Source organism: Mycobacterium sp. RTGN4 (genome assembly GCF_033804635.1).
GTDB lineage: Bacteria > Actinomycetota > Actinomycetes > Mycobacteriales > Mycobacteriaceae > Mycobacterium.
Window position 1 is genome coordinate 285,376 of record NZ_JAPZLB010000004.1, and the last position, 113,616, is coordinate 398,991.

The 113,616-nt window shown below is 66.1% G+C and carries 104 protein-coding genes, 1 tRNA gene and 1 other RNA gene (2 of these 106 cut by a window edge); 56 read left to right on the forward strand and 50 right to left on the reverse strand.

What is annotated here, in order from left to right:
• Positions 1–1,103, forward strand: the 3' portion of a protein-coding gene (gene glnA / locus SLQ30_RS11235; RefSeq protein WP_319446342.1) for a type I glutamate--ammonia ligase. Its footprint begins 334 nt before the window's first position; 1,103 of the gene's 1,437 nt are visible here — the last part of the coding sequence; its start codon lies off the left edge, out of view; its stop codon occupies positions 1,101–1,103.
• A gap of 199 nt (positions 1,104–1,302) precedes the next feature.
• Here the strand turns inward: glnA and SLQ30_RS11240 are convergent, their stop codons facing one another.
• Positions 1,303–1,560: a hypothetical protein gene (locus tag SLQ30_RS11240; RefSeq protein ID WP_319446343.1), complete on the reverse strand. Its 258-nt coding sequence runs from the start codon at positions 1,558–1,560 to the stop codon at positions 1,303–1,305.
• Positions 1,561–1,969: 409 nt separating this feature from the next.
• Here SLQ30_RS11240 and SLQ30_RS11245 point away from each other — a divergent pair, with 409 nt between their 5' ends.
• A complete protein-coding gene (locus SLQ30_RS11245) occupies positions 1,970–2,371 on the forward strand; it encodes a DoxX family protein (RefSeq protein WP_319446344.1) in 402 nt (133 codons plus the stop codon).
• Here SLQ30_RS11245 and SLQ30_RS11250 read toward each other — a convergent pair.
• The 8 genes from SLQ30_RS11250 to SLQ30_RS11285 form a co-directional block, all read right to left on the reverse strand.
• Positions 2,368–3,228 carry a TIGR03619 family F420-dependent LLM class oxidoreductase gene (locus tag SLQ30_RS11250; protein ID WP_319446345.1) on the reverse strand — a complete coding sequence of 287 codons (861 nt, stop codon included), beginning with the start codon at positions 3,226–3,228 and terminating at the stop codon, positions 2,368–2,370. The genes SLQ30_RS11245 and SLQ30_RS11250 overlap by 4 nt on opposite strands.
• Positions 3,225–3,896, reverse strand: a complete 672-nt coding sequence (locus tag SLQ30_RS11255) for a PaaI family thioesterase (protein WP_319446346.1) — start codon at positions 3,894–3,896, stop codon at positions 3,225–3,227. The genes SLQ30_RS11250 and SLQ30_RS11255 overlap by 4 nt, the downstream gene beginning before the upstream one ends.
• The gene (locus SLQ30_RS11260) at positions 3,893–6,859 is read right to left on the reverse strand and encodes a bifunctional [glutamine synthetase] adenylyltransferase/[glutamine synthetase]-adenylyl-L-tyrosine phosphorylase (protein ID WP_319446347.1); all 2,967 of its coding nucleotides are present in this window, start codon (positions 6,857–6,859) and stop codon (positions 3,893–3,895) included. Before SLQ30_RS11260 ends, SLQ30_RS11255 begins: the two co-directional genes overlap by 4 nt.
• Positions 6,860–6,892: 33 nt before the next feature.
• Positions 6,893–8,230: a glutamine synthetase family protein gene (locus SLQ30_RS11265; RefSeq protein WP_319446348.1), complete on the reverse strand. Its 1,338-nt coding sequence runs from the start codon at positions 8,228–8,230 to the stop codon at positions 6,893–6,895.
• Positions 8,231–8,314: 84 nt separating this feature from the next.
• Complete coding sequence (locus SLQ30_RS11270) at positions 8,315–9,844, reverse strand: alpha/beta hydrolase (protein ID WP_319446349.1); 1,530 nt, start codon at positions 9,842–9,844, stop codon at positions 8,315–8,317.
• 128 nt (positions 9,845–9,972) lie between these two features.
• Positions 9,973–11,481, reverse strand: a complete 1,509-nt coding sequence (locus SLQ30_RS11275) for an alpha/beta hydrolase (protein ID WP_319446350.1) — start codon at positions 11,479–11,481, stop codon at positions 9,973–9,975.
• Positions 11,482–11,528: 47 nt separating this feature from the next.
• Complete coding sequence (locus SLQ30_RS11280) at positions 11,529–13,037, reverse strand: alpha/beta hydrolase (RefSeq protein WP_319446351.1); 1,509 nt, start codon at positions 13,035–13,037, stop codon at positions 11,529–11,531.
• A gap of 40 nt (positions 13,038–13,077) precedes the next feature.
• Positions 13,078–14,469, reverse strand: coding sequence for a wax ester/triacylglycerol synthase family O-acyltransferase (locus SLQ30_RS11285; RefSeq protein WP_319446352.1), 1,392 nt, complete (start codon positions 14,467–14,469; stop codon positions 13,078–13,080).
• 219 nt (positions 14,470–14,688) lie between these two features.
• Between SLQ30_RS11285 and panB the strand changes: the two genes are divergently transcribed.
• The gene (gene panB / locus SLQ30_RS11290; protein ID WP_319446353.1) at positions 14,689–15,549 is read left to right on the forward strand and encodes a 3-methyl-2-oxobutanoate hydroxymethyltransferase; all 861 of its coding nucleotides are present in this window, start codon (positions 14,689–14,691) and stop codon (positions 15,547–15,549) included.
• Positions 15,550–15,551: 2 nt separating this feature from the next.
• On the opposite strand, the gene SLQ30_RS11295 is transcribed toward panB, so the two are convergent.
• Together SLQ30_RS11295 and SLQ30_RS11300 are read right to left on the reverse strand one after the other, a co-directional pair.
• A complete protein-coding gene (locus tag SLQ30_RS11295; RefSeq protein WP_319446354.1) occupies positions 15,552–16,331 on the reverse strand; it encodes an enoyl-CoA hydratase/isomerase family protein in 780 nt (259 codons plus the stop codon).
• 25 nt (positions 16,332–16,356) lie between these two features.
• Positions 16,357–17,025, reverse strand: coding sequence for a TetR/AcrR family transcriptional regulator (locus SLQ30_RS11300; protein WP_319446355.1), 669 nt, complete (start codon positions 17,023–17,025; stop codon positions 16,357–16,359).
• A gap of 143 nt (positions 17,026–17,168) precedes the next feature.
• Between SLQ30_RS11300 and SLQ30_RS11305 the strand changes: the two genes are divergently transcribed.
• The 4 genes from SLQ30_RS11305 (at position 17,169) to SLQ30_RS11320 (ending at position 22,131) form a co-directional block, all read left to right on the forward strand.
• The gene (locus SLQ30_RS11305; protein ID WP_319446356.1) at positions 17,169–17,918 is read left to right on the forward strand and encodes a DUF1989 domain-containing protein; all 750 of its coding nucleotides are present in this window, start codon (positions 17,169–17,171) and stop codon (positions 17,916–17,918) included.
• Complete coding sequence (locus SLQ30_RS11310) at positions 17,915–18,541, forward strand: urea amidolyase associated protein UAAP2 (RefSeq protein WP_319446357.1); 627 nt, start codon at positions 17,915–17,917, stop codon at positions 18,539–18,541. Before SLQ30_RS11305 ends, SLQ30_RS11310 begins: the two co-directional genes overlap by 4 nt.
• Complete coding sequence (locus SLQ30_RS11315) at positions 18,538–20,541, forward strand: 5-oxoprolinase/urea amidolyase family protein (protein WP_319446358.1); 2,004 nt, start codon at positions 18,538–18,540, stop codon at positions 20,539–20,541. Before SLQ30_RS11310 ends, SLQ30_RS11315 begins: the two co-directional genes overlap by 4 nt.
• 75 nt (positions 20,542–20,616) lie before the next feature.
• Positions 20,617–22,131 carry a CYTH and CHAD domain-containing protein gene (locus SLQ30_RS11320; protein ID WP_319446359.1) on the forward strand — a complete coding sequence of 505 codons (1,515 nt, stop codon included), beginning with the start codon at positions 20,617–20,619 and terminating at the stop codon, positions 22,129–22,131.
• 7 nt (positions 22,132–22,138) lie between these two features.
• On the opposite strand, the gene rnpB is transcribed toward SLQ30_RS11320, so the two are convergent.
• Positions 22,139–22,542: RNase P RNA component class A (rnpB, locus tag SLQ30_RS11325), an RNA gene on the reverse strand.
• A 28-nt stretch (positions 22,543–22,570) separates the two neighbouring features.
• On the opposite strand from rnpB, the gene SLQ30_RS11330 reads away from it, so the two are divergent.
• Both SLQ30_RS11330 and SLQ30_RS11335 read left to right on the forward strand, forming a co-directional pair.
• Positions 22,571–23,059, forward strand: a complete 489-nt coding sequence (locus SLQ30_RS11330; RefSeq protein ID WP_319446360.1) for an AraC family transcriptional regulator — start codon at positions 22,571–22,573, stop codon at positions 23,057–23,059.
• Between the two features lie 13 nt (positions 23,060–23,072).
• Complete coding sequence (locus tag SLQ30_RS11335; RefSeq protein ID WP_413468009.1) at positions 23,073–23,489, forward strand: VOC family protein; 417 nt, start codon at positions 23,073–23,075, stop codon at positions 23,487–23,489.
• A gap of 73 nt (positions 23,490–23,562) precedes the next feature.
• Here SLQ30_RS11335 and SLQ30_RS11340 read toward each other — a convergent pair whose 3' ends face one another.
• Both SLQ30_RS11340 and SLQ30_RS11345 read right to left on the reverse strand, forming a co-directional pair.
• The gene (locus tag SLQ30_RS11340) at positions 23,563–24,201 is read right to left on the reverse strand and encodes a class I SAM-dependent methyltransferase (RefSeq protein ID WP_319446362.1); all 639 of its coding nucleotides are present in this window, start codon (positions 24,199–24,201) and stop codon (positions 23,563–23,565) included.
• Entirely contained in the window at positions 24,188–25,165 is a 978-nt protein-coding gene (locus SLQ30_RS11345; RefSeq protein ID WP_319446363.1) for an NAD(P)/FAD-dependent oxidoreductase, read from the reverse strand. Before SLQ30_RS11345 ends, SLQ30_RS11340 begins: the two co-directional genes overlap by 14 nt.
• 47 nt (positions 25,166–25,212) lie before the next feature.
• Between SLQ30_RS11345 and SLQ30_RS11350 the strand changes: the two genes are divergently transcribed.
• Positions 25,213–25,788: an XRE family transcriptional regulator gene (locus SLQ30_RS11350; protein WP_319446364.1), complete on the forward strand. Its 576-nt coding sequence runs from the start codon at positions 25,213–25,215 to the stop codon at positions 25,786–25,788.
• Between the two features lie 10 nt (positions 25,789–25,798).
• Here SLQ30_RS11350 and SLQ30_RS11355 read toward each other — a convergent pair whose 3' ends face one another.
• The 3 genes from SLQ30_RS11355 to SLQ30_RS11365 are packed head-to-tail and all read right to left on the reverse strand — an operon-like array spanning position 25,799 to position 28,757.
• A complete protein-coding gene (locus SLQ30_RS11355) occupies positions 25,799–26,902 on the reverse strand; it encodes a bifunctional RNase H/acid phosphatase (RefSeq protein ID WP_319446365.1) in 1,104 nt (367 codons plus the stop codon).
• Entirely contained in the window at positions 26,899–27,636 is a 738-nt protein-coding gene (locus SLQ30_RS11360; RefSeq protein ID WP_319446366.1) for a zinc ribbon domain-containing protein, read from the reverse strand. Before SLQ30_RS11360 ends, SLQ30_RS11355 begins: the two co-directional genes overlap by 4 nt.
• Entirely contained in the window at positions 27,633–28,757 is a 1,125-nt protein-coding gene (locus SLQ30_RS11365; protein WP_319446367.1) for a Nif3-like dinuclear metal center hexameric protein, read from the reverse strand. Before SLQ30_RS11365 ends, SLQ30_RS11360 begins: the two co-directional genes overlap by 4 nt.
• Positions 28,758–28,783: 26 nt before the next feature.
• Here SLQ30_RS11365 and SLQ30_RS11370 point away from each other — a divergent pair, with 26 nt between their 5' ends.
• The 3 genes from SLQ30_RS11370 to SLQ30_RS11380 are packed head-to-tail and all read left to right on the forward strand — an operon-like array spanning position 28,784 to position 30,832.
• On the forward strand, positions 28,784–29,443 hold the full coding sequence (locus tag SLQ30_RS11370; protein ID WP_319446368.1) for an HAD-IA family hydrolase: 660 nt from the start codon (positions 28,784–28,786) through the stop codon (positions 29,441–29,443).
• Positions 29,436–29,972, forward strand: a complete 537-nt coding sequence (locus SLQ30_RS11375) for a low molecular weight protein-tyrosine-phosphatase (RefSeq protein ID WP_319446369.1) — start codon at positions 29,436–29,438, stop codon at positions 29,970–29,972. Before SLQ30_RS11370 ends, SLQ30_RS11375 begins: the two co-directional genes overlap by 8 nt.
• Positions 29,972–30,832 (forward strand): SURF1 family protein, encoded by an 861-nt coding sequence (locus SLQ30_RS11380; RefSeq protein ID WP_319446370.1) that lies wholly within the window; start codon positions 29,972–29,974, stop codon positions 30,830–30,832. The genes SLQ30_RS11375 and SLQ30_RS11380 overlap by 1 nt, the downstream gene beginning before the upstream one ends.
• Here SLQ30_RS11380 and SLQ30_RS11385 read toward each other — a convergent pair.
• On the reverse strand, positions 30,786–31,760 hold the full coding sequence (locus tag SLQ30_RS11385) for a cobalamin biosynthesis protein (protein WP_319446371.1): 975 nt from the start codon (positions 31,758–31,760) through the stop codon (positions 30,786–30,788). The two genes, SLQ30_RS11380 and SLQ30_RS11385, sit on opposite strands and share 47 nt — an antisense overlap.
• Positions 31,761–31,796: 36 nt before the next feature.
• On the opposite strand from SLQ30_RS11385, the gene SLQ30_RS11390 reads away from it, so the two are divergent.
• From SLQ30_RS11390 to SLQ30_RS11400, 3 genes are all read left to right on the forward strand, one after another.
• Positions 31,797–32,624 (forward strand): oxygenase MpaB family protein, encoded by an 828-nt coding sequence (locus tag SLQ30_RS11390; protein WP_319446372.1) that lies wholly within the window; start codon positions 31,797–31,799, stop codon positions 32,622–32,624.
• 72 nt (positions 32,625–32,696) lie between these two features.
• Positions 32,697–33,092 carry a VOC family protein gene (locus tag SLQ30_RS11395; RefSeq protein ID WP_319446373.1) on the forward strand — a complete coding sequence of 132 codons (396 nt, stop codon included), beginning with the start codon at positions 32,697–32,699 and terminating at the stop codon, positions 33,090–33,092.
• A 60-nt stretch (positions 33,093–33,152) separates the two neighbouring features.
• Entirely contained in the window at positions 33,153–34,313 is a 1,161-nt protein-coding gene (locus tag SLQ30_RS11400; RefSeq protein WP_319446374.1) for a serine/threonine-protein kinase, read from the forward strand.
• Positions 34,314–34,321: 8 nt separating this feature from the next.
• Here SLQ30_RS11400 and SLQ30_RS11405 read toward each other — a convergent pair whose 3' ends face one another.
• On the reverse strand, positions 34,322–35,641 hold the full coding sequence (locus SLQ30_RS11405) for an NtaA/DmoA family FMN-dependent monooxygenase (protein ID WP_319446375.1): 1,320 nt from the start codon (positions 35,639–35,641) through the stop codon (positions 34,322–34,324).
• Complete coding sequence (locus SLQ30_RS11410; protein WP_319446376.1) at positions 35,638–36,981, reverse strand: NtaA/DmoA family FMN-dependent monooxygenase; 1,344 nt, start codon at positions 36,979–36,981, stop codon at positions 35,638–35,640. Before SLQ30_RS11410 ends, SLQ30_RS11405 begins: the two co-directional genes overlap by 4 nt.
• Positions 36,982–37,146: 165 nt before the next feature.
• Between SLQ30_RS11410 and SLQ30_RS11415 the strand changes: the two genes are divergently transcribed.
• From SLQ30_RS11415 to SLQ30_RS11455, 9 genes are all read left to right on the forward strand, one after another.
• Positions 37,147–38,355 carry an acyl-CoA dehydrogenase family protein gene (locus SLQ30_RS11415; protein ID WP_319446377.1) on the forward strand — a complete coding sequence of 403 codons (1,209 nt, stop codon included), beginning with the start codon at positions 37,147–37,149 and terminating at the stop codon, positions 38,353–38,355.
• Between the two features lie 79 nt (positions 38,356–38,434).
• Positions 38,435–39,334 carry an ABC transporter permease gene (locus SLQ30_RS11420; RefSeq protein WP_319446378.1) on the forward strand — a complete coding sequence of 300 codons (900 nt, stop codon included), beginning with the start codon at positions 38,435–38,437 and terminating at the stop codon, positions 39,332–39,334.
• Entirely contained in the window at positions 39,318–40,088 is a 771-nt protein-coding gene (locus SLQ30_RS11425; RefSeq protein ID WP_319446379.1) for an ABC transporter ATP-binding protein, read from the forward strand. Before SLQ30_RS11420 ends, SLQ30_RS11425 begins: the two co-directional genes overlap by 17 nt.
• Positions 40,089–40,152: 64 nt before the next feature.
• A complete protein-coding gene (locus tag SLQ30_RS11430; protein WP_319446380.1) occupies positions 40,153–41,199 on the forward strand; it encodes an ABC transporter substrate-binding protein in 1,047 nt (348 codons plus the stop codon).
• A gap of 289 nt (positions 41,200–41,488) precedes the next feature.
• Positions 41,489–43,000 carry an ABC transporter substrate-binding protein gene (locus SLQ30_RS11435; protein WP_319446381.1) on the forward strand — a complete coding sequence of 504 codons (1,512 nt, stop codon included), beginning with the start codon at positions 41,489–41,491 and terminating at the stop codon, positions 42,998–43,000.
• Complete coding sequence (locus SLQ30_RS11440) at positions 42,997–44,013, forward strand: ABC transporter permease (RefSeq protein ID WP_319446382.1); 1,017 nt, start codon at positions 42,997–42,999, stop codon at positions 44,011–44,013. Before SLQ30_RS11435 ends, SLQ30_RS11440 begins: the two co-directional genes overlap by 4 nt.
• Positions 44,014–44,019: 6 nt before the next feature.
• Positions 44,020–44,898, forward strand: coding sequence for an ABC transporter permease (locus SLQ30_RS11445; RefSeq protein WP_319446383.1), 879 nt, complete (start codon positions 44,020–44,022; stop codon positions 44,896–44,898).
• Entirely contained in the window at positions 44,895–45,707 is an 813-nt protein-coding gene (locus SLQ30_RS11450) for an ABC transporter ATP-binding protein (protein WP_319446384.1), read from the forward strand. Before SLQ30_RS11445 ends, SLQ30_RS11450 begins: the two co-directional genes overlap by 4 nt.
• A gap of 10 nt (positions 45,708–45,717) precedes the next feature.
• Positions 45,718–46,536, forward strand: a complete 819-nt coding sequence (locus tag SLQ30_RS11455; RefSeq protein ID WP_319446385.1) for a dipeptide/oligopeptide/nickel ABC transporter ATP-binding protein — start codon at positions 45,718–45,720, stop codon at positions 46,534–46,536.
• Between the two features lie 27 nt (positions 46,537–46,563).
• Here SLQ30_RS11455 and SLQ30_RS11460 read toward each other — a convergent pair whose 3' ends face one another.
• Both SLQ30_RS11460 and SLQ30_RS11465 read right to left on the reverse strand, forming a co-directional pair.
• Positions 46,564–48,204 carry a rhodanese-like domain-containing protein gene (locus tag SLQ30_RS11460; RefSeq protein WP_319446386.1) on the reverse strand — a complete coding sequence of 547 codons (1,641 nt, stop codon included), beginning with the start codon at positions 48,202–48,204 and terminating at the stop codon, positions 46,564–46,566.
• A 46-nt stretch (positions 48,205–48,250) separates the two neighbouring features.
• Positions 48,251–49,192 carry a TauD/TfdA dioxygenase family protein gene (locus SLQ30_RS11465; protein ID WP_319446387.1) on the reverse strand — a complete coding sequence of 314 codons (942 nt, stop codon included), beginning with the start codon at positions 49,190–49,192 and terminating at the stop codon, positions 48,251–48,253.
• A 338-nt stretch (positions 49,193–49,530) separates the two neighbouring features.
• Between SLQ30_RS11465 and SLQ30_RS11470 the strand changes: the two genes are divergently transcribed.
• Positions 49,531–50,463: a LysR family transcriptional regulator gene (locus tag SLQ30_RS11470; RefSeq protein WP_319446388.1), complete on the forward strand. Its 933-nt coding sequence runs from the start codon at positions 49,531–49,533 to the stop codon at positions 50,461–50,463.
• Positions 50,464–50,517: 54 nt separating this feature from the next.
• On the opposite strand, the gene nikE is transcribed toward SLQ30_RS11470, so the two are convergent.
• From nikE to SLQ30_RS11490, 4 genes are all read right to left on the reverse strand, one after another.
• Positions 50,518–52,137, reverse strand: coding sequence for an ABC transporter ATP-binding protein (gene nikE / locus SLQ30_RS11475; protein ID WP_319446389.1), 1,620 nt, complete (start codon positions 52,135–52,137; stop codon positions 50,518–50,520).
• 16 nt (positions 52,138–52,153) lie between these two features.
• Positions 52,154–52,957, reverse strand: coding sequence for an ABC transporter permease (locus SLQ30_RS11480; protein WP_319446512.1), 804 nt, complete (start codon positions 52,955–52,957; stop codon positions 52,154–52,156).
• A gap of 71 nt (positions 52,958–53,028) precedes the next feature.
• A complete protein-coding gene (locus tag SLQ30_RS11485) occupies positions 53,029–53,997 on the reverse strand; it encodes an ABC transporter permease (RefSeq protein ID WP_319446390.1) in 969 nt (322 codons plus the stop codon).
• A gap of 3 nt (positions 53,998–54,000) precedes the next feature.
• Positions 54,001–55,587 (reverse strand): ABC transporter substrate-binding protein, encoded by a 1,587-nt coding sequence (locus SLQ30_RS11490; protein ID WP_319446391.1) that lies wholly within the window; start codon positions 55,585–55,587, stop codon positions 54,001–54,003.
• Between the two features lie 307 nt (positions 55,588–55,894).
• Between SLQ30_RS11490 and SLQ30_RS11495 the strand changes: the two genes are divergently transcribed.
• The 9 genes from SLQ30_RS11495 to SLQ30_RS11535 all read left to right on the forward strand — a co-directional run bounded on the left by SLQ30_RS11495 (position 55,895) and on the right by SLQ30_RS11535 (position 65,642).
• Positions 55,895–57,229: an LLM class flavin-dependent oxidoreductase gene (locus SLQ30_RS11495; RefSeq protein WP_319446392.1), complete on the forward strand. Its 1,335-nt coding sequence runs from the start codon at positions 55,895–55,897 to the stop codon at positions 57,227–57,229.
• A gap of 31 nt (positions 57,230–57,260) precedes the next feature.
• Entirely contained in the window at positions 57,261–58,625 is a 1,365-nt protein-coding gene (locus tag SLQ30_RS11500; protein ID WP_319446393.1) for an NAD(P)/FAD-dependent oxidoreductase, read from the forward strand.
• The gene (locus SLQ30_RS11505; protein ID WP_319446394.1) at positions 58,622–59,725 is read left to right on the forward strand and encodes an LLM class flavin-dependent oxidoreductase; all 1,104 of its coding nucleotides are present in this window, start codon (positions 58,622–58,624) and stop codon (positions 59,723–59,725) included. The genes SLQ30_RS11500 and SLQ30_RS11505 overlap by 4 nt, the downstream gene beginning before the upstream one ends.
• 14 nt (positions 59,726–59,739) lie before the next feature.
• Positions 59,740–60,765 (forward strand): ketopantoate reductase family protein, encoded by a 1,026-nt coding sequence (locus tag SLQ30_RS11510; RefSeq protein ID WP_319446395.1) that lies wholly within the window; start codon positions 59,740–59,742, stop codon positions 60,763–60,765.
• A 34-nt stretch (positions 60,766–60,799) separates the two neighbouring features.
• Entirely contained in the window at positions 60,800–62,056 is a 1,257-nt protein-coding gene (locus tag SLQ30_RS11515) for an acyl-CoA dehydrogenase family protein (protein WP_319446396.1), read from the forward strand.
• Positions 62,057–62,083: 27 nt separating this feature from the next.
• Positions 62,084–62,881, forward strand: a complete 798-nt coding sequence (locus SLQ30_RS11520) for an SDR family NAD(P)-dependent oxidoreductase (protein WP_319446397.1) — start codon at positions 62,084–62,086, stop codon at positions 62,879–62,881.
• The gene (locus tag SLQ30_RS11525) at positions 62,881–63,762 is read left to right on the forward strand and encodes an ABC transporter permease (RefSeq protein WP_319446398.1); all 882 of its coding nucleotides are present in this window, start codon (positions 62,881–62,883) and stop codon (positions 63,760–63,762) included. Before SLQ30_RS11520 ends, SLQ30_RS11525 begins: the two co-directional genes overlap by 1 nt.
• A gap of 68 nt (positions 63,763–63,830) precedes the next feature.
• Positions 63,831–64,529: an ABC transporter ATP-binding protein gene (locus SLQ30_RS11530; protein ID WP_319446513.1), complete on the forward strand. Its 699-nt coding sequence runs from the start codon at positions 63,831–63,833 to the stop codon at positions 64,527–64,529.
• Between the two features lie 48 nt (positions 64,530–64,577).
• On the forward strand, positions 64,578–65,642 hold the full coding sequence (locus SLQ30_RS11535; protein ID WP_319446399.1) for an ABC transporter substrate-binding protein: 1,065 nt from the start codon (positions 64,578–64,580) through the stop codon (positions 65,640–65,642).
• 276 nt (positions 65,643–65,918) lie between these two features.
• Here SLQ30_RS11535 and SLQ30_RS11540 read toward each other — a convergent pair whose 3' ends face one another.
• On the reverse strand, positions 65,919–67,571 hold the full coding sequence (locus tag SLQ30_RS11540; RefSeq protein WP_319446400.1) for a rhodanese-like domain-containing protein: 1,653 nt from the start codon (positions 67,569–67,571) through the stop codon (positions 65,919–65,921).
• 184 nt (positions 67,572–67,755) lie between these two features.
• Between SLQ30_RS11540 and SLQ30_RS11545 the strand changes: the two genes are divergently transcribed.
• On the forward strand, positions 67,756–68,505 hold the full coding sequence (locus tag SLQ30_RS11545; RefSeq protein ID WP_319446401.1) for an ABC transporter ATP-binding protein: 750 nt from the start codon (positions 67,756–67,758) through the stop codon (positions 68,503–68,505).
• On the forward strand, positions 68,498–69,316 hold the full coding sequence (locus SLQ30_RS11550) for an ABC transporter permease (RefSeq protein WP_319446402.1): 819 nt from the start codon (positions 68,498–68,500) through the stop codon (positions 69,314–69,316). Before SLQ30_RS11545 ends, SLQ30_RS11550 begins: the two co-directional genes overlap by 8 nt.
• Before the next feature lies 1 nt (position 69,317).
• On the opposite strand, the gene SLQ30_RS11555 is transcribed toward SLQ30_RS11550, so the two are convergent.
• From SLQ30_RS11555 to SLQ30_RS11580, 6 genes are all read right to left on the reverse strand, one after another.
• Positions 69,318–70,604: an NtaA/DmoA family FMN-dependent monooxygenase gene (locus SLQ30_RS11555; RefSeq protein WP_319446403.1), complete on the reverse strand. Its 1,287-nt coding sequence runs from the start codon at positions 70,602–70,604 to the stop codon at positions 69,318–69,320.
• 16 nt (positions 70,605–70,620) lie between these two features.
• Positions 70,621–71,970, reverse strand: a complete 1,350-nt coding sequence (locus SLQ30_RS11560) for an NtaA/DmoA family FMN-dependent monooxygenase (protein ID WP_319446404.1) — start codon at positions 71,968–71,970, stop codon at positions 70,621–70,623.
• Positions 71,971–72,143: 173 nt separating this feature from the next.
• A tRNA-Val gene (locus SLQ30_RS11565) sits at positions 72,144–72,218 on the reverse strand.
• Between the two features lie 46 nt (positions 72,219–72,264).
• Positions 72,265–72,729, reverse strand: a complete 465-nt coding sequence (locus SLQ30_RS11570; protein ID WP_319446405.1) for a peroxiredoxin — start codon at positions 72,727–72,729, stop codon at positions 72,265–72,267.
• A 13-nt stretch (positions 72,730–72,742) separates the two neighbouring features.
• Positions 72,743–73,165, reverse strand: coding sequence for a DUF3052 domain-containing protein (locus tag SLQ30_RS11575; protein WP_319446406.1), 423 nt, complete (start codon positions 73,163–73,165; stop codon positions 72,743–72,745).
• Positions 73,166–73,257: 92 nt separating this feature from the next.
• Entirely contained in the window at positions 73,258–73,830 is a 573-nt protein-coding gene (locus SLQ30_RS11580; protein WP_319446407.1) for a hypothetical protein, read from the reverse strand.
• A gap of 163 nt (positions 73,831–73,993) precedes the next feature.
• Between SLQ30_RS11580 and aceE the strand changes: the two genes are divergently transcribed.
• The 7 genes from aceE to SLQ30_RS11615 all read left to right on the forward strand — a co-directional run bounded on the left by aceE (position 73,994) and on the right by SLQ30_RS11615 (position 83,555).
• On the forward strand, positions 73,994–76,783 hold the full coding sequence (gene aceE, locus SLQ30_RS11585) for a pyruvate dehydrogenase (acetyl-transferring), homodimeric type (protein ID WP_319446408.1): 2,790 nt from the start codon (positions 73,994–73,996) through the stop codon (positions 76,781–76,783).
• Between the two features lie 50 nt (positions 76,784–76,833).
• Complete coding sequence (locus SLQ30_RS11590; protein WP_319446409.1) at positions 76,834–78,120, forward strand: PucR family transcriptional regulator; 1,287 nt, start codon at positions 76,834–76,836, stop codon at positions 78,118–78,120.
• 126 nt (positions 78,121–78,246) lie between these two features.
• Positions 78,247–79,191 (forward strand): ACP S-malonyltransferase, encoded by a 945-nt coding sequence (locus SLQ30_RS11595; RefSeq protein ID WP_319446410.1) that lies wholly within the window; start codon positions 78,247–78,249, stop codon positions 79,189–79,191.
• Between the two features lie 71 nt (positions 79,192–79,262).
• Positions 79,263–79,556 (forward strand): meromycolate extension acyl carrier protein AcpM, encoded by a 294-nt coding sequence (gene acpM, locus SLQ30_RS11600; protein WP_319446411.1) that lies wholly within the window; start codon positions 79,263–79,265, stop codon positions 79,554–79,556.
• Complete coding sequence (gene kasA, locus SLQ30_RS11605) at positions 79,553–80,803, forward strand: 3-oxoacyl-ACP synthase KasA (RefSeq protein ID WP_319446412.1); 1,251 nt, start codon at positions 79,553–79,555, stop codon at positions 80,801–80,803. Before acpM ends, kasA begins: the two co-directional genes overlap by 4 nt.
• A 24-nt stretch (positions 80,804–80,827) precedes the next feature.
• On the forward strand, positions 80,828–82,081 hold the full coding sequence (gene kasB, locus SLQ30_RS11610) for a 3-oxoacyl-ACP synthase KasB (RefSeq protein ID WP_319446413.1): 1,254 nt from the start codon (positions 80,828–80,830) through the stop codon (positions 82,079–82,081).
• Between the two features lie 52 nt (positions 82,082–82,133).
• Positions 82,134–83,555: an acyl-CoA carboxylase subunit beta gene (locus SLQ30_RS11615; protein ID WP_319446414.1), complete on the forward strand. Its 1,422-nt coding sequence runs from the start codon at positions 82,134–82,136 to the stop codon at positions 83,553–83,555.
• Positions 83,556–83,592: 37 nt separating this feature from the next.
• Here SLQ30_RS11615 and SLQ30_RS11620 read toward each other — a convergent pair whose 3' ends face one another.
• Positions 83,593–85,134 (reverse strand): glycerol-3-phosphate dehydrogenase/oxidase, encoded by a 1,542-nt coding sequence (locus SLQ30_RS11620; protein WP_319446415.1) that lies wholly within the window; start codon positions 85,132–85,134, stop codon positions 83,593–83,595.
• Positions 85,131–85,715 (reverse strand): helix-turn-helix domain-containing protein, encoded by a 585-nt coding sequence (locus SLQ30_RS11625; RefSeq protein ID WP_319446416.1) that lies wholly within the window; start codon positions 85,713–85,715, stop codon positions 85,131–85,133. Before SLQ30_RS11625 ends, SLQ30_RS11620 begins: the two co-directional genes overlap by 4 nt.
• A 50-nt stretch (positions 85,716–85,765) precedes the next feature.
• Here SLQ30_RS11625 and SLQ30_RS11630 point away from each other — a divergent pair, with 50 nt between their 5' ends.
• The 3 genes from SLQ30_RS11630 to SLQ30_RS11640 are packed head-to-tail and all read left to right on the forward strand — an operon-like array spanning position 85,766 to position 88,538.
• Positions 85,766–87,346: an FAD-binding oxidoreductase gene (locus SLQ30_RS11630; protein ID WP_319446514.1), complete on the forward strand. Its 1,581-nt coding sequence runs from the start codon at positions 85,766–85,768 to the stop codon at positions 87,344–87,346.
• Positions 87,343–88,239, forward strand: coding sequence for a diacylglycerol kinase (locus tag SLQ30_RS11635; RefSeq protein ID WP_319446417.1), 897 nt, complete (start codon positions 87,343–87,345; stop codon positions 88,237–88,239). The genes SLQ30_RS11630 and SLQ30_RS11635 overlap by 4 nt, the downstream gene beginning before the upstream one ends.
• 11 nt (positions 88,240–88,250) lie before the next feature.
• Complete coding sequence (locus SLQ30_RS11640) at positions 88,251–88,538, forward strand: DUF1905 domain-containing protein (protein WP_319446418.1); 288 nt, start codon at positions 88,251–88,253, stop codon at positions 88,536–88,538.
• 2 nt (positions 88,539–88,540) lie between these two features.
• On the opposite strand, the gene SLQ30_RS11645 is transcribed toward SLQ30_RS11640, so the two are convergent.
• From SLQ30_RS11645 to SLQ30_RS11660, 4 genes are all read right to left on the reverse strand, one after another.
• Entirely contained in the window at positions 88,541–89,053 is a 513-nt protein-coding gene (locus tag SLQ30_RS11645) for a DUF3145 domain-containing protein (RefSeq protein WP_319446419.1), read from the reverse strand.
• 116 nt (positions 89,054–89,169) lie between these two features.
• Positions 89,170–89,994: a serine hydrolase domain-containing protein gene (locus SLQ30_RS11650; RefSeq protein WP_319446420.1), complete on the reverse strand. Its 825-nt coding sequence runs from the start codon at positions 89,992–89,994 to the stop codon at positions 89,170–89,172.
• Positions 89,995–90,006: 12 nt separating this feature from the next.
• Complete coding sequence (locus SLQ30_RS11655; protein WP_319446421.1) at positions 90,007–90,738, reverse strand: chemotaxis protein CheY; 732 nt, start codon at positions 90,736–90,738, stop codon at positions 90,007–90,009.
• A gap of 10 nt (positions 90,739–90,748) precedes the next feature.
• Positions 90,749–91,516: a class III extradiol ring-cleavage dioxygenase gene (locus SLQ30_RS11660; RefSeq protein WP_319446515.1), complete on the reverse strand. Its 768-nt coding sequence runs from the start codon at positions 91,514–91,516 to the stop codon at positions 90,749–90,751.
• A 40-nt stretch (positions 91,517–91,556) separates the two neighbouring features.
• Between SLQ30_RS11660 and SLQ30_RS11665 the strand changes: the two genes are divergently transcribed.
• Together SLQ30_RS11665 and SLQ30_RS11670 are read left to right on the forward strand one after the other, a co-directional pair.
• Complete coding sequence (locus SLQ30_RS11665; RefSeq protein WP_319446422.1) at positions 91,557–92,642, forward strand: S-(hydroxymethyl)mycothiol dehydrogenase; 1,086 nt, start codon at positions 91,557–91,559, stop codon at positions 92,640–92,642.
• Entirely contained in the window at positions 92,639–93,262 is a 624-nt protein-coding gene (locus SLQ30_RS11670; protein WP_319446423.1) for an MBL fold metallo-hydrolase, read from the forward strand. Before SLQ30_RS11665 ends, SLQ30_RS11670 begins: the two co-directional genes overlap by 4 nt.
• On the opposite strand, the gene SLQ30_RS11675 is transcribed toward SLQ30_RS11670, so the two are convergent.
• Complete coding sequence (locus tag SLQ30_RS11675; RefSeq protein ID WP_319446424.1) at positions 93,259–93,987, reverse strand: SHOCT domain-containing protein; 729 nt, start codon at positions 93,985–93,987, stop codon at positions 93,259–93,261. The genes SLQ30_RS11670 and SLQ30_RS11675 overlap by 4 nt on opposite strands.
• An 80-nt stretch (positions 93,988–94,067) precedes the next feature.
• Here SLQ30_RS11675 and SLQ30_RS11680 point away from each other — a divergent pair, with 80 nt between their 5' ends.
• Together SLQ30_RS11680 and SLQ30_RS11685 are read left to right on the forward strand one after the other, a co-directional pair.
• The gene (locus SLQ30_RS11680; RefSeq protein ID WP_319446425.1) at positions 94,068–95,156 is read left to right on the forward strand and encodes an SAM-dependent methyltransferase; all 1,089 of its coding nucleotides are present in this window, start codon (positions 94,068–94,070) and stop codon (positions 95,154–95,156) included.
• Positions 95,157–95,309: 153 nt separating this feature from the next.
• On the forward strand, positions 95,310–95,930 hold the full coding sequence (locus SLQ30_RS11685; protein WP_319446426.1) for a hypothetical protein: 621 nt from the start codon (positions 95,310–95,312) through the stop codon (positions 95,928–95,930).
• Between the two features lie 70 nt (positions 95,931–96,000).
• On the opposite strand, the gene SLQ30_RS11690 is transcribed toward SLQ30_RS11685, so the two are convergent.
• The 6 genes from SLQ30_RS11690 to SLQ30_RS11715 are packed head-to-tail and all read right to left on the reverse strand — an operon-like array spanning position 96,001 to position 102,185.
• Positions 96,001–97,776 carry an acyl-CoA dehydrogenase family protein gene (locus tag SLQ30_RS11690; RefSeq protein WP_319446427.1) on the reverse strand — a complete coding sequence of 592 codons (1,776 nt, stop codon included), beginning with the start codon at positions 97,774–97,776 and terminating at the stop codon, positions 96,001–96,003.
• A 24-nt stretch (positions 97,777–97,800) separates the two neighbouring features.
• On the reverse strand, positions 97,801–99,585 hold the full coding sequence (locus SLQ30_RS11695; RefSeq protein WP_319446428.1) for an Hsp70 family protein: 1,785 nt from the start codon (positions 99,583–99,585) through the stop codon (positions 97,801–97,803).
• Position 99,586: 1 nt separating this feature from the next.
• On the reverse strand, positions 99,587–100,660 hold the full coding sequence (locus SLQ30_RS11700) for a dihydrodipicolinate reductase (protein WP_319446429.1): 1,074 nt from the start codon (positions 100,658–100,660) through the stop codon (positions 99,587–99,589).
• Entirely contained in the window at positions 100,657–101,427 is a 771-nt protein-coding gene (locus tag SLQ30_RS11705) for a potassium channel family protein (RefSeq protein WP_319446430.1), read from the reverse strand. The genes SLQ30_RS11700 and SLQ30_RS11705 overlap by 4 nt, the downstream gene beginning before the upstream one ends.
• Positions 101,428–101,448: 21 nt before the next feature.
• Positions 101,449–101,658 carry a hypothetical protein gene (locus SLQ30_RS11710; protein ID WP_319446431.1) on the reverse strand — a complete coding sequence of 70 codons (210 nt, stop codon included), beginning with the start codon at positions 101,656–101,658 and terminating at the stop codon, positions 101,449–101,451.
• A complete protein-coding gene (locus SLQ30_RS11715) occupies positions 101,649–102,185 on the reverse strand; it encodes a hypothetical protein (protein WP_319446432.1) in 537 nt (178 codons plus the stop codon). Before SLQ30_RS11715 ends, SLQ30_RS11710 begins: the two co-directional genes overlap by 10 nt.
• Positions 102,186–102,250: 65 nt before the next feature.
• Between SLQ30_RS11715 and SLQ30_RS11720 the strand changes: the two genes are divergently transcribed.
• Both SLQ30_RS11720 and SLQ30_RS11725 read left to right on the forward strand, forming a co-directional pair.
• Positions 102,251–102,991, forward strand: coding sequence for an SDR family NAD(P)-dependent oxidoreductase (locus tag SLQ30_RS11720; protein ID WP_319446433.1), 741 nt, complete (start codon positions 102,251–102,253; stop codon positions 102,989–102,991).
• Between the two features lie 108 nt (positions 102,992–103,099).
• Positions 103,100–105,580: a glycogen/starch/alpha-glucan phosphorylase gene (locus SLQ30_RS11725; protein ID WP_319446516.1), complete on the forward strand. Its 2,481-nt coding sequence runs from the start codon at positions 103,100–103,102 to the stop codon at positions 105,578–105,580.
• 3 nt (positions 105,581–105,583) lie between these two features.
• On the opposite strand, the gene SLQ30_RS11730 is transcribed toward SLQ30_RS11725, so the two are convergent.
• The 3 genes from SLQ30_RS11730 to SLQ30_RS11740 all read right to left on the reverse strand — a co-directional run bounded on the left by SLQ30_RS11730 (position 105,584) and on the right by SLQ30_RS11740 (position 107,786).
• Positions 105,584–106,480 carry an LLM class flavin-dependent oxidoreductase gene (locus tag SLQ30_RS11730; protein ID WP_413468010.1) on the reverse strand — a complete coding sequence of 299 codons (897 nt, stop codon included), beginning with the start codon at positions 106,478–106,480 and terminating at the stop codon, positions 105,584–105,586.
• A 66-nt stretch (positions 106,481–106,546) separates the two neighbouring features.
• A complete protein-coding gene (locus tag SLQ30_RS11735; RefSeq protein WP_319446435.1) occupies positions 106,547–107,380 on the reverse strand; it encodes a MaoC/PaaZ C-terminal domain-containing protein in 834 nt (277 codons plus the stop codon).
• A gap of 19 nt (positions 107,381–107,399) precedes the next feature.
• The gene (locus tag SLQ30_RS11740; RefSeq protein WP_413468011.1) at positions 107,400–107,786 is read right to left on the reverse strand and encodes a DUF732 domain-containing protein; all 387 of its coding nucleotides are present in this window, start codon (positions 107,784–107,786) and stop codon (positions 107,400–107,402) included.
• Positions 107,787–107,994: 208 nt separating this feature from the next.
• Between SLQ30_RS11740 and SLQ30_RS11745 the strand changes: the two genes are divergently transcribed.
• From SLQ30_RS11745 to SLQ30_RS11755, 3 genes are read left to right on the forward strand one after another with little or no spacing between them, the layout of a single operon-like run.
• Positions 107,995–108,426: an MmpS family protein gene (locus tag SLQ30_RS11745; protein ID WP_319446436.1), complete on the forward strand. Its 432-nt coding sequence runs from the start codon at positions 107,995–107,997 to the stop codon at positions 108,424–108,426.
• Positions 108,423–111,329, forward strand: coding sequence for an MMPL family transporter (locus SLQ30_RS11750; RefSeq protein ID WP_319446437.1), 2,907 nt, complete (start codon positions 108,423–108,425; stop codon positions 111,327–111,329). The genes SLQ30_RS11745 and SLQ30_RS11750 overlap by 4 nt, the downstream gene beginning before the upstream one ends.
• A 14-nt stretch (positions 111,330–111,343) precedes the next feature.
• Positions 111,344–111,817 (forward strand): DUF5078 domain-containing protein, encoded by a 474-nt coding sequence (locus tag SLQ30_RS11755; RefSeq protein ID WP_413467998.1) that lies wholly within the window; start codon positions 111,344–111,346, stop codon positions 111,815–111,817.
• A 216-nt stretch (positions 111,818–112,033) separates the two neighbouring features.
• Here SLQ30_RS11755 and SLQ30_RS11760 read toward each other — a convergent pair whose 3' ends face one another.
• Positions 112,034–113,616, reverse strand: the 3' portion of a protein-coding gene (locus SLQ30_RS11760) for a hypothetical protein (RefSeq protein WP_319446438.1). The gene runs 175 nt beyond the window's last position; the window shows 1,583 of its 1,758 coding nt (coding positions 176–1,758); the start codon falls outside the window, past its right edge; it ends in the stop codon at positions 112,034–112,036.

Below are 113,616 nucleotides of genomic sequence, written 5' to 3' on the forward strand. Positions count from 1 at the left end.
CGCGCAAGGCCGAGGACTACCTGAAGAGCACCGGCATCGCCGATACCGCCTACTTCGGTGCGGAAGCGGAGTTCTACATCTTCGACTCCGTGTCATTCGACTCGAAGATCAACGGCACGTTCTACGAAGTGGATTCGGAGTCGGGCTGGTGGAACACCGGCGAACCCTTCGAGGCCGACGGCAGCCCGAACCGCGGCTACAAGGTCCGCCCCAAGGGTGGCTACTTCCCGGTCGCCCCGTACGACCACTACGTCGACCTGCGCGACGAGATGGCCACCAACCTGCAGAACTCCGGGTTCATCCTGGAACGTGGCCACCACGAGGTCGGCACGGCGGGCCAGGCCGAGATCAACTACCGGTTCAACACGCTGCTGCATGCGGCCGACGACGTGCTGCTGTTCAAGTACATCATCAAGAACACCGCGTGGGATGGCGGCAAGACCGTCACGTTCATGCCCAAGCCGCTCTTCGGTGACAACGGTTCCGGCATGCACGCCCACCAGTCGCTGTGGAAGGACGGCAAGCCGCTGTTCTACGACGACAAGGGTTACGCCGGATTGTCGGAGATGGCGCTGCACTACATCGGTGGCATCCTGCACCACGCCCCGTCGCTGCTGGCCTTCACCAACCCGACGGTGAACTCGTACAAGCGGCTGGTACCGGGCTACGAGGCGCCGATCAACCTGGTGTACAGCCAGCGCAACCGGTCGGCGTGCGTGCGCATCCCGATCACGGGCGAGAACGCCAAGGCCAAGCGCCTTGAGTTCCGCTGCCCGGACAGCTCGGGCAACCCGTACCTGGCGTTCGCGGCGATGCTCATGGCAGGGCTCGACGGCATCAAGAACAAGATGGATCCAGGTCTGCCCATCGACAAGGACCTCTACGAATTGCCGCCGGACGAGGCCAACAACATTCCGCAGGCGCCGACCTCGTTGACGACGGTGATCGACAATCTCGAGAAGGACCACGAATACCTCACCGAGGGTGGGGTATTCACCGAGGACCTGATCGAGACGTGGATCTCCTTCAAGCGGGAGAACGAGATCATGCCGATCCAGATCCGGCCTCACCCGTACGAGTTCTCGCTGTACTACGACGTGTAGCTAGCGGTTCTCAACCCGCGGTGCGTCCGCACTGCGTTTGATCGACACAGCCCGGTCCCCCATCGCAGCAACGATGGCGGACCGGGTTGTCTCATCTCAGCCGGACCACATGTGGGCGTACGTGTCGAGCGTGGTTTCGCTGAGGAGCGCCGTGGCCGGAGCCTGCTGGAGGAACCTCACCGAGACCCGACACCGCGCGCTATTCAGACTTGTAGCGGCGCACAACGTCGTCAGGCAACGCTCCGGCCGCAATGCGCCGTCGCCTGTAGTCGCACCAAATGGTGTAATTCGAATCATCGACTACCTGGGTCGGACCCTCAACGGGCTTGACGACCACCAGAGGGGCATACCGGTCGATGTACTTGATGCCGATGATGTCGCCCACGCGAACATCTAAGGGCGCAACCTCCACGTAGCTGCCGATGTCTACGCCCATTTTCTGGTTGTAACCGAACATTGAGCCACCTCAGAATCCGTACCGATAGGTGGCAAGCGGGGTTCTGGGCCGACCACTTAAAGCGTAACCGCCGCTACCGTCGGAACGGGCCACTTCTGAAGCACCGCGACCAGTCCGCATCTCAGCAAACGGCCCGATTTGGCAGCTGGCCCGCAGTCAGCACACACAGGTTTCACGGACGCTCAAAACCGCACCCGACCGCAACGCGGAAATCTGCTGCGCCGAAACAACTTCCGGCGATTAACGACATGTTGAAGGGGTCAGCAAACGCTGAAAACCCGCAGGATGTACTCGCCGTACTACGATTTTGACTCGACTCGCCGATGTGACGTTTAACCGACTCGCCGTTTGGCGGACCCCGTCAGCCTTCGGGCAGGAGGGGCCCGTTCGTATCGGTAGTGTTGAGCCAATGACGAAACTTGAGGCAAAGCTCACCTCGTTCTCGCCGTTCGTGCTCAGTGTGTTCCGAATCGTGTTCGCATTACTGCTGCTTTCCCATGCCACGTCACATCTGTTCGGCTTCCCGGTGGCCCGGCAGCAGGCACCGGTCGGCTCTTGGCCGATCTGGTGGGGCGGGCTCATCGAAGTGGTCGCAGGACTGCTGATTCTGACGGGGCTGGTCACCCGCTTGGCGGCGTTCATCGCCTCAGGCGTCATGGCTTACGCGTATTTCATGCAGCACCAACCGAAGTCCTTGTGGCCCATCATCAACAACGGCGAGCCTGCGGTGCTGCTGTGCTTCGGCTTCTTCCTTCTGGTCTTCACCGGCGGCGGCGCGTGGGCGCTAGACGCCGGACGGGCCAGACGTTAGCCGTCGAGCGCGAGGTCCTTGCGGAAGCGCTTCATGCCGTCGATCTTCTCGGCGAGCGAGGCCTTGGGCCCGGAGTAGAACATCCACGGCATGGTGATGATGCCATTGATGCCCCCGGCTTCGGCACGCTCGTAGTGCTCCGGCGTGAAGGCGTCGGTGAGCGGGGTCAGCACCGTGAAATCCTGCATGGTCAAGCCCTTTTCGGCGCGTAGCTCGCGTACCCTGTCGACTGAGGCCAGCGCGCGCTCGGTGGTGATGAGGTCACCGATCCAGCCGTCGTTGCGCGCGGCGCGGCGCAGCGCGATGTCCGACAGCCCGCCGGAGTAGATCGGGATGTGCGGCGGCGTGGGTTCCATCTCCAGCCGCGGCGTGGAGTAGAACTCCCCGGAGAACTCCGTCCAGCCGGGCTGCCACAGCGCGCGCATCAACTCCAGCATTTCGTCGGTGCGCTTGCCGCGGCGGTCGAACCGCTGGCCCATCAGGGTGAACTCTTCCTCGCACCAGCCCACGCCGATCCCGAGTTCCAACCGGCCGTCAGCCAGGCAGGCCGCCGTGCCAATGGCTTTCGCCGCGGAGTAGGGATCGCGCATTGCCGGCAGGTACACGGTGGTGACGAAACGCAGCCGGGTGGTGACCAACGCGATCGCCCCGATCATCACCCATGGGTCGGGCCAGTGCGTGAACGGCTGCCACCGGCGCGAACCGTCCTTGGTATAGGGATAGGGCGTTTCAAGCGTCTCGAGGTTGATGACGTGGTCGGGTATGCCCATGCCGTCGTAACCGAGTTCGTCTGCGGCCTTGGCGATCTCGACGACTTCCTTGATGTCCAGGAAGGCCGTGCTGACGTAGAACTTCACGCTGTACGAATCCCCGGGTCGCTACGCTCCTGCCCGCCGGCGTCCCGCGCCCACGCCGGTTCAATGAACACCCCTTCGGCCTCGACGGTGTAGCCATCGGCATCGCTGAGATAGCCCTTGGCGTAGGTCTTCACACCTTCGATGCGCTCCACGAACGCCTCGGCCCTCAGTGCGCCGAGCGGCGTGCCGCGCAGGTAGCGCAAGCTGATGGTGCCGGTGAACTTCGGCTTGGTCAGCCCGTCGCTGGCGGCCTCACCGAGGATGTGGTCGAGCAGCAGGGCGCATATGCCGCCATGCACCAGCCCTGGCGGACCCTCGTACGCCAGCCCCAGGGTGAACTCGGCCCAGCAACTTCCATCGGCCTCATGCTGGATGAGCATCGGCGGTGCAATCGCATTGCGCAGTCCCACTGCTGGATTGGCCCACGCCAACGGGCGTCCCGTGCCTGCGTGTCGCAGGGTCGACGTCGTCTCGAACCGACTACCCTCCAGCGCGTCGGCCACCTTGTCGATGGTGGCCTGCGCGTCGCGGATGATCTGCTCGTCGGCTCCAGTACGGATGCCCGCGTCGACGAGCCTGCGTAGCGACTGCGTCAGGGGTTCGTACAACGCACTCAGCCGTTCGTACTCCTCAGCGCTCACCGTGGTGAACGCGAAGTCCATGCTCATGTCTCGAAGACCTTTCGTACCACCGTCTTTGCCCGGCGCGTGACCCTCAGGTAGTTGTCGAGGAATTCGCCGCCGTCGCCGTCCTCCCAGCCCGCGGCCACCGCGACGGCGTTGAGTTGCCGGCCTGGACCAGGCAACTGATCGGTGGGCTTGCCCTTCACCAGGACCAACGCATTGCGCGCCCGCGTCGCCGTCAGCCACGCGTCGCGCAACAGGTCAACTTCCTCTTCGGGTAGCAGCCCTGCGGCGCCAATGACGTTGAGCGACTGCAAGGTCGACGTGTTGTGCAATTCGGGGAGGCCATGCGCATAGCGCAGCTGCAACAGCTGTACGGCCCATTCGACGTCCGCGAGTCCGCCCCGGCCGAGCTTGGTGTGGGTGTTCGGGTCGGCGCCGCGGGGCAGCCGCTCGGCATCGATGCGAGCCTTGACCCGCCTGATCTCCTGTACCGCCGCAACGGACACGCCGCCGGCCGGATACCGGGTCTCATCGATCATCAACAGGAACCGGTGGCCGAGGTCTTCGTCGCCTGCCATCCGGTGAGCGCGAAGCAGCGCCTGAATCTCCCACGGCTGCGCCCACTTTGCGTAGTACGAGGCGTACGACTCCAGCGTGCGCACCAGTGAACCGTTGCGGCCCTCCGGTCGCAGGCTGGTGTCGACCTCCAGCGGCGGGTCGGCGCTTGGCGTACCGAGCAACTTGATCACCTGGTCCGCGATAGTCACCGACCACCGCGTCGCGACGGACTCCTCGACACCGTCGTGCGGTTCGCACACGAACATCACGTCGGCGTCGGATCCGTATCCGAGTTCGTGGCCGCCCAGCCGACCCATTCCGATGACCGCGATGCGCGCGGGCACCCCGTCGTCGGGCGTGTTGGCGCGAATCACCGCGGCGAGCGCAGCTTCGAGCACGGCCACCCATACCGCGGTCAACGCCTTACACACGTCGGTGACGTCGAGCATGCCGAGCAGATCGGCCGATGCGACGCGCGCCAATTCGCGGCGCCGAAGCGTGCGCGCGGCCGCAATGGCGCGGACCGGGTCGGAATGTCGGCCCACCGAAGCGACCAGCGCACGCGCCAGGGTGTCGGGCTCGACCTCGAGCAGCTTGGGCCCCTGGGGGCCGTCGGCATACTGCTGGATGACCTCGGGCGCGTGCATCAGCAGGTCGGGGACGTAGGCGGACGTGCCGAGCACCCGCATCAGTCGCTTGGCCACCGCGCCCTCGTCGCGCAGCGTCGCGAGGAACCAACGTTGGTCGGCCAACTCGTCGCTGATCTTGCGATACGCCAACAGGCCCGCATCCGGGTCAGGGGTGTCCGACAGCCACTCCAGCAGGGTGGGCAGCAGCACCTGTTGCACCCGACCGCGGCGGCCACTGTGGGTGGTGAGCGCGGCGAGATGCGTCAACGCGCTCTGCGGACCCTCGTAACCCAGTGCGGCAAGCAGACGTTCGGCTGCCTTGGGCGATGTCGCAGGGGAGAATTCGGCGGCCGGTCCGCCGACCGATTCGAGCAGCGGTTGATAGAAGAGCTTGGCGTGCAGCCTCGACACGCGCATGCTCTGGCGCTTGAGTTCCTCGCGCAGCACGCCGAGCGCGTCGTGCTGGCCATCGGGCCGCATGTGCGCGGCGCGCGCCAGCCACCGCAGCTTCTCCTCGTCGTCGGCCTCGGGCAGCATGTGGGTGCGCTTGAGCCGCTGCAGTTGCAGGCGGTGTTCGAGCAGCCGGAGGAACTCGTAGGACGCGGTGAGGTTGGCGGCGTCGTCGCGACCGACGTATCCACCCGCAGCGAGCGCGGACAGTGCGTCCACAGTCGACGCGACGTGCAGTGATTCGTCGTTGCGGCCGTACACCAGTTGCAGGAGTTGCACCGCGAACTCGACGTCGCGCAGCCCGCCCGTCCCAAGTTTGAGCTCGCGGGCCCGCTCCCCGGCGGGCACCAGTTCCTCGACCCGCCTGCGCATGGCCTGCACCTCGGGGACGAAGTCCTCGCGCTCGGAGGCCGTCCACACCATCGGCATCAGGGCCGCGATGTACTGCGCGCCCAGCTCTGGGTCACCGACCGCGGCCCTGGCCTTGAGCAAGGCCTGGAACTCCCAGGTCTTGGCCCACCGCTCGTAGTAGGCGACGTGCGATTCGAGGGTTCTGACCAGGGCGCCCTGCTTGCCCTCGGGCCGGAGCGCCGCATCGACCTCGAAGAAGGCATCGTTGGCGAACCGCATCAGTTCGCCCGCGACGCGGGTGGTCACCGTGTCGGCGTGCTCCGCGACGAAGATGACGTCGACGTCGCTGACGTAATTGAGTTCCCGGGCGCCGCACTTGCCCATCGCGATGATCGCCAGCCGTGGCGCGGGCGCGGCGTCGTCGCAGACCGTTCTGGTCGCGACGATGAGCGCGGCGCCCAGCGCGGCGTCGGCGATGTCGGACAGGTGTGCACCGACCGTCGGGAAGTGCAGCACGGACTCGTTCTCGACCGTCGGAGCCAGATCGAGGCCGGCCAGCACCAGCAGGCGGTCGCGGTAGAGCTTGCGTAGCGAGAACTTCAGCGCACTAGGGTCGGCACCCGATTCGGCGACGGCGGCGAAGTCGCGCCGAAGTTCTTCGGCGGACGGGAGTTTGACGTTGCCCGACAGCAGGTGCCAAGCCAGCGGTTGCGCTACGAGGTGGTCGCCCAGTGCCAGCGACGAGCCGAGCACGCCGAACAGCCTGCCCCGCAGTGCACGGTCCTTGAGCAGCGCGCGGTGCAACTCGTCCCAGCCGGCTCCGAGCTCGTCGGCCAGTCGGACGGTGGTACGCAGCGCGCCGTCGGCATCGGGTGCGCGCGAGAGCGCCCACAACAATTCGACGTGTGCGTCGGTGTTCCAGCCGAGCCGGTCCAGGGCCGCGCGGGCGTCGGCCTCGACCAGCCCGAGCCTGCCGACGCTGGGCAGCGTAGGACGCTGCGTCGCGGGTTTCGGCACAACGGCAAGGTTACAGCCGTCATCGCACCGTCTTTACAAGGACAGGTAGGCCTTGAGCTCGAACGGCGTGACGGTGCTGCGGTAGCTCTCCCACTCCGCGCGCTTGTTGCGCAGGAAGAAGTCGAACACGTGCTCCCCCAACGCTTCCGCGACGAGCTCGGACGTCTCCATCTCGGTAAGGGCAACGCCGAGGCTGCTCGGCAGCTCTTTGTACCCCATCGCGCGGCGCTCCTCGGGGGTCAGCGTCCACACGTTGTCCTCGGCCTGCGGGCCGAGCTGGTAGTTCTTCTCGACGCCGCGCAGCCCGGCGGCGAGCAGCACTGCGAAAGCCAGGTACGGGTTGCATGCGGAGTCGGGGCTGCGCACCTCGATGCGGCGCGACGCCGCCTTGCGCGGGGTGTACATCGGTACGCGGACCAGCGCGGAGCGGTTGGCCGCACCCCAGGACGCTGCGGTCGGCGCTTCACCACCGTGGACGAGCCGCTTGTAGGAGTTCACCCATTGATTGGTGACGGCGCTGATCTCCGACGCGTGCTCGAGGATGCCCGCGATGAACGACTTGCCGACGTCCGACAGCTGGAGTGGGTCGTCCGGGCTGTGGAAGGCGTTGTTCTCGCCTTCGAACAGGCTCATGTGCGTGTGCATGGCCGAGCCGGGATATTCGGCGAATGGCTTCGGCATGAACGACGCCCGCACGCTCTCCTTGAGCGCGACCTCCTTGACGACGTAGCGGAACGTCATCACGTTGTCGGCCATCGACAATGCGTCGGCGTAGCGCAGGTCGATCTCCTGCTGACCCGGCGCCCCCTCGTGGTGGCTGAACTCGACGGAGATGCCCATCGACTCCAAGGCCTCGATGGCATGCCTGCGGAAGTTGGGCGCGGCGTCGTGGATGGTCTGGTCGAAGTAGCCGCCATTGTCAGCTGGGACCGGGGGCTGGTCGTCGCTGCCCGGCTTCAGTAGGAAGAACTCGATTTCCGGGTGCACGTAGCAGGAGAAGCCGAGATCGCTGGCCTTGGCCAGCTGGCGGCGAAGTACGTGCCGCGAGTCGCCCCAGGACGGGGAACCGTCGGGCATGGTGATGTCGCAGAACATGCGGGCGGAGTGGTGCTTGCCCCCGCTGGTGGTCCACGGCAACACCTGGAACGTCGACGGATCCGGCCGGGCGACGGTGTCGGATTCGGAGACCCGGGCGAAGCCCTCGATCGAGGAGCCGTCGAAGCCGATGCCCTCTTCGAAGGCGCCTTCCAACTCGGCAGGCGCGATGGCTACCGACTTGAGGTATCCGAGCACGTCGGTGAACCAGAGCCGCACGAAGCGGATGTCGCGTTCCTCCAGCGTGCGCAGCACGAATTCCTTCTGCCGGTCCATGGTGGCAGCGTAGGCATCTGCTGTTAATTCTGTGTTACGTGGACGGTTTTCAACGCGTCACGATGCTCGGGAAAACCGTCAGCGCTAGCACTGCAAGTTCGGCGCCGGTTGCGTCGAATCGACGAGGAAGTTCACGACGGCCGTGTCGACGCACTGATCACCGTTGAACACGACGGTGTGTTGGGTGCCCTCGAAGGTGATGAGCGCGGCACCCATCTCGTGGGCGAGGTCGACACCCGCTTGGTAGGGGGTGGCGGGGTCGTGAGTGGTGGATACGACGACCACCTTGCCAGGGCCGGGCGAGGCCACCTGGTGAGGAGCCGATGTCGGCGGAACCGGCCATATGGCGCACATGTCCCGCGGCGCGAATCCCGTGAAGTCCCCGTAGGCCATGAAGGGGGCGGCGACACGCGCGCGGGCATCGGCGTCGACCCACGCCGCCGGATCCGTCGGATACGGACTGTCGACGCAGCGGATCGCGGTGAACGCGTCCTGCTGGTTGGAGTAGTGCCCCGCCTCGTTGCGGCCCTGGTAGTCGTCGGCCAGCAGGAGCAGGTCGCCCGCATCGGTCCCACGTTGCAGGCCGAGCAGCCCGCTCGTCAGGTACTTCCAGTAGCGCTTGGTGTAGAGCGCGTTGACGGTGCCGGTGATCGCGTCCGAATAGCTCAACCCCCGCGGATCCAACGTCCGCCCGAGCCGCTGCACCAAGGGGTTGACGAGCTGGTGGTAGCGCGCGACGAACTGGCTCGGGTCCTGTCCGAGCGGGCAATCGCTGGACCGCGCGCAGTCGGCGGCGTAGTCGTCGAACGCCGTTTGGAATCCGGCCAACTGGCGAATGTTCTCCCCTATCGGGTCGGAGCCGGGGTCGACCGCCCCGTCGAGCACCATGGCCCTGACTCGGTCCGGGTAACGCTCGGCGTAGTTTGCGCCGAGCTCGGTGCCATAGGAGAACCCGAGGTAGTTGACCTGGCTGTCCCCCAACGCCGCCCGCACGACGTCCATGTCCTGGGCGGTCGAGGCTGTCCCGACGTTGGCGAGGAACGCCTGGCCGGTGTGGGCCAGGCAGCCCTGGGCGATCTGCTGATAGACCTGCTCGATGCGCGCGACGCCGGCTTGGCTGTAGTCCACCATCGGGTCGCGCCGGAACGCGTCGAAATCGGCGTCAGACCGACAACGCACCTGAGGTGTGGAATGCCCGACGCCGCGCGGGTCGAAGCCGACCAGGTCGAAGCGCCGGGCGATTTCGGTGCCAGCCAGGCCCGCTGCCATCCCGGCGACGGTGTCGACCGCGGAAGCGCCTGGGCCACCAGGATTTACCATCAGCACGCCGAGTCGGTCACCCGTCGCGGGCACCCGGATCACCGCCAGTTGGACCTGCGGACCCTGCGGGTCGGCGTAGTCGACAGGCACGGAGACCGTGCCGCACTGTGCGGTGGGAATGTCGGCAGCGTTGCCAACGACGCCTGCGCAGCTGCCCCATACCGGCGCCTGTCCGTAGGGCACCGCGGACTGGCCCTCCGGGGAAGCGGCGGCTACCGGGTGGCCAACGGAACAGGTCATCAGAATCGTCAGTGGCACAGCCAGAAGCCTTGACGCCCGCCACATGGCGAACATGTTCGCACGCAACGGCCTTCGGAATGCGATCAGAGACAAGGCAGCAATCAGACGGTGACTAGATGGTGACTAAACGGGGTTCGGCGGGCAGGAGCGCAGCGACCGGGGAATGATTCAGCACTCAGCACTCAGCACTTGGCGCCCGGCGGAGGCACCACGACGTCGACGAGGTACTTGGCCGCGATGTCGTCGACACACGAATTCCCTTGGAACACCACGGTGTGTTGGGTGCCCTCGAACGTCAGCAGCGATCCGCCGAGCTGCTTGGCGAGATCGACACCCGCCTGGTACGGCGTGGCCGGGTCGTTCGTCGTCGATACGACGAGGATCGGCGGCAGCCCCTTGACCGAGATCTCGTGCTGCTGGGACGTCGCGGGCACCGGCCAGAACGCGCACGTGCTCAGCGGCGCGTGACCGGTGAACTCGCCGTAGTTCATGAAGGGTGCGGCCTCACGGACACGGCGATCTTCCTCGATGGCCGAGTTTCGGTCGGTGATCGGCGTCTTGTCCACACAGTTGATCGCCACCCTGACGTCGGTGGAGTTGTCGTAGTGCCCCTTGGCGTCGCGGCCCATGTAGAAGTCGGCCAGCTTGAGCATGGTGTCGCCGCTGCCTCCGCGAAGCTCGGTGAGCGCTTGCGTGAGATGACGCCACAGATTCGGCGAGTACAGCGGCAGGATGGTGCCGATGATCGCGTCGCCGTAACTCAGGTTGCGTGGGTCCGCGGTCTTCGCGGGATTCTCAACCAGCGGATCGACCAGCCCCTTATAGACGTCGACCGCCTTGGTCGGATCGGTGCCGAGCGGGCAGTCCGGGCTCTTCGCACAGTCGGCGGCGTAGTCGTTGAACGCCTGCTGGAACGCTGCGGCCTGGCGGACGTCGGCCTCGACGGGGTCCGCGTTCGGGTCGACGGCGCCGTCGAGAATCATGGCCCGGACGTTCTGCGGGAAGGCCTCGGCGTACGTGGCTCCGATCCGGGTGCCGTACGAATAGCCGAGGTAGGTCAGCTTCTTGTCGCCGAGCGTCTGCCGAATTGCGTCGAGATCCTTTGCCACGCTTGCGGTGCCGACGTTGGCGAGGAATTCCTTACCCATCTTGTCGACGCACCGGCCGACGAAGTCCTTGGTTTCGGACTCCATGTGCGCGACGCCGGCGGGCGAATAGTCGACCAGGGGTTCGGCCCGCAGCCTGTCGTTCTCCTCGTCGGAGTTGCACCACACCGCAGGCCTCGACAGGCCCACCCCGCGGGGGTCGAAACCGACGAGATCGAAGTGCTGACGCACTGATTCGGGCAAGGCGGTGACCCGCGAGGCCGCGGCCTCGATGCCGGACTCCCCCGGGCCGCCCGGGTTGATGACGAGTGAGCCGATCTTCTCGCCGGTGGCCTTGAACCGGATCATCGCGATGCGCGCGACGTCCCCGTCTGGTTTCGAGTAGTCGATCGGGACGGACAGCAATCCGCACTCGGCACCTGCCGGGATGTCGGCGGCCGCGGATGCGGGCACGCACTTCGCCCACTGCACGGGGCTGCCAGGACGCGGGGCGGCGATCACCGCACGGCCGCCGACCGCTCTGGCGCAGCCCGCGACCACCAACACCACCATGGCGGCCGCAAGGACCCCCCGTCTGAGGCTCATGGCTGACCATGGTGCCATGACCTCACATAAGCGCAGTTGACGGGCGATCAGCACCTGGCGCCAGGCGGCGGCACCACTAGGTCGACGAGGTACTTGGCTGCAATGTCGTCCACACAGGCGTTGCCTTGGAACACGACGGTGTGTTGAGTGCCCTCGAAGGTCAGCAATGAGCCACCCAACTCCTTCGCCAAGTCGACGCCGGCCTGGTACGGCGTGGCCGGGTCGTTGGTCGTCGACACCACGAGGACCTGCGGCAGCCCACTGACCGAAATCTGATGCGGCGTCGAGGTCGGCGGTACTGGCCAGAACGCGCAACTGTTCAACGGGGCGTCCCCGGTGAACTCGCCGTAACTCATGAAGGGCGCCACCTGGCGGGTGCGACGGTCCGCGTCGATGACCTTGCTGCGATCGGTTACCGGCGGTTCGTCAACGCAGTTGACCGCCATCTGGGCATCGGTCGAGTTGCTGTAATGGCCGTGTTCGTCGCGGCCCATGTAGAGGTCGGACAGGGTGAGCATCGTGTCGCCCTTGCCGTCGCGAAGTTCGGCGAGTCCGTCCGTGAGATGGCTCCACAGACTGGGCGAGTACAGCGCTTGAATGGTGGCGATCACGGCGTCCGGGTAGCTCAGTTGGCGCGGATCCTGAGTCTTCGCAGGGTGTTCGACCAGCGGGTCGACCATGCTCTTGTAGACGTCGACCGCCTTGGCCGGGTCGGTGCCGAGCGGGCAGTCCGGGCTCTTCGCACAGGCGGTGGCGAAGTCGTTGAAGGCCTGTTGAAACGCTGCGGCCTGACGGATGTTGGATTCGATGGGGTCGGCATTCGGGTCGACGGCGCCGTCGAGAATCATCGCGCGGACATGCTGCGGGAAGGCCTCCGCGTACGCCGAACCGATCCGGGTGCCGTACGAGTACCCAAGGTAGGTCAGCTTCTCGTCCCCGAGCGCGGCCCGCATCGCGTCGAGATCCTTTGCCACACTTGCGGTGCCGATGTTGGCCAGGAACTCCTTGCCCATCTTGTCGACGCAGCGCGCGACGAGGTCCTTGGATTCGGACTCGATGTGCGCGACGCCGGCGGGTGAGTAATCGACGTCGGGTTCGGTCCGCTCCCGGTCGTTCTCCTGATCGGAGTTGCACCGCACCGCAGGCTTGCTGCGCGCCACCCCCCGCGGATCGAAACCCACCAGATCGAACCGCTCCCGAACCGACGCGGGTATGGAGCCGACGAGGTCCACCGCAGCGTCGATCCCGGACTCACCCGGCCCGCCCGGGTTGACGATCAGCGAACCGATCTTGTCGCCGGTGGCCTTGAACCGCACCATCGCAATCTGTGCGACGTCGCCGTCGGGCTTGCTGTAGTCGACCGGAACGGACAGCAATCCGCACTCGGCACCGGCGGGTACCTGGGAGTCCGGGGATGCGGGCTTGCACTTCGACCATTGCACGGGGGTACCCGGACGCGGTGCGCCGATCACCGCACGCCCGTCGACCAGCCTGGTGCAACCGGCCACTAGCAACACCACTGCGGCCGCCGCGAAGGCAGCCCGTTTGAAGTTCACGGCGAACCATGCTTCCACGGCAATCTGAGCTCTTGATGAGTTAGCGGGTCGCGGCCAACAACTCGTCGAGTGCCACGCGGAAGTCGTCGGCCATGTCCCACAGGTCCGGCAGCAGTTCAGGGCAGGAGATCAATCCGACGTCGAGCGTCCCGCTCAGCGACATCACGGTGATGTTCAGGCCGGATCCGTGGAAGATCGGGCCGAGCGGATACATCGCCTTGACCTCGGCGCCAAGGAAGTACAACGGGATCTGCGGCCCTGGCACGTTGGAGACGACCAGGTTGTGCACTGGCAGGGCGCTGGTCAAGCTGCTGCGGGCGTACACGCGCATCGCCACCCCGAACACCGCGGGCGCGGCGAACTGGGACCAGTCCTGGAGCAGCGTGGCGCCAATGGCCGCACTGTGTTGTTTGGCAACCGAATTCGCGTCGGCGATGGCCTTGAGCCGCGCTGCGGGATCCTCGACGTTGGTATTCAGTTTGGAGAACATCCCCGAAACCTGGTTGCGGCCAGGCCGATCCGACTTGTCGTGCACCGACACGGGCACCATGGCGACCAACGAGCTGTCCGGCAATTCGTCGCGGTCGAGCAGAAACCGTCGCAGTACGCCCGAAACCAATGCCATCACCACGTCGTTGACCTTGACGCCGAAGTGGTTCTTGACGGTCTTGATGTCCTCGAGGTCGAGCTGGGCGAACGCGACGTTGCGGTGCCCGGTGACGGTGGCGTTGAACGCGGTCTTGGGCGCGGCGAAGGGTGCCGCCATGCTCAGCCCGCTGCGCGCCCGCTTCACGGTGTCCACCACCGTCGACAGCGTCGACGGCAGCACGTTGGCCAGCTTCAAGGGTCGGGTGACGAACTTCACCGCCCCCGAAACGGCGATCTCGAGGTTCGACCCGCCACCGACTCCGTCGACGGGATCGGGCGGCGGCGCATCGGCTTCGGTGGTGCAGAGCTGGGACATGAGGTTGGCGCCGGTGACGCCGTCGACGCCGGCGTGGTGCACCTTCGTCATGACCGCCAACCGTCCACCGTCGTGCGCGTCGGTGCCTGCGACCCCTTCGATCACCCACATCTCCCAGAGCGGTCGGCTCCTGTCGAGGTTCAGTGACGCGATGTGGCCGCAGATCTCGGCGAGCTCGGCGCGGCCACCCGGTGACGGCAGCCCGATGCGGTGCAGATGCCGGTCGACGTCGAAGTCCTTGTCCTCCACCCACACCGGGTGATCGAGGTTCAGTCGGTTGTCGGCCAGTTTCTCGCGAAACTCGGGCATGGCCTTGATGCGCACCCCGAGTGCGTCCCTCAGCGTGGCGAATGTGTAGCCGCCGGGAATCGTCGAGGTGTCGATCTCGAGGATCGAGCACACATGCAGTGGCTGTGAAGCGGTTTCGAGGTACAGGAAACTGGCGTCGAGTCCGCTGAGCCGTTGCATGTCGCCGATGTTATGCCTGGCGACGGCGGTATTGCGCGAATCCAACCAACCGGCCCCGGCGGTTGGTTCGGGGCATGAGTGTGAGCTTTTCCTCAATGTGAGGAAATCCACTTCACCCGTAGTTCACCTTCGGCGCTCGGAGTGACAGACTGGTGGTGTCAGACGACCCGGGGACCCGATTTGGGCCTCGAGGACGACCCGACCACACAAGGGACAATGATGTCTGAGCAGACGGTTTACGGTGCTGCCACCGATTCGGCCGACGCGACTTCCGAGCGCAAGCCTCGGACCAAGGTACGTACCCACCACTTGTTGAAGTGGAAGTCCGAGGGCCACAAGTGGGCCATGTTGACGGCCTACGACTACTCCACCGCCCGCGTCTTCGACGACGCGGAGATTCCCGTACTTCTGGTTGGCGATTCCGCCGCCAACGTCGTCTACGGCTACGACACCACGGTGCCGGTGACCGCGGATGAGCTGATCCCGTTGGTGCGCGGTGTGGTGCGCGGTGCACCGCACGCGCTGGTGGTGGCGGACCTACCGTTCGGCAGCTATGAAGCCGGCGCCCAGCAGGCGCTCGCCACCGCAACGCGGTTCATGAAGGAGACCGGGGCCGCCGCGGTGAAGTTGGAGGGCGGCGAACGGGTCGCCGACCAGATCGCCACGCTGACTCAGGCGGGCATTCCGGTGATCGCACACATCGGCTTCACGCCGCAGAGTGTCAATGGGCTCGGCGGTTTTCGCGTTCAGGGCCGCGGTGACGCCGCCGAGCAGACCATTCACGACGCCATCGCCGTGGCCGAGGCAGGCGCCATCGCCGTCGTACTCGAAATGGTGCCCGCCGAATTGGCTACCCAGATCACCGGCAAGTTGACCATTCCCACCATCGGCATCGGCGCGGGCCCCAATTGCGACGCGCAGGTACTCGTCTGGCAGGACATGGCTGGCATGACGGCAGGCAAGACCGCGAAGTTCGTCAAGCGCTTTGGCGACGTTGGCGACGAATTGCGCCGCGCGGCAACGCAGTACGCCAACGAAGTGGCCACCGGCACATTCCCTGCCGAGGCGCACTCCTTCTAGCTCTAGGCGAACTTGGGCGCGCGCTTGGCGACGAAGGCCGCGATGCCCTCCTGCCCGTCGGCGGAACGCGCACTGTCCCTGATGTACTGACTCTCGAGTTCCATCTGCTCTTCGAGGCCGGTGCGGTAGGTACCAAGCAGCAGCCGCTTGACCGTTCCGTTGGACGTGCGCGACGTGGCGGCCATCTCGCCGGCGAGCGCTTCCGCCCGTGCGGCGAGCTCGGTATCGGGCACCACTTCGGTCAACAGGCCCCAATCCAACGCCTCGGCGGCCTTCAGCGTGCGGTTGGTGAGCATCAACTGCTGGGTGCGCCGGATGCCGATGAGCCGCGGCAGGTAGTACGACGAGCTCCCGTCGGGGCTGAGCCCGGCCTTGGTGTACGCCATGGTGAACTTCGCCGATTCGGCGGAGAGCACCAGGTCACCGGTGACGGCGAGGCTGAAGCCCGCGCCCGCGGCGGTCCCGTTGACGACGGTGATCACGACCGCGTCCATGCGCGCGAAGGTCGACAGCGCCCGGTGCAGATCGTCCGCGATGCCCTTGACGAAGGTCCCCGGATTCGGCGCGGCGGCCATGGCCTTGAGGTCGCCGCCTGCGCAGAAGAACCGGCCAGCGCCGGTGATCGTGACGACCTTGGTGGTTTCGGTGTCGCACAGCGCGGCGGCAACGGCGAGCTCGCGGGTCAGCGTGTCGTTCATCCCGTTCGCAGCGTCGGGCCGGTTGAGCACGATGTTGGTGATGGGCCCGGACTGGGAGAACGTCAGCGTCTCGAAAGCGGTCATGGCGCAAACGGTATCGCAGCGGGTGTTACGTCATCACACCGATATGTAAGCCAAGTCGAGTCGCCGTCGCCTGCCTCAGCGCGGCGAAGTCTCCGCCGAATCCGAGCGTGCGCAACGCGCCGTCGGCGATTGTCCACGGCTGCTCCGGCGGGCAGCCTCCATCGTCGGACCGACGGTTGATCACCGCTTCGGCGAGCCGGAACGGCAGGTCGGCCGCGTCTGCCGGACCGTCGCATTCGACAATCGCGGCGTCGGCCAGCCTTCGGTACCGTTCGCGCAGTTCGGTGCGGTCCAGTCGGAACTGCTCGAATCGGTCCACGCGCAATTCGGGAAGCAGATAGAGCGCGCCGAGGTTCCACGTGCCGCAGCACAACTGGGTGACGTCGGCTACCACCAGTGCGTGCAGCCGTGTCGTTGCCGGGCCATCTTGCTCGAGCAGCTCTCCGGCCAACCGGAGCGGCTCGTCGACGGTGCCTGCCAGCAACGCGTCGAGGATGTCGTCCTTGGTGGCGAAGTGGTGGTAGAGCGAGGCTTGGCGCACTCCGACGGCGTCGGCGATGCGACGCGTGGACGTGTTCGCGTAGCCGAGCGTGGTGAACAGTTCGGCGGCGGCGTCAAGGATCTCTTCACGGGCGGTCTTGCCCGGCCGACGGGAGCGCTCCAGCCTGGGGCGTCCGCGACCATCGGTGTGCATGGCCACATTGTGGCACTCGCGCTCGCCGTGCACGAATACCTATCGTTTGATAGAAATAGGTCAACGTGCCGGTAACAGCAGCGACACCACCCCGGAACGCCTTGCCCGAAAACTTTCAGGTGACAGTTATGAGGAGATCGGACATGCCGAGTACCAATTCCACCGACGGCGCGCGGTCGCATGCGCGCGCGCAAGCGGCGACCACACAGCTACGGGCGCCATCGCTGCCGCCCGGCGTAACCGAGCCGACGTGGGCCGAGGCCATCCCCGCCGGCTCCTACGCCACGAAGGTGCTCGGACGCGGCACCCGACTGCGGTTGACGGACCCGGACGGCGGCGCGTGCGCACACGTGCTGCTGTTCCGCGCCGACGCATCGTGGGAGCGGCTCAACGTCGCCGACACCATGAAGGTGCCGTGGCAGGCCTACCTCGGGGCGGGGCACCCGCTGCTCTCCGATCAGGGCCGGTTGCTCGCCACCATCGTCGCCGACACGTCCGGCCACCATGACGCGCTGTGCGGCATGTCCGACACGGCCCGCGCCCAGATGTTGCTTGGAGTGCACAAGCACGGCATGGACATTCGCGACGTAGCGCCATCGCTTTCATTGCTCAAGGGCGCCCGCGTGGCCGACGACGGAGGCATCACGTACACCGGCGGCGCCGGCCCCGGCGCGGGAGTCGAACTGCTGCTTCACCTTCCGCTGGTCATCATCCTGGTGAACGCGCCGCATCCACTCGATCCCGCCCCCGCCGTCACCGATCTGGACGTGGTGGCCTGGCATGCCGACGACGATCCGACCGTCCCGGTGAATTCCGACCCCGAATACCTGCGCGCCCTGTTCAACACCGAAAGCACTTGGGCGGCAGCACTAGACAGTGAGGTAGCGAAATGACGACGCCCACCTTGGCCTCCGAGGAGATCGTGGCAGCGTGTGCACCGTGGTCGGCCGTCGTCAAGGCGGGGCAGCAGCTGCAGATCATCGACCTCTACGGCAACCAGGCCGTCGACACGCTCTTCTACGGATACGTCGACGGCAGGCCAGAGCCTGCCCTGCGCTACAGCGCGCAAGCCACCGTCGCCGCGCAACGCAACGTCTTCCTGACCACCGGCTCGGTCCTGCGCGCCGCGGACGGCACGGCGCTGGTGACGATCGTGGCCGACGAGGTGGGCAACCACGACACGATCGCGGGCGCCTGTTCCAAGGAGTCCAACACGCTGCGTTACGGACACCACACCGTGCACCAGCACGCGTGCGCCGAGAACTTCCTTGCCGAAGCGACCAAGTGGGGCATGGGAAAACGAGACATCGTCTCCAACGTCAACTTCTTCATGAACGTGCCAGTGGAGGCCGACGGCACCCTCGGCATCGTCGACGGGCGCTCAGCGCCAGGCAAGTCACTGACGCTGCGCGCCGAGGTCGACACGCTGGTCCTGGTGTCCAACTGCCCGCAGATCAACAACCCCTGCAACGGATTCGACCCCACGCCGGTCAAGATGGTGATCTCGTCGCGATGACGACCATCGAAGTGATGCGGCCCGGCATGCTGACCACCATCCAGGACTGGCCCGGCCGAGTTGGGTACTGGCACATCGGCGTTCCGCCGTCCGGACCCATGGACGACCTGAGCTTCCGCATCGGCAACCGGGTACTTGGCAACCCCGGAGGTGCGCCAGGACTCGAATGCACCAGGGGCGGGCTCGGTTTGTGCTTCCCCACCGGCGGCCGGGTATGCGTGACGGGCGCGCCCGTCACGGTGAGGATCGACGGAGTGACGGTCCCACAGTGGCAGTCGGTGAACGTGCCGCTCGGTGGTCTGCTCGAGATTGACATGCTCACCGGCCCAGGCATGCGATGCTACCTACTCGTTGCCGGAGGTCTGGTCGAGCCCGAATACCTGGGCAGTACGGCGACATTCACCCTCGGCCTGTTCGGCGGGCACGACGGCCGCCCGCTCCGCGAGGGCGACATCTTGTCAACAGGCGTCGACCAGGGGCCGCACGACCTTCGTCCCGACCGTGACGCAAGAGCCGCCATCGAGGAACAACCCAGCATTGGCCACCGATGGGAGCTCGCCGTCACCGAGGGCCCGCACGGGGCTCCCGAGTTCTTCACTCGTTCTGACATCGACACGCTCATCGGCACCGACTACGTCGTGCACTTCAACTCCGACCGCACCGGAGTGCGGCTCGCCGGACCGAAGCCGCAGTGGGCACGAACCGACGGCGGCGAAGCAGGCCTTCACCCGTCCAACATCCACGACAACGCCTACTGCGTTGGTGCCCTTGACTTCACGGGTGACACGCCGATCCTGCTCGGCCCCGACGGACCGAGCCTCGGCGGCTTCGTGTGCCCTGTCACCGTCGTCAGCGGTGACCGATGGAAGCTCGGTCAGATGGCGCCCGGCGACGCCGTGAGATTTGTCCCGATGCGCGCCGATCGCGCTCCATCGTCACGCTCCATCGACGTCGACCGGCGCGCATCGTTCCCGCTGGTGATCTCGACGTCGGGCGACGGTGATGACGGCGTGCTCGCGAGGTTCGCCACCGTCGACGGCACCGAAGTGACGCTGCGCAGAGCAGGTGACGGCGGCGTGCTGGTCGAGTACGGGCCGATGCTGCTCGACCTCGCGATGCGCGCCCGCGTCCACGTGCTGCACCAACACCTGCTGGCCCGCGACGTGGCGGGGCTCACCGAGCTCACGCCCGGCGTGCGTTCGCTGCAGGTTCAGTTCGACCCAGGCGCGCTGTCGATGGCCGAGGTCGTCGAACTGCTGGCAGGCATCGACGGTGAGCTGCCCGCATCCGATCACCTCGTCGTACCCAGTCGCACGGTTCGACTGCCACTGTCCTGGGACGATCCGGCCACCCACGAAGCCATTCAGCGCTACGTACACGGCGTCCGGTCCGACGCGCCGTGGTGCCCGGACAACATCGAGTTCATCCGTCGCATCAACGGGCTCGACGACGCGGGACAGGTACACGACATCGTGTTTGACGCCCAGTACCTGGTGCTGGGTCTCGGTGACGTCTATCTCGGCGCGCCCGTGGCCACTCCCCTGGATCCGCGACACCGACTCGTCACGACGAAGTACAACCCGGCCCGCACGTGGACACCCGAGAACGCCGTCGGAATCGGTGGCGCATATATGTGTATCTACGGCATGGAAGGTCCGGGTGGTTACCAGTTCGTCGGGCGCACCACGCAGGTGTGGAACCACTGTCATCCCAACGACGCCCGTTCGTTCGAGCCAGGGACGCCTTGGCTGCTCAGGTATTTCGACCGCATCGGCTTCTACCCGGTCAGCGCCGAGGAGCTCCTGCACCTGCGGGCCGAGATGGCCGCGGGACGTGGCGAAGTCGACATCGTCAACGGCGAGTTCTCGCTTGCCGGCTATCGGGATTTCCTCACCACGAATGACCAGAGCATCGCGGCATTCCGAGCCAAGCAGAGCGCCGCCTTCGCAGCCGAGCGTCACGCCTGGGACCTCGCCGGAGAGTTCCGGCGCGCCAGCTGAACCTGCCCGGGATGGCCGTTCACTTCGATGTGGCAACCTATTCACGCCACTGTGAACATCCGACTGAAGGCGAAGATGGCATCTGACAAGGAACCGTCCCGGCATACCGAGGTCGAACGCAAGTTCGCAGTGGTCGAGACAACCGTGTCCCCTTCCTTCGAGGGGTTGTCGTTGATCGGCCGAGTCGAGCGCTCGCCCCTCCAGCACCTGAACGCCGTGTACTTCGACACGTCCGAACATGACTTGGCCGCTCACCGCGTCACGTTGCGTCGCCGCACCGGCGGTCCGGACGCCGGATGGCATCTGAAGCTGCCTGCCGGGCCCGATGCCAGGACCGAGGTCCGGCTCCCGCTGGGCGAGGCATCCGGCGGGGTGCCCGAAGGACTCCGAGACGTCGTACTCGCGATCATCCGGCACCGACAGCTCGCGCCGGTGGCCCGCATCGAGACCACCCGAACCGTCGACTTGCTCTTCGGGCCGTCCGGCGTCGCACTCGCCGAGTTCTGCGACGACCAGGTGACGGCGATTGCGGGCGTCGACGGCGAGCCCCAGGGTTGGCGGGAATGGGAACTCGAACTCGTCGAGGGCATCGATTCCGACGCGGGGAAGCTGCTACTGGACCGGCTGGCCAATCGGCTACTCGACGCGGGCGCCGAGCCCGCGGGACACGGTTCGAAGCTGGCGCGAGTACTCGCCAATGCACGCGGTGATGCGCAGCCCGAAGCGGCCGAGTCGACCGACCCCGTACACCGTGCGATCGCCAGACACACCGAGGAACTGCTCGTCTGGGATCGCGCGGTGCGTGCGGACACATGGGATTCCGTGCATCAGATGCGGGTGGTGACGCGCAAGATCCGAAGCCTGCTGCGGGCGTCGGAGGATTCATTCGGCATCACCGACGACGCCTGGGTCTTGGAAGAGCTGCGGCTCTTGGCCGGAATCCTGGGCTCGGCGCGCGACGCCGAGGTGCTGGCCGAGCGCTACCAGCGTGCACTCGACGAACTGCCCCCTGACCTGGTGCGGGGTCCGGTGCGGGAGCGCCTCGTCGACGGGGCGAAGCGGCGCTATCAAGCCGGTTTGCGGCGCTCACTGACGGCGATGCGCTCGGAGCGCTACTTCCGGCTGCTCGATGCACTCGACGCCCTGGTCGCGGCCGAGCCGACGGCGTCGGCGGACGGCACCGAACGCGAGCCTGCCACGATCGAATATCCCTACCACCGCGTCCGCAAGGCCATGAAGAAGGCCCGTGTGGCCGCCGCCGATGTGGACCTCTCCGCGGCGCATCGCGACGAGACACTGCACAAGGTTCGCAAACGCGCCAAGCAACTTCGCTACACAGCGGCCGCATTGGGCGAGCCCGAAGTCGCCGAGCGCGCGAAAGCGGTCCAGGCGCTGCTCGGAGACCACCAGGACAGTGTCGTCAGTCGCGCGCACCTGTCGCAGGAGTCCATTGCCGCGCGTGACGCGAATGAGGACACGTTCACCTACGGTGTGCTGTTCGGCCAGGAAGCCGAGCTTGCCCTGCGGTCCGAAGAGCAACTCGGCGCCGCACTCAAGCGGCTGAAGAAGGCCGTCGAGAAGTCGGGCTAGCCGGGGGCGGACGAGTTGGCCTCTAAGCCGGATTCTGTTCCTCGTCACCATGACTGGCGGCGAAGCGGCGACCATCCATCTGGACACACCGTTGCCGGGTGCCTCGAGCGGCCTACCCGCAGGCTCGGGCGAGCAGCCCTCGGACGCCTGCGCAGCCGCAACCAGGTTGCGGCCTTCTTGGCCTTGCTTCGGGTGGGGTTTGCCTAGCCACTCCGGTCACCCGGAATGCTGGTGCGCTCTTACCGCACCGTTTCACCCTTACCCCCCGTGCCCGAAGGCTCGGGGGGCGGTCTGTTCTCTGTGGCACTTTCCCGCGAGTCACCTCGGATTGCCGTTAGCAATCACCCTGCTCTGTGAAGTCCGGACTTTCCTCGAACACCGTTAGGTGTCCGCGGCCGCCCGGCCAACTCGTCCGCGCGATCACCGTACTCTGATCTTCATGGCTCAGGTGCCACCGGCACGTTATCTGCTCCGCGCCAAGGACCTGGTCGACGCGCGATACGCCGAACAGCTGACCGTCGACGACCTCGCGGCGGCCGCCGGGTTGTCCCGTGCGCACTTCTCGCGCATGTTCAGCCGTACCTTCGGCGAGTCACCACGGGCGTACCTCCAGACCCGTCGCCTCGAGCGAGCGGCGGCGTTGCTCAGGTACACCGATCGCTCCGTCGCTGACATCTGCGTGATGGTCGGCCTCCAGAGCGTCGGGTCCTTCACCACGACTTTCGCCAGGGTGTACGGGCGGCCACCTGCGGCCTACCGAGCCGCCATGCCGCCCGCCGCTTCTCGCGCCAGGGTGCCGAGTTGCATCCTGGCGCGCGACACCCGACCCCTTCCCAGTCCCCGGGTCGCTGCGCTCGTGCCCGCCGGATCCGACAGTCGCGTCAAGACAGCACATCGGGAGAAGACGAGCGACGACGGCCGACCGTAGCGTCGGGCTCGTGATGAGAATTGGAAGCACCCACCTATGGGTTCATGATCAAGAAGTTGCGCTGAAGTTCTGGACCGAGAAGGTCGGCATGGAGGTCCGCGAAGACGTGTCCTTCCCCGAGGAAATGGGCGCCTTCCGGTGGCTCACCGTCGGGCCGCCGGGCCAGGATGACGTGAGCATCGTGCTGATGGCCGTTCCTGGTGAACCCCTCATGGACGAGGACACCCGCAAGCAGGTCCTCGACCTGACGGCGAAGGGCTTCGCGGGCACGGTGTTCCTGATCACCGACGACGTCCAGGCGACCTACGAGGAACTCACCGCGCGTGGCGTCGACTACAACGAGCCACCCAACCAGATGCCCTACGGGATCGACTCGGGCTTCCGGGACCCGTCGGGCAACAGCGTTCGGTTGACGCAGCTCAATCCGTAGGCAATACCCGCGAGCGGGAATCTCACGACGTCTGCCCGTGAATTTCGTCGTGAGATCCCCACTCGGCGCGCCATCACCCGCGTCGACGCAGCACCATCAGATTGTCCCGCCACGTGAACGGCTGACCGTCCGGATCGATGCCCGCCCTTTCCACCACCTCGACGCGCACCTGATCCCATTCGGCGGCGGGCAGGTTCAACTCGGCCAGCACCTCCTGGGCACTCGGGAACGGGTGATCGTGCGGAACCTTCTTCGAAAATGGCGGCGGTGCCGCGTGATCGACGATGACGAGCAGCCCGCCCGGTGCGATGGTCCGCGCCGCGTTGCGCAGGATCTGCGGCCGCTCCAAGCGCACGGTGGAGTGAAGAAACTGCGCCGAGACGAGGTCGAACACCCCATCGGGAAAGCTGTCGGACAGGTCGTGGTGCTGAAAGTCAATGCGGTCCAACACACCTCGCGCCTCGGCCTCCTTCGCGGCGCGAGCCAGGGCAGTCTCCGACACGTCGACGGCCATCACCTGCCAGCCCCGTTCGGCCAGCCAGACCGCGTCTCCGCCTTCGCCGCAACCGAGGTCGAGTGCCCTGCCCGGTGTCAGTTCGGCAGCCACCGAAGCGAGTTGGACGTTGACCCGACCGCTCCAGATGCGTTCCCGCTCGCCGTAGTGCTGTTCCCAATACTCCTGGGCGGTTCCGCCCGATTCATGCGAGTGCATCTGCATCCTCCCTTTCCATGGGCCACGGTGGCACCGGCAGCCCGAAGTCATCGGCGAGCAAGCTCTGGACGACGGCCGCTGCCGCCATGGACCCTCCGGCGATCGCGGCGGCGACCTGCGGCAGCTGCGCACTGAGGTCACCTGCCGCGAACACTCCCGGCACCGACGTGCGATGGAACGCATCGACTTTCACGGCGTCCTCGGAAACCGGATTGAGTGGCGCCGTTTCGACGCCGAGGCTAGCCGCCAAGCCGGACCGTTGATGCAGCGACGAGGCGACCAGCACGCCGCGGCGCGCCAGCCTGCCACCGTCGGTGAACGCGACGGCCGTCAATTCGCCTGCATTCGAGACGAACTCGGCGACGGTGCGCTCGTCGACCCCGACGCCGGCAGCAGTCAATTGACCATGCTGGGTGGCGTCGATCGGGTCGCCATTGGTGAGCACGACGACGTCGTCGGTCCAGCCGCGAAGCATGAGCGCCATGTGCACGGCCCTGTCCCCGCTCGCGAGCACGGCAAGGGGCTGATCGCGCATCTCCCAACCGTGACAGAACGGGCAGTGGAACGCCGAACTCCCCCACAGTTCGGCAAGGCCGGGGAGCCGCGGCATCCGGTACTCCATGCCCGAAGCCAACAGCACGCGCCGCGTGCGCTCATGGGTACCGTCGGCCAGCGTGAGTACGAAGCCTGCGCCACCGGAACCATCCCGATCACCCCGCACCACCTCGCCGTGACGGACCTCTACGGTCGGATACTCGGCGAGTTCCTCACGGCCAGTTTCGTACAACTGCGCAGGCGGTCGTCCATCGTGACCGAGCAGCCCTCCGATGCCGTGCGCAGCCAGGTTACTTTGAGCCCCCGCGTCGACCACCAGCACGCGACGCCTGGCCCGCCCCAACACCAGTGCGGCACTCAGACCCGCTGCGCCACCTCCGACGACGATGCAATCCCATTCGGTATCCATGTCACCCACCTTGCCGACCAAGTTGGAATCTGCCAACATCTTTTGCTATGGAGGCAAAACCAACCGACGACGTCGATCTTCGGGTCAGGCGACGACTGCGCGAGTTGCGCACGCAACGCGGCCTGACTCTCGACGAGGTCGCCACCAAGGCAGACATCGACGTCTCGACATTGAGTCGGCTGGAATCCGGTAAGCGACGGCTGGCCCTGGACCACCTGCCGCGGCTGGCGTCGGCGCTCTCGGTGAGTACCGATGAACTGCTCCGCGCCCCGGAGGCCGAGGACCCGCGGGTGAAAGGCAGTTCTCACACCGCAAACGGCGTCACCTACTGGCCGCTGACCCGCAGTGGGCCCGCAGGCGGCCTGCACGCGTTCAAGATTCGCGTCAGCACCCGTCGCCGCACCCCGCCGGACCCGTTGCCCGTGCACGATGGCCAGGAGTGGCTCTACGTGCTGTCCGGACGCATGCGCCTGCTCCTTGGCGATCGCGACTTCGTCATCAAACCCGGTGAGGCGGTGGAGTTCTCGACGTGGACACCGCACTGGTTCGGCGCGGTCGACGGCCCCGCCGAGGCCATCGCCATCTTCGGGCCGCACGGCGAACGGTTCCACGTGCAGACCTGACGCACGGCCGTTAGTCGAGCCCGTCCAGGTACGCCGTCTGGTTGACCAGCCGCACCGACGCAAGGCCGTCCGGGTAGAACTCGGCGATCGACAGGGCGGCAAGGTCGAGGTGCAGGCGGTACAAGATGCTGTTCCCCGCGTCCAGCGCGAGCCGCAGGATAGTCTTGATGGGCGTCACATGGGACACCACCAGCACCGTCGCGTCGCCATATTCGGCCACGATCCGGTTGCGCGCGCGTCGCACGCGATGTGCGACGGTATCGAAGCTCTCGCCGTCGGGCGGCGACTGGCTGGTATCGCGCAGCCATTTGCCGTGAAGTTCGCGGTCCCGCTCGGCGGCCTCGCCGAAGGTCAGGCCTTCCCACGCGCCGAAATCGGTCTCGATCAGGTCGTCGTCGACGATGACGTCGAGGCCAAGTTTCTTGGCGGCCGCGGTCGCAGTGTCGTAGGCCCGTTGCAGTGGCGAACTGATCACCGCTGCGATACCCCCCTTGTCGGCGAGGTAATTCGCCGCGGCGTCCGCTTGACGACGACCGAGTTCGGTCAGCGCCGGGTTGCCGCGCCCGGAGTACCGCCGCTGGACGGACAGCTCCGTCTGCCCGTGACGTAGCAGCAAGAACCGCGTCGGCGCGCCGCGGGCACCCGTCCAGGCGGTCGGAGAAGTCTGTGCCGCAGCAGGTTTCGTTGACTCGTCGACCTCATCGGCTTCCGACTTCGCGGCGTCCATGGCCTCGTTGGCCAGCCGGTCGGCATGAGAGTTCTTGGCCCGCGGAATCCACGCATAGGTGACGCGGTCGAACCCAGCCGCGAGCCCGCTGGCCCGCTCGTGAAGCGGGACCATGTCGGGATGCTTGACGCGCCACCGCCCCGTCATCTGCTCGATCACCAGCTTCGAATCCATCGAGACCGCAACCTCGGTCGCGCCGACGTCGGCCGCCGCTTCGAGTCCCGCGATGAGGCCGCGGTATTCAGCCACGTTGTTGGTGGCCGTGCCGATGGACGCCTTGCGTTCGGCAAGTACGGTGTCGCGTTCGGCCGACCAGACCACCGCGCCGAATCCCGCGGATCCCGGATTTCCTCGCGAGCCACCATCGGCCTCGACCACGACCCTCACAGTCCGGAGTCCTTGAGCCGCAGCAAGATTGCCCCACACTCTGGACAACGCAGCACGTCGTCGGATGGCGCGGCGGAGATCCGGGACAGTTCGCCCCTGTCGATCTCGATTCTGCAGGCCCCACACCGTCGGCCCTGCAGGAGCCCGGCACCGATGCCGCCCTTGGCCCGCACGCGTTCGTAGAGGGCCAACAGATCGGCATCGATCGCGGCCGTCAACTGGTCGCGCCGAGATGCCCCGCGATGCTTCTCCTGTTCGATCACGACGCGGGCCTCGTCGAGGGTGGCCTGCACGGCGGAGTGCTCGGACTGCAGTTCGTCGATGCGGATCAGCTGCGCATTCTGCTCTTCGGCCACCTGTTCGCGCCGCTCCATGACCTCGAGCAGCGAATCCTCCAGGCTGGATTGGCGACGTTCCAAGGTCTCCAACTCGTGCTGTAGTTCGACCAGTTGTTTGTGGTCGGTCTGCCCGCCCGCGAGCAAGCCACGGTCCCGATCCTCGCGCTGACGCACCCCGTCGACCTCGGCCTCGAACTTGACCACCTGGCCGTCGAGATCATCGAGCGCAAGGCCGAGCACCGCCAGCCGGTCGTTTGCCTCCCGCTGCTCCTCGCCGATGGCATCCAACCGCTGCTGCTCGGGCAGATGCGTGACTCGGTGCGTCAACCGGAGCAATTCGGCGTCGAGCTCGGTGAGTTCGAGTATCGAACGTTGTTGTGCGACTTCTGCCTTCATACTTCTCTTTCCAGGTTCCATGGATCGGTTCGAACCGAGCTGACGTGCACGGGTAGGGCCTCCCCGAAGTGCTGTGCCAACAGTCGCGCGGCTTGCACGCACCACGGTTGTTCGCTCGCCCAATGAGCGACGTCGACCAACGCGACCTCGCTTCCGCGTCGGAATTCATCGGCGGGGTGATGGCGCAGGTCGGCCGTCAGGTAGGCCTGCACACCCGCCGACGAAACGGCCTCGAGCAGTGAGTCGCCCGCTCCCCCACACAGCGCCACCCGCGACACCGTCGCAGCTGGATCGCCTGCGGCGCGGACTCCCCACGAAGTGCGCGGTAGCCCGTCGGCGACGCGGGAGACGAAGGCCGACAACGGCTCCGGAGTCGGTAGGGAACAGATTCTCCCGATGCCGACGTCCGACGGCATCGCGGCGAACTCCAAGACGTTGAACGCGGGCTCCTCGTAGGGGTGGGCGTTGCGCAGTGCCGCCAGCACCTCGGCGCGCAACCGGGTCGGCGCGACGAGCTCGATGCGTTGTTCGGGCACTCGTTCGACCGCTCCGACGCTGCCGATGGCGGGGTTGGCGCCCGCGTGAGGGAGAAACTGGCCGGTGCCGTCGGTCGACCAGCAGCAGTGCGAATAGTCGCCGACGTGCCCAGCGCCCGCCGCGAAGAGCGCCTCGCGTACGGCGTCCGCGTGCTCGTGCGGTACGTAGACCACCCACTTCTCGAGGGCAGGTCCGCTTGACCCGGGGGCCAGTACCGCCTCGACGGTCAGACCCAGCGCATCGGCCAGCGCATCGGACACCCCAGGCGAGGCCGCGTCGGCGTTGGTGTGCGCGGTGAACAGGGCACTGCCGCCGCGGATCAGTCGATGCAGCAGGGCACCCTTGGGGGTATCGGCAGAGACGCTGTCGACCCCACGCAGCAGAAGCGGATGGTGCGCCAGCAGCAATCCGCGCTCGGGAACGCCGGCGACGACGGCGGCGGTGGCGTCGACGGCGATCGTCACCGACTCGACGGCGTCGGCGGGATCGCCACACACCAGCCCGACCGAGTCCCAGTCCGCGGCGAGCTGGGGCGGGTACGCCGCGTCCAGGACGTCGATGACGTCAGCCAATCGCGCGCTCATGCCCGCCGCCTGAGACTTGCCACTACATGACAGTAGACAATGGAACGGTGAGCCCCGACCTAGTGATCTTCGACCTGGACGGCACGCTGACCGATTCCGCCGACGGAATCGTCTCCAGCTTCCGTCACGCGCTGGGTGAGATCGGGGCGCCCGTGCCCGAAGGTGACCTGTCCCGCAAGCTCGTCGGGCCGCCGATGCACCACACGTTGAGTGCGATGGGCCTTGGCGACCGGGCCGACGAGGCGATTGCCGCCTACCGGGCCGACTACACCACCCGCGGCTGGGCGATGAACAGCCTGTTCGACGGAATTCCCGACCTCTTGGCCGACCTGCGGGCTGCCGGGGTGCGGCTGGCGGTGGCCACGTCGAAGGCCGAGCCGACCGCGCGGCGGATCATCGAGCACTTCGGGCTCGACCAGCACTTCGAAGTGATCGCGGGCGCCAGCGTCGACGGTGTGCGCGCGTCGAAGGCCGACGTTGTGGCACACGCCCTCGCGCAGCTGGAGCCCATCCCGGCCGTCGTACTGATGGTCGGCGACCGTGCGCACGACGTCGAAGGCGCCTCGGCGCACGGCATCGACACCGTCGTCGTCGAGTGGGGTTACGGCGCAGACGATTTCGGCGGGCCTGACGCGGTGAAGAGCGTGGCGACCGTGGCGGAGCTGCGGGAGGTGCTTGGTGTCTGATCGGCGGGCAGGAGCGCAGCGACCCGGGGAATCTGTAGCCGATCCGCTGCACGTGACGTTCGTCTGTTCGGGCAACATCTGCCGGTCCCCGATGGCCGAGAAGATGTTCGCCCACCAACTGTCCGAACGGGGCCTCACGGGCCTGGTGCGGGTGACCAGCGCGGGCACGGGTAGCTGGCACGCGGGTGAGCCCGCCCACCAACTCACGACCCACGTGTTGCGCGACCACGGGTATCCGACGTCGCACCGCGCCTCGCACCTCGATGACGACCACATGGCCGCCGACATGGTCATCGCGATGGGGCGCAACCACGTGCGGATCCTGCGCGACCTTGGCGTAGCTGCGGCCCGGGTGCGCATGATGCGCTCATTCGATCCGCATTCGGCCGCGCATCCACTGGACGTCGAGGATCCGTACTACGGCACGGTCGACGACTACGAGGAGACCTACGCCGTCATCGAGGCCTCGTTGCCCGGATTGCACGACTGGGTCGACGAGCAACTCGCAGCCCGAGGAATCGCCAGCTGATGCCTGCTCCACTCCCCGGTCGCTTCGCTCCTGCCCTCCGGCGCTTCGCGTTCCTGCTCCGCCCCCAATGGCTGGCGCTCTACGTCATCGTGATCGCGTTCGCCTATCTCTGCTTCACGGTGCTGGCCCCGTGGCAACTTGGCAAGAACACCAAGACGACGCGCGAGAACGCACAGATCACCAGCTCGCTGTCGGCCGCTCCCGTTCCGGTGACGACGTATCTGCCACACCAGGATTCGACGGCGCCCGACGCTGCGTGGCGTCGGGTGACGGCCACCGGCAAATACCTCCCAGAAGGCCAGGTGCTCGCGCGCCTTCGGGTGATCGAAGGCGATCCCGCATACGAAGTGTTGATGCCGTTCGCCGTCGACGGCGGCCCGACGGTGCTCGTCGACCGGGGCTACGTGAAGCCGACGACGGGCAACAAGGTGCCGGCGTTCGGCCCGCCTCCGACGGGCACGGTCACCATCACCGCGCGGCTACGGGATCCCGAGCAGGTGCCCGCTGGAAAGAACCCGTTGCGCGAAGACGGGGTGCAGCAGGTCTATGCGATCAATCCCGGCCAGATCGCCGCGTTGACCGGGGTGCCGTTGGCGGGCTCCTATCTTCAGCTCGTCGACGACCAACCCGGCGGTCTCGGCGCGATCGGACTACCCCACCTCGACGGGGGCCCGTTCCTGTCGTACGGCATCCAGTGGATCGCGTTCGGGATCATCGCTCCCATCGGCGTCGGCTACTTCGTGTTAGCCGAGCTCAAGGCCAGGCGGCGCGAGCGCAAGCCGGCGACGTCGGCGACGGAGCCACCCGCCCCGGTCACGACTGAGGAGCGCCTGGCCGACCGCTACGGCAAGCGGCGCTGACGGCCACCGCGGCGACGGCCGCGAGCACCTGCACCGCCCGCGACAAGGTCACCGAACGGCCGAGGTCGGCGACCTCGGGCACGCGCCCGTCGCCGAGCGTGGGGCGTAGCTCCGTGCGATGCGCGTACCGCGTCGGTCCGCCCAGCCGTACGTCGAGGGCACCGGCGAAGGCCGCCTCCGCCACGCCCGCGTTGGGGCTCGGATGGCGGGCCGCGTCACGTCGCCAGGCCGTCACCGTCGCCCCGGCGGAGCCGCCGACCGCGGGCGCGCACACGGCCACCAGCAACCCGGTGGCCCTGGCCGGAACGTAGTTCAGTACATCGTCGAATCTGGCTGCGGCCCAACCGAACCGCTCGTAGCGCGGAGACCGGTGGCCGATCATCGCATCGAGGGTGTTCGCGCCACGGTAGACCAGCAACCCGGGCACACCGCCGAGCATCCCCCACCACAGCGGGGCAACCTGCGCATCGGAGGTGTTCTCGGCCACCGACTCGAGGGCCGCCCTGGTCAAGCCCGCGGGGTCCAATGCGCTGGGTTCCCGTCCGCACAGCGACGGCAGCAGTGCGCGCGCGCCGTCGACGTCGTCGGCCTCGAGCAGGCGGGTCATCTGCTCGCCCGTGCGTGCCAGCGAGGTACCCCCGAGCGCGACGAAGGTCGCTGCGGCGGTGACCGCGGCCGTCGCGGCGGCACCACGCTTGGCGGCGGTGCGCTCCGCCCCGATCCCCGCCGCCCCCAGCAGGCCGAGCAACACCGTCGTATGCAGGACGCCTGCCCCCTTGGCGTCGGAATACGTGAGCCGCTCCACGGCGGACGCACCGCGACCGAATAGGGCGACGGGGTGTCCGCGGCGCGGGTCACCGAGGGCTCGGTCGGCGAGCCAACCCAGTGCGAGTCCGGCCGCCCGGCCCCGAGATGTCTGCCCAAACACTTCGGCAGCGTCTCACGAGGTGGTGTACTCGATCCCATGAGGCTTGGGCCACCCAAGCGGCCGACGCGCGTCGTCGATCTGCTGAATCCGGCCGCGGCGCTGCTGCCTGCGGCCAACGTGATCATGCAACTCGCCTCGCCCGGCGTCGGGTACGGAGTGCTGGAGAGCCCCGTCGACAGCGGCAACGTCTACAAGCACCCGTTCAAGCGCGCCCGCACCACGGGCACGTATCTGGCCGCCGCCACGTACGGCACGGACGGCGACCGCGCCCTCATCCGCGCCGAGGTCGACAGGGTGCACGCCCTGGTGCGCTCGAACGCGACAAGCCCGGTGGCGTATCACGCATTCGACCCCGCCCTGCAGCTATGGGTGGCCGCATGTCTCTATCGGTACTACGTCGACATGCACGAGTTTCTCTACGGGCCGCTCGACGACGAGGCCGCGGACGCCGTCTACGAGGACGCCAAGACACTCGGGACCACCCTTCAGGTGCGGGACGGGATGTGGCCTGCCGACCGCGCGGCGTTCGACGAGTACTGGAAGCGGTCGCTGGATCAGCTGCGCATCGATCCGCCGGTGCGCAAGCATCTTCACGGCGTCGCGACCGTGGCTTTCCTGCCCGCACCCCTGCGGCTGCTCGCGGGCGGCTTCAATCTGTTCGCGACGACGGGCTTCCTGCCCGCCGAGTTTCGCGAGCACATGCACTTGCCGTGGACCGGTAGCCAGCAGCGGCGGTTCGACTGGCTGCTGTCCGGCTTGCGGGTCGCCGACCGCGTCATCCCGCACGAAGCCTGGCTGTTCGGATACCAGCTGTACCTGTGGGACATGCGCGCCAGGGCACGTCGCGGGAGGCGGGTCGTCTAGCCCCCCAGTGAACCGAACCGACGCCACGAACGTGGTTGAACCGAACGAACTACCGACAGCGAGGATCAGACGATGACCATTTCCGCCCTCAATCACGTCGCGGTGACCGTGCGCGACATCGCCGTCAGCGGTCCGTGGTACGAAGCCCTGATCGGGGCGCCTCCGCTGCTCGACGAGCACACCGACGGGGGCTTCCGGCACCTGGTGTGGGCGCTGCCCGACGGCAACCTGTTCGGGATCCATCAGCACGACCGAAGTGCGCCCGACGGGGAGTTCACCGAGTTCCACGTCGGGCTCGACCATGTCGGGTTCGGCTGTGCGAGCCGCGCCGAACTCGAGCAGCAGCAGGCCAGGCTCGAGGGGCTCGGCGTCGCCCATGGCGGCATCGTCGACGCGCACTACGGCTCCGGACTGAGTTTCCGGGACCCCGATGGCGTGGCGTTGGAGTTCTTCGCACCGCCGGCCTGATTCGTCCTTCGCTGGCCTGGTTCGAAGGGGCGCCCTCCCTAGAGGTTTACCGTGGACGCCGTGTCGACTGGAGATGTGCTCTGCGGGCGTTATGCGCTGCGCGGCGTCCTCGGTCGTGGCGGGATGGCCGAGGTCCGCGACGGTTGGGACAACCGACTCGGCCGCCCAGTAGCCGTCAAGCTGCTTCACCAGGGTTTGGCGGCCGACGCCGAAAGCCGTCGACGCTTCGAGGCCGAAGCACGCGCGGCCGCCGCGTTAAGTCATCCGAACATCGTCGCCGTGCACGACACCGGAGAGCACCGCGGCGCCCCGTTCATCGTGATGGAGCGGCTACCTGGCAACACGCTCGCCGACCTGATCGCTCGCGGTCCACTCGCTCAACCCGTGATGCGCGGCGTGCTGGCAGAGGTGCTTGCAGCGTTGGCGGCAGCGCACCGAGTCGGAATCCTGCACCGTGACATCAAGCCCGGCAACATTTTGTTCACCTCGACCGGGATGGCCAAGCTCGCCGACTTCGGCATCGCCAAGACCGCCGAGACCAATCACACCGTTGCCGGCCAAATCGTTGGCACCGTGGCCTATCTCAGCCCTGATCGGCTGGCGGGCCGACCGGCGACGCCGGCCGATGACGTGTATGCCGTCGGCGCGGTCGGTTACGAAGCCCTGACCGGGCGTCGGGCCTTCCCTCAAGACACCCTGGGCTCCTTGTCTCACGCGATCATGACGCAGCGGCCCCCGGCGTTGGCTGCGCTGCGTCCTGACATCGACCCGGATTTGGGGGCGCTGATCGAGTGCGCGCTGGCGCCCAACGCACAGTGGCGGTTCGACAGCGCCGACGCCATGAACGCCGCACTGGCCGCCGGAAGCCGACGACCATTCGGAGTGCGGCCGTCCACGATGGTGCTGACCTCCCCCGTGCCACCGTTGCCTCAACCAGACGGGGGCGGAACTCACGGGCGCAGGCCGGCGATGAGCCGATCGAAACGGGTGACCATGCTGGCGCTCGCGCTGGTGGCCATCGTCATCACCGCGGCAGCCTTCATCGCGGACTCGTGGACGCACCCTGTACCTGCGCCTGTCACACCGCCCACGAACACCACCGCTTCGAGCACTGCTACCCCGGCCAGTGCCGTGCCGGCGCCGCCCAGCACTGCCCCGCTCGCGCCGCCCGCAGAACCACCCAAGAAGCACGGCCACGGAAAGGGCCACAACAAAGGCTGAGCGTTCGGCTAACGAGCGCCCACCGGGACGGGCAGCCCCAGATGACCGCGCAGCGTGGTGGACTCGTATTCCTTGCGAAAGATGCCGCGGCGCTGCAACTCCGGAACCAAATGGTCGACGATGAGGTCGAGCCCGACGGGATAGAAGTCGTGGTTGAGATTGAACCCGTCGGCCGCACCCCCGGTGAAGAACGCCTCCATTTCGTCGGCAACCTGCTCTGGCGTGCCGACCAGCATGCGGTGCCCGCCGCCGGCGATGTGCCGGTCGAGCAGGGTTCGCACCGTCAGGTCCTCAGCGCGGGCGGCCTGCAGCACGGAATTGGCGAACCCGAAACTCGTCGGTTTCCATTCCGGCGCGTTGATCAGCTCCCACGGCAGTTGCCGGTCCAGCTGGAGGCTGTCCACCGGCACGCCGATCTGCTTGGCCAGTGACACCAGCGAGTCGACGTTGTCGGTGTTGAGGCTTTCGAGCTCGTCGCGACGCTCACGCGCCTCGGCCTCGGTGCTCCCGAGCACCGGCCACAGTCCCGGCAGGATGAGCACCTCATCGGGGTTGCGGCCGTACACATCTCGCGCCCGGGCCTTCACCTTTTTGGCGAACTCCTTGCCCTGCGCCAGGTTGTGCTCGGCGCAGAACACCGCGTCGGCGTGCTTCGCGGCCAGGTCGATGCCCTGCTCGGACGCGCCGGCCTGCAGCACGACGGGGTGACCCTGCGGGGAGCGCGGCACCTGGTACCAGGTGTTCACCTTGAGGTGCTTGCCGACGTAGTCGACTTCGCGAACCTTCGAAAGGTCGGTCAGCTCACCGGTTTCCTTGTCGCCGACCAGTGCCTCCGGGTCCCACGACTGCCACAGCTCCTTGATCACCGCGATCGCCTCGTCCGCGCGGCCATAGCGGGTGTCGTAGTCGGGATGGGCATCGAGCCCGAATTGGGCGCCGGCCCGGGTCGACTGCGTGGTCACGACGTTGATCGCGGCCCGGCCGCCGGACACCAGATCGAGCGAGGACGCCAGCCGAGCGATGTGGTAGGGGTGGCGGTAGGTCGACGACACCGTCGCCACCAAGCCGACGTGCGTGGTCGCTCGGGCCACCGCGGTCAGCACGATGAACGGGTCAATTGCGTTCCAGGGCTTGGTGAAATCCTGCTGCCCGAAGCCGAGGGTCTCGGCGAGGAACACCCCGTCGAGCAGACCGCGCTCGGCGGTCCGGCCGAGGTTCTCCCATTCGCCGATGTCGATGAAGCCGAGCGGGTCCTCGCGCAGGCGCCAGCCGCCAGGCGCGCGCCCTAGCGCGTTGGCGTTGACGTTGAGATGCAGTTGGCGAGTCATTGGCAGTCTCCTGATCGGGCCGTGACGGCGTGCCGCGCGTCGAGCTCGAGCGGCGGCAGGCCGTAATGGCCTCGCAGCGTGGTGGATTCGTATTCCTTGCGGAAGATCCCCCGGCGTTGCAACTCGGGCACCAGGTGATCGGCGACCTGCTCGAGACCGGAGGGGAAGATGTCGAAGTTGACGTTGAAGCCGTCGGCCGCGCGTTGGGTGAACCAGACCTCGATCTCGTCGGCGACCTGTTCGGGCGTACCGACGATGGCGTTCTGGGCGTTCGCCCGACGCTCCAGTAGCTGGCGCACCGTGAGATTGTCCCGGCGAGCCACCGACAACACGGCATTGGCGCTGCCGACACTGCGCGGCCCCCACTGAGGTGACTCGAAGAAGTCCCATGGCAAGGTCTTGTCCAAGTCCAGCAAGGCAATTGGGACACCGACCAGAGTGGCCAGTGCGTCCACTGCGGCGGCGTCCACCACGACGGGGCCGACCAGTTCGGCACGGCGCGCTTTGGCTTCGGCCTCGGTGCTGCCGAGCGTGATGTTCAGGCCGGGCAGAACTAACAACTCGTCTGGGTTGCGGCCGTGGGCGGCCGCACGGGCTTTGAGGTTGCGGTAGAACGCCTGAGCGGTCGGCACCGTATTCGCCGCACAGAACACGGCGTCCGCGTGCGTTGCGGCCAACTCGATGCCTAGCGGCGACGCGCCGGCCTGGACGATGACCGGCCGCCCCTGCACGGACCGTGGCAATTGAAACCGCGCATGGAAGCCGACGTGCTTGCCGTCGAAGTCCACGGCAGGCACCCCTCCGTCGGACACCAACTCACCCGTCGAAGGGTCGGCGACCAGAGCGTCTGGACTCCAGGAGTCCCAGAGCTGTTTGACGGCGATCAGTACTTCTTCGGCGCGCCCGTATCGGTATTCGCGATCAGGTAACGGCCCCCGTCCGTACAGGGCCGCCGCGGCGTCCTCACCGGACGTGACGATGTTGACCGCAGCCCGGCCACCAGAGGCGATGTCGAGCGTCGCGGCACGACGTGCGACGTCCCAGGGCTGATAGAAGGTCGCCGAGAGCGTCGCAACCACACCGACGTGTGTGGTTGCGCGGGCCACGGCGGTCTGCAGCATAAGTGGGTCGAAGGCGTGCCACGGCTTGCTGAAGTCGGTGGCACCCAGGTGGTCGGCCAGGAATACGGCGTCGAGCAGGCCGCGTTCGGCGATCTGTCCGAGCTTCTCCCAGGAGTCGAAGTCGAGGAACCACGTCGGCGGATCGCTATGCCGCCAGCTGTTCACCGGCTTCGCGAGTCCATTGCCGTTGACGTTGAGGTGCAAGAGCCGTTCTGCCACCACACCATCCTTGGCGGCACCGTCGGGCGAATGAAGAGGAAACGGCTACAGGTTCCACCAAGCGGATCTTGGCAGTCCCTCTGACGCGACAGTTAAGCGCAGGCGCACCTAGTCGTTAGCTGAACCTCGTTGATTCGGCCCGCTGAGGGACTGAGACTGGGACCGATGACCGAACTTGCCGAAGTCAGCACCGCCGTCACCTACGGTTCACCGCAACTGCGGGAGCTGATCGATTACATCGCCGACGGGGCCATCGGCCGCGACGAACATGACGAGCTGCCCTTCGACGCGGTCGAAGCTGTCAAGCGGGCCCGACTCGGAGCGATCCGGCTGCCCGTCGAAAAGGGCGGCGGCGGTGCATCGCTGGTGGAGGTCTACAAGCTCTTCATCGAGCTCGGCGCGGCGGACTCCAACGTGGCGCACATCGTGCGCAGTCACTTCGGCGTCGTGGAGAACCTGCTGCGGAGCACACGTCCCGAGGACGCGCAGTGGCTGGAGCGCGTCGCCCAAGGTGAGCTGATCGGTTCGGCGTCAACCGAACTGAGCGCGAAGGCCGGCGCCACCGACTTCCCGTACCAGACGGCGATCACCCGGACCCCGGATGGCCTGCGCCTGAACGGGACCAAGCACTACACCACCGGCAGCCTGTACATGGACTGGCTGATCGTCGGGGTGACCGACGTCGACGGTGACAAAGCGGAGGTGATCATCCCGACCGATCGCCCCGGCGTGGTACGCATCAACGACTGGACCGGTTTCGGTCAACGCTTCACCGGCAGCGGCACAGTAACTTTCGACAATGTCGCGATCAGTCCCGAGGACTACTTCGTCAAGGGCGCGTTCACTCGTGACGGCTTGACCTACCGCGCCACGTTCTTCCACATCCAGCTCACCGCGATGATCGCGGGCATCCTGCGGCGGGTAGCCAGCGATGCCGTCGAGCAGGTCCGCGGTAAGAAGCGGGCGTTCTACCACGCCATCGCCGACACCCCGGCCGACGACCCGATCGTCCAATACAGCGTCGGACTGCTGCACAGCCAGGCCTTCGCGGCCGAGGCCATGGTGCTCGCCGCAGGCGCCGCCTTGGCAGAGGCGTACGCAGCCGCAGGCACCCCCGAGGAGCCCGAACTCTCGCTGCAGGCAACGCTACTCAACGCCAAGGCGAAGGTCGTCATCGACGAACTCGCCAACCGCGCGGCCTCGGAACTGTTCGACGTCGGCGGCGGATCACTGGTGCATCGCAGCAAGCACCTCGACCGGCACTGGCGAAACATCCGCTCGATCGCGGCGCACAACCCGAAGACGCTCAAGGCGGTCGCGGTCGGCAACTACGCACTCAATGGAACACCGCCGCCGAACCAGGGCTTCTTCTAGCTAGCCACATGACCGCCTTCACCCATCGCGTCACACTGCGCGCCTCCCCGCCCGACGGGGTGAACGCCGAGGTGCCACGTTGACCACCGACGAACTCGTCACCGATGACCTTGCGCCGGCGAAGGTTGCGGTGGCCAAGCCGGGCACCCTCGACAAGTCGCTGATCGACCTCAGCCCGAAGAACCGCGGACGCGAGAGGGTTCGCCAGCGAGTCCGCTTCTGGAGCGGCTGGGCGCTGCGCATCGGTGTGCCCATCCTGCTGATCGTGTTCTGGCAGCTCGTGAGCGACTGGGGTGAGGTCTCCGAGGACGTGCTCCCCTCCCCGAAGACGATCGTCGAGGCATACAGCTACCTCTGGGACAACGGCTCGCTGCAGGCAGCCCTGCCGATCTCGCTGCGCAGAGCCGGCGAAGGTCTACTGATCGGCGGCACCGCCGGTTTGGTCCTCGGCATCTTCGCCGGCCTCTGGAAGATCGGTGAGGAGACGTTCGACGCCACCCTGCAGATGCTGCGGACGGTCCCCTTCATCGCCCTGGTCCCGCTCTTCGTCACCTGGTTCGGCATCGACGAGCCCTCCAAGCTCGCGCTCATCACCGCGGCCGCACTGTTTCCGCTCTACCTGAACACGTTCCACGCTGTGAAGGGCGTCGACCAGAAGCTCATCGAAGCAGGCAAGACCTTCGGGCTCTCCGGGTTCCAGATCGCCCGCCGCATCATCTTCCCGACGGCGCTGCCAGGCATCCTCACCGGCGTCCGCTTCGCGTGCTCGTTCTCGCTCCTGTCACTGGTACTCGCCGAACAGGTCAACTCGACGGCCGGAATCGGCTACCTGATCATCAACGCCCAGAACAACCAGCGCCCGGACATCGTCATCGCCGGCATCTGGATCTATGCGGTGCTGGGAATTCTCATCGACTTCCTCATGCGCGGCCTGGAACGCCTCGTCCTACCTTGGAGGGCCCGTGTCAACATCGGCTGAGATCCTCGGGGACGGTCCTGCCTACGTCGTCGACGCGCTCGGCGTGCGGCGCATCTTCAACGGCCGCGCGGTGCTCGACGGTGTCGATCTCCGACTGGGGAAGGGCGACTTCGTCGCGCTGCTCGGCCCGTCCGGCACGGGTAAGACGACGTTGTTGCGCATCATCGGCGGCCTCGACACCGCCGACGAAGGGCGCGTGGTCGTTCCACGGGTGCGATCGACCGTCTTCCAGGAGCCGCGCCTGGTCCTCGCACAGAAGGTATGGCGCAACGTCGTACTCGGCGCGCGTCGGCCGCGAGCCGCACGCCGCAAGGCCATCGACGCCTTGGCCGAGGTCGGCATAGAGAGGCACGCGACGGCGTGGCCCCGCACCCTCTCCGGCGGTGAGGCCCAACGCGTCGCGCTCGCCCGCGCGCTGGTCACCGAGCCCGACCTGCTGCTGCTGGACGAGCCGTTCGCGGCACTGGACGCCCTGACCCGCATCAAGATGCACGACCTGTTGGCGGCACTGTGCGCCAAGCACCAGCCTGCCGTCGTCCTGGTCACGCACGACGTCGACGAGGCGATCCTGCTCGCCGACCGCGTGCTGGTGCTGTCCAACGGATCGATCGCCCTGAACCTGCCGGTCGACATCGACAAGCCGCGCCTGCGCGACGATCCGCGCTTCCTCGAGCTTCGGGCCACGCTCCTGGAGCAACTCGGCGTGGCCCGCACCGTCGGCGGCGACACCGCGGAAGCGCCTGCCCAGCACTGACTTCCAGGAACGGATCGACGATCGACCTTTTGCCACCCACACACGACAAGGAATCCAATCCTCCATGAGCTCCGTCCGGCCACAGCCGCGGCACCTGCGCCGCACGTTCACCATCGTCACCGCCATGGCCATGACGGCGGTCCTCGCCGCCGCGTGTGGCGGTGCCACGAATTCCGGCGGCGGCGGCGTAGACCTCAAGATCAGTTACCAGACGGCTGACTTCCCGGCCCTGCTGAAGGCATCCGGCCTATTCGAGAACCTGCCCTACAAGTACCAGGTTCCGATCATCAACGGCCCGGCCAGCCAGCTCGCAGCGTTGTACGGCAAGCAGATCGACGTCGGCGAGGCCGGTGACAACACGGGTGCGTTCGAGGTCGCCAACGCCGCAACACCGTGGACCAAGGAGACCGCGCCGATCCAGGGCTTCGCGGTGCAGTACATCCCAGATGCGCCCTTTCCCTCGCCTGCCGTGTACGTGACGAAGAGCTCCGGAATCAAGACGCTGGCCGACCTGAAGGGCAAGAAGATCGGCTACAACTACGGCGGCAACATCTATGCCGGGTACGTGGTCGCCCTGGAGCGGGGCGGCTTCGGGCCGGATGACGTTCAGGGCGTGCAGTTCCCGGCCAACCAGGCCGCGGCCAATGCCTTCAATGCAGGCGATCTGGACGCCGTCGTCACCTCGTACTTCCTGGTGAAGAAGCTCGTCGACGCCGGCGACGCGATCAAGATCGCCGATCCGGAGAGCCTCGGGACCATCGGAAACGGCGGTGGCTGGCTCGCCCGCTCGGACTCCTTGAAGGACCCCGCCAAGCTGACGGCGATCAAGGACTTCTTCGGACGGTTGCGCAAGGTGTACGAGGAGTGGATCCCTGCCCATGAGGCCGAGTACGAGAAATTGATGGACACCGTGCTGAATCAGACACCGGACGTCGCCAAGGTCAACTGGCAGAACAACTCCCGCATGGTCTTCTACAAGATCGGCGACCCGCAGTTCCTCAAGATCCAGCAGGAGATCGTCGACGCCGCATACAAGGTCGGCGGGCTCAAGACCGACGCCGACGCCAGCATCGGGTACACGACGATCCTGGACCCCACCACCACCGGCTGACGCCACCGGGCGGTAGCCGACGCCGAAAGTACGGTTGTTGAACGTGTTTCGCGAGTAAGGGCGCAAACAACCGTACCTTCGGCGACCTTCCAGGCCGACGCAAACGTGGACCGCGAACGCACACAGTTAAGTAATTCCAGATGTTCTGCGTAGCCAAACATTCTGGATGTGACGGTCACCGTCAGGTTGGGTGTATCAAAGGCCTCCAGTGGAGCCTGCCGTCGAATGAGAGAACTGCGCCCTGACGATGTTGACGCCCGTACTGAGCCAACTCAATTCCGTCCGTCGCGTGCTGAGCACCGTCGGGCTCGTCGCTGCGGTGGTACTCGGCGTGGCTGCCTGCGACGGGCAATCCAGCAGCGAGGCCGGCGGGAGCGTCGTCAAGTGGGCGGTGATCATCCCGCCCAATTGGGACCCGGTGCAGACCAGTTCGCACTATCCGCAGTACTACACGAACCTCGTCTATGAATCGCTGCTGGCGATCACGCCAGAAGGAAAGCCGGCACCCGGGCTTGCCGAGAGCTGGGACTTCAACCCGGCGGGGACGGAACTCACGCTGCACCTCCGCGAGGGCAACAAGTTCACGGATGGAACACCCGTCAACGCACAGGCGGTCAGGGACTTCTTCGACCGTGCGCTCAACGATGGGCAGTCTGCCCGCAAGGTCGACTTCGAAGCGATCCAATCGGTGACGGCGGACTCCGATTCGACTGTCACACTGCACCTGAAGCGCCCAGACTTCGGCATCCTGCTGCGGCTCGGCCCCAAGGCCGGCCAGGTCCCCAGCCCAGCAGTGAAACCTGAAGACCTCAAGCAGAATCCGATCGGCGCCGGCCCATACAAGGTGACCGAATTCGTCGACGGCGACCACGTGTTCCTCACCAAGAATCCGGACTACTGGGATGCGGCGAACATCCACGTCGACCGGATCGAGTTCTACCCGAAGCCCGGCCCTGCCCAGGCGGTGGCAGCAGTCACCTCGGGCCAGTACGACCTCGTCAATGCGATTGACACCGGCTCGCAGCGATCCGCGGAAGGTGTCGAGGGCGTGAAGGTGTTCAGCCCGGCAGGCAACAACAATTGGTACATCAATCTGAACCTGGCGCGCGCGCCGTTCAACGATCCCCAGGTGGTCAAGGCCTTCAATCTCGGGATCAACCGCGAGGAGTTCCTCGCCAAGGCGGGCGACGGAATCGGCGAAGTCTCCTCTCAGCCCTACCGGGAGGGGGAGGTCGGGTACGTCGCTGCGTTCGACAAGCCGGAGTACAACCCCGAGAAGGCCAAGGCTGTCCTGGCCGCAGCCGGCTATCAACCCGGGTCGATCAGCATCGCGATTCCGATCTCCCCGGACAATCAGAGGCAGGCGGAGGTACTCCAAGCTCAGGTGCAGGCCATCGGGATCAAGGCAGACATCCAGGTCATGCAGGACGACGCGATCTCGAAACTGGCGTTCACGAAATCCAAGGAGTATCCGCTTCTCTTGTCCGGCACGCACAACTATCTCGACCCGCTGGAGACGTTCAGCCAACAGTTCTCCGCAGGTGGCAATGTGAACGTCAGCGGTCTGCAGCCCGCCGACTTCGACCAACTGCGCTACGCCGCGGCGGCCACACCTCTTGACTCGCCGAAGTACGAGGCCGCTGTTGCGGCACTGGCGAATTCATCGCTGGCATTCGGTTCGAAGGTCTACCTGTACACCTACCACTACTCCTACCTCCAGTCGACGAAGATCTCCGACTTCCCACGGACGCCGGGCAGCGTGAGCTGGAAGGGCGTCACAATCTCGCCTGGCCCCACATGACCGACGTCATGACCACCAGGGCTGACTCCGTCGGTTGGCTACGGCTGCGCACCAGCGGATTTCGTGCGCTGCGGGCAGTCCTGCGCTGGCTGTCGGTGTTAGTTCCCGTCTTCGTCGTCGCGACGTTCTTCACGTTCCTGTTGAGCGTCATCTCGGGAATCGACCCGGTGTTCGTGGTGCTCGGTGACAACCCATCGGCCTCCGCAGTCGCGGACCTGACCGCGAAATGGGGCCTGGACAGCCCCTTTCTGGTGCAGTACTGGAATTGGCTGACGGGTATCTTCACGGGCGACTTCGGCGAGAGCTGGGTCTCGCAAGCACCGCTGGGCAATGTGCTGCTGCGTCGCGCGCTCATCAGCCTCTGGATTGCCGTGGCCGCCTTGGTCATCGGCATCGGTGTCGGCACCGCCCTCGGCGTGCTGGCCGTCAAGTTTCACGGGAGTTGGCTGGACCGTTCGATCACCTTCTTCACCACGATCATGTCGGTCCTGCCCGCTTTCATCATGGGCATCGCGCTTATCCTGGTCTTCGCGGTCGCGCTGCCGTTGTTGCCGTCGGCCGGCTACACCTCGACCAGTGTTGGCTTGTGGCCCTGGCTATCCCACATTCTGCTGCCCGCGACCGCGCTCAGCCTCGATCTGATCGCCGACATCGCCCGCCAGCTGCGGACGGCCATCCTGGGGACGCACAACGAGAACTATCTGCTCGGCGCCAGACTCAACGGGTATTCGGGCACGCGCCAGCTGTGGGCCTACTCGATCCGCAACGGCGTCGGCCCGGCGATCACCCTCATCGGACTCAAGCTCCCCAGTTTGGTCGGCGGTGCGGTCATCACCGAGACCATCTTTGGCATCCCCGGGCTCGGCATGTACGCAGCACAGTCGGCACTCGCCGGCGACGTTCCTGCCGTCCAAGGTGTGCTCATCATCTGCATCATCGCCGTCGTCGCCTTCAACTTCATCGTCAACTCCTTGCTCAATGTGCTTGCCCCAGCGGGACAGAGAGGGAACTGATCCGTCATGCGGCTCAGCTACGTTCTGCACAAGCGCACCGGCCAGCTGGCGATCGCCCTCGTCGTCCTGTTCATCGTCATCGGCTTCTTCGGCAGTGCGCTGGCGCCGGACAACCCACTCGCTCCGGCCGCCGCGCCCCTAGCGGGACCATCGGCCGCGCATTGGTTCGGCACCGACAGTTTGGGACGCGATGTCTTGAGCCGGATTCTGGCAGGCGCAGGTATCAGCCTGCTGGGCGGCGTGCTGGTGAGCGTGGTCGCCTTCTTCATCGGCACCATTCCCGGCATCCTCTCGGTCTACCTTGGGCGGGTCTTCGAGTGGGCGAGCCTGCGACTGGTGGATACCGTGATCGCGTTGCCGTTCCTCATCGTTGCCGTCGCGGTCACCGCCCTGCTGGGCAACGGCTTGATTCCCGCGCTCGTGGTCGTCGGCGTCCTGGTCTCACCCATCTTCTACCGGGTGTCGCGGTCGGTGGCACTCGGTTCGGTCACCGCCGACTATGTGCTCGCAGCACGGCTTTACGGCGCCTCGACGTATTGGGTGGTGTCGCGGCACATCCTGCCGAAGTTGATCCCGGCACTTGCCGTGACGTTCGCGAATACGGTCGCCGCCGGGCTGATCGTGATCTCCTCGCTGTCGTTCTTGGGTATCGGGGTGCAACCTCCGGCTCCGACCTGGGGTGGGGTGCTCGCCGAGACCCTTGGGCACATCAGTCGCGCTCCCTTGGCGCCGATCTACCCGTCCGTGTTCATCGTCGCCGCGGTGTGGGCCTTCCACGCCCTGGCCGATCTGCTGCGCGACGCCGAGACCGAACCCGTCCGTGCCGAGACCGCCGGAGCTCTCGACGATTCGCCACTGTCCATCGTCGTGAGGGGAAAAACGTGACTGAGCCACTCGTTTCCGTCCAAAACTTGTCACTGGAAGCCGACGTACCAATCCTCACAGGTGTCAGCGTCGAATTGCAGCGGGGCAAGGTGCTCGGAATCGTCGGCGAATCCGGTAGCGGCAAGACGCTTCTCGTCAAGTCGATTCTGGGGGTGCTCCCGACGGCCGTGCGCAAGACGTCGGGAACCGTCGAACTGTTCGGCGAGGACACCAGCACGTTCGACACCAAGACGTGGCGGTCGCTGTGGGCGAGTCGACTCGGTGCGGTGTTCCAGGATCCCGGCAGCTACCTCAACCCGTCCTATACCGTGTTCCAACACTTCGACGAGTTCTACCGGGTTGCCCTGAAACTGCCACGCGCGGAGCGCCGCCGCCGGGCGCTGGAGGCATTGGAGTCAGTCAACATTCGAGATGCCGAGCAGGTGCTCACGCGATACCGCTTCGAGCTCAGTGGTGGAACGCTGCAACGCATTCTGATCGCCATCGCGCTGGCCCGCTCCCCCGATGTGTTCATTGCCGATGAAGCCACCACGTCGTTGGACGTCACGGTCGAGGCCGAGGTCCTCGACTTGATCTCCGACCTCAAGGACAACACCAACATGTCGATCATCGTTGTATCGCACGACTTGTCGGTGGTCGCCCGACTTGCGGACGACGTCATCGTGCTGCGCAACGGTGAGGTCGTGGAGGCCGGACCGACGCCGCGCCTGTTGAGTGCGCCGCGGTCGGACTACCTGCGTCTTCTGATCGACTCACACACCAAGTACGGGATCGACCGGGTCGAGGCGCGGACCGCGTCGGTCGGTTAGGAGGAGTTCGGTGCTCGAAGTCAAGAACGTAGACGTCACCTATCGCAGCCGCCGACGCCACAACGACGTACTCAAAGACGTCAGCGTGACGATCGAGCCGGGTGAGGCGGTGGCCGTCATCGGTGAATCCGGCTCCGGGAAGACCACCCTGGCCCGCACGATCCTCGGTGTCGTGAAACCGCGGTCCGGTGAAATCCTGTTCGAGGGACGCGATCTCGCTGGATTGCGGGGCACCGAACGCTCGAGCTTCCGACGCTCCGGGCAGCTCGACTACGTGTTTCAGGACACCCTGGCAAGCCTGGATCCCGATGTCTCAGCGGGCAACTCAGCCATCGAGCCGTTGCTCGTGCGATCGAATACTTCGAAGAAGGATGCCGTAGCGCGTGCACGGGAGCTCTTCGAGACATTCGGGCTCAGCCAGTCGCTGTTCGACAAACGCCCCGCGCAACTGTCCGGCGGGCAGCGGCAACGGATCGGACTGATCCGCGCCCTCATCCAGCAGCCGAAACTGCTGATTCTCGATGAGCCGCTCAGCGCCCTCGATGCGGCCAACCGCGCGGCCACGATCGACTTGTTGGTGGGCCTAACCCAACAGGGCATCGCCCTGCTTCTGATCACGCATGACATCGGCTCAGCGGTTGCCGTCAGCCAACGCACCTACGTGCTCTGGCGCGGCCAGATCGTGGAAGAAGCCAGCACGTGGGAGCTGATCCATGATCCGGAGCACGACTATTCGAAGCTGCTCGTCGGATCCGCCGGAAGTCTGTTCAGTCGCGGCAGTTCGAAGGAAGAGCGGGAGGCACTTCGCCGGCGGCTCGAGTTGGCCTGATCCAGGCTCGCGTGAAACAGGTGAGCCTTACCGAGGATCGACGAACTGAACCAGACCGTCGCGTTCGAGCTCGTCGACGATGTGGTCACCCCATTTGACATACCAGTCGAGGTGGGCGCGGCGCTGTTCCAGCGTCTGCGGCTCGGGGATCTTCTCAGCCGGGTCGAGCGATTCCTGCGTCGAACCGGTTCCTACCTCGCGGCCGCTATCCTGCCAAGCCTGCGTGCCGCCGGCCAGCGCGCGCACCGGCCGACCCACCCCGTGCTCGGCGGCCGCCAGCTGCGCAAGCCTGCCGTCGGCAGAAGTGAACACGATGGCGGTGTCCTCGGGCACGAAGGAAAGCAACCGGCGCAGGGATGACCTGCGGGCCACCACGGAGCCGGGGATGTGATGGCGTACAAGAACATACGGCCGCGCCGGCTCAAGATCGATCACCAGGGGTCGCGGCCACTCCCCGGTGAGTGAGGCAGCGAGTTCCTCGACATCGACGCTGGCCGCCGTTTCGCTCCCTGGCACCGCCGCGCGTGGTTCTTCACCGGTAACCAACGGGTCGTCTCCGAGGAGGTAGACGCTGACATCGGGAAGGCCGAGTTGAGTGAGCCAGCCGGCGGTGGTCCGGGCACGCACCCCGTCCGCATCGTCGATCACGACGACGCGTCCGTTGCGGCTTCCGATGTAATAGTCGGTCTTCTGGACCAGCTGGCCCCCTGGCACTGAACGGGTTCCGTCGAGGTGGCCGGTCACGTACTCCACGTGCGTCCGGACGTCGAACAGGTACAGCGAGCGCTCCCCCGCGGTCGCGCGCGCTTCATCGAGCTCGGCCCGGGTGATCTCGCGAATGCCGAACCGGCGCGCCACCTCTCGGGCGGCATCCGCGGCACGGGCCCGGTTGTCCGCGCTCGGTTCGGCGGCGACCTCCTCGTCACCGCGGCCAGGATGGTATCCGGCCAGCAGCCACGCCGTGGTGCCGTTCTCCAGTGACACCACCGGGTTCGGAAACCCCGCGTTGATCAGCGTCTGCGCGCCGATGATCGCGCGCGTTCGCCCGGCGCAGTTGACGACCACCTGCGTCGAGGCCTTGGGCACCTGATCGTATGCGCGGTAGAGCAACTCGGGTCCTGGCGCATCGACACCGCCAGGAATGCTGATCGCGTGATACTCGTCGAACGGGCGGGTGTCGAGGATGACGATATCCTCGCCGGCATCGATTTTGGCCTTGAGCTGTTCAACGGTGACACGCGGTGTGTCGTATCGGCGTTCGACGAACTCCCCGAGGGCCTTGCTGAGCGAGTTCACGTTGGTGATCAGCTGGAATCCGGCTGCCACCCAGGCGGGATTGCCGCCCCGCAGCACCCGCACATCGGTGTATCCGGCTGTCCGGGCCAGCTCGGCGGCTTGGTCGGCGAGATCGTCGCCGTCGCCGGAGGCCCCGGTGAACACGATCGGAACCCCCGTTCGTGCAACGAGTTCCGACAAGCGAAGTTCCACCTCGCTGGCGGGCACCGGTACCGAGACGGAGATGTGTCCGGCCGCGTAGTCCTCACCCTCACTGGCGTCGGCGACGACGACGTCGTCGCGAGCTTCCAAGAGTGCCCGCAGGTCCGTTGCGGTGATCGAGCGCGCTGCCTCAGCGGTCGTAGCGGCCTGGTCGTTGATGGAGAGTGTCATGTCGGAGCTCCGTGTTCTGTGTGTTGGCCGGTGGGTCGGTGGGCGCTCAGGAACCGTAGAAGGGTTGACCTGACACCAGCTCGGACTCGCGCCCGTCGACACCCTTGGGGATATCGCCTTCCAGGGTCACGCGGTATAGCACCCGCTCGTAGCCGAGGTGGCCCGCGTCGGGGATCGCCAGGTGTGATGTAGCGCGGTTGTCCCAGAAGGCGACGCTGCCAGGTGCCCAGCGGAAGCGGACGGTGTACTCCGTGCGCGTCGCCTCCTCCCACAACAGGTTGAGGACGCGGTCGCTCTGCGACGGTGTCAGGCCGCGGATTTCGCGCGCACCACGGGTGAATCCGGGGCTGACGAACAACGCTCGCTCGCCGGTGTCCGGGTGCACCCGGACCGCTGGGTGGAAGGCCACCAGGTTGGCCTCGCGAATCTTGCGGTCACGCTGACTTCCTTCTTGCGCCCGACTGTTGAACTGGTGCTTGACATCGAGCGTGTCGGCGAAGTCGCGGAGCTCCTTGGGCAGGTTCTCGTAAGCCGCAACCAGATTGGTCCAGGCCGTATCGCCGCCATACGGGGGCAGGATGTCGGCGCGCAGGATCGACGCGGCAGGCGGGTTCACCAACGCGGTCACGTCGGTGTGCCAGCTGCTGTCATAGGACGTCCGTTTGCGGCCGAGTTTCGATTCGTACCGGCGACTGTCGATGGGCAGGATCTCAGGGAATCCCTCAGGCGGGCTTTCCTCGTGCGGATGTGCCGGGGTCACCTTGCCGAAGTGACGAGCGAAGGCGATCTGCTCGGCGTGACCGATCTCCTGGTCCCGGAAGAAGACCACTTTGTATTTGTGCAGTGCACCGCGGATCTCATCGACGACGCCCTGGTCGAGCGGGCCGCGAAGGTCGACACCCTTGATCTCTGCGCCGGTGTAACCGGCGACGGGAAGGACGTCGAGGCCGGTGTCGGAGATTGGTCCGGTCTCTTTGAGTTCGGTCATGACCTGATTTCCCTTGCCTCGAAAAGATATTGGGTACCACCAGCGTCAGTTCTGGCAGTTCAGGAAACAAGCGTGATCGGCTACTCGAATGCTTCAGCGCTACTTAACTGGCCACCTAGGCACCGAGACACCGCAACCCCTCGATTACGTTGGAATTACATCCGCGTTGATTCCTGGACCGATAGCCACGTAAGCCCTGGTCAAAGAGGATTGGAAACGCCTCGGCAGAAACGGCGAATCGGCGGCGCACAATGTTGTGTCACGATTTTGGGTGTGAAATCGGTATCCCCCGCCATTGGGCGCCACCCCACCCAGGCCGACGCCACGGCAGGTGTCTGATGCTCGACCTGCGCCGCATGATGCTGCTGTGTGACCTCGCCGACCTCGGCTCCGTCACCGCCGTCGCTGATCGCCGTAGCATCACCAGCTCCGCTGTATCCCAACAACTTCGCGTCCTCGAAGAAGAGGCAGGAGCGATCCTCTTCCGTCGCGAGGGTCGAACCCTCGGCCTCTCGCGCAGCGGCCAGGTCCTCGTCGACCACGTTCGCATCGTGCTGACCGCAGTCGACGAGGCGATGGCTGCCGTCGCGGCGACCAGGGACCGGACCTCCGGACAGGTTGCAGTCGCGGCCTTCAACATGGGCATCCCGATGCTGGCCGTCCCCTTGATGCAACGCCTCAGCGACACCGAACCGGATCTCCGCATCGAGGTCCAGCAGGAAGCCAGCGCCGGTGCATTGCGCCTCCTGCGACAGGGTGAGATCGACATCGCGATCACCTGCAACTACGACTTCTTCGGCGACGCCTCCCTCGGCGGATTAACCAGCGAGCCATTGCTGTTCGAGCCGTTGGTGCTGTTGGCGCCGCCGCACTTGCACCTGCGGATCCGCAAAAGCGGATTGGCGGCCCTTGCCGACGTCCAGTGGGTGACGGGCCCGCAGACGGCCGGGCTCGGAATCGCCGTCATGCGCGCGGGTGAGAGCGCAGGGTTCACACCTCAGGTCAAACATCGCCTGATCGGTGCCCAGAACATCTGTGACCTGGCTGCGACGGAGACCGCCTCGGCGCTGGTGCCACGCCTGTCGGTGCCACAGCGACTCGAATCGTTGATCGTCCCGGACATCGAATTCGGTGGGCGGACCATCAGCGCCGTGGTCCGCGAGGGCAGACAACGCGATCCCAATATCGCGCTGATCGTCCGGACCCTGCGGAACATTGCGGCTGCGGCACTGCCGTCATCGACCACAAAGGAACTCAGCGTCGCCTCCTGAGCACCCGCCGTAAGCCACGTTGGTAGGCGGGTTCATCGCGGTGCGGGCCGGCCGTCACGACACCGCCACCAACTCGGCGAGCCGGCGGCCAGGTATCGCATCGATCAGCGTGCGGGTGTATTCCGCAGCCGGGTCCGCGAATACCGCTGCGGTGTCGCCGGTTTCGACGACCCGCCCCGACCTGAGCACGACGACCCGGTGGGACATCCGCTGCACGACGGACAGGTCGTGGGAGATGAACAGGTAGCTGAGCCCGCGTTTCTCCTGCAGTTCGAGCAGCAGGCGGATGACCTGGTCCTGGGTCACGACGTCGAGCGCCGACAGCGGTTCGTCGAGCAGCAGGATCTTCGGGCGCACCACCAGCGCCCTGGCGATGGCGACCCGTTGGCGTTCCCCTCCGGAGAGTTCAGCCGCCCGCCGGTCAAGCTTGTCGGGGGTCAAGTTGACGTCATCCAGTACCTCCGACACCCGAGCGGTCCGGGTGCCGGCATCACCAAGCCCGTTGGCCCGCAGCGGACTGTCGAGAATCTGCCGTACGGTCCATCGTGGATCGAGCGCGGAATCCGGGTTCTGGTAGACGAATTGGATGTCTTTCCAGTTCTGGCGCCGGGCGCGCTGCGCAAGGCCCGCGATATCGCGGCCGAGGACACGCACGGCTCCGCGGGTCGGCTTCACCAAGCCGATGATGATTTTGGCGGTCGTCGACTTTCCGGAACCAGACTCGCCGACGAGCGCCACCGTCTCGCCGCGACGGATGGTGAGATTCACGTCCGTCAGCACCGAATGCTTGACCCGTCGCGACATGCGGAACTCCTTGTCGACGCGCGCGACTTCGATGACACGCTCGGCTGCGGGGTCGACAGGCGCAGGCGGGACGATCGAGCCGACGCGGCGCACCAGCTGTGCGGCATAGTCCGATTGCGGTGTGCTGATGATCGTTTCGACTGGAGCATCCTCCACCAGCGCGCCGTCGCGCATCACCACAACGCGTGATGCGTGGTCGGTGGCCACCCCGATGTCATGGGTGACGAACAGCACGGTCGTGCCGTGCTCGGCCACCAGCCGGTCGAATACCCGCAAAACATGGCTCTGCACCGTGACGTCGAGTGCCGAGGTCGGCTCATCTGCGACGAGCAACTGCGGGTTGAGCCCAAACGCCATCGCGATGAGCACGCGCTGCCGCATGCCGCCGGACAGTTCCCCCGGATACTGCTTGAGTCGTTGCTCTGGACGGTCGATCTCGACTTGCTCCAGCAGCTCGATGCACCGTTGCCGCATGTCGCCGCGACTGAGCTTGGCCTTCTTCAGCTGGAATATCTCGGCGAGCTGCGACCCGACGGTGCGCACCGGGTTCAGCGATGCGCCCGGATCTTGCGGGACCAAACCGACGTCGGCGCCCCGGATCCGGCTCCACTCGCGTTCGCTGAGCCCCAGGGTGCTGTGCCCAAGGAGCTTCATCGACGACGCGGCCACCGTGGCCGAGGCGGGCAGCAGTCCGATCACCGTGTTCGCCAAAGTAGTTTTACCCGAACCCGATTCACCGACGACTGCGACGAACTCCCCCGCCGACACGGTCAGGCTGACGTTGTCCAGGGCAACGTTGGGCGGTGCGTCATCAGCACCGCCCCGGTAGGTCACGGTGAGATCGGACAGTTCGAGCAGATGTTCAGCCATATCGCGTCCTGTCGGGTCAGATGTGGTTGGACTTGAGCACGCGACGGCTCACGACACCGAGGGCAACGATCACCACCAGGATCACCGCACCCGGTAGGGATGTGAGCCACCACGCGGTAGCCAGATAGCTACGCCCCTCGGCGACCAGCAGACCCCATTCCGGGGTCGGCGGCGGTGCGCTGTAGCCGAGGTAACCCAACGCGGAGATCGCCAGGATCGCCGCGCTCAGGTCGATGACAGCGAGCGCGACCACCGCGCCGACCGCGTTCGGCAGAATATGCCGACGGATCACCGACCATCTGGTCTCGCCCGACAGGAAGGCTGCCTCGACGAAATCCAAAGCGCGGACCCGCAATACCTCGGTGCGGAACACGCGGGCGAAGACGGCGATCGATCCGATTCCCACACCAATGCCCACCGACAGCGGCCCGGGGCCGTAGGCGGTCACGATCCACACCGACACCAGGAAGGCTGGTAGCGACAGCAGGACATCGCTGAACCGCATCCCGATGGCATCGACGAAAGGACCGGACACCCCGGCGGCGATACCGACGAGACTGCCGATCAGCAGACCGACGGCCACCGCGAGACCCGCGGTCAGCACGGTGTGCGACGTTCCGTAGATGACCCGGGCCAGCACGTCGCGGCCGAGGTGATCGGTGCCGAACCAGTGCGCCCCGCCCGGCGGCTGGAACTTGTCGAGATGATTGCCTTTGAGCGGATCCTGGTCGGTGAACAACCCGGGGGCCAACGCCCACGCGGTGACGAGGATCAGCACCGCACCCGAGATGCGGACCGACCACGGGGTGGTCCGAAACACCGCCAGGGTGACGGTGCGGGCCCGGCCGGTGGCGGCGGGCGGTGCGGTGGCCAACTCTGGGTTTTTCAGGGTCACGCGAACCCGCCCAGTCGGGTGTTGAACCCGCGGTGCTGCATCTTGGTGACCCGCGGGTCGAGGATGGGATAAATCAGATCCACCAACAGGTTCGCGCCGACGATGACGACCGTCGTCAGCATCACCAAACCCTGGATGAGCGAAATGTCCTGGTTGGACACCGCCTGCAGCAGGACGGTGCCAAGTCCTGATCGCGAGAACACCGTTTCGGTCACCACCGACCCACCTAGCAGCGCCCCGATGGTCGTCGCGGTCACCGTCAACGCCGGGCCTGCCGCGTTCTTCAACACATGCTTGCGGATCACCCAGCCCGGGGTGCCCCCTTTGGCGCGGGCGGTGTTGACATGCGGAAGTGTCAGCGTCGCTTCGGCATTCTTGAGCAACACCTGCGCGATCGGCGCCGAAATGGGCACGGCGAGCACGAGCGCCGGTATCAGCAGCGACGCCAGCGACCCGTCCGGGAACAGCGAGAACAACCCAAGTTGAACCGAGAAGATCTGCAGCACAACCAGACCGAGCCAAAACGTCGGCACCGCGCTGAACAACGAAGGGATGCTACGGATGAACGTCCGCAGCCAGTCGACTTTGCCGGTGGTCGCGAGCAGCACGATGGTCAACGCGAACACCAGTGCCAGCACGGTCGCGGTGGACGCCAACTTGAGCGTCTCCCCGACCACGCTGCCGATCCGGTCGGTGACCGCCTGCCCGCTGGAGAGCGAGAAGCCAAACTGCCCGTGCACCAGGTGATTCAACTGGGCGAAGTACTGCTGCCACGCCGGTTGGTCGTAGCCGTAATACTCCTTGACCTGGGTGACCACATCGGGATTGAAGTAGCCCTCACCCTTGGCCACGAAGATCGTCACCGGGTCGGCAGGCAGGATGCTCACGCCCCAGAAGATGACGGTGAACGCCAGCAGCAGAACCACCAGTGCCTGGCCGACCCGCGCGAGCACATACCGGGTCATCGATTAGCTCTTCCAGGCACTCTGGAATAGCGGTTCGGTGTAGTTGGTGAAATCGATGTGGACATTGGGGGCGGCGGCGTGCACCTGAACCTCGTCCCAAAGGATCAGCGCCAGTTGGTCATCGATGATCTTCTGCTGTTCGCGGGCGACCACGTCCTTGAGCTGCGCCGGATCGGTCGCCTTGAGTTCCTCGTTCGATAGGGCGACCAGGTCATCGATCTTGGTGAAGGTGAGATTGCCGTCCTCCCGGCCGAACAGAAGGCCCAAACCGATGTTGTAACCAGTCCGCGTACCGAGCAGCGGCGTCGCCGGATCGGTATTGGCCGCATTGAACAGGGTGGTGTCACCGGCCCGGTTCACCAGCTGGATGCCCAGGTCACGCCAACCGCTTTCGATGAACTCGAACGCAGGCCGGAACACCACACTCTGATTGGACGCCGCCAGGGTGAGGTTGAGCTTCTTGCCGTCCTTCTCCCGGATCCCGTCGCCGCCGACCTTCCACCCGGCTTCGTCGAGCAGGCTGGCCGCCTTCTTTGGGTCGTACCCGATATCCTTGCTCACATCGGCGAACAGCGGATCATTGTGTCCGAGAACGGAATCGCTGGCCCGATAACTGTCGGAGAGCACGGTGTCGACGACCGCTTGGCGGTCGATGCCCAGTTGCAGCGCGCGCCGCACCCGGACATCGCTGACGAGGTCGTTGCCGATCCGGAACGCCGCCAGGTTCACCGTCAAGGCAGGAGCCTGCACCGGGATCACCTGGAAACCACCTTGGCTCAGTCCGGATTCGTCGGTGGGCTGGATCCCGCGGGCTAGATCCACCTGTTTCGACTGCACCGCACCGGCCCGCAAGCCGGGTTCGCCGATCACCCGGACGACCAGCTTGTCGAGGTATGCCGCGCCCTGGTTGGGCGAGATGGCAGGCGGCCACGCGTAGTCGGGACGCTTCTTGAGCACGACCTCCTGGTCGGGCACCTGGGATTCGTAGACAAACGGCCCTGAGCCGACGACATTGGCGATCTTGGCCTGGCCGTCGTAGTCGCGCGCCAAGGTCGACAGACCGCGGATGCCCGCGCGCCCGTTGGCGGCCACCTTGTAGAAGTTCGTGTTGGGCCGGCTCAGAAACACCGTGACGGTGTTGCCGTTGACCTCACTGTGGTCGTAGCCCACGAAATCGCTGAAGGCCGGGATCTTCTTGCTCTTGTCGCCCTTGCCGAGCTGGTCGAAGTTAGCCTTGACCACCTCCGCATTCAGCGGTGTCCCGTCACTGAACGTGACACCGTCGCGGATGGTGAAGGTGTACTGCGTGGCATCGCCGTTGCGCGAGAAGTCCTTTGCCAACCACCCGGAGACCTCCCCCGTTTTGGGGTCGATGTACACCAGCCGATCCACCACCTGGAAGAGCAAGTTCGCGGTGGTGTAATTCGTGCTCAGCGCATCGGTGACGAACTGTACGTCGGAGAATGTCAGCGTGCCGCCCTGCTGAGGCTCCCCGGTGGGACCCGAACCCGCGGACTGCCGCTGGCCTCCGCAGCCGGCAAGCACGGCCATTGCGATTACGCACACGATCAGCTTCTTCATGGTGCGCATGTGTCCCTAACTGGATGTGACGTGACAGACGACGTGGAACGTTAGAGGCTGGGCCGGCAACGCTCAATGCTTTGCCTTGCGCTGCACAAAAGGGCACCGAACGACACCGTGCCGGAGCCGGCTGTCCGATCAGCTTGTGTGACGGACAAGCGGTGATCAACCAAGTCCCACTACAGCTTTCTCGTAGCGAAAGTTCGCAGATTTTCAGGCGGAGTCTCGATACGTTGCGACCTGCCGGGTAATCGCCCTGACATTCGGATCGGCGTCAACGACATCGACTGTGAAACGACACTGAGGGGTCTCTTACGTGGGTGGAAAGCAGCTGCACCTAAACGCGTTTCTCATGAGCACGGGTCACCACGAGGCATCGTGGCGGCTGGCTGAGAGTGACCCGTTCGCCGCGACTGACGTGGCGCATTACGTCAAGCTGGCCACCACCGCGGAACGCGGCACGTTCGATTCGCTGTTTCTGGCCGACGGCCCGCAACTCAACGGCGATGTCGGTCGCCGTCCGCTGGGCATCCTGGAACCCCTGATCCTGCTGACTGTGTTGGCTGGCGTCACCTCGCGGATCGGGTTGATCGCGACGGCGTCGACGTCGTACAACTCGCCCTACAACCTGGCGCGCCGGTTCGCCTCACTCGACCACGTCAGCAACGGCCGGGCCGGGTGGAACATCGTCACCAGCGCCACCGTGGAGGCCGCTCGCAACTTCGGACTCGATGAGCTGCCGGATCATTCAGGCAGGTACGCGCGGGCCGACGAATTCGTCCAGTTGGCGGAAAAGCTCTGGGACAGTTGGGAAGACGATACGATCGTCGCCGATAAGGCGGCCGGGGTGTGGGGTGATCGGTCGAAGATTCACCCGCCAGCTCACCGTGGCGAGCACTTCTCGGTCCAGGGCGCGCTGAATGTCCCCCGCTCGCCTCAGGGCTATCCCCTACTGGTGCAGGCCGGCTCGTCCGAAGACGGCAAGCAGTTGGCAGCGCGGTACGCCGAGGCGGTCTTCACTGCGCAGCAGACGCTGCCCGAAGCCCGCGCCTTCTACGCCGATCTGAAATCCCGCGCGCTCGCCGCCGGACGCGACGCGGACACCATCAAGATCCTGCCCGGCATCGTGCCGGTGATCGGCAGCACCGAGGCCGAAGCCGCGGCCAAGGACCGCGAACTCGACGATGCGATCGTCCCGGAGTACGCGCATAGGCAGCTCGCCGACACGTTGCGGAAATCGGTCGACGAGCTGCAACTCGACAACCAGCTGCCCGACGACCTGCTGGCCGAGGACGACATCGAGGGCGCCAAGAGCAGGTACACGCTGATCGTCGAACTCGCTCGGCGCGAACGACTCACCGTGCGCCAGCTCATCGGTCGACTCGGCGGGGGCCGCGGACACCGCACCTTCACCGGCACTCCCGAGCAGATCGCGGACACCATCGAAGAATGGTTCCGCGGCGGCGCCGCCGACGGGTTCAACATCATGCCCCCAGTCCTACCGTCGGGCCTGGAACTGTTCGTCGACCACGTCGTGCCCATCCTGCGGGCACGCGGGCTATTCCGCACCGAATACACCGCCACCACCTTGCGCGGGCACTACGGCCTGGCCCGCCCTGCCAACGCCAACCTGCTCGCAGGCGCGCTGTGACGTCACACCACCGCACGGAAAGTGAGTTGACTTGAGCACCGGTAACGCCGATGTGGCTGCCCAAGAGTCGTTGCGTCTGCTCGGCCTCGACGGACACAACTGGATCGCGCCTCGCGAAGGCGTCGATCACGATGTCGCGATCATCGGCGGCGGGCAGAGCGGTGTGACGGTCGCCCATGCGCTCCGGCGTGCCGGGGTGGCCAACCTGACCGTGCTCGACGCCGATGCGGACGAGTCAGCCTCCGCCTGGCGGTCCCGCGCACGGATGCGCACCCTACGAACGGCCAAGACCATTTCCGGACCGGAACTGGGCAACCCGTCCCTGTCTTTCCGGTCCTGGTACGAAAGCCACCATGGCGCAGCTGCTTTCGAGCAGCTCGACCGGATCGCCACCGCCGACTGGGCGGACTATGTCAGCTGGTTCCGGCGGCAGGTCGGTATCGAGATCCGCCGGGGCGTCCGCGTGGAGAACATCGAACCCACCGAAGCGGGCCTGCGGTTGACCCTTGAGCAGGGCGGACGCCGTTGGACCGAAGATGCCCGCAAGATCGTCCTGGCCGGCGGCGTCTCCGGTACCGGTGGCCCGCACGTCCCTGCTGCGCTGACGACGTTACCGAAAGGGCTGTGGGCGCACACGGCCGAGGACATCGAGTTCGGTTCGCTGCGAGGCAAATCCGTTGCGGTGCTCGGCGCGGCCGCCTCCGCCTACGATGCCGTCGCGACCGCGCTGGAGGCCGGGGCCGCCGACGTGCACGTCTACACCCGCAGGCCCGAGGTGGTGCTGGCCAACCTGGCCAACCGCCCGAACCCGTTGCTACAGGACGTGTTCCACCTGCTACCTGATGCCGAACGCTGGCAGCAGCGCGTGAAGGCCGCGGCGCAGGGCGCCAACGTGCCGGAGGATTCCGTCGCGCGGGCCGCCGCCTTCGACAACTACCACCTACACGTGTCGGCGGAGTGGATATCAGCGACTGAGGCAGACGGCCGAGTGCAAGTCGACGCCGCCGACGGCAGCCGGTCGTTCGACTACGTGATCGCGGGAACGGGATACCAGCAGGATCCGGCCACCCGGCCGGAGCTCGCGACGATCGCTCCGTACATCGCGCGATGGAAAGACGTGTACACCCCGCCCATTGGGTCGGAGCACGAACTGCTCGGCGTGGCCCCCTATTTGGGCGATGGATACGAATTCACCGAGAAGCAGCCGGGCAGTGCGCCGTGGCTGTCCGACGTTCACGTATTCAGTATCGGCGCCAACGTGAGCTTCGGTCGCCCCGTCGGCGACATCCCTAGCCTGCGGATCGGCGTTCCGCGACTAGCGCAGGCCATCACCCGAGATCTGGTCCTGGCCGACCTGCGCAGAACGGCACCGGCCACCGCAGGGGTAGGCCGATGACGGCGCAGACGGGCGAGCAGGGACGGCGTGAATTCCTCTGGTACATCCCGAACACCGTCGAACCAGGACACCGCGGTGACGACACCGTGGACGGCTGGGGCAGCCTGGACTTCTCGGTGGACCTCGCGCTTTCGGCCGAGCAGCACGGCTGGGGCGGTGCGCTGATCGGAACGGGCTGGGGCCGACCCGACACCTTCACGGTGGCCACCGCCATCGCCGCCCGCACCACGACATTCACCCCGCTGGTGGCGATCCGCCCCGGTTACTGGAATCCGGCGCATTTCGCCAGTGCCGCAGCAACTCTGGATCGACTGACCGATGGCAGGCTGTTCATCAACATCGTCAGCGGCACCGACGACTTGGCCGCCTACGGTGACGGAGAATTCGACAAATCCCGCCGCTACGACCGCACCAGGGAATTCCTGCAGGTGATCCGGCGGCTATGGCGCGATGAGGACGTCACCTTTCACGGCGAGTTCTTCCGTATCGATCACTCGACCGTGCAGCCGCGGCCGTTCCGCGCCGACGAGGGACGGCACCCGCGGTTGTACTTCGGTGGCGCGTCCGCGGCAGCCGAAGAGGTCGCGGTGGCCGAAGCCGACGTGCAGCTGTTCTGGGGTGAACCACTCGACGGCATCGAAGAACGCGTCACGCGGCTGAAGTCGCTGTCCGACAAGCTCGGTCGCGAACACGCTCCGCTCGAGTTCGGACTTCGGGTGACCACCCTGGTGCGCGAGAGGTCCGAGGAGGCCTGGGCGGCGGCCGAGGCCAAGATCGCCGTGCTGGCCGGCGGGCCCGAGGACCTACACACCCGCAACCCGAAGGCCGCGGTCGGCCAGCAACGCCTGCTCGATCTCGCGGAGCGCGGTGACGTGCTCGACACCTGCCTCTATACGACCCCAGGCCGCTACGGCGGCGGCGGCGCCGGAACGACATGGCTGGTCGGCTCGGCCACCGAAGTCGCCGCCGCCCTGCAGCGTTACGCCGACCTCGGTATCACCCACTTCGTGTTGTCCGACACTCCGTACCGGTCCGAGGTGGCCCGTGTCGGTGACCAACTGCTGCCGCTATTACACGCACCCGCCCCAGCCGCCCTGTGAAGTAGGAGATCCGCGTGCCGAAATTCCAGCGCCCCATCGTCGTGTACGGGGCTGGCGCAATCGGAGGGCTCATCGCTGCGCGCTTGCGTCTGGCCGAGTTCGATGTAACGGCGGTCGCGCGCGGCGAACACCTGCGCGCCATCCGCGCGAGCGGGCTCACGCTGGAGACGCAGGACGGCGCCGAAGCCATTGCACTGCCGTCCGCCGCTGACGCCGGTGAGATCGATTGGTCGCCAGAACCCGTCGTCATCTTGGCGGTCAAGAGCCACCAGACCGCGGCAGCCCTGGACGATCTGGCGGCGCACGCCCCACGCCGCACACCGGTATTCGTCGCACAGAACGGTGTCGCCAACGAGTCGGCCGTACTACGCAGGTTTGCCAACGTCTACGGCGTCGCGGTGTTGGTGTCCGCCGCTCACCTGGAGCCGGGAGTGGTTGTCCAGCAGACCTATCCGGTGGCCGGAATTCTTGATCTGGGCCGGTATCCCGCCGGTGGTGACGAGGTTGCCGAGCAGCTGTCGGCAGCGTTTCGCGCGGCAGGGTTCCTCTCCGAGGTCCGCGAGGACATCGTGGCGTGGAAGTACCGCAAGCTGATCGCCAACCTCGGCAACGGGGTGACCGCGACCTACCGTCCCGGCCCGGATGCCGACGAACTCGTCGCCCGGGCCCGGTCAGAGGCCGAACGGGTGCTCACCGCCGCAGGCATACCGTTGGTGACTGCTGAGCAAGATGCTCAGCGTCGTGGCGAGCTACTGCACGGCAGGGTGCGCGATGACCTTTTCGGCAGCACCTGGCAGAGCGTGGCGCGGGGCCATACCGACGTCGAAACCGACTGGTTCAACGGTGAAATCGTGCTGCAAGCCCGCCTGCAGGGGCAGTCCGCACCCGTCAACGAACTTCTCCAGGGGATCACCGCCGAGCACGCCCGCCATGGCCGTCCGCCCCGCTCGCTAGACCCCGCGCAGACACTGGCCGAGCTGGCGCAGCACCTGACACCGCAGCACCACGGCAACTTCGTCTCAGCGCGAGTGCCGTCCTAACCGTACGCACGAAGACAACCCACAGAGAGAAGCCATGACGCTCACCACAGCCGCCAGTGACGCCGAACTGGTCACCGAAACATCCACGGAAAAGCCGACTTTCGATGGGCCGGTTCGGTTCGGCTCGCCTGAGCTCGCCGAGTTGCTCGGCTACATCGACGCCGGGGTGGTCGACCGCGACCGGGACGACCGGCACCCCTTCGAGGAATTCGAGGTACTGCGGGCGGCCAAACTCGGCGCGTTGCGACTACCGGTCGATGCCGGCGGTGCGGGCGCCACCCTTACCCAGCTGTTCGACACCGTCGTCGCACTGGGTGAAGTGGATCCCAACGTTGCGCACAGCATCCGCAACCACTTCAACTTCACCGAAAGTCTGCTGCGCAATCCCGATGGCCCGGACGGCCACTGGCTGGACCTGGTCAGGCAAGGCAAGCTCTTCGGGCTGTCGTCGACCGAGCTGAGTCGTAAGCAGGCGGGCAGGCGCGACCAGGCGTTCGAAACGGCCGTCACCGACGGACCAGACGGCCTGCGGCTGTCCGGCGAAAAGTTCTACAGCACCGGCAACCTCTACGCCAACTATCTCGTCGTCGGAGCCACCGGACCCGATGGCAAGCCGGCACGGGTCATAGTGCCCAGCGACCGCGACGGTGTTGCCGTAGAACGGGACTGGGACGGCATCGGCCAGCGCTTCACGGGCAGCGGCACCACCCGCTTCGAACATGTCGCGGTATCGCGGGACGAATTCCTCAGCAATGGAGCCTATTACGGGGACTTGCCGTACTCGGCGACCTTCCCGCAGCTGTTTCTCACTGCCGTGATCGCCGGGATCCTGCGGCGGGTCACCCGGGACGCCGCTGAGTTGGTGCAAACCAAGAAGCGCACGTTCTACCACGCTGCCTCAGAGCGGCCCGTTGACGACCCGATCCTGCAACAGTCGGTGGGATTGCTGTCCAGCCAGGCATTCGCCGCCGAGGCACTGGTGGAATCCGCCGCGCGCGCCCTCGCTGATGCGTACGCCGCTCACGGCGCCCCGGAGGAGCCCGAGCTCTCGTTGCGGGCGGCATTACGGGCCGCCAAGGCCAAGGTTGTCACCGACGAGCTGGCCTTGCGGGCGGCGGGCGATCTGTTCGACGTCGGGGGCGGAACCGCGGCACGCCGCAGTTCACACCTCGACCGGCACTGGCGCAACATCCGCACGCTGGCCGCCCACAATCCGAAGACCTATAAAGCCAAGGCAATCGGTGCGCACGAACTCACCGGCGAACCGTTGCCCAACGGCGCGTTTTTCTGATCACTCACTAGATAGGGAGAGAATGACATGGATCTGCAACTGACCGGTAAGCGCGCCATCATCACCGGCGGCAGCAAGGGCATCGGCCTGGCCGTCGCGCATGCACTAGCCGCCGAAGGAGTGGACGTGGTGTTGGCCGCGCGCAACCAGGAGACTCTGGAGAAGGCCGCCGCCGAAGTCGCCGAACGCAGTGGCCGCCGCGCGATCCCCGTCGTGGCCGATACCGGTGACGACGAATCGGTCAAGGCGCTGGTGGCCCGGGCGGTCGAGGAACTCGGCGGTGTCGACATTCTGGTCAACAACGCGTCCAACCAGACCGTCGGCGCGGGCTTCCCCAGCCTGGCCGAGACCACTGACGAAGCCTTCTGGGCTGACGTCAACATCAAGGTCGTCGGCTACCTGCGTGCGGCGCGTGCCGTGGCGCCGCACCTGGTCGATCAGGGCTGGGGACGGATCATCAACGTCAGCGGGCTGGGTTACCGGCAGACACATTCGATTGTGCGCAGCGTCCGAAACGTCAGCGTGTCCGCGTTGACGAAAAACCTTGCCGACGAACTGGGTCCGCACGGCGTGAACGTCACCGTCGTGCATCCGGGCCAAACCCGCACCGAAACCAAGACGCCCCAATACCAGGCGGCGGCCGATGCGGCGGGTGTCGAGGTGGCGGAGTACGAGAAGGAGATCGCGAACAACGCCATCGGACGGGTGGTCGACGCGACCGAGGTGGCCGACGTCATCGCCTTCCTGGCTTCGCCGCGCAGCGTGAGCATTACCGGAGACGCGGTAGCGGCCGGCGGTGGCCTTCTGGGCACCGTGAATTACTAATGACTGTCATACCGCGCATCGAAGTCGCCGTGCCCCAGACCTCCCTGCGAGCGGGAGGCGAGGGCTTCGTCTCCTTGGAGATTGCCGAGCCGAGCCGACGCTGGGCGTGGGCGCGGCACGCCCGCAATGCCTCGCGCCTGGCTCTGCCGCTGGCACTGCTGGTGCTATGGCAGCTGTTGTGTAGCTCCGGCGCCATCCCACCGACCAAGTTGGATTCGCCAACGACCATCCTGAGCGCGTTGGTGGACCTGGCCCGAACCGGAATACTTCAGGAGAGCCTCGCGGTATCGCTGCACCGGGCCGCGGTGGGATTCTCGTACGGTGCGGCCATCGGACTGACGGCGGGACTCCTCGCCGGAATGTACGGCGCGGGTGAGCGGGCACTGGATGCGTTATTGCAGATGTTGCGTACCGTCCCGTTTCTGGCGCTGATCCCGCTCTTCGTGATCTGGTTCGGCGTCGGTGAGCAACCGAAGATCACGTTGATCGCCGTGGCGTGCATCTTCCCCATCTATCTGAACACCTTCGCCGGCGTGCGCAACGTCGATCCCAAGCTGGTCGAGGCAGCGTCGGTGTTCGGCCTCAGTAGGTGGGCGATCGCCTTGCGGATCGTCTTTCCGCTTGCGCTGCCGACGATTCTCATCGGTATCCGCTATTCCCTCGGGGTGTCACTGCTGGCGCTGGTCGCTGCCGAACAGGTGAATGCGAGTTCGGGGATTGGGTATCTCGCGTTGTCTCCACGCGCAGCACTGCGGACCGACATAGTGCTGGCCATCGTGGTCATCTACGCGATCCTCGGTCTCGGTGTGGACCTCCTGGTGCGGCTTGTCAAGCGAATCACCACCCCATGGCATCGAACTCTCGTGGAAGCGGGCGTGTAAGCGAGATGACGACACACTCCGTGATTGCCGCCCCCGGCAAGATCAGCGACCCGACGGGTACCGAAAAGATGGGTGCCGCGATTGATCTCGCTGGTGCCGAGAAGTCGTTCGGCTCCAGAGTCATCTTCGACGGCATCGACCTACGCGTGGCGCCGGGCGAATTCGTCGCACTGCTGGGGGCCTCGGGTTCGGGTAAGACGACGCTGCTGCGGGTGCTGCTTGGGCTGGAGCGACTCGACGGTGGCACCGGCCGGGTGGCGACACCGCGGTCGGTGGTTTTTCAGGAGCCAAGACTCGTTCCCTCCCAGAAGGTTTGGCGAAACGTCCTGCTCGGTGTCCCACGCGGTACTGCAGGCAAGTCGCGAGCACTCGCGGCCCTGGACGAGGTGGGCCTGCGCGATCATGCCAACGTCTGGCCGGCGACCCTCTCTGGCGGCGAGGCGCAGCGGGTTGCCTTGGCGCGAGCCTTGATCCGGGAGCCGCGCTTGCTCCTGCTCGACGAGCCTTTCGCCGCACTCGATGCACTTACCCGACTAAAGATGCAGGTACTGGTGAAGGAACTGTGCGACCGGCACCAGCCCGGAGTGCTGCTTGTGACACACGACGTCGACGAAGCCGTCCGACTGGCCGATCGCGTCCTGGTCCTCAAAGACGGTGCGCTGACGCTCGATATCGCGGTCAGCGCAGACCTCTCGCTGACCAGTCTGGAATCAGCCACGATCAGGGCCCGCCTCTTCGATGAGCTGGGCGTGCATACGCCGGCCTAATTTTCGACCCGACCGTCCTGCCAACCCATTGACCAGAATCGAGACGCCATGTCCAACGTCAGAACCCGCGCGCTCCTGGGTGTCCTCACACTCGGCGTAGCAATTGCCCTGAGTGCGTGCGCCGCAGACGAACCCACACGGCCCGCCGGCTCGGGCCTAGTCAACGGCATCGACGTCGGCGACGTGACCCTGCGCGTCGGGATCTTCACCGACCAGACCCGGGCACAGACTGAGTTGACCGACTACTTCAAGGACACGCCCTACAAAGTCGACTGGGCGCGACTCAACGGCGCGGGCCCGACGGTGCAGGCGTTGTACGGCAACGCGATCGATCTCAGCTTGGGGCTGAGCGATACCGCGACACCCAAGGCGGCCGCCGAAGCCAAGGAACCGTGGACCAAGGACAACGCCCCGTTCAAGATCGTCGCACTGCTGAAGCCCTACGCACCGGACAAGTACCCCAGCACGATCATTGCGGCCAACAAGTCCGCCGGCATCAATTCGCTGGCAGACCTGCGTGGCAAGTCCTACACCTACAACGAGGGCGGTAACGCCAACGCGTCGGCACTACTCGCGCTGTACAAAGCCGGCCTGACCAAGCAGGACGTCAAGGTTCAACTACTGCAAAGTGATTCGATAGCGTCGGCGATCATGAGCGGTGCGGTACAGGCGGGCGCTACCAGTGTCGGCAAGGTCGCGCCCGCACTGGCCGACGGTACGGTGAAGCAGATCGCCACCGCGGACCAGGTCGGCTTCCCCGACTACGTGTCAGTGACCGCCCGCACAGGGGCGCTGGCCGACCCGAAACTCGACGCCGCCATCGGCGACTTCATCAGCAGGGCGACCAAGTACCACAAGTGGTCCGCCGAGCATCCCGAAGAGGTCTCCAAGTCCTACCAGACCACCCAGCAGCTAACCGCCGAGCAGGGCCTGCAGGCAGCACACAGCGACGCCAAGCTGATCATCCCGGTCGGCCCGCAGGACCCTGGCACCAAGGTCGAGGATGACTTGGCCGACCTGTTGGTCAAGTCCGGCTTCCTGCTCAAACCGATTGATATCACGCAGTTTCTCGACGGCCGCTACTCAGCGCAGATCAACGCCGCCGGCGCTTGAGCGACTGCCACCCTCAGCCATTGGGCTCGATCGACGGGCGGGCTACAACGGTAGCGATGGCACGTCGGCGATAAGCCGGCGGGCGTATGTGCTTGTCGGCGAAGCGATGACGTCACGTGCGGGACCGTCCTCCACTCGGAATCCCTATGGCCCACTTGAGTTCGCCAGCCTTGCCGACGACGTTGCCACCGGAACCGCACGCGCTGACGAGAACCATCACGAACGCGGAGAGAATCGCGACCGCACAGGCTGCCGTGCGACGAGCGGCCGCTGCGGTTACGTGCGCCACGGTGCAAATTTCTTGAACGGCACCGTGTCGTCCTGGTCCAGCTCGGCGACCAGTCCGAGTTCCCAGCCCAGGTACCACCGGAACCCGGCCTTCCGCTGTTCCAGATCGGTTTCCCGCCAACCGGACCTGACCACGTCCTGGGGGTCGTGCAGCCAGTTCTCGGCACCGATTTCAGCGCCGGTCCCAGTGCTGGTTTCCAGGGCGTATCCGGCCTCCTGCCACGCCTGCGTGCCACCGTCGAGCACCTGCACCGGACGGGCGGTCACCCCGGCGAGTTCGGACGCGGCGAATCTCGCGAGCACCGAGTCCTCCGACGTCACGACGATCGGCCCGATGCCCGGGATATCGGCGGCAGACCTGGCCAGTCGGGAGCGGATCGCGAACAACGCGCCGGGAATGTGCCCCGCCCGGTAGGTCGGAGACGGCGCCAGGTCGAGGACGACGCGCTCAGCAGAGGCGGTGTCGACCTCGCCCGGTGTCACAACGGTGTATCCCTTTTGCGGGATATCGAATTCAACTGGCGAAGATCCGCTTTCAAGCTGCTCGCCGTCGAAGGCGTGCTCTAGCACGAAGACCTCACCCCATCCGATCTGCGTGATCCACGACGCCGCCACGGTTGCGCGCACGGTGTCGTTGTCGACGAGCACGATGCGGGCGTTGTGGGTGCCGACGTGACGGAACGTCCACGGCGCGACATCCCAGCTTGGCGCCGAGCGTGACCCGGCGAGATGGCCGGCCTCGAATTCCTGAGGGGTGCGCACATCGAGTACGTACAGCGAGCGGGTCCCCGACTCGTTGCGAAACTGCTCCAGCGTCGCCTTGTCGATGCGGGCGATCTCGAAGCGCTCCGCGAAGCGCGCGGCCGCGGCATGCGCGGCCTCCGATGCTTCGGCACCCGGCAGCGGGGCGGCGACCGATTTGCCGTGCACGAGTTCGTGGCCCTCGAGTACCCAGGACTGGGTGCCGCCTTCGAGCGAGACCACCCGGTTGGGCAGGCCGGCGTTGATCAGTACCTGGGCGCCAAGGATGCTGCGAGTGCGGCCTGCGCAGTTGACCACCACCAGCGAATCCGGTGACTTCACCACCTCGGCGGCCCGGTAGACCAGTTCAGCACCGGGGATGGAGGTGCCGCCCGGCAGGCTGTGGTTCTCGAACTCCCCGATCGGCCTGCTGTCGAGCAGCACAATGTCTTCGCCGGCCGCGATGCGTTCGCGATACTCCTCAACGGTGATATGCGGTGTGCCGTAGACGTGTTCGATCCATTCACCGAAGGCCTGCCCGATGACGTGGTCGCCTCCCGACTGCACCTTGTGACCGGCCTTGGCCCAGGCACGCAACCCGCCGTCGAGCACCCGCACGTCGGTGTAACCCAGTGCCACCAGGCGCGCCGCACCGCGCTCGGCCAGACCGTCGTCACCATTGCCGCCGTCATAGACGATCACTGGCGTGGAAAGCCGCGGGATGCGGGTGGGCAACCGTAATTCCAGGACGCTCAACGGAATCGACACCGCCAGCAGTATCGAACCCTCGGTGGCGGTCACTCCCGCTTCCCGGACGTCGACAAGCGCGTACTCCGTCCCGGACCCCACCAGCTGGTGAAGGGTGTCAGCGTTGACGGTGGCTGTCGCGATCGCGGTCATCGGCGTCCTCAGGTGTTCGGCGGCATCGGTTTGGAAGTGATAGCCAACGAGTCTGGATGGCAGCCCCGCTGCGAACAATCCGCTTCAGCTACGGGAATGCGGGACTCTGACTTAACTATTCGAGGCCCCCGACGAATTATGTTTACCCACACCGATTCGCACCGACCTGAGGAGTTTGCTTGCCGTGGCGCCACCTGCCCTGGAAGTCCGGCGGCTGCGCAAGACCTACGGTTCGGGCTTCACCGCGCTGCATGACCTCGATCTGGAGATTCCCGACGGCGCTTTCTTCGGGTTGCTCGGCCCCAACGGGGCGGGGAAGTCGACACTGATCTCGGCCACGTGCAATCTGCTCCGACAATCTGCAGGTGAGATCCGGATCTTCGGCCATCCGAATGACTCGCGTACCGGCCGGGCACTCGTCGGGTTGGCCGAACAAGAAGTCAACCTGGATCGTTTCCTGTCCAATGTCGAGATCTTGATCTACCACGCCGGCTACTACGGCGTGGGACATCGCGAGGCCACTCGCCGCGCCCACGACCTGCTCGCGCTGCTCGGACTTGCCGACAAGGCCCGGCTGCACCCCCATTCGCTCTCGGGTGGCATGCAACGCCGACTGCTGGTCGCGCGGGCCCTGATTCACCGCCCCCGGCTCTTGATTCTGGATGAGCCGACCGCGGGAGTGGACGTGGAGTTGCGGTCCGACCTGTGGGGTTACATGCGGGACCTGCACCGGATGGGCCACACGATCTTGCTCACCACGCACTATCTGGAGGAGGCCGAGGCGCTGTGCGACGAGGTTGCCCTGATCAAGGCGGGACGCTTGATTTCCCGCAACAGTGCCGTGGCGCTGCGGGCCGAGTTCGGTGCCACCGATCTCGCGCAGGTCTACAGCCGGGCCATGGCCGCTCCGCAGTTGGAGATCCACCATGACTGAAAACTGGCTGGCGTCAGCGCCACTGACTCCCTACGACCAGCCGTATCGCGCACAACGGCCGGCCTTCACGTGGCTATTGCAGCGGGAGATCGTGCGGTATCTCAAGAACTGGCACTTCACCGTGCTCGGGCAGATGCTGGCGGCACTGCTCTTCGTCTTCGTGTTCGGACTCGCGATCGGCGGCCGCATCCCCGGGGTACGCGGAATCCCCTACGCACAGTTCATCCTCCCGGGCCTTGTCGTGCTGTCGGTGATCACCGCCGGCTACATCCAGGGCAACGCATCGCTTTTCGAGGCGCGCAAAGACCGATTCATCAACGCCGTACTCGCCAGCCCATTGCGATGGTGGGAGATCAACCTCGCCCTGATCCTCGGTTCGATGGTTCGCGGGATGCTGATCTCGTCGGGCCTCCTGGTTATCGCGATTCCGCTGACAGACTCGCATATCGCCCGCCCGGCATACTTCGCTGCCTCATGGGGAGCGGTGCTGTTGCTCGCCGCCCAGGCCGGGATGCTCGCAGGCATGTATGCGAAGACCCAAGAGCACACCGCCGCAATTCAGGTGCTCGTCGTGCAGCCGCTGTGCTACCTGGGCGGTGTCTTCTACTCGATTCACGACCTGGGACCGGCGTGGCAGGCGCTCACTCACCTGAATCCAGTTTTCTATGCGGTTCAGGCCCTGCGGTACGGGATGCTCGGCGAGGCGGACATCCCGGCCTGGCTTGCGCTCCTCGCGGTCAGCGGGGCCGCGTTGGCGCTCACGGCATGGATGGCGGCGAAGTTCCGCTCAGGTGCCGAACTCAAGCCGTGATCTAGGCGAACGCCTGCCGCGACCCTGCTGCGCTGTACTCGCGCTTGTAGATTCCCTTGGCCTGCAACAGCGGAACGACGTGGTCAACGAAGTCGGTCAGCCCAGTCGGCGTGATGGCCGGGTTGATGTTGAACCCGTCGACCGCACCGGCGGTGAACCACTCCTCGATATCGTCGGCGACATGCTCGACGGAGCCGACGAACCGTAGGTGCCCGTTGCCCGAGTCGGTGACCCGCAGAATCTCCCGCAAGGTGGCGCCCGCATCGACGTGGCTGCGGACGATCTCGTGGAAGCTGCGCTCACCGGCGAGGCTTTCCACGGGTGGCAGCCGATGCTCGGGAAAGGGTTCGTCCAGTGCGACACCGGTCAGATCGACCTTCAGGCGTTCTTCGAGAATGCCGACAGACCGTTCCGGCGGGTTCAGTGCGCTGATCTCGTCATGCAATGCGTGCGCTTCGGCATCAGTGCTCGCGACGATCGGGATCAGCCCCGGAAGCACCTTCACCAATGGTCCGGAGCGGCCAAGCTGCTTCTGGGCACGGTGCAGGTCGTCGCGGAATGCCTTGGCGTCGGGGATGGTTCGCTGCGCCGTGTACACCGCATCGGCGTAGGCGGCCGCCAACCGACGGCCCGGTGCCGACGAACCGGACTGAAACACCAGCGGCCGGTCCTGAGGTGACCGCGGCACGTCCAGTGCGCCATGCACCGCGAAGTGCTTGCCGCGGTAGCCAATCGGTCTCACACTGCCGGGCTTTGATTGGACTCCCGCAGTCTTGTCGATGATCAACGCGTCGGCATCCCAGCTGTCCCACAATTGATACAGGATCTCCAGGAACTCATGCGCCCGCTCATACCTCAGGTCATGATCGGGTAGCTCGTCGTAGCCGAAATTCCTTGCCGCCTCCAGTGATCCGGACGTGACGATGTTGACGCCAGCCCGCCCGCCGCTGAGATGGTCGAGGGTGGCGATGCTGCGCGCGACGTTGTAGGGGTCGTTGAAGGACGAGGACAGCGTGGCTATCAAGCCGATGTGTGTGGTCGTCGGCGCCAGCGCCGACAGCAGCGCAACGGGTTCCAGCGGGGAGAAGAGTGTCGTCCAGTCGTTGCTCCTGGCTGCCGGAGTGTTCGCCACGAACAGCCCGTCGAACAAACCACGTTCTGAGATCCGCGCGTACTCCTGGTAATAGCTCAGGTCCAGGGCACGTTGCGGCGTGGCATCGGGATGTCGCCAACCGCCTTGCGTGAAACCGATGGCCCGGATCACCGAGTTGAGCACCAACTGGGACATGCGTAGTTCTCCTTGTTCAGGCCGGAATGGGAAGGCCGAGGTTTTCGCGGAACGTGCTGCCCTCGTACTCCCGCCGAAACAGGTCGCGGTCCTGCAGCCGGGGCACGACGTGTTCGACGAATCCGGCTGCGCCGTCAGCACCTTCGGTGAACCGCAACACGAAACCCTCCGCTGCGCCCTGGGTGAACCACAGTTCGAGCTCATCGGCGACCTGGGTGTAGCTGCCGGTGAAGCGGTAGTGGGCATGCCCCTGCCGGTGCTCGATGATCAACTCGCGCAACGTGCGTCCCTGCCGCGCCAGCCCGCGGTACAACTCGGTCCGGCTGCGACGGCGCTTCAGCGTCGCACTGTCTGGCAGCGCGTCGATCCGCTCGACGGGAATGGGCTCATCGAGGTCCAGATCGGACAGGTCGATACCCGTCGCGGTGTCCCGTTCTTTGGCCACGACGGCGCCGAACGCCAACGCCAGGCTGCGACGACCGGCCTCGAGGTCCAGTGCGTCGATGATCGCCCGCTCCCGCTCCTTCGCCTCGACTTCCGTCGGTGCGACGATGAGGAACACCCCGGGGAACACCAGTGGTTTGGCAGCCTCGCTACCGCGCGTTTCGGCGACCGCCGCGGCCAGCCGCGTGTTGAACCTGCGTGCGTGGTCGATGTCGGGCGACGCGGCGAAGATCGCCTCGGCGTACCGCGCCGCGAACTGCAGGCCCGTATCGGAAGCGCCTGCCTGGAACTGCACCGGCCAGCCCTGCGGCGACCGCGGCACACCGAGTGCTCCTTCGGCGGCCAGGAACTCACCGTGAAACGAGATCTGGTCGACCTTGGCTGCGTCGATCCGCGGTTTGCCTGCAGCGGTGGCGGTCACCGCATCCTTGCTCCATCCGCGCCACAAGCCCTGGACGATCTCCACGAACTCCGCCGCACGGCGGTAGCGGATGTCCTGATCGGGTAGCTCGGTGAGCCCGAACTGGCGCTCGCCGCCGAATGACGTCACCGCGTTCCAGCCGAGCCGTCCGCCGCTTAGCTGATCCAAAGTCTGGAACTGCCGTGCCAGTTGATACGGCACGTTGAAGGTGGTGGTGGCCGTCGACACCAATCCGATCCGACTGGTCACCGCGGCCAGAGCGCCCACCACCGCCGTCGCGTCTGCGTGCAGGTTCGTGTAGACCGAATCGGTTTCGTCGATGTCGAACAACACGGCGTCCGCCTCGAACACCGCGTCGAACTTGGCCTCCTCGAAAAGCCGGACGGCGGTGACCAGACCGTTGAGGTCGTATTTGCGTCGCACCGGGTCGGAATGCGTTGAGTAGCTCGGCGCCAACCCCAACCCTTCCACGGCCAGCTTGAGCTTCCTGCGCTTACCCATTGGGTGAGCGTCGGCCCATCGGCGTCGCTCAACAAGGCCGGGCCGCTACCAGAAACCTTCAGCGTTACTTAACTGCTGGCGCGCACGCTTACGTTGAGGTCCCACGGCTTCACCGACTTCATCGGCGAGCATCGCGCTGAATTCCTGCGCACGCGCCTGACCTGCAAGAACATTGGTGGGCGCGGAGGGGATCGAACCCACGACCGCTGGTGTGTAAAACCAGAGCTCTACCACTGAGCTACACGCCCGTGCCTGGGCAGGCTACACGGCGCCGCCGCCCGACATGAAATCCATTCAGCCGGTGGGCAGGCCATCCAGCGCGGCGGTCCATACCGCCTGATCGCGCGCTTCGCCGGGCGCCTTCATCTCGGCGAACCGAATGATCCCCGACCGGTCGACCAGGAACGTGCCACGATTCGCGAATCCCGTGTCGGCGTTGAACACGCCGTAGGCCTGGGCCACCCCGCCGTGGGGCCAGAAGTCGGCGAGCACGGGGAACGTGAACCGGCTCTGCGTGGCCCAGACCTTGTGGGTCGGCGGCGGGCCCACCGAAATGGCCAACGTCGCAGTGCCGTCGTTGACGTACGTGGACAGGTTGTCCCTGATCCCGTCGAGCTCGCCCTGACAGATGCCGGTGAACGCCAAGGGGAAGAACACTAGCAGCACGTTCTTGGCACCACGAAACGAACTCAACGTGACGGGCTGGCCATTCTGGTCCTTCAACGTGAAATCCGGTGCCTCCGTGCCTACTTCAAGCACTACAGCGCCGTCACTAGTGCCGGCCCGCAGCCTTCGACTTCGGTTGCACGAGCCTGCTCGCGATCCAGTCGCCGAGATTGGCCGACGACGTCTGCATCAGACCCGCCGTCGGCGCCGATTCGGCGATGTCCGCTGGCAACACGTGACCTGGCTGCCCTGTCTTGGGCGTCACCACCCAGATCACGCCGTCCTCGGCCAAAGGCGTGATGGCGTCCATCAGCCGGTCCACCAGGTCCCCATCTTCGTCGCGCCACCACAGCAGCACGACGTCGATGACTTCCTCGGTGTCCTCGTCGAGTAGTTCGCCGCCAGCGGCGTCCTCGATGTCGGCCCGGATGTCGTCGTCGGTGTCCTCGTCCCAGCCCAACTCCTGGACGAGCTGATTCTGTTGAATGCCCAACTTTCGGGCGTAGTTCGGCGAGTCCGCCGCAACCACCTTTTCCTCCTCATCGCCTGCTTCTGGAATATCGATTGACGTTCATCGTCGCACGTCGACGCGATCAAGCCGACGCGTGGCACGCAGGTTGCTCAATATGCTGCGTCGCACAGGTCCAAAGCCGCCTTCTTCGCAGCGTTGAACTGGTCGATCGCAGCGTTGAACTCGGACATGCCAGCGGAGCGCGAAATCGAGCCCGCGACGTTCTTGGAAGCGTCCGCCCACGCCCTCAGCGCGTTCGCCAGCTCGGGTGACAACGGGTCCGACAGACTGCCCAGCACCAGGTCAGCGCCTCGGTTGAGCGTGTCGACCGCAGGCCCCGCCTTCGCCTTGCCATCCCCGGAGCCGTTGTTCACCGCACGCACGAATGTGTTCACCGCATCGACCGAGTCGACACTGCTGTGGCTCAACAAGTCGCAAGAGTTGTGCACGGCCTGTTTGGTGAGCGACGTCTGACGCGCGGACTCGCTTGCCTGCGACCGAGACGACGACGCCTCGATCGACGCGGAGACCGACGCGCGGTAGTTCTGCGCGGCAGAGCCGTCGACCTTGGCCGAGCCGTGAGTCGTGACCTGACACCCGACGACGATCATTGCCAGCGCGGCGAGGATCCCCAGCACGCGCCCGGCGGCTCTGAGTTGGCCGCCCCACTGCCCCCTTGTCACAGTCAACAGACGCTACCAACTCGACGATTGGACCGCCGGATCATCGCCGTAGGCCGACCCCAACCGAACATGTACGGCACGATGGGGGGACGATGCACTTACCCATGGGCATCGACACGACGGGGCCACAAGCACCCGATTCCGCCAACCGAGGAGTAGTGCGTTGACTACCGAGTTCGCACGCCAAGACCTGGCCCAAAACTCAGGCACCGCAGGCGAACCCGACCGGGTTCGGGTGATCCGCGAGGGTGTTGCCTCCTACCTGCCCGACATCGATCCCGAAGAGACCAGCGAGTGGCTGGAGTCCTTCGATGACCTACTCGATCGTTCCGGGGCGGCCCGTGCGCGTTATCTGATGTTGCGTCTGCTGGAGCGCTCCCGGGAGAAGCGGGTCGCCATCCCAGCCCTGACGTCGACGGACTACGTCAACACGATTCCGACCGAACTCGAACCCTGGTTTCCCGGTGACGAGGACGTCGAACGGCGCTACCGCGCGTGGATCCGATGGAACGCCGCGATCATGGTGCACCGTGCGCAGCGTCCGGGAGTTGGTGTGGGCGGCCATATCTCGACCTACGCCTCCTCGGCGGCACTGTACGAGGTCGGCTTCAACCACTTCTTCCGCGGCAAGTCCCACCCCAGCGGCGGCGACCAGGTGTTCATCCAGGGCCACGCCTCGCCGGGCATCTATGCGCGCGCGTTCCTCGAGGGTCGGCTCACTGCCGACAAGCTCGATGGCTTCCGTCAGGAGCACAGCCATCCCGGTGGCGGCATCCCGTCCTACCCACACCCTCGGCTGATGCCCGACTTCTGGGAGTTCCCGACGGTGTCCATGGGACTCGGCCCGATGAACGCCATCTACCAGGCCAGGTTCAACCACTACCTGGCAGACCGCGGCCTCAAGGACACCTCGGATCAGCACGTATGGGCGTTCCTCGGCGACGGCGAGATGGACGAACCGGAGAGCCGCGGGTTGATCCAGGTGGCCGCCAACGAGGCGTTGGACAACCTGACGTTCGTCGTGAACTGCAACCTTCAGCGGCTCGACGGCCCGGTGCGCGGCAACGGCAAGATCATCCAGGAACTGGAGTCGTTCTTCCGCGGCGCGGGCTGGAACGTCATCAAGGTGGTCTGGGGTCGTGAGTGGGATGCGCTGCTGCAGGCCGATCGCGATGGCGCCCTGGTCAATTTGATGAATACCACCCCAGACGGTGACTACCAGACGTACAAGGCCAACGACGGCGGCTACGTGCGCGACCACTTCTTCGGCCGCGACCCGCGGACCAAGGCTCTGGTCGAGCCGATGACCGACCAGGAGATCTGGAACCTCAAACGCGGCGGCCACGACTACCGGAAGGTCTATGCGGCGTACCGCGCGGCCGTGGAGCACAAGGGGCAGCCCACGATCATCCTCGCCAAGACCATCAAGGGCTACACATTGGGCCACCACTTCGAGGGCCGCAACGCCACCCATCAGATGAAAAAGCTTGCGCTGGACGACCTCAAGGGCTTCCGGGACGCCACTCGCGTTCCGGTTACCGACGCCCAACTCGAAGAGAACCCGTACCTTCCGCCGTACTACCACCCCGGCCCGGATGCGCCCGAGATCCGATACATGCTGGACCGTCGGCGCACCCTCGGGGGCTTCCTGCCCGAGCGCCGCACCAAGGCCAGGGCACTGGCCTTGCCCAGTCGCGATACCTACAAGGCGTTGAAGAAGGGCTCCGGTACCCAGGCCGTTGCCACCACCATGGCCACTGTCCGCACCTTCAAGGAACTGTTGCGCGACACGACGATTGGCCCTCGCATCGTGCCGATCATTCCCGACGAGGCCCGCACCTTCGGCATGGATTCGTGGTTCCCGAGCCTCAAGATCTACAACCGCAACGGGCAGCTGTACACCGCCGTCGACGCCGGCCTGATGCTGGCCTACAAGGAAAGCGAAATCGGCCAGATCCTGCACGAGGGCATCAACGAAGCGGGCTCGACGGCATCGTTCACGGCCGTCGGCACCTCATATGCCACGCACAACGAGCCGATGATCCCGATCTACATCTTCTATTCGATGTTCGGGTTCCAACGCACCGGCGACGGACTGTGGGCCGCAGCCGATCAGATGGCGCGCGGGTTCGTGCTCGGAGCAACGGCGGGCCGCACGACGCTGACCGGGGAGGGGCTGCAGCACGCCGACGGGCACTCGCTGCTGCTGGCTTCGACCAATCCGGCGGCCGTCACGTACGACCCGGCCTTCGCGTTCGAGATCGCCTACATCATCGAGAGCGGGCTGTCGCGGATGTTCGGCGAGCAGCCCGAGAACGTCTTCTTCTACATCACGATCTACAACGAGCCATACGTGCAGCCACCCGAGCCGGAGAACTTCGACCCAGAAGGTCTGCTGCGCGGTATCTATCGCTACCGTGCGGCCACGGAGAAGTGCACCAGCGTCGCGCAAATCCTGGCCTCCGGGGTGGCGATGCCCGAAGCCCTACGCGCCGCCGACCTGCTGTCGGCCGAGTGGGACGTGGCGGCCGACGTGTGGTCGGTGACGAGTTGGGGTGAGCTCAATCGCGACGGCGTCGCGTGCGACAAGGCCCGGCTACGTCACCCCGACCAGCCCGCGGGCGTCCCCTACGTCACGAAGGCGCTCGGCGACACCGCGGGCCCTGCCGTCGCCGTGTCGGACTGGATGCGTGCGGTGGCCGAGCAGATCCGGCCGTGGGTGCCCAACACCTACGTCACGCTCGGCACCGACGGCTTCGGCTTCTCCGACACGCGTCCGGCCGCCCGCCGGTACTTCAACACCGATGCCGAATCGGTCGTCGTGGCGGTGTTGGAGGCGCTGGCGCGCGATGGCGAGATCGATCCTTCAGTGGCCGTGGCGGCGGCCAAGCAGTACCAGATCGATGACGTCATGGCCGCGAAGGTTTCCTTCGCGGACACGGGCAGCGCCTGAGCCCGCGCCGGTTGGAGGAATCCACCAGAATCATGGCGTAGGTTTTAGGGGTGACTGACAACCCGACCGAGAGCGCGCGCACGCCGCTCGAATTGCTGGATTCCGTTCCGGAATCCTTGCTACGCCGGGTCAAGCAGTATTCCGGGCGGCTGGCGACCGAGGCCGTCCACGTGATGGGTGACCGGCTGCCGTTCTTCGCCGAGCTCGAGGCCTCGCAGCGCGCAAGCGTTCAACTCGTCGTGCAGACGGCGTTGGTGAACTTCGCGGAGTGGATGCGTGATCCGCGCGGCGACGTGGGCTACACCGCCGAGGCCTTCGCGCTGGTCCCGCAGGAGTTGACCCGGCGCATCGCACTGCGGCAGACCGTCGACATGGTGCGGGTGACGATGGAGCACTTCGAAGAGGCCGTGCCGATGCTGGCCCGCAACGACGAGCAGATGACGGCGCTGACCGTCGGCATCCTGCGCTACAGCCGCAACCTCGCGTTTGCGGCGGCCTCGGGATACGCGGACGCGGCCGAGGCCCGCGGCGCATGGGATACCCGAATGGAAGCCAACGTGGTCGACGCCGTCGTCCGCGGCGACGTCGGTCCAGAACTTCAGTCCCAGGCGGCCGCCTTGAACTGGGACGCCACCCTTTCCGCGACGGTGATCGTCGGATTGCCCCAGCCGGATCGCCTCGACTTCACCAGCGAGGACGTGCACGCGATCGTCAATCGCCACGGCCGCGCCGCGCTGACCGACGTGCACGGCACCTGGTTGGTGGCAATCGTGTCGGGCCAGCTATCCCCCACGGATCGTTTCCTCGCCGAATTGCTCGACGTCTTCGCGGACGGGCCGATCGTGATCGGACCGGTGGCGTCGTCACTGTCGGCAGCGCATTACAGCGCGACCGAGGCGATCGCTGGCATGAATGCGGTCGCTGGCTGGAGCGGCGCGCCGCGACCCGTACCTGCGCGGGAACTCCTTCCCGAACGTGCCCTGCTGGGCGACTCCACGGCACTCGCCGCCCTGGAGGTCGAAGTCATGCGCCCACTCGCGGAGGCCGGACCGGCTCTCGCCGAGACACTGGATGCCTATCTGGACTCCGGGGGCGCCATCGAGGCGTGCGCGCGCAAATTGTTCGTTCATCCAAATACGGTCCGCTACCGCCTCAAACGGATCACCGATTTCACCGGGCGCGATCCCACCGTCCCGCGCGACGCGTACGTGCTGCGAGTGGCAACCACGGTGGGCCGATTGGGCCGACACGGTTCGCAGTCCAACACGCCAAATGGCAATGTGGCCCAAGTAACACGCTCCGCGACCCGGGCTTTTGGCACTGCACAGCTCGGCTGAAGGTCGCGTTCAGGTGTCGGGGACGTCCCATCACGTGCCGTTTTGTGGACTCCCTACAAAAACATAAGACCAGGTTCATAATCTCTTACACCGCGCAAAACCACTTTCACAGTGTTCTCTTAATCCGTGCCTGAAAACACGCTTGCCTTGCTTGCGCCCGGACAGGGCTCTCAGACCCCCGGTATGCTCGCCCCGTGGCTTGAGCTGCCCGGGGCCGATGCAGCTGTCGCCGCGTGGTCGGAGGCCATCGGTCTGGATCTGGCCCGTTTGGGCACGACGGCGAGCGCCGAGGAGATCACCGACACGGCGGTCACACAGCCACTGGTCGTCGCCGCCACGCTTCTTGCCCATCAGGAGCTGACCAAGCGCGGCCTGCTGGCTGGGGGCCCAGACCAGCGAGAAATAATCGTCGCGGGCCACTCCGTCGGAGAACTCGCGGCCTACGCGATCGCCGGTGTCATCTCGGCCGACGACGCCGTCTCGCTGGCCGCCACCCGCGGATCCGAGATGGCCAAGGCGTGCGCGATCGAGCCGACCGGCATGTCTGCGGTGCTCGGCGGCGACGAAGCTGAGGTGCTCGGGCGGCTCGAGGCACTCGACCTGGTGCCGGCCAATCGCAATGCCGCGGGACAGATCGTGGCCGCTGGCGCGTTGTCCGCCCTCGACAAGCTCGCCGAGGATCCACCCGCCAAGGCCCGCGTCCGCGCACTGGCCACCGCAGGCGCCTTCCACACCCGGTACATGGCCTCCGCGCTGGCCGCATACGCAGCCGCCGCCGAGGGCATCGCCACCGACGCGCCGCGCACCGTGCTGCTGTCCAACTCCGACGGACAGGCCGTGTCATCGGCCGCCGACGCGATGAGCAAGTTGGTGGCGCAGATGACCAAGCCCGTGCGCTGGGATCTGTGTACCGACACGATCCGAACGCGCTTCGAAAAGGCAGAAGTCGCCGCGATCATCGAGTTCCCGCCGGCGGGAACGCTCGTCGGAATTGCGAAACGTGAACTTCGGGGCGTGCCGACGTACGCCGTCAAGACCCCCGCAGACCTGGACGGGCTCGCCGAGCTCTAACCAGAACAACCGCACAACTAGAAGGCGCTCCACTCGGGAGCGCCGGACCACGAAAGATAGAAGGAGCCACAATGGGCGCCAGTCAGCAGGAAATCATCTCCGGTCTCGCCGAGATCATCGAAGAGGTCACCGGCATCGAGCCCTCCGAGGTCACCCCGGAGAAGTCGTTCGTCGACGACCTGGACATCGACTCGCTGTCGATGGTCGAGATCGCCGTGCAGACCGAGGACAAGTACGGCGTGAAGATCCCCGACGAGGACCTCGCCGGTCTGCGCACCGTTGGTGACGTCGTCTCCTACATCCAGAAGCTCGAGGAAGAGAACCCCGAGGCCGCCGCAGCGCTGCGCGATAAGTTCGCACAGTGACCCGTCCTTCCACTGCTAATGGCGGTTTCCCCAGCGTGGTGGTGACTGCCATCGAGGCGACTACTTCTATTGCACCGGACATCGAGAGCACGTGGAAGGGCTTGTTGGCCGGCGAAAGCGGCATCCGCGTACTCGATGACCCATTCGTCGATAAGTGGGACCTACAGGTCAAGATCGGCGGGCACCTCAAAGAGGCCCTCGACCCACAGATGACTCGGCTCGAATTGCGTCGCATGTCCTACGTCCAACGGATGTCGAAGTACGTCGGCAACCGGTTGTGGGACTCCGCGGGTAGGCCCGAGGTCGATCCCGACCGTTTCTCGGTCGTGATCGGCACGGGCCTCGGCGGCGGCGAGAAGATCGTCGAGATGTACGACGCGATGAACGAGGGTGGCCCCCGCAAGGTCTCGCCACTCGCCGTTCAGATGGTCATGCCAAACGGTGCGGCCGCGGTGGTGGGCCTCGAACTGGGGGCGCGCGCCGGGGTCATCACTCCGGTCTCGGCATGTTCGTCGGGTTCGGAGGCCATCGCCCACGCGTGGCGTCAGATCGTCATGGGTGACGCCGACATCGCCGTCTGCGGTGGTGTGGAAGGCATGATCGAAGCGCTGCCGATCGCGGCGTTCTCGATGATGCGGGCCATGTCGACCAGAAACGACGACCCCGAGGGGGCGTCGCGACCGTTCGACAAGAACCGCGATGGCTTCGTCTTCGGCGAGGCCGGGGCGATGATGATCATCGAACTCGAGGAGCACGCCAAGGCTCGCGGCGCCACGCCGCTGGCCCGGGTCATGGGTGCAGGCATCTCGTCGGACGCGTACCACATGGTGGCGCCCGCACCGGACGGTCTGCGTGCAGGGCACGCAATGAAGCGCGCCATGGAGACGGCGGGGTTGTCGCCGGCGGACATCAACCACGTCAACGCACACGCAACCTCCACGTCGATCGGTGACGTGGCGGAGGCGAACGCCATCCGGAACGCAGGCGTCGAACACGCCGCGGTCTACGCGCCGAAGTCGGCGCTGGGCCACTCCATCGGTGCCGTCGGCGCCCTGGAGTCGATCCTGACGGTGCTGGCGCTTCGTGACGGCGTCATCCCGCCGACGCTCAACTACGAGACACCCGATCCCGAGATCGATCTCGATGTCGTAGCGGGTGAGCCTCGATACGGCGACTACCAGTACGCCATCAACAACTCGTTCGGCTTCGGGGGTCACAATGTCGCTCTGGCCTTCGGTCGCTACTAGGCGAACGAGACGTTCGGAGCATTAATGGCAGGGTTGTCCACTGGGAACGGTTTCCCCAACGTTGTCGTCACCGGTTATGCGATGACGACAGCGTTGGCCACCGATGCGGACAGCACCTGGAAGGCCTTGCTCGACGGTCAAAGCGGCATTCGCACCCTGGATGACTACTTCGTCGAGCTCTACGACCTTCCGGTGACGATCGGCGGCCATCTGCTGGAGGACTTCGACGGCGAGTTGACGCGGGTCGAACTGCGTCAACTCTCGTACCTCCAGAAGATGTCCACGATCATCAGCAGGCGGGCGTGGGCGCACGCGGGCTCGCCCGAGGTCGACACCAAGCGATTGATGGTGTCGATCGGCACGGGTATGGGCTCCAGCGAGGAATTGCTGTACGCCTACGACGATCTGCGGGGAAAGGGCATGAAGGCCGTCTCTCCGCTGGCCGTGCAGAAGTACATGCCGAACTCGCCCGCAGCCGCGGTGGCGCTGGAGCGTAAGGCCAAAGCCGGTGTGGTCACTCCGATCTCGGCGTGCGCATCGGGTTCGGAGGCGATCGCGAACGCATGGCGCAACATCGTGCTCGGCGAGGCCGACATGGCGATCTGCGGTGGCGTCGAGACCAGGATCGAGGCGGTGCCGATCGCGGGGTTCGCACAGATGCGAATCGTGTTGTCCACCACCAACGACGACCCGGCGGGCGCTTGCAGGCCATTCGACAAGGACCGCAACGGTTTCGTGTTCGGTGAAGGCGCAGCGCTGATGATCATCGAGACCGAGGAACACGCCAAGGCCCGTGGCGCCAACATCCTGGCGCGCCTGATGGGGGCCGCCGTCACGTCCGACGGCTACCACATCGTGGCGCCCGATCCCACCGGGGATCAGGCTGGACACGCGATCACCCGCGCGATCCAGTTGGCCGGGCTCACCCCCGGCGACATCGACCACGTCAACGCGCACGCAACCGGAACCTCGGTCGGCGACGTGGCCGAGGGCAAGGCCATCAACAATGCCCTCGGCAGCAACAAGCCGGCGGTTTACGCACCGAAGTCGGCACTTGGCCACTCCGTCGGAGCAGTCGGAGCGGTGGAATCCATACTGACCGTGATGGCGTTGCGGGACGGAGTAGTTCCGCCGACGCTCAACCTGCGCAACCTCGATCCAGAGATCGATCTGGACGTGGTCGCAGGGGAACCGCGGACGGGCAACTACCAATATGCAGTGAACAATTCGTTCGGATTCGGCGGGCACAACGTCGCTCTCGCCTTTGGCAGATACTAACCACAATCGCACGATACGCAGCGAAACGCATTGAGCCGCTTAGGAGATTGAGATGACGACCATGGCCCCCGATACAGTCGACGAATCACTGGATCCGCGCGATCCGCTCCTACGTCTGTCCACCTTCTTCGATGATGGCACCGTCGAGTTGCTGCACGAGCGGGACAAGTCCGGCGTGCTGGCAGGCGCCGGCACCGTCAACGGCGTTCGCACGGTCGCCTTCTGCACCGACGGCACCGTCATGGGCGGCGCGATGGGCGTGGACGGCTGCAAGCACATCGTCGACGCCTACGACACCGCCATCGAGGAGCAGAGCCCAATCATCGGCATCTGGCACTCGGGTGGCGCCCGGTTGGCCGAAGGCGTAAAGGCCTTGCATGCAGTCGGACTCGTCTTCGAGGCGATGATCCGCGCATCCGGCTACGTCCCACAGATCTCCATCGTGGTCGGCTTCGCCGCCGGCGGCGCGGCGTATGGCCCCGCGCTGACCGACGTCGTCATCATGGCGCCCGAGGGCCGCGTATTCGTCACCGGCCCCGACGTGGTGCGCAGCGTCACCGGTGAGGACGTCGACATGGCCAGCCTCGGCGGCCCCGACACCCACCACAAGAAGTCCGGCGTGTGCCACATCGTGGCCGACGACGAACTCGACGCCTACGAGCGCGGGCGTCGCCTGGTCGGATTGTTCTGCCAGCAGGGTCATTTCGACCGGACCAAGGCAGAAGCCGGCGACACGGACCTGACTGCGCTGCTGCCCGACTCGGCTCGGCGCGCATACGACGTGCACCCGTTGGTCAACGCGCTGCTGGACGCCGATGCCCCCTTCGAAGAATTCCAGGCCAAGTGGGCCCCGTCGATGGTGGTCGGACTCGGCCGGCTGGCGGGCCGCAGCGTCGGCGTGCTTGCCAACAACCCGTTGCGCCTTGGCGGCTGCCTGAACTCCGAGAGTGCCGAGAAGGCAGCGCGTTTCGTGCGACTGTGCGACGCCTTCGGCATTCCGATCGTCGTCGTGGTCGACGTTCCGGGTTACCTGCCCGGCGTCGACCAGGAGTGGGGCGGCGTGGTGCGCCGCGGCGCGAAGCTGCTGCACGCGTTCGGCGAGGCCACCGTCCCGCGCGTCACGCTGGTCACCCGCAAGATTTACGGCGGTGCCTACATCGCGATGAACTCCCGCTCGCTGGGCGCCACCAAGGTGTTCGCGTGGCCGGACGCTGAGGTTGCCGTCATGGGCGCCAAGGCCGCGGTCGGCATCCTGCACAAGCGCAAGCTTGCGGCCGCCGCCCCTGAGGACCGCGAGGCGCTGCACGAGGAACTGGCCGCCGAGCACGAGCGGATCGCAGGCGGCGTGGACAGCGCCATCGAAATCGGCGTCGTCGACGAGAAGATCGACCCGTCGCACACCCGCAGCAGGGTCACCCAGGCGCTCGCCGAGGCACCCGCCCGGCGCGGTCGCCACAAGAACATCCCGCTGTAGATTTGCACTGCGCGGGGTACTTTGCGTGTGCTCGCGGTCAGTTGGCGAGGACTTCCGCGGCGGCGGGCAGAGCCCGCTCGCGGTCGGCCGCGACCAGGCCGATGCGGGTGCGCCGGTCGAGCACGTCGTCCGCGGTCATGGCGCCTTCATGCGTAACGGCATACTCGAATTCGGCTCGGGTGACGTCGATTCCGTCGGCGACGGGTTCCGTCGGACGGTCGCACGTGGCGCGGGCGATGACGTTCGGAGCCTCAGCTCCGTAGCGCGCGACCAGTGAGGACGGTAGGTCGGCGGGCGAACGCAGTGTCGACACGGGATTGGCAGGCGCGCCCACCAGCGGGAGGTTGCGGGTCCGACACGGTGTCGCGGTCAGCCCGCGCAGCGTGACGGCTCGGTCGAGCACGTCCTCGGCCATGTACCGGTATTCGGTCAACTTGCCGCCGATGACGCTGATGACGCCGTTGTCCGACTCCACCAAGGCGTGTTCCCGCGAAACGTCGGCAGTGTCCCCCGCTCCGTTGTCGATGAGCGGTCGCAGCCCGGCATACGACCCGATGACGTCGTCGGGTCCCAGCGCAACGTCAAGTGCGGTGTTCACGGTGTCCAGCAGGAACTTGACTTCCCCCGACGTCGGTTGTGGCACATCGGGAATGGCGCCCGGGGCGTCCTCGTCGGTAAGCCCAAGATAAACGCGCCCGAGCTGCTCCGGCATGGCGAACACGAAGCGGTTGAGCTCACCGGGAATCGGAACCGTCAGTGCGGCAGTGGGATTGCCGAAGGCCGCCGCATCGAACACCAGATGCGTACCACGGCTGGGCCGCAACCGTATCGCGGTGTCGACCTCACCCGCCCACACGCCCGCGGCGTTGATGACCGCACGCGCCTGAACGTCCAGCGACTCGCCGGTCAGTTGGTCGGTCAAACGCACGGAGGTACCGGTGGCGTCGGAGGCGGACACCCGGGTCAGGATGCGGGCGCCGTGCTGAGCGGCCGTGCGCGCCACCGCGGTCACCAATCGCGCGTCGTCGATGAGTTGTCCGTCGTAGGCGAGCAGCGCTCCGTCGAGGCCGGCCCTGCGCACGGTGGGCGCGAGTTCGACCGCGCGTTGCGCATCGACACGCCGCGAGCGCGGAAGGGTGGCCGCAGGGGTACCCGCCAGCCTGCGCAACCCATCGCCTGCGACGAAACCGAATCGAACCAGTGCGCGGGACGCCTGGTTCATCGACGGCAACAGCGGCACCAACTGCGGCATCGCCTTGACAAGGTGAGGGGCATTGCGCGACATCAGGATTCCGCGCTCGATGGCGCTACGGCGGGCGATTCCGACATTGCCGGTAGCGAGGTAGCGCAACCCGCCATGCACCAGTTTGGAGCTCCACCTGCTGGTGCCGAACGCCAGATCGTGCTTCTCGACCAACACCACCGAGAGCCCCCGGGTCGCGGCGTCCAGCGCGATGCCCGTCCCCGTGATGCCACCGCCGATCACGACGACGTCGACGGTGCCGTCGGAAACCGCGGCCAACTCGACGGACCGTCGGGCGGCATTGAGTCTGGTGGACGCTGGCGTGGAACGGGTCATGGTTTCAGGTATCCGTTCAGGGAGTGGGACAGTTCGGTCGCCAACGCGTGGTCGTCGAGAATCGGCTCGACGAGCTTTGCCGACAGAATGGTCGACTGGGTGATCAGCAGGCACATCGCCGCGAACTGGCGGACGTCGCCTGCGCGCACGCTGCCTTCGTCCTGCGCGGCCTTCAATTCCCCGGCCACCGTGTCGAGCAGGATCTGTTGGCTGGTGCCGAGGCGTTCCGAGAGGTAGAGCATCGCCAGGTCTGGGGCCTCGTGCAGCACCAACATGATCACGTGGTCGAGCCGGAGCCGACCCGTGACCGCGACAACGCGTTGGACCACCTGCTCGCGACCAACTCCCCTGCTGGGCACGTCGTCGAGGGCGTCGGTGATCCGCATAGTGAGCAACGCTGCCAGGATCGATCGGGTATCCGGGAAACGCCGGTACACCGTCGGGCGACTGACGCCCGCCCGCCGGGCGATCTCGGCCAGCGTGACGCGATCGACGCCGTATGCGAGCACGCAGCTTGCCGCGGCGTCGAGAATCCGCCCCTCGACCGACGAAGACGATTTCTCGTTACTGATTGACAGCATATGTAATACTGTAACGCATGATGCGACCGGATGACCAACTATTGCCCCCGATGAAGTGGAACGCGTGGGGCGACCCCGCCGCCGCCAAGCCGCTGTCCGATGGCATACGGGCACTGCTCAAGCAGGCGCTCGGCGTCGAGCCGACCCCCGGTGCCGAGCTTCAGCCCACTGAGGTTCGACTGCGCCCCTCGGCGTTGTCGGACGCCGACCGGGCGGCGTTCTCGGACCTTGTGGGTCCCATCCACTGTGTCTCCGACGACGAAGGTCGGCTGCTGCGGGCAGGCGGCAAGTCCACGCCAGATCTGTTGCGCCGCCAGGATACCGGCGTTCAGGATGCGCCCGACGCCGTGCTATTGCCAGGCAGCGAAGACGAGGTGGCTGGCGTCCTTGCATACTGCGCGCAGCAGAGCATCGCGGTGGTGCCCTTCGGAGGTGGCACCAGCGTGGTCGGCGGCCTCGACCCCATCCGCGGCGACTTCAAGGCCGTCGTGTCCCTGGACCTACGGCGGCTGAATGAACTCCACGGCCTCGACGAGGTGTCGGGCGAGGCTGAACTCGGCGCGGGTCTGACCGGACCCGAGGCCGAGAAATTGCTTGCCGCACGGGGCTTCTCACTCGGCCACTTTCCCCAGAGCTTCGAGTTCGCCAGCATCGGGGGCTACGCCGCAACGCGATCGTCGGGCCAGAACTCGGCGGGCTATGGCCGCTTCGACGACATGGTTCGCGGCGTCCGTACCGTCACCCCGGCGGGGTTATTGGACGTCGGCCGCGCTCCAGCGTCGGCGGCGGGCCCTGACCTGCGCCAACTCATTCTCGGATCCGAGGGCGTCTTCGGGGTCATCACGCGCGTGCGTGTGCGCGTTCACCCCGTTCCGGAAGTCACGCGTCTCGAAGCGTGGTCGTTCCCCGACTTCGTGAGCGGTGCGGCTGCGCTGCGCGCGGTGGTCCAGACCGGCACTGGGCCGACCGTCATCCGGCTCTCCGACGAAGCCGAGACCGGCGTCAACCTGGCCACCACCGAGACCATCGGCCAGCAGTCCATCACCGGTGGCTGCCTGGCGATCACGGCGTTCGAGGGCACCGCGGCACATGCCGACAGCAGGCAGGCCGAGACCAGGGCCGTGCTCGAGGCGCACGGCGGCACGTCGCTGGGCGAAGGCCCAGCGACGGCCTGGGAGCACGGCCGATTCGGCGCACCCTACCTACGGGACTCGTTGCTGGCCGCCGGAGCGCTGTGCGAGACGTTGGAGACCGCGACCAACTGGTCCAACCTCGAAGCGCTGAAGGCCGCGGTGACCGAAGCGCTGACGAGTTCACTGGCCGAAACCGGCACTCCGGCACTGGTGTTGTGTCACATTTCCCATGTGTATCCCACCGGCGCGTCGTTGTACTTCACGGTCGTCGCCGGGCAGCGCGGGAATCCAATCGAGCAGTGGCGCAAGGCCAAGACCGCTGCGTCCGACGCGATGGTCCGCAGCGGCGGAACCATCACCCACCACCATGCCGTCGGCGCCGACCACCGGCCGTGGATGCGCGATGAGGTGGGCGACCTCGGGGTCGAGGTGCTGCGGGCGGTGAAGGGTGTGCTGGATCCGACCGGAATCCTCAACCCGGGCAAGCTGATCCCATGACGTCAGGCCGGATCACCGTGCTGACGAATCCGGCGTCGGGACACGGCAGCGCATCGCATGCGGCCGAGCGTGCGGTCACGCAGTTCCATCGCCGCGGCGTCGACGTGGTCGCCATCGCGGGCAGCGACGCCGAGCACGCGCGACGGCTTGTCGAGGGTGCGCTCGAACGCGGTATGGACGCGCTCGTCGTCGTCGGCGGCGACGGCATCGTCGCGCTCGCGTTACAGGTGCTCGCGCAGACCGACATCCCGCTCGGCATCATCCCTGCTGGAACGGGAAATGACCACGCGCGCGAATTCGGCATTCCCACAAAGGATCCCGAGGCCGCGGCGGACGTCATCGTCGACGGTCGGGCCGAGTCCATCGACTTGGGTCGCGTCCGCGGCGCCGACGGTACGGACCGGTGGTTCGGCACCGTGATGGCGGCGGGCTTCGACTCGCTGGTGACTGACCGGACGAACCGCATGCGCTGGCCCCACGGCCGGATGCGCTACAACGTCGCGATGGTCGCGGAGCTCTCCAAACTGCGACTGCTGCCGTTCCGGTTGACGTTCGATGGCGGCGACGAGGTCGTCACCGACCTCACGCTCGCTGCCTTTGGGAACACGAAGAGCTACGGCGGCGGCATGTTGATCTGCCCGGACGCGGACCCCACGGACGGCCTCTTGGACGCAACGATGGTGTCGTCCGCGTCGCGGACCAAGCTCATCCGGCTGTTCCCGACCGTCTTCAAGGGCACGCACACGAAGCTCGACGAGGTGCGCACGGCGAGGGCGAAGGTGATCACGGTCGACTCGCCCGGCATCAATGCGTACGCCGACGGCGAGTTCGTCTGCCCGCTGCCGGTCGAGGTGTCCGCCGTGCCGGGCGCGCTGAAGATCCTTCGCCCGTAGCCTAGGCGGCGATGGACTGGGAATTTCAGGCCGAGGTGTTTCAGTGGCGCGGTCCGGCGCCCTACTTCTTCGTCACCACGCCGGAGGACTGCGACACGTTCCTGCACGACCACCGCGCGGAACTGACCTACGGCTGGGGCGTCATCCCCGCCCGGGTGCGGATCGGTGATACCGAGGTCGAGACGTCGTTGATCCCGCGGGACGGCGCATATCTGGTGCCGCTCAAGGTCGCGTTGCGACGGCCCGAGCAGATCGACGACGGTGACGTGGTGCGCGTGCACCTGTCGGTCGGCGGCTGAGGCTAGCCGACCCCGCGGTTCAGCCAGGTGATCTCGCCCGTGTCGCCGCCACCGCGGTAGGGCTCCAAGGCCTCGTCCCATGCCGTGCCGAGCACCGTATCCAGTTCGGCGGCAAGGGCGTCGGCGCCCGACGACATCATCGAACGCAACCGAAGCTCGCCGACCATCACGTCGCCGTTGGCGCTCATCACGCCGCTCCACAATCCGAGTTGCGGGGTGTGGCACCAGCGGTAGCCGTCGACGCCCTCACTGGGGTCTTCGGTCACCTCGAAGCGCAACACCGACCATGAGCGCAGCGCGCTGGCCAGCTGGGCACCGGTCCCCACCGGCCCATGCCAGTTGGTGACCGCACGCAGCTGTGCCGGCATGGCCGGTTGAGGCGTCCACTTGAGATTGGGCCTCGACGACAGGGTCGACGAAAGCGCCCACTCGACATGTGGACATACCGCCGCGGGCGAGGCGTGGACATAAACCACACCGGTCGTCGCGTCGGCAAACTGGTTCGACGCACGCATCATCTGCTCCTTCGGCTTCCACTAGGGACGTCTTCCCCAACGACCTGGTGAACCCGAAAAGTAACGATGCAGTTGTGTCGTGCGTGTCCATTGTGCCTTGTGGGGCCACTGTTGCGCTAGTGTGCTCCGAATTCTCTCAGTACTCCATCAGAGAGCGCAGGCCACAGCGGGTACGTCCAGTCTCCGAAGTCACGGTCGGTGAGCACCACTAAGGCCAGGTCAACAGTGGGATCGACCCACAGGAACGTGCCCGATTGACCGAAGTGTCCGAACGTCGATCCGGCATTGAGCGAGCCGGTCCAGTGCGGGGATTTCCCGTTCCGGAGCTCGAAGCCCAACCCCCAGTCGTTGGGCCGTTGCACGCCGAACCCCGGCAGCACCCCCGCCAATCCGGGGAACTGAACCGTGGTCGCCTCCGCGTGCAGCTGCGGCGAAACCAGGGTCGGACGGAGCAGCTCGCCCGCGAAGCCGGCCAGGTCGGCCACGCAGGACTGCGCACCGAACCCCGCGGCCTCGTTGCCACCGGCCAGGCTCGACGAAACCATGTCGAGCGGCTCGAAGACGGCCTCGCGCAGATAGGCGCCGAACTCGATATCGGAGGCCTGCTGCACCGTCTCGGCGAGCACCTCGAACCCGTAGTTGGAGTAGATGCGACGTTGCCCCGGCTGCGCCTGCACCGCCGCGGTCTTCATCGAGAACCCCGAAGCGTGTGCGAGCAGATGACGCACCGTGGACCCCGGCGGACCTGCCGCCGTGTCGAGCTCGACGACACCTTCCTCGACCGCCACCTGCACGGCGCGGGCGACGAGCGGTTTGGTCACCGAGGCCAGGGCGAAGCGGCGCCCGGTGTCGCCGAACTCGGCCACGATGCCGGACGGTGCCACCACCGCGGCGGCGGCCGTCGGGACGGGCCAGTCGGCAATGGCATCCAACGCAGTCATGTCACCCGACGCTCATCGACGCGGGCCGATGACCAACTCCTGCGCCACCGCGGTCACCTCGCACCAACGCTGCAAGGATTGCGTCCACCCGGCGACGTGCCCGTCGTCGGCCAATCGAGCGCCCGAATTCAGCACGATGCGGTACGCGTCGCCGGCCCACTCGATCGACACCCGTTCGTCTACCACGGGCATCAGCGCGTCGTCGAGCAGTCGATAGCCTTCGGCCGTCCGTGACGCCAGAAGCGCCGACACGCCCTCCAGCACACGACCGAGCACGGTCAGCGTCACGTCGTCGGTCTCAATTGCTGTGTCGCGCAGTATTTCTGTCGATCGGGTGAACGCCGCGACGTCGGCCGAGGAAAGTGCGGCGACGGCATCCAGGTACGCCACGTAGCCATGGGGACCACCCTTTGGTGCACCGATCAGCAGCACCCGCGCCTTCTCCACCCAGCCGCGGGCGACCGAGTCGTGACCACGGGTGCGCCACTCCAAGCCGAGCTCCGCGGCCTTGCGCGCGGCCGCGATCGGATCGGCCCGCGTCAAACGGTCGTAGACGCGTTCGGCGAGTCTGACCGCTTCGCCTGCGTGGCCGAGCCGCCACGCGGCGGCCGCATACGCATCGAGGTCGTCGAGCGTCATCGAACCCATACCGTCGACGCGTACGAAGGCGGCGTAGCTCGCGCCCCAGTCGCGGCGCAGATGGGCACTGCGCGCTTCGAGGATCTGATCGGTCGTTACGTCCATGTCGACTCCATCACACCAGTTGAATCGACCTCTTGGCCAGCCCCATCCAGAAGCCGTCGACGACCTGTTTCGGCGCCTGCTCGGGGTCCTGCGAGGCGCCGAGCGCAACGAACAACGGCGCGAAGTGCTCGATGGTCGGATGGGCGTACGGCATGCCTGGCGCCTTGGCCCTGAAGTCGATCAGCGCATCGAGATCGCCGTCGGCGAAGCATTCGGCCGCCCATGCGTCGAACTCCCGCGACCAGCCTGGTGCTTGGGCGTCCGGGGTGGGATCGGTCAAGAACGGCAGCCCGTGCGTGGTGAACCCCGACCCGATGATCAGCACACCTTCGTCCCGCAGCGGTCGCAGCCGGGTGCCGAAGTCGAGCAGGCGTCGCGGCTCAAGTGTTGGCATCGAAACCTGTAGCACTGGGATCGTCGCGTCCGGATACATCACGGTCAACGGCACGTACGCGCCGTGGTCCAGCCTGCGCTCGGGGTCATGCGCTATCGCTTCACCGTCGGGCATCAACGCCTCGACCCGAGCGGCGAGTTCCGGTGCGCCCGGCGCGTCGTAGGTGACGTCGTAGTAGTGCTGCGGGAAGCCCCAGAAGTCATATGTCAGTGGGGTTTTCGCCGTCGTCGACCCGATGGTCAGCGGGGCCGCCTCCCAATGGGCGGACACCATCAGAATGGCCTCCGGCCTTGGGAGCTCACCCGCCCACCGGACGAGCTCCGCCACCCACGTCGCATCGTCCACCAGAGGCGGCGCTCCGTGCGAGAGGAAGAGGCTGGGCATCACTGGACAAGCCTCTCACCGTGGCCGCTAGTTTGTACCCATGAGTCAGACAGTGCGCGGCGTCATCTCCAGGAGCAAGAAGCAACCGGTCGAGTTGGTGGACATCGTGATCCCCGACCCGGGGCCGGGTGAGGTGGTCGTCGACATCATCGCGTGCGGCGTCTGCCATACCGACCTCACCTACCGCGAGGGTGGCATCAACGACGAGTACCCGTTCCTGCTCGGCCACGAGGCCGCGGGCACGGTGGAGTCCGTCGGCCCCGGCGTGACGGCGGTAGCGCCCGGGGACTTCGTGGTGCTCAACTGGCGCGCAGTGTGCGGGCAGTGCCGGGCGTGCAAACGCGGCCGCCCCTGGTATTGCTTCGACACGTTCAACGCCGAACAGAAGATGACGCTCACCGACGGCACCGAACTCACCCCCGCGCTTGGCATCGGGGCCTTCGCCGACAAGACGCTCGTGGCCGCCGGCCAGTGCACGAAGGTCGATCCCGAGGCCGACCCAGCGGTGGCCGGCCTGATCGGATGCGGCGTGATGGCGGGTATCGGTGCGGCCATCAACACCGGCAACGTCCAGCGCGACGACACGGTCGCCGTGATCGGATGCGGCGGTGTTGGTGACGCCGCCATCGCGGGCGCCGCGCTGGTGGGTGCGAAGAAGATCATCGCCGTCGACACCGACAACACCAAGCTGAACTGTGCCCGTGACTTCGGCGCCACCCACACCATCAACGCCAAGGAGTTCGACGTCGTCGAGACCATCCAGGATCTCACCGACGGCAACGGTGCGGACATCGTGATCGACGCTGTCGGCAGGCCCGAGACGTGGAAGCAGGCGTTCTACGCCCGCGACCTGGCAGGCACCGTCGTGCTGGTGGGCGTGCCCACGCCCGACATGACCCTCGAGATGCCGCTGGTGGACTTCTTCTCCCGCGGCGGCTCGCTGAAGTCCTCCTGGTACGGCGACTGCCTGCCCGAACGCGACTTCCCCACCCTGATCAGCCTCTACCGTCAGGGCCGACTCCCGTTGGAGCGCTTCGTCTCCGAACGCATCGGGCTGGACGGCATCGAGGACGCGTTCCACAAGATGCACGCCGGTGAGGTTCTGCGCTCGGTCGTGATCCTGTGAGCGCCATTACCCGGGTGGTTACCAGCGGCACCTTCGAACTCGACGGCGGCAGTTGGGATGTCGACAACAACGTCTGGGTCGTCGGCGACGACAGCGACGTCGTGGTGTTCGACGCCGCGCACACCGCGGCGCCGATCATCGAGGCCGTCGCCGGCCGCAACGTCGTCGCGGTCGTGTGCACGCACGGGCACAACGACCACGTCACCGTCGCCCCCGACCTGGGCAGGACGCTCGACGCTCCCGTGCTGCTGCACCCCGCCGACGACATGCTGTGGCGGATGACCCACCCCGACGACGACTTTCGCAGCATCGACGACGGACTGGTGCTCAAGGCCGGCGAGCTGGAACTGCGCGCGCTGCACACTCCGGGGCACTCGCCCGGCTCCGTCTGCTGGTATGCCCCCGAACTCGGTGCGGTCTTCAGCGGCGACACCCTGTTCCAGGGCGGGCCCGGCGCCACCGGACGGTCGTTCTCCGACTTCCCGACCATCCTCGAGTCCATCGCCGGACGCTTGGGCAAGCTGCCAGGCCCGACCGTGGTCTACACCGGCCACGGTGACACCACCACCGTCGGCGACGAAATCGTGCACTACGACGAATGGGTGGCCAGAGGGCATTAACTCCCGTCGAGCAGCCGCTTCTTCTCGGCCTGGAACTCGTCCTCGGTCAGCGCGCCCGAATCACGTAGTCGGGCAAGGGTATTCAACTGTTGGACGCGGATGCCGTCGTCGTTCGGGGTGAACGAGCCGGGCTGGTCGTAACTCGGCGCGGGCGGCGGAGGCGGGTAGCCGGCGGCCCGCTCGCCTTGCCGGACCCTCGACGCCCAGAACCGCGCGAGCAACAGGTCGACGAGCCCGAGGCCGAAGACGGCCGCCAATATCCACGGCACGTTCCCGTAGCTGCTGCCGTGCCCGAAGGCAAGCGTGGGATTGAGGTAGGCGCTGACGTTGCCGTCGAGGTTGACGTCGTAGGTTCCGTCGGCGGGCACGTGGAGATATCCGATACGGATGCGCGAGTCGTTGTTCACCGTCGTCGTAGTGCCGTAGTCCTCCGTCAGCGTCGGCTCGTCGACGCCAACCGGCGCCTTGATGCGGTACTTCAACGGCGGGACGGGCAGTCCGCTGCCGCTGCCACTACCGATGAGCACGGTGTGAAAGGTGACCGTGACGTCGCCTGCCGGAAGGTGCAGACTGCTCGATCCGGGGATCGGAACCTCGCCGTACGCGTCGTATTCGTCGAGTACGAAGGCATTCAGGATCAGCATCACGACGAACCCGATGGCCGAGGCAATCATCGTCACGACCGCAACGATCGTCATGATCCGCGGTCCGGTACTGCGACTCATGGACCGCAGTGTGTCATGTCGATACAACTTTCGGACCAACTGACAGGCGTGAACTGCACATGACGGGCTAACGTTTGGACATGCCCGAATCGAGCATCGTGGTACGGCCGGAGTCCAAGGACAGCGGCTGGTACAGCGCCGCGTCGCGGCTCAAGGCCGCCGGATTGCAGCGGGCGATAACGCTTTTCGAACAGGCCGCGGAAGTGGTGCCCATCCCCCGCTCCCCGCGACCCATCGTCATCGCCGACTACGGCGCCGGGACCGGCTACAACTCCGTGCTGCCCATTTGCGCGGCGATCGCGGTGCTGCGCAAGCGCACCCGGCCCGAACACTCGATTCTGGTGACGCACACCGATGTGCCGGACAACGACTTCACCGCACTGTTCCGCACGCTGACCGACGACCCGGACAGTTATCTGCAAGCCGATCCCGCCTCGTTCGGGACGGCGGTGGGCCGGTCGTACTACACCCAGATCCTGCCGTCCAACAGCGTCAACCTGGCCTGGTCGTCGTGGGCGCTGCAGTGGCTGGGTCGGGTACCGATGCCGGTCGGAGATCACCTGTTCGCGGCCTATAGCCAGGACGAGAAGGTGCGCGCCGCGTATGCCAAGCAGGCCGCCCACGATTGGCACGAGTTCGTGGCATTCCGCGGTCGCGAGCTCAGCCCTGGCGGACGGCTGGTGGTGATGACCCTGGCCACCGACGGGGATGGCGAGCTGGGATTCCGGCCGCTACTCGACGCCATGGCCGAGACGCTCGCAGAACTCTCGGCCGGAGGCACCATCACCGACGTTGAACTGAGCGCGATGTCGGTGCCACTCGTCGGGCGGAACGCCAAGGACTTCACGTCTCCCTTCGCGCCGTCGGGCACGTTCGAGAAGTTGTCGATCATCCATCTGGAGGTCTTCGATGCCGAGGACCGGTTCTGGAAGAAGTACCAGAGCGACCGGAACGCAGCCGCTTTCGGCGCGCAGTGGGCGGCGTTCCTGCGGGCGGCGCTGTTTCCGATCTTGGCCACCGCGCTGGACGACGACCGCTCTGAGCCCGTCGCGCAGTTCTTCGACGCCTTGGAGCGAGGCATCGCCGCGCGACTCACGGCGGCCCCCGCCGAGATTCGAATTCCGTTGGCCCAGGTTGTCATCGAGAAAATTCAGCACACCAGTCACTGACCGTCACCGGCGTGCGCCACTGTGAGGCCGCAACCGAAGCCTCCCAATGAAATTCACTACGTCAAGTATCCATTGCCACCCGACTTCCATGGGGGGACGATGAGACCCGACGGCGGCGCCGTCGGGACGCTGCCCCGTCAGAGGAGGCAGATTGTGTACGCACGAACGACAACCATGGAGGCCACGCCCTCATCGCTAGACGCAGGCATCGCCTACGTCCGCGAGAGCGTGATGCCCCTACTCGAAGGTCTGGACGGCCACATCGGGCTGTCCCTGTTGGCCGACCGGTCATCTGGTCGCTGCATCACCACCAGCGCCTGGGAGTCCGAGGGCGCCATGCGCGCGAGCGCCTCAGCCGTTCAGGAGGTCCGCGACCGCGCCGCGGAGATCTTCGGTGGCGGTACTCCCACCATCGAGGAATGGGAGATCCCGGTCCTTCATCGTGAACACGAGGCGGGTGAGGGCGCCTGTGTCCGGGTGACCTGGGCCAACGTCAACACCGACCTGGTGGACCCGGGCATCGAGGTCTTCAAGGCAGCCCTGCCCGCGATGGCGGAACTCGAAGGGCTCTGCAGCGCAAGCCTTATGGTGAACAGGGCATCCGGTCGCGGGGTGTCGTCGATGGCCTTCGAGAGTGCCGATGCGGTGGAGCGCAACCGCGCCGACATGGAGCGACTCAGAGGCTCGGTGTCCGAGGACGCGGCCGCCCAGATCCTCGAAGAGCACGACTTCGAGTTGATGATCGCCCACCTACGCGTCCCCGAGATGGCCTGACCGCGCCAGCGCATCCGGGAGCGCGCCTGGGTCGTCCAGCGTCATCGCATCAACTCTGGCACCGCCGCGGTCAGGGCGCCATCTCGTATGCGCCGTCGTAGGCCTTGACGCGCTCCCACACCCGGTCGAACCGCGCGGCGTCGGCCACCGGCTTGCGGATCGCGCCGAGTGCCCAGTCCTGCTGCGCCGGTGTCGATGTCGGCTTACCTTGCAGTGCAACGGCATACGTGTTGAAGTCGTTGATCTGGAAGCCGAAGATCTGATCGACGATGTCGTCGTCGAGGCCCGCGAGCGCGGCCTGTTCCAGGATCAACTGGCCGTAGACGATCAGTGAGAACAGGTGCCCGACGTTCAGGAGGAAGTCGAGATCCTTGGCCTGGTCGGCGTCGGGAGCGGCCGTCACCAGGAGTTCCCGGAACGCCTGCGCCTGCTCGTAGAACCGGGCGACATTGGGGATCCGCGAGTGCTGCTCGTATGCCTGCGTCCAATCGGCGAACTGGATCGCGCCCGCGCCGCGGGTGGGCCCCTGGTTCCAGAAGAAGGTGTCGTCGCTCGGGTCGTTGCGGGTCGGGATCTCGGGGTATTCCTTGGGATTGAGCATGAAGTTCGGCATGAATTTCAGCACCAGGCCGACGTTGACGTGCACCGTGCCCTCCAGGCGCGGTAGGCAGCCGATCAGCTGGGCGACTTCGCGGAACATGGTGTTCTTCTCGTAGCCCTTGGCCGCCACCACGTCGTGCAGCGCCCGCATGACCGTCTCGCCCTCCATCGTGACCTTGGCCTTGGTCATCGGGTTGAACAAGAGGTAGCGCCGGTCGTCCAGGCTGGCGCTGCGGAAGTAGTCGATGGCACGTCGGCTAAAGGCCTTCATCGCGATCATCCGCGCGTAGGCGTCGACGAAGTTGGCACGGACGTGGCTGAAGTCGGTGACCGGGTTGCCGTAGAGGATGCGGTTCTGCGCGTGGGTGATCGCCTCGTAGAACGCGTGCTCGGTCATGCCGATCGAGGAGGAGCACAGGTTGAACTTGCCCACGTTGACCGTGTTGAGCGCGGCTGCAAAAGCCTCGATGCCGGTATGCAGGATGTCCTCGGCGCGCACCGGATAGTTCTCCAGCCGGAATGTGCTCACGTAGATCTGCATGTGCACGACGTTGTCGATGAGGTGGTAGTTCTCGTGCCGACTGTCGGCGGCGAAGAACACGTACGCGTCCTGGCCCTCCACGTCACCGCGCCGACCGAACACCGACACCAGGCTGGCGACGTTGCCGTTGCCGATGTAGTACTTCTCCCCCGTGGCGCGATACAGGATGCCGTTGGCCTGGTCCTCCTCGCTGGCCGGGGTCAGCACCATGTCGGTGCTGTAGACGTCGGCGCCGTGCTCGCGCTCCGATAGACCGAACGCCATCACCTCGCCGGCCTCCAGGTCGTCGGCGGCGCGCAACTTGGCGTCCTTGTTCTCGCTCTGCCAGACCGGACCGAGGCCAAGGATGGTGACCTGCTCGGTGTACCAGTACGTCAGCCCGTAGAAACCGAGGATTTCGGCAAGCGCCGCGTTGCGCGCGCCGTCCCAGCGCTTGTCTGGATTGCCGTCGGCGAACTCCGACGGTGTCAGGAACGTGGCGAACAACTTCTCCCGCTTGACGAACTCGACGAAGTCGACGGGCCATTGCGCCTTGAGGTCGTCGTCGAGGATGCGCTTCTTGCCCTGACCCTCGAAGAAGTCGATCGTGGCCCGCAGCAGCCGCCGGGTCTCGGCGTCGAACTCGGTCGGGTCGTAGGTGTGGGGGTCGAACAGCAGGCCATCACGGCGGGCAGGAGCGGAGCGACCGGGGAGTGTTGCCGTCATGGAGCGAGCCTAAGCGGTCGCCGCTCAGCCAGATCCGGGAACCTGGATCGGGATGGGGATCGGGATCGGCCCGGGAATCGTGAACATCGTGGTCGACGGCGGGTTCGACACCGGCGGCGGTTGTGAGGCCGGTGGCGGCTCCGAAGCCGGTGGTGGTGGCGCCTCGGAGCTTGGGGCCGCGGGCGGTGGCTCAGCGGGCGGGGGCGCGGCGGGCGGCTGTGCCGGCGCTTGCTCGGTCACCGTCACCGCCGGTGACGGCACGTCCTCGGTGATGGTCTGGGTCGGGGGCACTTCCTGCGCCGGTGGGGGCAATTCGGTCGGCACCGACGGGGACGTGGACGGAGTCAACGGCGTCGCGGTGACCGACATCGTGTTGCCCGTCGGCTCGGTCGACGAGTCGTTGCGCAGCACCACCACGAGCGCCCAGCCGACGGCGGCCAACACGACGAGCATCGCGGCTCCCACGATCACCGGCGGACGGCGGTACCACGCCTGCGCGGTCTCCGCCTCCTCCTCGTATTCAGCCGGCTCGAACTCCATCGGTGGTCGGGCCGAGCCGCCGTCGTCGGACGACCCCTCGACTCCCGCGTCGGAGAAGTCGTCGTAGGCGTAGTCGTCCGACGGTGCCACCTCGGGCACGTCGTCGGCGTCCGACCAGGCCAACGCACGGAAGGTGCTGGACATGGGCGCCTGCGCCGGATCAGGTGCGAGCGCCGCTGCGGCCGCCGCCGCCGCGGGCACGGGCGCCAGCGACGTGGCGCCCTCTTCGACCGTGCCGCGGACGGCCTTCAACCCGCTGCCGATGGCGGCGGCCAACTCGGGTTGGGCTGCGGTGATGACGGGCACTCGCAGGTGCTCGGACAGCGTGGTCGTGATGATCGCCATCCGGGCCCCGCCCCCGACCGTCGCGACGGCGACAAGTTCCGACGGCCGAATTCCGCTCTGCCGCACGGCATCCTGCAGCGCATCGACGAAACCGGAGAGTGGTTGGCTGATGGCCTCGTCGAGTTCGGCGCGCGTCACCCTGAGCTCGCCGTCCGCACCGGGCAGGTCCGCCTTGAGCGAGGTGACCGCAGCCGTCGAAAGCCGCTCCTTGGCCGACCGGCATTGGGCGCGCAGCCGGGTGAGCGAACCGATGGCCGACGTGCTGGAAAGATCCACCGCACCGGCCGCGGACATCTCGCCGACGATGCGGGTCAGCAGGGCCTGGTCGATGAGATCGCCCGACAGCTCGTCGTAGCGCACCGTGGGTCCCACGGGTTGGAAGCCGCGGCCCGCGTCAGCCAGCGTGATGCTGGTGCCGGTGCCTCCGAAGTCGCACAGCGCGATGACGCCGCGGGTGGGCACCCCGGGGTCGTGCTGGAGCGCAGTCAGCGCCGCGGTGACGTCGGACACCAACAGCGCAGCAGTGGGTGAGCGGAACTCGGGCAGCTCGGCGAGCGCGCCGCGCAGTGCGTCGATGGCCGCAGCGCGCCAGTGGGCGGGATATGCGACGCCCACCGGTTCCCGCGAGGGCCCATTGCCGGCCAGCGCGACGAGCAGCGCCCGCAACGCGTCGGCCAGCACCACCTCGGCCCGGTGCGAAGAACCGTCCGCCGCGATGATGGCCACCGGGTCGCCGACCCGATCCACGAAGTCGGTGATGATCAGCCCACGCTCGGCGAGGTTCGGGTTCTCGCCTGGGACGCCGACCTCTGCAGGTCTGTTCGGATACCTCGTCAGCACCGCCGTCCGCGTCACCGCGGCCCTGCCGACGTGCACCGCCGTCAGCTTGGCCGCACCGACCGAAAGTCCTATCCCATCCGCCACGTCAACGAATTGTGCCCTGTCCAGCAATCAGCGGCAGCTCCAGTGGGGTCACCCAGCCCGGCGGCAGCGCGTTTACCGCGGGCACGGCGTTGAGCGCGCGCATGCCGGTGGCAAGACAACCCGCGGCCGCGGCGTCGCGTCCTGAGCCGTCGGTGAACCGGAAAGCCGTCTCTTGAACGATGCTGGGGCTGCCCTCGACCTCGACCCGGTAGACGTCGTTCTCGTTGCCAGTCGGCCAGTCCGGGGCGGACCCATCGCCGACGCGGTTGACGTGTTCCAGCTGGATGCGAGTCTCGCCTCGGTACACACCGTTGATCGTGAAACGGACGGCAGCGACGTTGCCCGGCGGAATGATGCCCTTCGCCGTCTTGACCTCCACGGGCGTGACCCACTTGTCCCACGTCGTGGTGATCTCGTCGAGTTCGATTCCCGCGGCGTGGGCGATCATCGGAACGGTTGCGCCCCAGGCGAAGACGAGAATGTCGGGATTCTCCAGCAGCGGCTTGTGCTCCGGCGGTTTGCCGATGCCCATCTCGAACTCGTAGTCACCTTCGTAGTTGGTGTAGTCCAGCAACTCCGATGCCCGCACCTTTCGGACTTCGGCGCACAAGCCCATCAGCGTCATCGGGAAGAGGTCGTTGGCGAAACCGGGATCGATGCCCGTGGTGAAGCAGGACGACTGGCCCGCTTCGCACGCCTCGGTGATCGGGTCGATCCAATTCGGCGGATTGAGCTTCATGGCGGGCCACACCCACGGGGTCATCGACGTCGAACACACGTCGATGCCCGCCCGCAGGAACCGGGTGATGAGCTTGATGTTGTCGTCGGCGTGCGCGGCGGTGGGCCCGTAGTGCACCAGCGCGTCGGGCTTCAACGCGATGAGCGCGTCGACGTCGTCGGTGGCGGCCAAGCCGAGCGCACTGTCGAGCCCGCAGAGCTCGCCGACGTCGCGACCGACCTTGTCGGGATTGCTCACGCCGACCCCGACCAACTCGAACGACGGATGCTTGACCACCTCGGCGATCACCATCTTGCCGACGAAGCCGGTGCCCCAGATCACGATGCGCTTGGTCATCTACCACCCTCAGTGTCGAATGCCGGTGTACCGGCTTCACCATAGGTGTGCTCGCCGTCGCGGTTGAGCGACTCGGTGAGTTTCCGTATCTCGTCCCGCAGTTCGTCGATCTGAGCGGCGGTGGCGGTCTGGCTCGCGGTGTCCTCTGCGGCGACCGCCTGCACGATCCACGACGCCAGCGTCGCGGTGACCACACCGAGCAGGCTCACGCCCGCGACCATGAGCGCGACCGCGACGAACCTGCCCGTCACCGTCTGGGGCACGGTGTCGCCGTAGCCCACGGTGGTCACGGTCGTGAACGACCACCAGAGCGCATCACCGAAGTTCTGGAACTGAGGGTTGTGGCCGCGTTCGGCGTCCAGGATGGCCAACGCCGCGCCGTACACGATGATGACCGCGCCGAAGCTGGTGTACACGATGACCCGGCCCCGGATGGTGTGCCCGATCGCGCGCTGCATCGTCTCGATCACCACGGCCAGGCTCAGCAGCCGCAGTGGACGTAGCGCTGGCAGCACGATGATCGCGAAGTCGAAGAGGTGCCGTACGAACCACTTCAGCCGCGGCTCGGCCAGATAGAGCCGCGCCAGATAGTCGATCACGAAGACCGCATAGGTGGCCCACATGGCGGTCTTGATCGCGGCCTCCGCCGCTCCGTGAGGCTGCGCGAGCACGTGCACCGAGAACAACGTCAGGAAGGCCAGCGCGACCGCGGCCATCGGCCACTCAGTGCGGGTCTCGAAACGCTCCAACCGGGTCTGCGACGTCATAAATGGCGGACCCTAATCGCCTCAATACCTGGATTCCCACACGGCATATTCGCCGTCGGGCCCGGTGACCGCTTCCGCGGTCTCCTGGAAGCGTGGGCAGTTCGCGACGCACACGGCCTTGTAGGTGACCAGCTTGTCGTCGTCGGTGATGGCGACGAGCTCACCCCATGGCCGGAATTGGGTTGGACCGCCGCAGTGCTGGCAGAGCATGACCGTGGCGGTTAGAAGCACCGCTTGAGACCGCCGGGCTCACAGTAGAGCGGGTACTGGTCGTTGGGGATCGGCAGCGGTTCCTTGAACGCGAGCGTGAACGGGTAGTTCACGATGTTGGCGGCGACGGCTCCGTTGCACACATCGTTGTAGGACACCGACCGCGTTCCCGTCAGCGTGACGTCGTCGAACGTGTAGGTCTCATTGATCGGCGCGGTGTTGATCCCGTCCGGACATGTCAACCCGTCCTTCTTCCCGGTCGTGAACTGCCACTTGCCGCCGGTCAGGCGGGCGGTGCCGCCGGCCACCTTGGTCGACGGCGTCGGGGCGACGTGCAGGTTGCACGCCACCGGCAGTTCGAGGTTGTCCCTCAGGTCGCCGACCGTCGGAACGCAGCTCGGATAGATCGTCCACGTCGTCGGGCTTACGCCCTCTTGGTTATAGGTGTAAATGCCCTGCATCGTCTGGTCGGCGTGAGCCGGGCTGGCGGCCCCCAGTGCCACCGTCGCGAAAACCGAGGCGACGGCGAAGGCACGCTTGATCGTCATGCCTGTGAGTATCGCAGCCCCACTCCAGCAACGTCACGGGATTCCGTCCGTGAGAAGGTGCAGCCATGACTTCACTGAAGGGCAAGGTGGCGCTGATCACCGGGACATCGGCGGGTCTTGGCGCCGCCACGGCGAAGGTCTTCGCGGAGCGCGGCGCGTCGGTCTTCGGGATCGCCCGCGATGCCGAGCGCATGGAGGCGGTCTTCGCCGACGTACCCGGCGGCAGGTTCTCCTCGGTGGACATCACGACGCCCGCGGCCTGCCGGGCAGCGGTGGCAGCATGCGTGACCGCGTTCGGGAGGCTCGACGTGCTGGTCAATGTCGCGGGATTTCACAAGATGCGCCACACCCAGACGATGTCCGACGACGAATGGGAGCAGGACCTCGCGGTCAACCTGAACGGGCCGTTCTACCTCAGTCGCGCCGCGCTCCCGCACCTGCTCGAGGTCGGCGGCAACATCGTGAACGTGGCGTCGATCGCCGGTGTCGAGGGCGAGGTGTACTCGGCCGGTTACTGCGCGGCCAAGCACGGGCTGGTCGGCCTGACCCGGGCACTCGCCATCGAATTCACGAAGGAAAAGCTGCGGGTCAACGTGGTGTGCCCCGGCGGCATGCCGACGGCGCAGGCGACCGAGTTCGAGGCGCCCGATGGCGCCGACTGGGACCTGATCATGCGCATCGCCTCGCCACGCGGCTTCATGGAGACCGCCGACGTCGCCAAGGTCATCGCGTTCCTGGCGAGCGATGACGCAGCCGCGATCCACGGTGCCGTCTACCGCGTCGACAACGGCAAGGGCGCGGGCTGAACTTCGGCTAGCGGATCGAACATCCTTGGGTCGACGTTCACCTCGTCGAAATCCGTTGCGAATGCGGCGTGCACCCCCAACTGCGAGAATCGCGCGGTGACCGACGTCGTGAATTCAGCTGCTGCTTCAGAAGCCTCCCACCTGCGCACCGGATTGGATGCCGAAGATTTACGGGAGGCGATCACTGATCACCTGCGCTACTCGATCGGTCGCCCCGCGGCCGCCCTGCGACCGGACCACTACTACCGGGCGCTCGCGCTCGCGGTACGAGACCGCATGCAGGACAACCGGGTGGCGTCCACGCAGACGTCGCTCGACCTTGGTAGGAAGGTGACCTGCTACCTGTCGGCCGAGTTCCTGATGGGACCGCAGCTGGGCAACAACCTTTTGAACCTGCAGATCGAGGAAGCGGCCCGCGCCGCGCTGGACTCGCTCGGACAAGACCTCGACGAGGTGTTGGCATGTGAACCGGAACCGGGCCTTGGCAATGGCGGCCTCGGTCGGTTGGCCGCGTGCTACCTCGACTCGCTGGCCACCCTCGAGCGCCCCGCCATCGGCTACGGCATCCGCTATGAGTTCGGCATCTTCAAGCAGGAGTTCCGGGACGGTTGGCAGATCGAGCTCACCGACAACTGGCTGGCGAACGGGAACCCGTGGGAGATCGCCAAGCCCGACGTCAACTACCTCGTCAACTGGGGCGGACACACCGAGCAGTACGTCGACGACGCGGGCGCCGTCCGCGTGCGCTGGCTGCCGCGACAGGTGATCAAGGGCGTCGCATACGACACCCCGATCCAGGGGTACGGCGTGCATACCTGCAACGTGCTGACATTGTGGAGCGCGCGCGCCGTCGAGTCGTTTGCGTTGGACGCCTTCAACACTGGCGACTACTACAAGGCCGTCGAGGAGGAGGTCACCTCCGAGACCGTCACCAAGGTGTTGTACCCCAACGACGAGCCGGAGGCGGGCAAGCGGCTGCGCCTGCTGCAGCAGTACTTCTTCGTATCGTGTTCGCTACAACACGTCGTGCACATCATGGACGACCTGGCCGACGCTTCCTTGCACGAACTCCCGCAGCGGTTTGCGTTGCAACTCAACGATACTCACCCGTCGATCGGCGTCGCCGAGCTGATGCGGATCCTCATCGACGAACGTCGACTGGCATGGGACGACGCCTGGGCCATCACCGTGGCGACGTTCGGCTACACCAACCACACGCTGCTCCCAGAGGCTTTGGAGAAGTGGCCGCTCGGGCTGTTCCGGGACTCCCTGCCACGCCACCTCGAGATCATCTACGAGATCAACAACCGCTTCCTCGACGAGGTGCGGGCGCACTTCCCCGGTGACGTCGAGCGGGTGCGCCGCATGTCGCTGATCGGAGAGGACGGCGGCCAGACCGTCCGCATGGCGCATCTCGCTACCGTGGGCAGCCACGCGATCAACGGCGTGGCCGCCCTGCACTCGGATCTGCTGAAGGCCAGCGTGCTCAAGGACTTCTACGAGCTGTGGCCGGAACGCTTCTCCAACAAGACAAACGGCGTCACCCCGCGGCGCTTCCTGGCGCTGTCCAACCCGGGACTGCGCGGACTGCTCGACCGCACGATCGGCGATGGCTGGCTGACCGACCTGGACCGGCTGCGCGGGTTGGAGGCCTACGTCGACGACCCCGACTTCCGCAGGGAGTGGCGAGACGTCAAGCGCGCCAACAAGCGTCGGCTGGCCGACTACCTCCAATCGACGGTTGGCGTGGAGTTGGACCCCACCTGGATGTTCGACATTCAGGTCAAGCGCATCCATGAGTACAAGCGCCAGCACCTGTCCGTGCTGCACATCATTCGGCAGTACCTGCGGTTGAAGATGAACCCTGGCCTCGACCTCGCCCCGCGCGCCTACGTGTTCGGCGGCAAGGCGGCGCCCGGGTACTTCATGGCCAAGCGGATCATCAAGCTCATCAACGCCGTCGGCGAGACGATCAACAACGACCCCGACGTCAACGGGCACATGAAGGTCGTGTTCGTGCCGAACTTCAACGTGCAGAACGCGCATCTCATCTACCCAGCGGCCAATTTGTCCGAGCAGATCTCCACCGCGGGCAAGGAGGCCTCGGGCACGGGAAACATGAAGTTCATGCTCAACGGCGCGCTCACGATCGGCACGTTGGACGGCGCGAACGTCGAGATCCGCGAAGAGGCCGGGCCCGAGAACTTCTTCCTCTTCGGATTGACCGAGTCCGAGGTCGAACAGGTCAAGCGCGACGGCTACCGCCCGTCCGACTACATCGACGGAAACGACGAGTTGAAGGCCGTGCTGGACCTCATCGCCAATGGCCAGTTCTCCCACGGCGACATCGAGGTGTTCAGGCCGCTGGTGGACAACCTGCGACACGACGATCCGTTCCTTGTGGTCGCCGACTACGCGGCGTACGTGGCGTGCCAGGACACCGTTGCCGCAGCGTGGCAGGACAGGGATGCATGGTCGCGGATGTCCATCCTGAACTCCGCCCGCAGCGGCAAGTTCTCGTCGGACCGGGCGATCGCGCAGTACTGCGACGACATCTGGAACGTGGGCCCCGTGACAGTCAAGCTCTGAGGCTCAGAGCTCGCTGATCACCTTCGACGCCAGCAAGTCGAGCGTCTGGTCGGACGCCCGATCGTGGGTGAACAGCACGATCTGACCGAAGCCAAGCGCTTCCCATTGCTTGAGCCGGTCGATGATCTGCGGCGCGGTGCCGACCAGGCCGCCTTCGCGCAGCCCGAAGCCGGGCCCGCCGAACCGCTTCTCGGCGAGTTCGCGGACCTTGGGCAGCGCAGCGTCGTCGGGTGCCAGTGCCAGCACCGCTTCGACCGACAGCACGATGGTCGACGGGTCCCGGCCGATGTCCGCGCAGATGGATCGCAGCACCGTCACCTTGTGTTCCAACTCTCCCAGCGCGTAGGTGGGCACGTTCCACACGTCGGCGTACCGCGCGACCAGCGGCAGCGTGAACTTCTCGCCAACTCCCCCGACGGTGATCGGCGGGCGTGGCCGCTGCACCGGCCCTGGCACGATCGGCATGTCCCGGACGGTGTAGTGCTTGCCGGTGAAGTCGATGGACTCCGTCGCGAAGGCCTGGGTGAGCATTTCCAATGCCTCACCGAGTCGTTCCGAGCGTTCGCGAAACGTCCCCCACGGCAATCCCATACGCAGATGCTCGTCGGATATCGAACCGCTGCCGAGGCCGAGTTCCAGTCGCCCGTCCGAGATCTGGTCGAGCGTGGTCGCCATCTTCGCCAGCACGGCCGGATGACGAAACTGGTTGCACAGCACCATGTGTCCGACGCGAAGGCGCTCAGTCCGACTCAGCAGCGCGGTCGCCAGCGTCCACGCCTCGAGCGACGCGATGTTGGGCATGCCTGGCCCGTACAGGTGGTCGTACAGCCACAACGAGCCGATGCCAAGTTCCTCGCAGCGCTTGGCGCGGTGCAGCACATCGGAGTACGAGAATCCCATTTGCGGCACGTACACGCCGACGTCGAGTCCGGTCACAGCGCTTCGTCTTTCATGGACAGAGGTCTTTCATGAACAGAGCTCCAACCTTCCGTTGGTGACGACGGTGGCGTCGGCACAGGCGGCGTCGAACGCGATGACGCCGTCGCCCGCGCCGTACGCACGGACGGTCAGGTCACCACCCAGGCGGGTCGGCGACGCGAACCGTACTGCGACCCGGCGTACCCGGCCAGGATCACCGACCCCGATGACGTCGAGCAGTCGGTGAGTGCACATCGCCATCGTGCACAGCCCGTGCGCGAACAAGAAGTCGAAGCCGGCCGACCGGGCGACGTCGATGTCGAAGTGATGGGCCGACCAGTCTCCGGACACCTCGGCGTAGCGCCGGGCAGTGTCCTCGGCGACGTGCTGGAGCGCCGTGCCGCGTGGGTTGACGAGTGCCGACTCGGGGAAGCGGTGTTCGGCGGGCATGGCTCCGAGGTCGGCGACGCCATCAAGGCCGAGCAGCACCATCGTCCACCACTGTTCGACGGCCATTCGGCCGTCGGAGCCCACCTGCTCGAAGTGGACCACCACATGCGTGCCCGCGCGCGACGTGCGCACCGCGGACAGTCCCGCCCAGGTATCGAGCGCTTCGCCCGGGCGCAGCGGGCGGTGCAGCACGATGTCGTGTTCGCCGTGCACACCACCGCGCACGCGCTCCCAGATTGCGTCGGGGAGATCCGCCCTGGCCGCTTCCAGGGCGTCAAAGCCCACGATGATGGGGAACACCGCGGGCACGGCCACGCCGGCTCGCACGGCGGGGGTGTGATCGCCCGTCGCGTCCGCATACGCCGCGATGCGCTCGCGATCCAACAATCCGGGGAACGGGCCGTGCCGCCTTGGCTGGACGAGCACCGTCACCGGCTCAGTGGCCGGCGAATCAGCCCTGCTCGGCGGGCAGCGGCTCGCCAGCGGGCGCAGGCGCTGGCGCCCGAATTCCCGCGAGGCTGTCGATGACCGGCCGCTGATCGGGGCAGTAGGTGTCGATCCCGGCGTTGAGGAACTGGTAAGCCTGCTGTTCGGTGGTGGTCTTCGCCAGATTCTTCTTGAGGAATACCGCCGCTTCGCCCGCGTTGGCGTCCAACCCGGTACGCAATCGCTTGCACTGGATCTTGCCGATCCACGCGTTGAAGTCCTTCGGGCCGTAGATGCCGTAGGTATGCAGTTGATTGGCAAAATCGGTGTCTGGGTCGGCGTTTGCCGGCGCCGCCAGGGTGATCGCGGCGGCACCCAGTGTTGCCAATATCACTGGCCTGATCCAGCGCATCGCACTCGTGGCCATAAGGTCATTCACCCCATTCATTCGTCTACGTGATTCACTTGCGACGCAACCCAATTGCTTGAGCACTCTACGTGACGTGCAGGTCTGGCACTCAGTTACGACAAGGTAGGGTCGCCGTGATTAACTTAACTAGGCTAATCTATCAGTTGCATTGGCTAAGCTGCCGATCGAACGAGAAGTGTGAGGTGTCGGGGTGACAAGCCTGCTCAAGAGGGCGTGGATACCACTACTCATCGTAGTAGTTGTTGTCATCGCGGGGTTCTCCGTACAGCGGATTCGTACCTTCTTTGGCGCCGAGGGCATCATCGTCACGCCCAAGAACTTCGCCGACGACCCCGAGCCGTTCAAGCCCAAGGTCGTCAAGTACGAGATATTCGGCGAACCAGGCGCCTATGCGGACATCAACTACCTGGACCTCGACGCGAAACCGCAGCGCATCGACGGTGCCACCTTGCCATGGTCGTTGGTGCTGAGCACCACTGCGCCGGCCGCGTCGCCCAACATCGTCGCGCAGGGCAACGGCAGCAGCATTTCCTGTCGTGTCACGGTCGATGACGTCGTCAAGGACGAGCGGACCTCCAACGGCGTGAACGCCCAGACCTTCTGCCTGGTGAAATCGGCATGAGTGCGCCCCCAACGGACGCCACTACCGAAGCAAACCCGCCTCCAAGGCACTCAGCTCGGCCCTTGATTCCGAGGATGATCCGCACGCTCGCGCTGCCGATCATCCTCGGCTGGATCCTGCTCATCATCGTCGTCAACACGGTGGTGCCCCAGCTCGAAGAAGTCGGCAAGATGCGTTCGGTCTCGATGGCGCCCGACACCGCGCCTTCGGTGATCGCCATGCAGCGCGTCGGGACGACGTTCAAGGAGTTCGACTCCAACAGTTCGGCGATGATCGTGCTGGAAGGCGACAAGCCGCTGGGCGCCGAGGCGCACGCCTTCTACGACCAGATGGTCCAGAAGCTCCAGGCCGACACCAAGCACGTCGAACACGTGCAGGACTTCTGGAGCGACCCACTCACCGCGGCGGGTTCACAGAGCAACGACGGTAAGTCCGCCTACGTCCAGGTCTACCTGCGTGGCAACCAGGGCGAGTCGCTGGCCAACGATTCCGTCGAAGCCGTCCAGGAGATCGTCGCAGGCTTGCACCCGCCCGACGGCATGAAGGCCTACGTCACCGGCCCGGCGGCGCTGACGGCCGACCAGCACATCGCCGGTGACCGAAGCATGCAGTTGATCGAGGGTGTGACGTTCACGGTCATCATCATCATGCTGCTGTTGGTCTACCGATCATTCGTCACGCTGGTGCTGGTGCTGGTGATGGTCGTGCTGGAGTTGGCCGCCGCCCGAGGAGTGGTGGCGTTCCTCGGCTTTCACAACATCATCGGACTCTCGACGTTCGCGACCAACCTCCTTGTCACGCTCGCGATAGCCGCGGCAACGGACTACGCGATCTTCCTGATAGGCCGTTATCAGGAGGCCCGCGGAGCGGGCGAAGATCGAGAGTCCGCCTACTACACCATGTTCGGGGGAACGGCCCACGTCGTGCTTGGGTCCGGGCTGACCATCGCGGGCGCGACGTTCTGCCTGCACTTCACGAACCTGCCGTACTTCCAGTCGCTGGGCATCCCGCTGGCCATCGGCATGGTGATCTGCGTGTTCGCGGCGCTGACGCTCGGCCCGGCGGTCGTGTCGATCGCCAGCAGGTTCGGCAAGACGCTCGAACCCAAGCGGGCCATGAGAGTTCGGGGCTGGCGCAAGGTGGGCGCGGCCGTCACCCGTTGGCCCGGCCCCATTCTCGTCGGCACCATCGCACTGTCGCTCGTCGGACTGTTGACGCTGCCGGGGTACCGAACCAACTACAACGATCGCAACTATCTACCCACCGACCTCCCGGCGAACGAGGGTTACGCGGCGGCCGACCGGCACTTCACCGCCGCCAGGATGAACCCCGAGCTGATGCTCATCGAGAGCGACCACGATCTGCGCAACTCCGCCGACTTCCTGGTGATCGACAAGATCGCCAAGGCCATCTTCAGGGTGCCCGGCATCTCCAGGGTCCAGACGATCACCCGGCCCGAGGGCAAGCCCATCGAGCACACCTCCATCCCCTTCCAGATCAGCATGCAAGGCACCAGCCAGACCATGAATCGGAAGTACATGATGGACCGGATGGCCGACATGCTGGTCCAGGCCAACGACATGCAGAAGAACGTCGACATGATGACGAAGATGTCGGCGCTGACCAAGCAGATGGCCGCCACCACCCACAGCATGGTCCAGAAGATGAAGGGCATGACGGTCGACGTCGCCGAATTGCGCGACAACATCGCCAATTTCGACGACTTCCTCCGGCCGCTCCGCAACTACCTGTACTGGGAACCGCACTGCTACGACGTCCCGATGTGCTGGTCCATCCGATCGATATTCGACACGCTCGACGGCATCGACACGTTGACCGACGACATCCAGAATCTGATGCCGGACATGGAGCGCCTCGACGCGCTGATGCCGCAGCTGGTCGCGCTCATGCCGAAGATGATCGAGACCATGAAGTCCATGAAGCAGATGATGCTGACGCAGTATCAGACGCAGAAGGGCATGCAGGACCAGATGGCGGCGCAGCAGGAGAATGCCAGCGCCATGGGCGAGGCGTTCGACGCCTCGATGAACGACGACTCGTTCTATCTCCCGCCCGAGGTCTTCGACAACGCCGACTTCAAACGCGGCATGAAGAACTTCGTCTCGCCGGACGGCAAGTCGGTCCGGTTCATCATCAGCCACGACGGTGACCCGTTCACCCCTGAGGGCATCCAGCGGATCGACGCCATCAAGCAGGCCGCCAAGGAGGCGGTGAAGGGCACCCCGTTCGAGGGTTCCAAGATCTACCTGGCGGGCACTGCGAGCACGTTCAAGGACATGCAGGACGGGTCGGACTACGACCTGCTGATCGCGGGTATCGCGGCGCTGGCGCTGATTTTCATCATCATGCTGATCATCACCCGCAGCGTGGTGGCCTCCGCGGTCATCGTGGGCACGGTGGTGTTGTCGCTCGGTGCGTCGTTCGGGCTCTCGGTGCTCATCTGGCAGCACCTCGTCGGCACCGAACTGCACTGGATGGTGCTTCCGATGGCGGTCATCATTCTGCTGGCCGTTGGCGCCGACTACAACCTGCTGCTGGTCTCCCGGTTCAAGGAGGAGATCCACGCCGGGCTGAACACCGGCATCATCCGCGCCATGGGTGGAACCGGATCGGTGGTGACATCGGCCGGCCTGGTGTTCGCATTCACCATGATGTCGATGGCGGTCAGCGAACTCACAGTCATCGGACAGGTCGGCACGACCATCGGGTTGGGCCTGCTGTTCGACACGCTAATCGTCCGCTCTTTGATGACGCCGTCGATCGCCGCGCTGATGGGTAAATGGTTCTGGTGGCCGCAGCGTGTGCGGCAACGACCAATCCCCGTGCCGTGGCCGTCGCAAACGGCAAGACAACCGAATACCGAACCGATCCACAGCGCCTGACGAGGAGAAGTTATATGGTTAAGCACATGCGCAATCTGGCCTTCCGCGGCGGTCTTCTGGCTGCCGCCTTCGGTGCGGCGGTGACGACGCTCGCCGGTCCTGCGTCCGCGGACGCGACGGACGACTATCCGATCCCCCACCGGATCATCATCACGACGTGCGACACCGAGCAGTACATGGCGGCCGCGCGTGACACCAGCCCGGTGTACTTCGAGCGGTACATGATCGACCGGAGCAACCGTCCGGCCGACGTCCAGCAACAGGCTGAGGACCGCATCCACTGGTTCTTCTCGCTCGATTCCGTCGCGCGCCGCCAGTACTCAGAGGACACCGCCACCAACGTGTACTACGAAAACGTGGCGACGCACTGGGGCAACTGGGCGAAACTCTTCTTCAACAACAAGGGCGTGGTCGCCAAGGCCACCGACGTCTGCATGAACTACCCGCGCGGCGACATGTCCGTGTGGGACTGGGAAGTCACCCCCTAAAGCTCTTCAACGAAAGATGGCCGCCGAGTACGAACTCGGCGGCCATTTTCGTGTGCGGCTCACCTCGCCGAAAGTACCGTTGTTGCACGTAAACCGCCCGAGTAGCCCTGCAAACAAACGTACATTCGGTGTTTGGGTCAGCCAGGGCACTTTCGTGGCCGGCCACGTGTCCGGCACCGAACCCCTCATTATTTCGGTGCCGAACACGCGCCGCCCCTAGCTCTGCGACCGCCTCCGGCCGAGCATGACGCTCCAGGCGACCGCCCCAAGACTCATCACCGCGAGCGCCCCGGCGACCACCCCGAGATAGATGGACTTGGGGTCCATGCCGGGCCGCGCTTCGTCCGATGCCAGCCGCAGCTGATAGTCACCGGGCAGCGGACCAGTTCCTGGTTCATCCAGACCCGGGAACTGCTGGGTCTTGTGGACCTCGAATTGTCTTTCGCCCGCTGGCGTCTGAGTCCACTCACCCCAGGCCGGCGTCACGCCGTCGAGGAGGACCTTCCGCTCTCCGTACTGTGCGTCGTCACCGACGTCGACGATCCGCTGAACCCGGAACGGCTGGTAGGTCGCCTGGGGGTAGCGCACCTGGACGGGCACGTTGTCGTAGCGCAGCACCGGTGGCGGAGGCGGCGGGAGCGGCGCGCCGTACCCCGGGTAGTAGCCACCGCCGAAGAAGCTGCCGACGGCCACGTTGGTGGCCTGGTTGGCAGCGTTGGCCACGACGGCCGTGAAGCTGTACGCGGCATACTGGGCGACGTCTAGGACCACCCGGGCGAGCGGATTGATGATGACGATCCGCGGCGTGTTCTGGTAGATGTACACGATCCGCACGGGCTGCCGGTACGGGTTGCAGATCACCGGGCGGTAGTAGTCGTCGTAGGACACCCAATGTGGGTCCCACTGCCGCACCCGGTGGTTTCCGTCGTGACGGTCGTCGCCCCGGTCGCGATCGAAGTCGTTGCCCCGATTGCCATCCCGGTTGGCGATATCGAATGGTCCGCCCTTGTCGCGCGGACCGTTTCCATCCCAGCCGTCCCGACTACTGGCCGACGACTTGACCACGCTGGCGAACGCGTCGACATCCACCTTTGCGGCCGGAAGTGGCTTCTCTTCAACGACTTTCGCCGACAAGGCGACCTGGACGTCCTCCGTGGGTGCTTCGAGCGTCTTCGGCGCTTCGGTCTTGATGGCCGGACGTGCCTCCGCTACGGCAGGCGTCGACGGGGCGGCGCTCGTTTCGCCGCCGCTTGGCCGCGACGTGGCCTGGGCCGCGTCGGACTTGTCCTGCTCGGCGGGGGCGGATGGCCCGTCCCCGGCGGCCGACGGCGGTGCGGCCTCGATACTCGGCTCGACACTCGGCGCGACGAGCCCGGGCAACACCGGCGCCGGCGCCTCGGGCGCCGTAGACGCGACGGGTGCGGCCGAGTCCGGAGTCTCCGCAGGCTTGCGGTCTGGCTTGCGCTCGACGGTCGGCTGCTCGGAACTCTCGACGGGTGGAGCGGGCGCAACGCTGGGCGTCACTGAACGTGGCGCCGGGACGGATGCGCTCGACGGCGCGACTGGCGGATCCACCACCACCGGTTTCGGTGCAGGTGCGACGATAGTCGAAGGCGCAGTCGGCTCGGGTGCGGGTTCCTCGGTCTGCGGGGCTGATGGGGCGACCACGACTGGTGGGGCAACCGGCTCCGCGGGTGCTTGGGGTGCAACGGGTATCACAGGTGCGACGACTTCGGACGGCGCAATCGGTGCCGAAGGCGCTTCGCGAGGGGGTGCTTCACGCGCGGGTGCCTCGGCGA

Excerpts from the sequence above, each read along its gene's own strand:
- SLQ30_RS11700 (WP_319446429.1), bottom strand. The coding sequence starts at position 100,660 with ATGACCAAGCGCATCGTGATCTGGGGCACCGGCTTCGTCGGCAAGATG.
- SLQ30_RS11310 (WP_319446357.1), top strand. The coding sequence starts at position 17,915 with ATGACGACGCCCACCTTGGCCTCCGAGGAGATCGTGGCAGCGTGTGCA.
- acpM (WP_319446411.1), top strand. The coding sequence starts at position 79,263 with ATGGGCGCCAGTCAGCAGGAAATCATCTCCGGTCTCGCCGAGATCATC.
- SLQ30_RS11460 (WP_319446386.1), bottom strand. The coding sequence starts at position 48,204 with ATGACACTCTCCATCAACGACCAGGCCGCTACGACCGCTGAGGCAGCG.
- SLQ30_RS11655 (WP_319446421.1), bottom strand. The coding sequence starts at position 90,738 with ATGGACGTAACGACCGATCAGATCCTCGAAGCGCGCAGTGCCCATCTG.
- SLQ30_RS11340 (WP_319446362.1), bottom strand. The coding sequence starts at position 24,201 with ATGCACTCGCATGAATCGGGCGGAACCGCCCAGGAGTATTGGGAACAG.
- SLQ30_RS11635 (WP_319446417.1), top strand. The coding sequence starts at position 87,343 with ATGACGTCAGGCCGGATCACCGTGCTGACGAATCCGGCGTCGGGACAC.
- SLQ30_RS11540 (WP_319446400.1), bottom strand. The coding sequence starts at position 67,571 with ATGACCGCGATCGCGACAGCCACCGTCAACGCTGACACCCTTCACCAG.
- SLQ30_RS11405 (WP_319446375.1), bottom strand. The coding sequence starts at position 35,641 with ATGACTCGCCAACTGCATCTCAACGTCAACGCCAACGCGCTAGGGCGC.
- SLQ30_RS11315 (WP_319446358.1), top strand. The coding sequence starts at position 18,538 with ATGACGACCATCGAAGTGATGCGGCCCGGCATGCTGACCACCATCCAG.
- SLQ30_RS11275 (WP_319446350.1), bottom strand. The coding sequence starts at position 11,481 with ATGAGCCTCAGACGGGGGGTCCTTGCGGCCGCCATGGTGGTGTTGGTG.
- SLQ30_RS11295 (WP_319446354.1), bottom strand. The coding sequence starts at position 16,331 with ATGACCGCTTTCGAGACGCTGACGTTCTCCCAGTCCGGGCCCATCACC.
- SLQ30_RS11740 (WP_413468011.1), bottom strand. The coding sequence starts at position 107,786 with ATGCGCTGGATCAGGCCAGTGATATTGGCAACACTGGGTGCCGCCGCG.
- SLQ30_RS11650 (WP_319446420.1), bottom strand. The coding sequence starts at position 89,994 with ATGACTGCGTTGGATGCCATTGCCGACTGGCCCGTCCCGACGGCCGCC.
- SLQ30_RS11560 (WP_319446404.1), bottom strand. The coding sequence starts at position 71,970 with ATGGGTAAGCGCAGGAAGCTCAAGCTGGCCGTGGAAGGGTTGGGGTTG.
- SLQ30_RS11335 (WP_413468009.1), top strand. The coding sequence starts at position 23,073 with ATGAGAATTGGAAGCACCCACCTATGGGTTCATGATCAAGAAGTTGCG.
- SLQ30_RS11240 (WP_319446343.1), bottom strand. The coding sequence starts at position 1,560 with ATGTTCGGTTACAACCAGAAAATGGGCGTAGACATCGGCAGCTACGTG.
- SLQ30_RS11660 (WP_319446515.1), bottom strand. The coding sequence starts at position 91,516 with ATGCCCAGCCTCTTCCTCTCGCACGGAGCGCCGCCTCTGGTGGACGAT.
- SLQ30_RS11395 (WP_319446373.1), top strand. The coding sequence starts at position 32,697 with ATGACCATTTCCGCCCTCAATCACGTCGCGGTGACCGTGCGCGACATC.
- panB (WP_319446353.1), top strand. The coding sequence starts at position 14,689 with ATGTCTGAGCAGACGGTTTACGGTGCTGCCACCGATTCGGCCGACGCG.
- SLQ30_RS11535 (WP_319446399.1), top strand. The coding sequence starts at position 64,578 with ATGTCCAACGTCAGAACCCGCGCGCTCCTGGGTGTCCTCACACTCGGC.
- SLQ30_RS11505 (WP_319446394.1), top strand. The coding sequence starts at position 58,622 with ATGACGGCGCAGACGGGCGAGCAGGGACGGCGTGAATTCCTCTGGTAC.
- nikE (WP_319446389.1), bottom strand. The coding sequence starts at position 52,137 with ATGGCTGAACATCTGCTCGAACTGTCCGATCTCACCGTGACCTACCGG.
- SLQ30_RS11320 (WP_319446359.1), top strand. The coding sequence starts at position 20,617 with ATGGCATCTGACAAGGAACCGTCCCGGCATACCGAGGTCGAACGCAAG.
- SLQ30_RS11615 (WP_319446414.1), top strand. The coding sequence starts at position 82,134 with ATGACGACCATGGCCCCCGATACAGTCGACGAATCACTGGATCCGCGC.
- SLQ30_RS11645 (WP_319446419.1), bottom strand. The coding sequence starts at position 89,053 with ATGCGTGCGTCGAACCAGTTTGCCGACGCGACGACCGGTGTGGTTTAT.
- SLQ30_RS11330 (WP_319446360.1), top strand. The coding sequence starts at position 22,571 with ATGGCTCAGGTGCCACCGGCACGTTATCTGCTCCGCGCCAAGGACCTG.
- SLQ30_RS11555 (WP_319446403.1), bottom strand. The coding sequence starts at position 70,604 with ATGTCCCAGTTGGTGCTCAACTCGGTGATCCGGGCCATCGGTTTCACG.
- SLQ30_RS11720 (WP_319446433.1), top strand. The coding sequence starts at position 102,251 with ATGACTTCACTGAAGGGCAAGGTGGCGCTGATCACCGGGACATCGGCG.
- SLQ30_RS11350 (WP_319446364.1), top strand. The coding sequence starts at position 25,213 with ATGGAGGCAAAACCAACCGACGACGTCGATCTTCGGGTCAGGCGACGA.
- SLQ30_RS11490 (WP_319446391.1), bottom strand. The coding sequence starts at position 55,587 with ATGCGCACCATGAAGAAGCTGATCGTGTGCGTAATCGCAATGGCCGTG.
- SLQ30_RS11440 (WP_319446382.1), top strand. The coding sequence starts at position 42,997 with ATGACCGACGTCATGACCACCAGGGCTGACTCCGTCGGTTGGCTACGG.
- SLQ30_RS11265 (WP_319446348.1), bottom strand. The coding sequence starts at position 8,230 with ATGGACCGGCAGAAGGAATTCGTGCTGCGCACGCTGGAGGAACGCGAC.
- SLQ30_RS11305 (WP_319446356.1), top strand. The coding sequence starts at position 17,169 with ATGCCGAGTACCAATTCCACCGACGGCGCGCGGTCGCATGCGCGCGCG.
- SLQ30_RS11415 (WP_319446377.1), top strand. The coding sequence starts at position 37,147 with ATGACCGAACTTGCCGAAGTCAGCACCGCCGTCACCTACGGTTCACCG.
- SLQ30_RS11515 (WP_319446396.1), top strand. The coding sequence starts at position 60,800 with ATGACGCTCACCACAGCCGCCAGTGACGCCGAACTGGTCACCGAAACA.
- SLQ30_RS11640 (WP_319446418.1), top strand. The coding sequence starts at position 88,251 with ATGGACTGGGAATTTCAGGCCGAGGTGTTTCAGTGGCGCGGTCCGGCG.
- SLQ30_RS11285 (WP_319446352.1), bottom strand. The coding sequence starts at position 14,469 with ATGCAACGGCTCAGCGGACTCGACGCCAGTTTCCTGTACCTCGAAACC.
- SLQ30_RS11270 (WP_319446349.1), bottom strand. The coding sequence starts at position 9,844 with ATGTTCGCCATGTGGCGGGCGTCAAGGCTTCTGGCTGTGCCACTGACG.
- kasB (WP_319446413.1), top strand. The coding sequence starts at position 80,828 with ATGGCAGGGTTGTCCACTGGGAACGGTTTCCCCAACGTTGTCGTCACC.
- SLQ30_RS11715 (WP_319446432.1), bottom strand. The coding sequence starts at position 102,185 with ATGACGATCAAGCGTGCCTTCGCCGTCGCCTCGGTTTTCGCGACGGTG.
- SLQ30_RS11550 (WP_319446402.1), top strand. The coding sequence starts at position 68,498 with ATGACTGAAAACTGGCTGGCGTCAGCGCCACTGACTCCCTACGACCAG.
- SLQ30_RS11365 (WP_319446367.1), bottom strand. The coding sequence starts at position 28,757 with ATGAGCGCGCGATTGGCTGACGTCATCGACGTCCTGGACGCGGCGTAC.
- SLQ30_RS11470 (WP_319446388.1), top strand. The coding sequence starts at position 49,531 with ATGCTCGACCTGCGCCGCATGATGCTGCTGTGTGACCTCGCCGACCTC.
- SLQ30_RS11430 (WP_319446380.1), top strand. The coding sequence starts at position 40,153 with ATGAGCTCCGTCCGGCCACAGCCGCGGCACCTGCGCCGCACGTTCACC.
- SLQ30_RS11370 (WP_319446368.1), top strand. The coding sequence starts at position 28,784 with ATGACAGTAGACAATGGAACGGTGAGCCCCGACCTAGTGATCTTCGAC.
- SLQ30_RS11525 (WP_319446398.1), top strand. The coding sequence starts at position 62,881 with ATGACTGTCATACCGCGCATCGAAGTCGCCGTGCCCCAGACCTCCCTG.
- SLQ30_RS11530 (WP_319446513.1), top strand. The coding sequence starts at position 63,831 with ATGGGTGCCGCGATTGATCTCGCTGGTGCCGAGAAGTCGTTCGGCTCC.
- SLQ30_RS11245 (WP_319446344.1), top strand. The coding sequence starts at position 1,970 with ATGACGAAACTTGAGGCAAAGCTCACCTCGTTCTCGCCGTTCGTGCTC.
- SLQ30_RS11445 (WP_319446383.1), top strand. The coding sequence starts at position 44,020 with ATGCGGCTCAGCTACGTTCTGCACAAGCGCACCGGCCAGCTGGCGATC.
- SLQ30_RS11520 (WP_319446397.1), top strand. The coding sequence starts at position 62,084 with ATGGATCTGCAACTGACCGGTAAGCGCGCCATCATCACCGGCGGCAGC.
- SLQ30_RS11705 (WP_319446430.1), bottom strand. The coding sequence starts at position 101,427 with ATGACGTCGCAGACCCGGTTGGAGCGTTTCGAGACCCGCACTGAGTGG.
- SLQ30_RS11390 (WP_319446372.1), top strand. The coding sequence starts at position 31,797 with ATGAGGCTTGGGCCACCCAAGCGGCCGACGCGCGTCGTCGATCTGCTG.
- SLQ30_RS11755 (WP_413467998.1), top strand. The coding sequence starts at position 111,344 with ATGGTTAAGCACATGCGCAATCTGGCCTTCCGCGGCGGTCTTCTGGCT.
- SLQ30_RS11730 (WP_413468010.1), bottom strand. The coding sequence starts at position 106,480 with ATGGGATTCTCGTACTCCGATGTGCTGCACCGCGCCAAGCGCTGCGAG.
- SLQ30_RS11485 (WP_319446390.1), bottom strand. The coding sequence starts at position 53,997 with ATGACCCGGTATGTGCTCGCGCGGGTCGGCCAGGCACTGGTGGTTCTG.
- SLQ30_RS11345 (WP_319446363.1), bottom strand. The coding sequence starts at position 25,165 with ATGGATACCGAATGGGATTGCATCGTCGTCGGAGGTGGCGCAGCGGGT.
- SLQ30_RS11690 (WP_319446427.1), bottom strand. The coding sequence starts at position 97,776 with ATGACGGCAACACTCCCCGGTCGCTCCGCTCCTGCCCGCCGTGATGGC.
- SLQ30_RS11465 (WP_319446387.1), bottom strand. The coding sequence starts at position 49,192 with ATGACCGAACTCAAAGAGACCGGACCAATCTCCGACACCGGCCTCGAC.
- SLQ30_RS11625 (WP_319446416.1), bottom strand. The coding sequence starts at position 85,715 with ATGCTGTCAATCAGTAACGAGAAATCGTCTTCGTCGGTCGAGGGGCGG.
- SLQ30_RS11665 (WP_319446422.1), top strand. The coding sequence starts at position 91,557 with ATGAGTCAGACAGTGCGCGGCGTCATCTCCAGGAGCAAGAAGCAACCG.
- SLQ30_RS11255 (WP_319446346.1), bottom strand. The coding sequence starts at position 3,896 with ATGAGCATGGACTTCGCGTTCACCACGGTGAGCGCTGAGGAGTACGAA.
- SLQ30_RS11750 (WP_319446437.1), top strand. The coding sequence starts at position 108,423 with ATGAGTGCGCCCCCAACGGACGCCACTACCGAAGCAAACCCGCCTCCA.
- SLQ30_RS11300 (WP_319446355.1), bottom strand. The coding sequence starts at position 17,025 with ATGCACACCGATGGTCGCGGACGCCCCAGGCTGGAGCGCTCCCGTCGG.
- SLQ30_RS11675 (WP_319446424.1), bottom strand. The coding sequence starts at position 93,987 with ATGAGTCGCAGTACCGGACCGCGGATCATGACGATCGTTGCGGTCGTG.
- SLQ30_RS11620 (WP_319446415.1), bottom strand. The coding sequence starts at position 85,134 with ATGACCCGTTCCACGCCAGCGTCCACCAGACTCAATGCCGCCCGACGG.
- SLQ30_RS11380 (WP_319446370.1), top strand. The coding sequence starts at position 29,972 with ATGCCTGCTCCACTCCCCGGTCGCTTCGCTCCTGCCCTCCGGCGCTTC.
- SLQ30_RS11630 (WP_319446514.1), top strand. The coding sequence starts at position 85,766 with ATGAAGTGGAACGCGTGGGGCGACCCCGCCGCCGCCAAGCCGCTGTCC.
- SLQ30_RS11360 (WP_319446366.1), bottom strand. The coding sequence starts at position 27,636 with ATGAAGGCAGAAGTCGCACAACAACGTTCGATACTCGAACTCACCGAG.
- SLQ30_RS11680 (WP_319446425.1), top strand. The coding sequence starts at position 94,068 with ATGCCCGAATCGAGCATCGTGGTACGGCCGGAGTCCAAGGACAGCGGC.